Genomic DNA, 115,343 nt, shown 5'->3' with positions numbered 1-115,343 from the left:
GCGCCAGTGCTGATATAAACCAGAATAAAATAGAATTTTAAATCCTGAACTTGTTTATTTATGCTTTGTAGATTGGCGTGCGAAGCAATAATCCAATCGGTGTCTTTAACCGGATAGAGGTAGATAATTTCAGCATCTTTTTTAGGATTGTTATAGTTTCTGATTCCACCGCCTTCGGTTTTATTTTTTAGATACGAATAAAAATCTTCAGGATTTACTTCATTATGCGTTGTCGAAATATACGATTCGTCAGGACCGGTCATTCGGCCAATTTTTTCCGGATTAGGATGACAAATTTCTTTTCCTGTTTGATCAAACATACAGATAAAACCCGTTTGAGTGTCGGTTTTTTCGATGCTTTTTTGTACGTTATTAATGATTACCTTTCTGTCACTATTTTGTTGCGCTTGTAAAGAAATCAGGTTGGCCATTTCTTTGGCTTCTCTTTTACTGGACTCAATCTGAATTTTTAGAAATTGCTCTGTACTTAAACCTACCAAATAATTCATGCTAAAGTATCCGCAAATGTATACGACAACAAGTAATGATAAAAAAGTAAAAAGATAAAGCTTGTCTTTCTTCATGAGAATATTTGAATTGATGAGCCAAATTTAATTAATAATAATCGGTTGGGTAGAATTTTTTTTTAAGACACAGCAGTCATAATTTTTGTTTTTAAGGGATCATCCCTCTATTCGAAAGAAATTTAAGCGAGGTTGAAACCAAGTATAACCTTTCTATAAATGTTTTATCAGAAAGCCAGATTCTATTCAGTCTTATTTATTCCCTTTTAAGTTCATTTTTTCCCTTTCGCGCTATTTTAGTTGATTTCATTGAGGTTTCAGCGCTTTATTTGCAGTATGAAATTTCAAAATGAGATCAGTTTTGTTTCCCTGATTTTGATTTTTACAGTTTTAAACTGAGTTCCAAATGCCTTATTAAATAGAAAAACATCCAAAATGAAAAAGCCAAAAATTTACAAAAGAAAAGTCATCGTGATTCCGGTTATCATCTTGTTATTGATTTTTGCAGGAATACAATTTATCCGTCCTGTAATTACAAATCCACCGGTTACGGGAAATTTAAAAGTGCCACACGAAGTGCAGACTATTTTAAGAAATTCCTGTTATGATTGTCATTCGAACGAAACCAATTTGGCCTGGTACGATAAAATAGTTCCCGTATCGTGGCTTGTTGCCCAACATATAAAGGAGGGCAGGAGCGGACTCAATTTTTCTGAATGGGATAAATTATCAGCGGCAGATCAAAAGGCAAAACTTTGGGAATCTGTGAATCAGGTTTCTCAGGGAGCAATGCCTTTGCAGAGTTATACATTGGCACATCCGCAGGCAAAATTATCTCAAAAAGATCTCAAAGTACTTGAAAATTATATATGGGGTTTAAGAGTAAATAATAAGCCTCAGGATACTGCGAAAATAAAAGCATTAAACAATCAGACCGAAGAATTGAAAAAGGCTGAAAAGTCAGTTAAAATACCAAAAACACCAAACGGGATTGCATACATAGCTGATTATAAAAATTGGGGTGTTGTAAGTACAACGCAGCGTCTTGATAACGGAACAATGCGAATTATCTACGGAAATGATATTGCCATAAAAGCAATTAAAGATAAGAAAATTAACCCGTGGCCGGATGGTGCTATTTTGGCGAAAGCGGCTTATGAGGAGGTCGAAGATGAGGACGGGAATATTTCTCAGGGCGCTTTTAAACAAGTCGAATTTATGGCTAAGGATCACATCAAATATAAAAAAACGAATGGTTGGGGATTTTCAAGATTCAAAACCACAGAATTGATTCCGTATGGTAAAAGAGCCGATTTTGTGATCGAATGTATGAATTGTCACAAGCCTATGGAAAAAAACGATTATGTATTCACACTTCCAATACGTCAATAATATGAAAACGATACTCTATTTTACAGGAATTCTTTCTTTGTTTTTTCTTTTTTCCTGTGCAGATAAAACAAATGAAAACGCTTTGAATAAAGATGCTTCATTACCGGATGTTCTGCTGGACAAGGTTTCAGGTTTGCAGGTCATCAATTCTTCTATCAATAATAAAAAACATACGACATCATTGCTCTACGGAAATCAGAAAACAGTAGAAAGATTAAAATCGAATGAATTAAAACTCAAAAAAGGTGAAAAATTAGTATGGATTACATGGCATCAAAAGTCAGATCCTAACTGGATTGGCGCCATTATTCCGGGAAAGTTACTATCGCTTGAAATTCTGGAATTTGTTGGAGAAAAAGAAGGTTTTAATTATCAAAAATTTGAGGGAAACAAAATGGAACTTCAAAAAGATACTCTTGGTAATGCGCATAGAATTAAGCAATTACTGAATCAAAAAAAGGCAAATGTGCCTCAATTATAAATAAATTAAACATTTATTACCGTATAGAACATTAATAAATAGATGTATAATAAATTCTTTCACGCAGATTTTAAAAAGATCTAAGCAGATATACGCAGATTATTAAATTAAAATCTGCCATAATCTGTAAGATCTGCTTGAAAAAATCCTTTGTAATCGCTTACTATTATTTAAATGTGCTGTTGAAGTTTTGTAATCTCTGTGCATAATCGTGTAAAATTTCTGATTGAATCTTGAATTAATTTTAATCCTCTGTAAAAGAAAATATTAGAACAACAATTCAAACCATAATCATTATGATACACAAAATAGAAACAGCAAAAAATTTAATTGCTTTTAGAGCACTTGGTCAGGTAACAACAGCTGATTTTAAAAGTGTTGTACTGCCGGAATTAGAAGGATTATCAAAAGAATCAAATGAAATTAATTTTTTATTTGCGCTGGATACAGATGTTCAGAATTTTACTGAAAATGTCTGGTTTAAAGATGCTGTTTTAGGATTACAGCAATTTGAAAACTGGAACAGGGTTGCCATCGTTTCTGACTCGGATGAAATGAATTTTAATGGCGGATTTACATTTAATACTACGGGAGAATTACGTGGTTTTAAAAAGTTAGCTTTCAATAAAGCCCTGAAATGGGTCGAAGGAGATTCAATTTTATAAAATAAAGTTATGAGAGCAATATGGACAGGATCAATTAGTTTTGGGTTAATCAATATTCCCATAAAAATATTTTCTGCCGTGCAGGAAAGCAGTATCGACATGGATATGCTGGATGAAAAGGATCATGCCAACATCAAATTCAAGAGGGTAAATGAAAATACCGGAAAAGAAGTGGCCTACGCCAATATTGTAAAAGGCTATAAAATAGACGACAAATATGTGATTCTTGAAGATGCAGATTTTGAAGCCGCAGATGCTGAGAAAACCAAAACGATTAATATTCAGAGTTTTGCTTTAGAAAAAGAAATTAATAGTATTTACTACGAACAGCCGTATTATCTTGAGCCTGATAAAGGTGCGATGAACGCTTATGCATTACTCAGAGATGCGCTTGAAGCATCGGGTAAAGTAGGAGTGACGAGTTTTGTTTTACGAAACAAGGAAAGCCTGGCTATTTTAAAACCATACAAAAATGTTATTCTTTTGAACCGAATTCGTTTTGAACAGGAAATAAGAGATACAGCAGAATTAAAACTGCCTGCAGCATCTAAAAAAGCCACAAAAGAAATGGATATGGCCGAAAAACTGATCGATCAGCTTACGGAGAAATTCGATATAAGTGCTTATAAAGACGAATATACCGCCAAGCTTTTGCAAATTATAAAGAATAAAGCCAAAGGCAAAAAACAAGCAGCGCCAAAACTTAAAGTTGTTCATAAACAAAGCGACGATTTGATGGCGATGCTAAAAGCAAGTCTGGAAAAAAAGAAATCCTCTTAATGAGGATTTTTGTTTTCCAGCTTGTGTAATATCTTTTTAATATTGGCACCTTTTCCTAAAACGGGTTGCCATAAATCGCCTTTTTTCTCAAATCGCTGCAGCACATTTTTGATGGTAAACTGCGACGGATGCAGTTTCGAATTTACTTCGCTCCATTCTAACGGAGTTGAAACTGTTGCTCCTGGTTTAGGTCTTACAGAATAAGGCGCTGCAAGAGTTTGTCCGCGTCGGTTTTGTAGATAATCGATGTAAATTTTATGATTTCTTTTTTTGATACTGCGTTCTAATGAAGTCGTTTCAGGCAAACGCGAATGAATTTCGATGGCCAGTAATTCTCCGAAAATTTTAATCGAATCATAATCGTATTGCGCGCCCAGCGGAATATAAACGTGTAAACCCGTTGCTCCTGAAGTTTTGCAATAACATTCGGTTTCGAGTTCGTCGAGAACTTCTTTTACGGTTAGAGCTGTTTTTACCACTTCTTCAAAATCATCTTTTTCAGGATCGATATCAATTACGAGCCAATCCGGATTTTCGACGTGTTTGATGGTAGAATTCCACGGATTCATTTCGATGCAGCCTAAGTTGGCCATATAAAGCAAAGTCGCTTTATCATTACAAATCAAATAATTGAGGTATTCTTCATTCGATTCTGAAAAGATTTTTTTGGTTTTGAGCCAGGACGGAACTTTATCAACATCGACATCTTTTTGATAAAATCCCGGCGCATTGATTCCGTTAGGAAAACGATTCATAGATTGCGGACGATCTTTGAGATAGGGAAGAATTAAATCGGCAACTTCATTATAATACTGTACAATTTCTCCTTTGGTAATACCATCATCAGGAAAATAAACCTTGTTTTGATTGGTGAGATGCAAAGTAGTTTTTCCTATTTTTAAATCGTAATCGTTTTCTGTTACAGGAGTTGGTTTCTCTTTCATGGTATCTTTTTTTACATCTTTTTCGATTGCGTTATTTGATTTAATTGTAGACGGAACAAAAACTTCCGAAGCTTTTTTATCAATCCTTAAACCCAGATATACGGGATGTCTCAGATGCTTATCATTTGTCCATTCTGAAAATTTTACCTGACAAACCAGCTTTGGTTTTACCCATTGAATTGTATCTCTTAATGCTATTTTTTCGCTTAGCGGAGATTCATTCACAAAAAGAGGTTCTAATTTGGTATATAATTCTTTTAAGGTTGCATCATTAAAACCGGTTCCGCATTTGCCTATAAACTGCAGTCTTTTGCCGTAATATTGTCCCAGTAAAATCGCTCCAAAATATTTTCTGGATTTTTTGGGTTCAGTAATTCCAATAATAATGGCTTCTTCTTCATTCGAAATTTTAATTTTAAGCCAGTCGCTGCTTCTTTTATTGGAGATATAAGTACTATCGGCTTTTTTGGCAATAATACCTTCGCCTTTGTTTTTTATCGAAAGATCGAATTGCTTCAAACCTTTTTCTATGTTATGTTCTGAGTAATAAATATTTTTAAAATCATATTTATTAAATAAAATTTTAAGCAATTCCTTTCTTTCGAGCAACGATAAATCGGTGATGAGATTTCCATCTAAATTAAGAAGGTCAAAAACATAATATTTCAAAGTTCCAAAACCTGTTTTAAGATAGTTTTGAAGGAGTTGAAAATTAGCTTTTCCGTTTTCATCTTCGACTACAATTTCACCATCTAAAACTGCAATATGATCTATTTTTCGTAATTCATCTGCAATGGGTTTGAAATTCGAATTAAAAGATAATTCATTTCGGCTAAATAATTGTACATCAGAAGGATTAATTACAGAAATTGCCCTGTAGCCATCATATTTATTCTCAAATACCCAATCAGCATCGTCAAATGCTTTTTCTTTGGTATTGGCTAACATGGGTTTGATAAAAACGGCAGGTTCTTCGGCTGATGCAGGATTATTTTTTGAGGCCTTTTTTTGATTGGTTTTTTCTTCCATTTTTTTAGAATTTTTCTCTAATTCTTCTAAAGACCTTTCAGAAATAACCGATTTATTTTTATTTAGTATGTCACTTTCTGTCGCATGAGGATCATTTTTTTTAATCAATAACCAGGCATTTTCCTGTTTTCCTTTTAGTTTGATTAATGAAAATTCTCCTTTTAGTTTTTTTCCTTTTAAAACAAAACTCAAATGACCTTTTTTAAGATCTGCCAATAAAGTTTTTTCGGGGTTTGGGGTAGGTTCATCTGTTGTATAAGTTCCATTATCCCAAACAATAACATTTCCGGCACCGTAATTTCCTGTGGGAATTGTGCCTTCAAAATCTTTATAGCTGTAGGGATGATCTTCGACCATCATCGCCAAACGTTTATCATCAGGATTCATAGACGGACCTTTAGGGATCGCCCAGCTTTTTAGCACGCCATCCATTTCTAATCTAAAATCGTAATGCAAATGCGAAGCGGCATGTTTTTGTACCACAAAAATCAATTGGCTTGCTGATTTTTCGACTTTACCTTTTGGTTCCTGAGTTTGTTTAAAATCTCTTTTTTGATTGTATTTAGACAGTGACATGAGCGTTTGTTAAGATTAAAACAGTTAATGAAAGTGTGTAAATGCCTGCCGCAACAAGACCGAAAACGATGTGGGCCAGAAGCAACTGGAAATAATAGCCTTTAAAATCGATTTTAGGTTGATGATCACTCATTTTAAACATAATCATCCAGCCAATAATGCCAATGATCCCGCTAACAAAACCCAGTAAAAAGGCTGTTAGGAAAGTGATAGGTAAAATTTCGTTGATCCATAAAAAATAATAGGCGAGGACAAAGAGGAAGCCTATAAAATAATGCAATAACCAAGCTAGGGTTTCCTTTGTTTTATTTGATAATTCGAGATGGAGTTTGCTTAACATAAAAGTTAATAAAACAGGTTCTTTGTACAATTCCCGAAAACTCGCTGATACAATATAACTAAATAAAGTCATGGCCGATGTGGCTGCGATTGTAACAATTATTAATTGAAAAAAAGTATAGATATCCATGATAAGCTGATTTGATTTATGGGAAAGAAATAAACCATTCGCGAGAGAATGGTTTATTTCGAGTAAAGCTTTTATTTATTAAAACTCTCTGGGTTTGTTTACGGGATCTTTTTCTTCAAGATCCTGATCGATGTCGTATTCCTGATCGAGTTCGTCCTGTTTTAAATTTTCGGTAGTCAAACTGTCTGGCTCACGATCATTTTCGTCATAATCTTCTATAAGATCATCATCTAGATCACTTTCGTCAAGATCTTCGTCTTCATTCAGATCGTCTTCTTCAAAATAATCGTCGTCTTCGTTATCTCTGTCAAGTGCATCTTGAAAATTATCATCTAAGTCATCCGGATCTTCCTCTTCATTTAAAATTTGATCGTCATGATAATCTTCTTCTTCATCCATTTGTTTCTGATATTCATCGACATAACTTTCGTCGTTATTGTGGCCTACAGCATAAATATCATTTTGTCTGGCGTCAGATTCTAAATGAGTCTCATCTTGCTGTGGCTGCAAAATGCGATCGTCCTTGATGTAACTTCCATGAGTTTCGTTGGTTTTATGGTTTGAAGTATTCATAGCTATTTGAGGTTAAATTATTAGATAAGTAAAATTTTTTCCTGATTCTAAATGTCTCACTCAAAATTAGTTATGAAGTCCTTGTATTTACTTATAAAATTTGAAATAGTAATTATATAATTAACAGCATTTTAGCTTTTATAAAAAGAAATCTTTAACCATTTTGCTCTAAATGAAAATTATATAAGCAGAAATGAAGATTTTGTAAGGAATTTGTGCTCAATTTTTAAAATATTTGAATAGAATAAATGGCATGAAGTAGCGCACATGCAAATCAGAATTTTAAACTTATTGACTATGAATAAAAAAGGACCCATAGTAGTAATAGAGAATAAACAAGAAGACCGTAAATTATTTATCGAGGTTTTTAGCGAACTCAACTACGCCAATCCAATTCTATATTTTAATACTGCCGAAACGGCCTGTAATTATATGCTTCGCCATCAGATTAAACCTTTTTTGGTGTTTTCTGATATTGTACTATTGAATGTTATGAATTATAAAGTGATGGAAACGAATCCGGATAATAATGGAGTAGGGACGATATTCAATTGTCCGTACTTGTTTTTTACTACATTATTTGAGCAGAGTTTTGTCATCGATCCGTATTCTTTGCCTACGCACAGCTATTTTGTGAGACCTTTTGATTATGATAAATTCAAGCAGGTGATCAAGACAATTATAGAATATTGGCACAAGCCAAAATCTATTGCGCAGTATAATAAGATCGAGATTAAAGCAGTTAAAATTGAATAAAAAAAATCCATTCGCCGTAACGAATGGATTTTTTTATTACTCCTGAAGAGCTTAGTTCATTAATCAAATTTTGATTTTATCGAATGGCATATCTTAGCTTAAGTCCGTAAGAAACCAATCTGATATCATTTGAATTAGAAGCATCAAGGACAGTGTTATATTTTAGCTGTACGGGTAATTCCGGTTGGTATTGTACCAGATTTTTACTTCCTTTATTATCATAGATATTATTTAATCCGTAGTCTAAATAAAGTCCGATATAAATAGCACTTCGATCCCCAATTTTTTGTTTCAAACCGGTTTCGAATGTAGCAGAATAAGACACCTCTGTATCCAGATCCTGTTTGCTTGTTTTAAGATTGTTTTGGCTCTCAAACCCTGCAAATGCCGGACTAAATAATTCGACATTATATTGCGGATAATAGCCGCTTGTAGTCAGGTTCTGGAATGTGCTTTCGTAGCTTCCGGTTGTAGCAAAACCTATTTTAGCGCCTGCTGAAAGATATAATTTTGTAGCGCCGGGAGTTTCAAACTGAATGTTGATTGGAATATTAACGTATCCTAATTTTTGCTGTTCTCTTAAATTAGTTGCTTTATATCGAAACTGAAAAGCTTCATTTTCAGCATCAACCGCATTATATTGTCCGCCATAAAATCCATATTTTACATCAGAACTATAGGTTTGATATTCGGCACCAATACCAATACTTAAACCTTCATTTAAGTAGTAAGAATATCGAATTCCTGCATTGAAACCGTTACCTGGAACTACATCTCCAGTATTAGATTTTAGAAATGAAAACGGTCCTCCCACAGCTATTGATAATTCCTGTTTTTTATCCTGACCGTAACTATTTAGGCAAGATCCTAAAACTACTGTAACGATGGATATTGATGTTATATAGTTTCGTATATATTTTTTCATCTTATTTTTTTTTTAATGCCAGTGCTATTCGAAAATAGCACTGACAGATTTTTTATTTATTTACAATTACTTTTAGCGTTTTCTTGATGTTTGGAGTTTCGATAACTACAACATACATATTACTTTCAGCATCAGGTAATTGAATTTCAGTTCTTACCGTAGATGATTTCAATGTTTTAATCAATTGACCAGAAACATTATACAAACTTATTTGCATGTTTTCTAATTCTTCCGCAGGGTAATCTGCTTCAACTGTAATCACTTGTCCTGATTGAATTGGGTTAGGATAAAGTCTGGCCGCTAACGATTTTTGAGTCGTTATTTTGGTACTACATGTCTGAAGTGTTTTTCCGTCTTTGGTTGTCATTTTTACACTAAAATCTGCAGATTTATCTAAAGAATTCGTCAAATCATCTCCCGCTGAATAGTATTGACCCGTTCCTACCAATTGACCATTTTTAAACCATTGGTATGAAACAAACTCATAACCTCCGTTAGTCTGAGGATTATTATTGACAAGCAATACATTGTTGAATTTTTGATGAACAATGTCATAGAAACCAAATGGTTTTTCTATAGTTAAAGCATAATTGGCAGTTACAGTTCCGTCTTGTGATGTCACAGTAACATTTTGTGTATAAATTCCCGGTTTAGGAGGCGTAATCGTAAAATTGGCAGAAGGCGAGAATGTTGCTCCCGTTTCATTTGTAAAGGCAACATTTACATTGTTTTCTCCGCATTGCATCAAGTATTTAATTTCTTTTGCCGGATTTAGATATACTTGACTACCAAGTGTAATTTTTGATATCGTTACGTCATTATTTTTAATTACCAGAACCTGCGAAACATCTGCTGCTGGTAAGTAATTTTCATTACCATCCTGATGTGCTACAATTAATACTTCGCCAGATCGTAGAACATTTACTAAACCAAGCGCTGAAACATTAGCTGGCGGCAGGGCAGAAGTGTAAGTGAACGAGTAACGAATAGGTAAACCTGAATTAGAAAACCCATTTAAACTAAAGTCATTACCTACTCCAAAAATCTTTGGCAAAATCGCTCCAAATGTAATTTGCTGTGCTGCTTTGTTGATAGTAAGCTGTGCAGTAAGTGTTACTGGAGAACAATTTGGTGAACTTACATCTGGTGTTACTGTTGCTGTAACAGTATAAACTCCTGCATTAGTCGCTCCGTTTGCTGTTCCTGTTGATGGAGTAGTAGCATATACTACGCTTGCTCCGGCAGGAAGATTAGCAACTTGTATGGTGCGTACACTTCCGTTATAAGTAAATGCAGCATTAGCAAAAGTTACCTGATCTAATGGAGAAGCAGTTACAGTAAGGTTTTGCTGTTGTGTAGCAATATTTCCGCTAGCATCAGTATAAGTCCATTTAATTACATAATTACCTACAGCAGTATAAGTTAAAGGATCTGTTGTTGTTGCAGATATAATTCCGGAACAATTATCAGTTGCTGTTGGTATTGCAATTTGCGCTGGTAAAATCGAACAATAGTTCGTAATAGCAGGAAGATTTGCTACATTAGGCACTGGCGCAGTTACATCTTGAATTGTAGTTATAGTTACATTTTGTGTTAAAGTACAGCTGTTTGCATCAGTAATAAGTACAGAGTAATTTCCTGCGCTTAATCCGGTTGCTGTGGCAGCAGTTCCGCCAGAAGGTGACCATACATACGTATAAACACCAGTTCCGCCTGTTACAGTTACAGTTGCCGAAGCATCACTTTGTCCGCTGCAAGAAACATTCACTTGTGATGTTGTTGCAGCAAGTACAGTAGGTTCTGTTATTGTAACCGTTGCTGTTGTTTGACAGGTGTTAGCATCAGTGATAGTTACCGTATAAGTTCCGGCAGTAAGTCCTGATGCAGTTGCAGAAGTTCCTCCAGTTGGAGACCATACATAACTGTAAGCACCAGTTCCGCCCGTTACTGAAACAGTTGCAGATCCGTTTGTTCCACCGTTACAAGAAACGTTAGTTTGAGATGGTGTTGCTATTAAAGCAGCTGGTTGTGTTAATGTAAAACTTTGTGTTGTCTGACATAAGTTAGCATCAGTGATAGTTACCGTATAAGTTCCTGCAGTAAGTCCTGATGCAGTTGCAGCAGTTCCTCCAGATGGTGACCATGCATATGTATAAGCTCCGGTTCCTCCAGTTACAACTACTGAAGCTGATCCGTTAGAACCTTCATTACATGAAATATTTGTTTGTGAAGGAGCAACCACGATTGGAGTAGGTTCTGTAATTGTAAAGTTTTTTACAATAGAACATCCGTTTGAAGAAGTTATGGTTACCGAATAATTACCCGCTGTAAGTCCTGTTGCTGTTGAAGCAGTTCCTCCAGTTGGAGCCCAAACATATGTATATGGACCCGGAGCTCCTGAAGGTACTACTGTTGCAGTTCCTGTGTTTGATCCATTACATAAAACATTGGTTTGAGATATTGTAGCAACTAATGTATTTATAGTAGTAATTGTAAAGTTTTTTGTAATTGTACATCCATTAGCATCTGTGATCAGAGCGCTGTAATTTCCAGCTGATAAACCTGTTACTGTTTGAGTTGTTACTCCATTAGACCATAAATAATTGTAAGGAGTTGTTCCTCCTGATGGAGTAACAGAAGCTTGCCCACCCACAACACAAGTTGCATTGATTTGTGATGTTGTAGCTGTTAAAACAGAAGGCTGATTGATTGTAAAAGTTTTAGTTAAGGTACATCCGTTATTATCTGTAATTAAACAGCTATAATTTCCAGCAGTAAGGCCAGTTGCAGTAGCAGCTGTTCCTCCAGAAGGAGACCATAAGTAGGTATAGTTTAATGTTCCTCCAGAAGCAGTTACTGTTGCTGTACCAGTTGCTCCTCCATTACAAAGAACATTAGTTTGTGATGTCGTTGCTGCTAAAACTGCAGGTTCTGTTATGGTAACATTTGCTGTGTATGTACAAGTGTTAGCATCCTGAATAGTTACAGTATAAGTTCCCGCCGCTAATCCTGAAGCAGTTTTAGCAGTTCCTCCTGTTGGCGACCATTGGTAGCTATATGGAGCTGTAGCTCCTGTTGCATTTACAGTAGCGCTACCGTTAGTTCCTCCATTACATGAAACATTTGTTTGTGTTACTGTTGCAGAAAATGCAGCAGGTGTGCTAATGGTAATATTTTTAACCAATGTACATCCGTTTGCATCTGTAATGGTACAAGTATAATCTCCTGCTGGTCTTCCGGTAATAGATGATGTAGTTCCTCCTAAAGGAGCCCATAAATAAGTATAAGTAGGAGTTCCTCCTGATACCGTAACACTTGCAGTTCCATTTGATCCGCCAAAACAACTAACACCAGTTGATGCTGTAGTTGCTGAAAGGGCAGCTGCTGGTTGTGTAATAGTAAAAGTTTGTGTTGTTTGACATAAGTTAGCATCCATAACTGTAACAGTATAATTTCCGGCTGTTAATCCTGAAGCTGTCGCACCAGTACCTCCAGATGGAGACCATGAATAAGTATAAGTTCCTGTTCCGCCTGTTGCACTTACTGTTGCAGATCCTGTAGCTTCGTTGCGACATCCTATATTAGTTTGCGCAACTGGTGTAGCAACCAATGCATTTGGCTGGGTAATAGTAAAACTTTGTGTTGTTTGACATAAGTTGGCATCTTTTATTGTTACTATGTAAGTTCCTGCTGTTAATCCTGTTGCTGTTGCAGCAGTTCCTCCAGTTGGAGCCCATAAATAAGTATAAGTTCCTGTTCCGCCTGTTACGTTTACTGTTGCCTCTCCTGTTGCAGCGCCATTACATACTAGATTAGTTTGCGATGTTGTTACAGAAAGTGGAGTAGGTTCGGTAATAGTAAAACTTTGGGTAGTTTGACATGAGTTTGCATCAGTAACAGTTACTGTATAAGTACCTTGTGTAAGTCCTGATGCTGTTGCTCCCGTACCTCCTGATGGAGACCATGAATAAGTGTAGCTCCCAGTTCCTCCAGTAACTGCAACAGTTGCAGTTCCGTTTGAACCTCCGTTACAGCTTACATTATTTACTGTACCCTGTGATGCCGCCAATACTGGTGGCTCCGTTACCATAATATCGCTTACAATTTTTGTACAGCCTTTAAAATCTGTAATAGTTACATTGTAAATTCCGGCAGAAAGTCCTGTAATAGCAGAAGTTGTAGCTCCGTTCGACCATAAATAAGTATATCCGGGAGTACCTCCGGTTGCAGTAATAGAAGCAGCACCATTTGATCCTCCGTTACAAGCAACATTAGTTACAGCCGGAGTTCCGTTTAATACTGGAGGCTGAGTTACTGCAATATTGCTTACCGTTCCTGTACATCCGTTATTATCGGTGATGGTTACTGAATAAGTACCAGCAACTAAACCTGTTCTGTCTTCAGTTGTAATACCCCCGCCCCAATTGAAAGTATAGGGAGCTGTACCGCCTGATGGCGTAAGGTTGATAGTTCCATTTGTACCTGCAAAACAAGATACGTTGGTTACTACTGTAGTTCCGCCAACTGCAGCAGTAGGTTGCACCACAGCAATATTACTTACCGTTCCTGTACATCCGTTAACATCGGTAATGGTAACTGAATAAGTACCAGCTGCTAAACCTGTTCTGTCTTCAGTTGTAATACCGCCACCCCAATTAAAGGTGTATGGACCAGTACCGCCTGATGGAGTAAGGTTGATAGCTCCGTTTGAGCCTGCAAAACAAGATATGTTGGATACTACTGTAGTTCCACTAACTACAGCAGGAGGTTGCGTTATTGTAATATTATTTAGCGTTATAGTACATGAATTTGCATCTGTAACCGTCACGCTGTAAGTACCTGCTGGACGACCTGTTATAGCAGCTGTTGAAGCACCTGTATTCCATAAGTACCTATAACCTCCGGCTCCTCCTGTTGCAGTTACAGAAGCGACACCATTACTGCCTCCATTACATGATACGTTTGTAACAGCAGATGTAGCATTTAATACACTTGGTTGTGTTACTTGAATATTATTTACCGTTTTGGTACAAGAATTTGCGTCTGTAACAGTTACACTATATGTTCCAGCCATAAGACCTGTAATAGCAGATGTTGTAGCACCAGTATTCCATAGATAAGTATAACCTCCTGCACCTCCAGTTGCAGATACAGCAGCAACACCATTAGCACCTCCATTACACGCTACGTTTGTAAAAGCAGGTGAAGCGTTTAATACAGGTGGCTGAGTTATAGTAGCAGATCTAGTTATTTGTGTTCCTTCACCATCGGTAACCGTTACATTATAAACTCCAACACCAAGAACAGATGCTGTTGCATTTGTTCCTCCAGATGGCGACCATGAATAAGTATAAGGAATTGATCCTCCGCTTACAACAATTGTAGCAGTACCATTGTTTCCTCCGTTACAGCTGACATTTGTTTTAGCAATAGTTGCCGGAGCAGTTAATGCAGCTCCTGTTGTAAAATTAAATTCACCTCCGTAATTAGTTCCGCCGCTATTGGTAGCATACGCTCTATAATAAATAGTTGTTGCAGCAGGAAGTCCCGTTACAACATTACCAAATGTCCCGGTTCCGGTCCCTATTTGAACTTTATTATTTGCAATAGTTGGGTTTACCGTTGTAGCCCACACAATTCCTCTTTCTATGGTTGTATCACCACCATCAGCAGTAACCTCACCACCAAGTGTTGCAGAAACAGATTTGATGCTTGCTGCCACAGCAGATGTTACAGTTGGTGCAACTGCAAGTGTAATACTTGGTGCAGGATAATTTGTTGGGATTATTCCTAAATCAACATTTCCGGTACTATGTGACCAGTATGTGGCTGACGGATTATTAATTTTTGCTAATAATTCTGCAACCGTACCTGTTAAAGTCCCAATATATTTACTGTTATTAACTTCAGCGGGACCTCCTGCCGGAAACAACGAAATACAAGTTTCACCGTTGGTTAAACCGGGAGGTAATGAACTTTCAGATCCTCCAAATGAACTTACTTGTGCTGCATTACTCCATGTTGTTAGAGCGTCATAATCTGAAGCGTTATAATCTGCATGGATACCTCCAATAAATGTAGGTGATACCGGTCTTGGACCCGTTGCAGACTGATACGCCAATATTTGGTCGCCGGCATTAGGAAGATTAAAACCTGTACCTGACGCAAGTGTTACTCCAGTTGTACCTGTAACTGTAAAAGTATCAGCCGAACTTTCGACTATTGATACAATTTTACCAGCAGGTGTAAATGCTGGAACAGTCCACAATAAATTTGTTTCGATGTTTGTTGGAGTCCATGAACCGTTTCCCCAGCCATCTTCTGTAAAATATACAAGCGTTCCGGCATTGATATCTTTAAGAGTGATAAAAGAGAAACCATCGGTTGGAGTTCCCGATTGATAACCAATAAAGGCTATATCACCTGGCGCCAAGACAGTTGCCTGGGCTCGAAGATTTTGTTGTACAAAGAATGTACACAAAAAGATGATAAATAAGAGTAATTTTCTTTTCATAATATACAGTTTAGTTTAATGACATAAATAGGCATTTTGCCAGCCGCCCATTTGTTCCGGTTTAGTAGATAAAGTGAAAGCCTTAATAAAATGCCCGTCATTAACGAATGTTTCAATTTTATTAAAACTTATATTGTTAGAAGAATCAAGATTTAATTTATACACATGATGATTAAATAATGTTCTGTTTGTATCCTTATCAAATTCAATATTTCCTCTAGGTCCGGCAATATTAAGTTTGCTTATTTCTTCAATTAAAGAATTTATACTAAGATCGTTCTCTACATTGAGGAGAAGGTTTTTTAATATTAACCCATTTTCATAACCTAATGTCGAAAATATTGAAGGATTATCTGAGTATTTATTCTTATACTCATCAGTAAAGCTGATATCATCACTATCATTTTGCATCCAAGTACTTACGACGTAAAGTTCGTGAGGCTCATTTTTATATTCCTCTAAAATTTTATCATTGATAAAAAACGGAGTAACATAAAACGGATACTTTTTAGTAACTTTATTTTGATTTACAAAATCGGCATTTTCCTCTGCATATAAGCCACTATAGAAAGCAAAAACAGCATCAGGTTCATAAGAATTTATGATGTTATCCATATGTGCCGATTCATTTTCTCTGGGAACAAAAGGTGTAATATAGTGACCTGCGAAAATTGGTTTATCTTTAAAAGCATATTCAATTGCTGATAACATGCCGTAACCTGAATCATAAAACGAAGTTGAGGTTACCACTTTTTGAAAGTTTTTGGCAGTTAGATAAGTACCTAAATGATAACACGATTCCGTTAGCCCATAGGAGTTAATATAAACACCTTTGTAAGTAGGTGTTTCATAAGGTAATGTTGCTCCGGTATCAGCGGCAAGCAATAGGATATCGTTTTTTGAAGCATAGTTATAAACCTCAGATATATTATAATGCCCAAAAAAGCCAATGATAATTGATACATCTTCTTGAAAATTTAACTTTTGTATTTTCTCGATTATCAGTTTCTCATCTGCACCAATACCGATATTTTCGATGTAAAATTTCACATTAGGATTAGTAAGTTTTAATCCTCTCATAAAATCTCTGTCGAGCGTTGGATATTGTTGTGATTTTGGAAGTAGAATTCCTATTTTAGTAAAGTTATCCATAAATTTTGATTAAAAAAACAGAGGCATTATCGCCTCTGTTTTATTTTTAATGCTATTAGTTTCTAGATGGAAAAATCCCTTCTAAAGCTATACAGTAATTTATACCTAGATATGGGTTTCTTAAACCAAATGGTTGGCTACCTCCTGCAACACCTGTAGCACCGCTAATTGCTGCAGTTACACCACCAACTGCATTACTTGTCCCTCCAGTTTCACTATAGATATTTGGAGTAGTTCCTCCAGCAGCAAAATAATTATTACCACCATCAGGATCATTGCTTATTGGTTTTAAACTTATTGCATTGACAGCCACAGTAATAGGAGATGTAGCCGCAGCAAGAGGGTGACCGTGTATAGGCATATTGTTTGCTGTAAGTGTAATGCTTTCAACCCCAGCTACTTCTCCCTGAACAATAGTAGTTAAACCAGGTCCTTGTCCCATTCCTACAAGAGATCTTCCTCTTAAATCAGGCAGAGCAAATGTTGTTTGACCATTTCCTCCGTAAGTTGTTCCCAGTAAAGAGAATAAAGCAGTGTTTTGAGCTATTCCTAAAGTTTGTCCCCAGCAAAATGCCCATCCTCTAGGGTTAAAGTTAAATCCAAAAGCTAGAATTGTTCCTAAAAATACGTCCATAATTGTTTTTGTTTAATTGGTTAATGTTAGTGATAGATTATTAATGGTTAATATGATTTAATTACAGTTTAGTTTTTAATTCTTCAATAGCGAAGTTAATTCATGTAATCTTCTTACAAGCAGGTATTTACACCTGTTTTTTGAATAATTAAAACATTTACAATTAAAAAGAAAAAGTACTTTGTTGATGGCTCTATAAATACTGTATAATAAACACTCTTTCTTCAATTTGATTTTAAAATTAGATATCTGTTACCTCTAACAAGAAAAAGATGTTACAGAACGGCTTTTTCATGTCATGAGATCTATTTTTAATGTCACAGAAATTTTGATGAATGGCTTCTAATTATGCGAATTCATTTTTCAGTGAAAAAAGTAACTTTTTATTGAAAAATGTAATGATGACACATCGTTTTAGGCTTGTAGAAAAGTTTTTTCGTATGTTTGAACGAATAAATTTACAAAAATAAATAACGCAACTGTCAGTAAGACAGGTTTTTTGTATAAATTCTTATATAATAAATAAAAATAGGGAAGGAAAGAAGCTTACATTCGTTTAATGACTATCTCATATGTAAGTTGATCGTATCATTTACGAATTGACAGAAAATGAATTTATTTTATGTTTATGATACTTTGAACGAAGTATTTTTTAGTTTTTAAATTTTGGTATGTTTATATTCTAAAATTAAAAAGATTTATTTTTGCAGCTCAACCAGAATTCTACCAAACTCAAATTCCAATATTTTATGAAGGCAGTTATTTTCGACATGGATGGTGTAATTATCGATTCTGAACCGTTTTGGCAAAGAGCCGAATTCGAGGTTTTTTCATCCCTTGGCGTAGCCTTAAATACAGAATTTACTAATTTAACCAAAACAATGACCACCGTAGAAGTAACAAAGTTTTGGTACGATAAATTTCCCTGGGAAAGCAAAACGCTCGAAGAGGTTGAAGAGATGGTGATTTTAAGAGTAATGGAGCTGATAGAGCAGGTTGGTGGCGAAATAAACGGCATTGAATCGTTTATAAAAAAACTTAAATCAAATGGTTTTAAAATTGGTCTGGCAACAAATTCTCCTTATAAAATAATACCTGTAGTTTTAGAAAAAGCGGGTATTGCTGACTATTTCGATATCATTTTCTCGGCAGAATTTGTACCATTAGGAAAACCTGATCCCGCTATATATTTAATGACATCGAAAGAATTGGGGATCGATCCTGAAAATTGCATTGTTATAGAAGATTCATATTCGGGAATGATGGCGGCGAAAAAGGCCGGTATGAAAGTCGTAGCCTTTACAAACGGAAATCAGGATGTTAACCTAAGTTTAGCCGACTATAAAATGGAGAGTTTTCTGGAACATGAGCTTACTATATTCTCTTGATTTTTATCTTTTTAATAGATACGTAAGTTTGTAAATTGATTTATCGAATATAGGTTTGTAAAACGGTAAGTCTTTCTTTTACCGTTAGATCACCTTCCAGAAATAAAGTCGCGCATTTTATTTCCTCCATCCATTGCTTTTGCTGCTTAAAACTTCTGCTGGTGGTATTTTCTTCCAAATCATATTCGGCAGCCCAGGCTAGGAATGCTTTGTATTTTGCATTTAATTTTTCGTCGAATAAAATTTTATTTCCATATCTCGAGATTTCTCGTTCAGCCAATCTTTGCAATCTTATTTCCTGCGGAATATATAGTAACACAACAAGATCAAATAGATTTTTATAATCTGTTTTCCAACGAAATATAGAACCGGTAACTACTACATTCTCCTGAGAATAAAAATCGCTTTCGAATAAGGAATTGCGTTCCTCATAATTTTTTGCTTCCTGAAAAGGAGGATCTGTTTTTTCCCAAAAGTACTCATCAGAATCCAGGTGCAAAAAGCAATCGTTATTTTTGACGAAACAATCCCCAAGTGTTGTTGCGCCGGCTCCCGATGCCCCCATAATCATTATTCTCATGCTGTTTTTAATTAATGCTTCAATTCAATTTATCCTTTAGAATATAAAAATAGTTATAATCCTTAAAGATGAATTCAATTTGTTTTAAATAAAAACAGAAATAAATTTTTGAAATATTTTGCCACTAAGATCGTTTTAATAACCAATGAACTCAGTGTAATATAACATTACATCATGAATTTGTATATTTGTTTACTTTCTTAACCTACTAAAGTCTATAATGCCTGAATTTTCACCACTGGATCCAAAAACAGTTTTCCTGCTTTATTTTTGGGGAAACTTGTTTATTTGCATTCTCATTTTTAGTTATTCGTTTTCATATGCTTCGATTGAAAACAAAAGAAAATTAAACATTTTTGGCTACGGAAAAATAACCCTGACGATTGGTTGGGTTCTTATTTTTTTAAGAAACATAATCCCGGATTTTATTTCTATTAATATTGCTAATTCTATCATTTTGTGCGGATGCTGCTATGAAACAATAGCGATGATATCGATGCTCAAAGTGAAATCAAGAAGGTGTAATCGCTTGCAAATAGGCATAACCATTGCCGCAATAGCAGTTTTTAACATTGCAACATTATTAGAGAGTAAGGTGAATACCCGAATTGTAATTATGTCACTGGGAATTTTTGCCATTTTTTTGCCACCAACAATTAATTATTTCAGAGAAAAAGGAAATAATCTTTTCCGGATGTTTTATTTATTGGGCTACGCTGTTTTTGAAATTTTAATCTTCATACGTGCAGTTTATAATTATATCAATCCGCAGGAATATTTTTTTTCGTACCGTGTTTTCGACAGTTTGTACAGTATTAGTTTGTTTTTGCTCACTCTTATTGGCACAGTAGGATTTTTGTTGCTGGTAAAAGAAAAACAAGACCTTAAAATCAAAAAGCTTTTAAACGATAAAAATTTATTCTTTTCGATTATAGCGCACGATCTAAAAGGCCCTTTGGGATCATCGGTTGCATTATCAGAAATATTGGCCGAGGAAATTGATGCTTACAGTCGGGAAGAGATCAGGGAAATTACAGGAATGCTCCACGAATCAAACAAAAACATTTATAAGCTGCTGGAGAATCTTTTAGACTGGTCGCGGGTACAAACCGGAATGATTGAATACAGTCCTAAAAAAGTAGTATTGAATACCCTGATCGAAGAGAACATAGCGCTTAACAGAAATACAGCATTAAATAAAAACATAGATCTTAAGTTTGAATCGACCGAAATTATCGAAGTAGAACTCGATAAATACATGATTGATACCGTTTTGAGGAATTTGCTGACCAATGCCATTAAATTTACGGATCAGCAAGGAGAAATTAGTATCAGCATAAAAAAGAGAAACCAAAAAGCCGAAGTATCAATCACGGACAACGGTATTGGAATTCCTGATAATATAAAAGAAAAACTTTTTAAAATTAATGCCAAAGTAATCCAGAAAGGAACAGAAAACGAAAGCGGTAACGGATTGGGCTTATTACTTTGCAGTGAATTTATAAAAAAACACCAAGGCGAAATTTGGGCCGAAAGTGAATTTGGAAAAGGAAGTACTTTTAAGTTTATTTTACCGCTGGAGGGATAAAATTTCAAATTCCAAATTCCAAAACCCAAAATCCAAAACCCAAAATCCAAAAAATCCAAAATCCAAATTCCAACAAATTTATAGACCAACAATTGGAATTTGGAATTTTTAATTAAGTTTTAAATAAAAAAAAGTCCCCCAGTTTCATAAGGGTGTGAAACTGGGGGACGAATAAAAAAAATAAAACACAATCTTTAGAACGAATATCTCAATCCAAGCTGTCCTTGGAATCTTGAAGCCAATTGATCTATAGTATAAGGTGTAGCCGTAGGTTTTTGGAAAGTATATGTTGGATCGCCAGTAGCAACTCCGCCTAAGTTTCCTGATTTTGTTAACCCAAGGTTAGCTGTCGAATTGTAAGTGTTTGGAACAAAATAGCTTCTTCCCCAATCTTTATTGATAAGGTTTCCAACATTGGCCATGCTAAATGAAATTTGGAATGTACCAACTTTTTGAACTTTGATTTCATCTGTTAATTTCAAATCTGCCTGAATGTTCCAGGGAGTTGTATCACCATTTCTTTGAGTGAATGTTCCTCTTCTGCTTTTCAAATAATCATTTCCGTTGATGAAAGCTTCGTAATCTGCAACTTGTTGAGCCGCTGTAGCTGATGGAACGCCTGCTGCACTTACTCCGATATATTTAGCTGCTTCTGCTGCATCTTTAAAGATATAAGCCAATCCTGCTGCCTGTCCTGTTCCGGCAATGGTTGAGTTTACAAATCCCCATGAAAACGGATTTCCTGATTGTGCATTAAAATACACATTGGCAGAGAAAGTATTGTTGTCAGCCAGTTTTACTGCATATCCAACATTAGAAACAATTCTGTGTTTGATATTAAAGTTCGAAGTGGCCAATTGAGGATCATTAGGTGTCAATGACTGGTTCATCTGGAAGTTACTCTCCATAGAATTACGAATTCCGTTTGTAACGTCACGAGAATCTCCGTACGTGTACGCTACCATAAAATTCAAACCAAAATCGTATGATTTCGAAACCATCTCAGTAATGCTGTACCTATATCCTTTATTTGTGTTTGATAATAAGTAAGCATTAGAAAAAGCAGGATTTATGTTTGCTGCATAAATTGGCATTTGGTGATTGGTATCGTAAGAGAAATAAGTTGGGTTATCGGTCTTATTTACCTGTTGAAACTCAAGATCACGAATTACTTTAGTATAAATACCTTCGGTTGTAAATTTATAGCCACCGATAATTTTATCAATTGCCAAAGAGTTTCTTAAAACAGATGGCATTTTAAATTTATTATCTACTAAATCGGCCTGAACTTTTGGCGTTGCATCATGATAACCGTTTAATCCGCCTGTTGCCAAAGGATCACCCGCTGCTGTAACCTGAGCAGGAGTAAGGTTATTTTTATCATAACTTCCGTAACCTACACCATCATTATAATACGCATATCCTAACCATGCAAACGGAATTCTGCCTGTAAATACTCCAGAACCACCTCTTAAAACAAGGGTTTTATCTTCGTCTACATTATAGGTAAATCCAACTCTTGGCGAAACTAATGCTGTAGTAAAAAAGTTATTATTAATTTGATTTAAAGGAGTATAACTGTATGTATTACCATAATTAGGATCAGCAGGAGAATTTTGTACCTGAGGGCTTAATTTTGGTTTATTTGGCAAATCAGTATAATCAACTCTCACACCGGGAGTAACTTTAAGTTTGTTTCCAATTCTAATTTCATCCTGTACATAAACGCTATAAAGATTTACTTTGAATTTAGCATACGGATTATTAAAGATTTCATCTCTTGTAGAACCGTCAAAAGGATACGTGCCACGAACACGAGTAGGAAGTTTATTCATGAAATCTGCAAGAGATTTATACGAAACTCTTCCGTTTAGGGCATTTACAAATCCGTAATTAATGTCGTAGAATTCGTTGTGCGTACCAAACAATAAAGTATGATTTCCTGTTTTGTAAGTAAGGTTGTCCGTGATTTCGGCTGTATTTTGTTTCATATTAAAAACAGTTGCTTCACGATCATTTCCTAAGAAAATTGTTCCTCCGTTGTAACCAATTTCAGCCTGAGGAAACATGGCATTTGATGATTTTGGATCACGATAATCTTTAATAGCCGAATAACTTGCAAGGAATGAGTTCGACCATTGGCTGTTAAAGTGGCTTTTTAATTCTAAAACCGTACTAATAGATTGGTTTTTTTGTGTGAAATCCATGCTTGAAAACCTGAAGTTTGCTGCATCACGCTCTAAGTTCGAAGCCTGAGAAATAACCGTATTATTTCTTAGCGAAAGAGAATGTTTGTCATTAATTTTCCAATCTAATTTATTGAAGAATTTTTGGCTTTTTGCAAAGTTGTTGTAAGCACCATAACTTCCCGGATCAAACCCGTAATTTGTTTTTACGAAGTTCGAAATTTGTTCTGCTGTAGCATTATCAACCAGTGAAGTCAATTTTCCGTTAGAATCTGTTTGTCCTGCATTGTAGAACAAAGGATCTGTTCTTTCAGCATATTCCATGTTGGTAAAAAAGAACAATTTGTCTTTGATGATAGGTAAACCTAATCTGAAACCAACTTGATAATCACCAAAAGAATTTGGCATTTTCGATCCGTCACCAGCATTATTAGGACCAGTAATAGCAGCATTTCTTCCATAACTATAAATAGATCCTGTTACTTCATTTGTACCACTGCGGGTAACAGCATTAACGCTTCCTCCTAAAAAGTTACCTAATTTAATGTCATAAGGAGCAATATAAACCTGAATATCCTGTATCGCATCCAAACTTATAGAGTTAGAACGAGTGCTGCTACCAGGCATTCCTGAAGTTCCGGACTGACCACCTAAAGACGGACTAAAACCAATTGCGTCATTATTGATAGAACCATCAATTGTTACGTTGTTGTATCTAAAGTTCGTTCCTGCAAAAGAGTTGTTTGAACTTTGAGGCACTAGTTTGGTAACATCCTGAATTCCTCTGTTGATTAACGGTAAGCCATTAATTTTTTTCTCATTAATACTTGTTCCGTTATTTTTAGACGAAGGTTTAGAACCTGTAATCACCACTTCTTCTAATACATTATTATCTGATTTACCCACCACAATTACTGGTAAATCATTATCGCCTAATGCTAAATGTATTTGTGCATTAGAATAATCTTTGGTTTCTGAACTTTTAATTTCAAGTTCATAAGGTCCACCGGCATTTAAATTTTCGAAACTAAATCTACCTTGTTTATCTGTTACAGCTCTGTAAACTGCATTAGTAGGTAAATGTGTCAATGTAACCTCGGCGCCAGTAAGCGGACTTGTACCATCGCTAACCTTTGCAGATAAAGATGAGGTTGTAATTTGAGCAAAAATGTTCCCCATAACAAGAAGCATGAATGCTGAAAAAAAGAGTTTTAGTTTTGTCATGTTGTTTTTAGTTTTTATTTGACAAAGAAACTGCCTTTGTTTCGATCAGATTTAACGCTTTTGTTAACTTAAAATCATAAAACAATTCATTGTTAACTTAGGATTATGAAGATGTTATTTTTGTAAAATCCATTGAACTCTTTAAAATCAGGTACTTGCGTAAAAAGCTAAAAATAAGTAGATTAAAGCTAGATTTAAAGTAGATTAGAAAAAGATTAGAGTGTTATGTAAATGTTACCGATTGTAAAAAGTGACATCATCGAATAGTAACATTGTGACTTAAAATAGAGAATTGTTTATGGTTTGTGTTAAGTTTTTTTCACGCAGATTTTGCAGATTAAGCAGATTTTTTTTAATTAATTTAATCTGTGGTTATATGTTTTCTATGTGTTGAATTTTTTCACGCAGATTTAAAAAGATTTAAGCAGATTTTTTTTAAATCAATTTAATCCTTTGATCTGTGTCTATTATATCAAATTAAATCTGCTCAATCTGCGTGAGTTGTCTGCGTGTTTTTGTCATCCCAAGGCACGAGGGATCTTCGTAAGTAGCTCTACAAAGATTGACGATTTTGATTGCGGAGTTTCTTGAGGAGATCCCTCGTGCCTCGGGATGACAAGATTGTGGTTAACTTTGAGTTAAGAATTTTTTACGCAGATTTGCACAGATTTAAGCTGATTTTTTAATCAATTTAATCTGCTCGATCTGCAAAATCTGCGTGAAACAAAAACATTTAAGGAAACACCAAAGAAAACGAAGTACCTTTTCCCAACTCAGAATCTACTATTAAATGAATATTATGAAGTTTAAGAATCTGCATGGTGATAAAAAGACCCAAACCTTGTCCCTGAATATGACGCGTATTATCACTTCTAAAAAAAAGATCGAAGATAGATTCTTTATCACTGTCTGAAATTCCGGGACCCTGATCTGTAATTTTAATGACAAGTTTGTTTTCGTTCGAAAGAGCAAAAATTGCAACCGGAACAGGAGAGGAGAATTTTATAGCATTATCTAATATATTATATAATGCTATAAAAAGCATGTGTTTATTGGCATAAATAGAAAGTAAATCTTCCTGATCTGCAATGGCATTCAAATTGAAAGAAACCTTAGATTCCGGATATTCGATGGCTTTTTTCTCGAGAACATTCCATAAAATCTCATCGATTCTGATGGTTTCCATTTGTTGAGGTTCTGAAAGCTCCAATCCGGATAAAACCAAAAGACCTTCGAGAGTTGCTTTAAGATGTAAGGTATCTTTACGAAGCGATTTTAGAATTTCTTCATATTGCGCGTTTGTTCTGGGTTGTTGCAAAGACACATCAATATCGCCAATGATAATCGTAAGTGGCGTTTTCAATTCGTGCGAAGCATTTTTCAGAAAATTATTCTGAATCATGATGCCACTTTCTAATCTTTCCAGAAGATAATTAAAGGTGGTAACCAATTCTTTAATTTCATCCTTTCCACTCGTTTGCGGTACTTCTAATCTCGAATGAAGATTCTCGGTTGTTATAGTATTTACTTTTGCAATAACTTCTGTAAACGGACGGAAAGTTTGTTTGGCCAGAAATGTTCCTAAAAGATAATTTAAAGGAATTCCGGCGAGATAAAATAAAACAAACATAAGACCAAGCATTTCGAGTTGTCGATTTCCTGCATGATCAATTCCCGAAACTACAATTATAAAATTTCCCTGATTATCTTTATAAAAAATCGAAACAAATTGTCGATCACCACGTGTAAAAGTTTGTAGTTTTTCTTTTTCAATATTTTTTAGGTCTTTATTACTTAATGTAAAATCGATATTATCGTTTATAAAAAGTTTATTGGTTCTGGCATCATAAACCCGAATCGATTCGTTGTTGATACGTTTGTACTGAAGTTCAATTTGTTTGTAACGTTCGCTGTTAAATTCTTTTATTTCATCTTTTTCAAAATAAAAAAGCGCCGTTGTCATCGCGTGATCTTCCAGATTATCAAAATAAAGGTCCTTCATGTGACTTCTAAACAAAAGGAAAGATCCGGCCATAAGAAGTCCCACTATAAAAGCAAAAAGTAAAGTAGAATTTACGGCTAATTTATTCTTTAGATTCATAACTCTTTTGTTTGAGCATATATCCTGTTCCTTTTACAGTATGAATGAGCGGAGTAGGGAAGTTCTTGTCGATTTTATTTCTTAAATAATTAATATAAACGTCTACGGTGTTTGATGTCGTATCAAAATCGATGTTCCAAACGGCTTGTGCAATTTCAATTCGGGATAAGGCTTTCTCGCGGTTTTTCATAAAAAAGATCAAAAGCTTTAATTCTCTTGATGAAAGATTGAGTTCTTTGCCGTCTCTTGTGGCACTTTGTTCTTTCATATTAATTTCGACCCCGGCATACGACTGAAAATCCAGAATTCCGGTACTGAATTCGGCACGACGCAACTGTGCGTTTATTCGAGCCAGTAATTCTTCAAACAAAAAAGGTTTAGCCAGATAATCATCGGCTCCGGCTTGTAATCCTTTTACTTTTTCGTGTGGTGTATCCAGCGCGCTCAAAATAAGAATAGGAACAATTATTTTCCGGCTTCTTAAAACTTCGCAAACTTCAAATCCTGTAATATCCGGAAGCATGATGTCGAGAATAATAATATTATACTCGTTTTCCATGACTTCTTTTATAGCTTCAAAACCTTTTGTAATCGTTTTGACTTCATACAAATGTTCCTCAAGTCCTCTCGTAATAAACGAAGCAACTCTTGGATCATCTTCAACTAATAATACTTTGTTCATAACCGGATAAGAATCAAATTTGTTGTGATAAAAGTAAATAAAAGTATTACTGTGAGCAAAGAATCGTAAAAGAATATAGTAAGCTATAAATTGAATTTTTGTAATGGAGAAATTGGTATCTTTAAAATTCCGTAAAGGTTATCCGGAACTTAATTTTTTTAAACAAAAAAATAATATATGAAGCTATTCTACACTAAAGCAATACTTTTTTTAGCAATTTTAACCTTTTTTTCCTGCGAAAACAAAAAACAAAAACCGGAATCAAAACCGTACAAGGCAGGTGTAATTTTATCTTTTGATGATGCCTATGTAGATGAATGGTACGAGGCCGATCAGGCTTTGAAAAAATACGGATGGAAAGCTACTTTTAATGTTTGCAGAATAGATTCTATTGGAGCTCCGCAGATAAAAAAACTTCTTCAACTGCAAAAAGAAGGTCACGAAATTGCAGCTCATGGCTATCATCATTATAATGCCGTAAAATTTGTAAACCAACACGGAATCGATGCTTATATGCAACAGGAAATAGATCCTATGATTGTCTCTATGAAAAGGTTAGGTTTTAATGTTACGACATTCGCGTATCCGTACGGAGAAAGATCTGATGCACTTGATAAAGCTTTATCTAACGATTATAAAATCATAAGAGGAAGAGCCTTTGGAGGTGAAGCTCCGGAGAAACAGGACAGTTTTTTTAGCAACTCAAAAATCGTTTTTGCTTTTGATATTGATAACAGTCACATTCATTTTAGTATTCCGTATGTTTTAGAATTGTTGGATTATGCCAAAAAGCACAACAAAATTTTGCTGTTATGTGGACATAAACCCGTAAAAAATGTAACCGAAAACTATCAGACAAAAATCGAAACCTTAGAATTCATTTGTAAGTATATGAAGCTTAACGACCTTAAGTTTTATAAAACATCTGATCTGGATGATTTACTTCCTGAAGAATAAATTTTAATAATGGTTTTTTGTCGAGTTTCTCGCGAAGATTTACTTCGTCTGTGAGTCTCCTGCGTTGTAATGACAATATTGTGTTTAAACTTTGCGTCTTAGCGTCTTAGCGCCTTTGCGAGATTAATTTTATTTTTCATATAAGATGAAACAATTTTTAAATTCGTGAATTCGTGGATTTTTTTTGCGACGAAATAGCTACGATTTTCAAAGATTATAAAATCATTTTAATCCTATAATCTGTAGCTAAAATTTCGTTTTGTAAATCTTTGATCTTATGATCTACAATTTTTTTCGTGTTTTTCGAAAATCTTAAAATTCGCTTTCTGACCACTATCATTCTTACAGTTTTGTCTGTAAATGTTAATAATCCTGTTATTTTTTGTATGATTTTGGGACAAACTGCTCGATTTTTCGTACCTTAAAAATTCTAACAAATAAAAGACAATGATGACAAAATTACGAATTTCATTAATCAACATTCACGGCCTACTAAAAGGTTCAGGTTTGGAGATTGGTAGAGATGCTGATAATGGCGGACAAACAAAATATGTATACGAACTTGCTGAGTTCTTATCGCAACACGAAGATGTAGAACATGTTCATCTTTTTACAAGGTTAATTGATGATAAAAATCTTTCTCCGGAATATGCAGTACCTATCGAAATCATTAATGATAAATTAGACATAAGGCGTATTCCTTTTCTGGGAAAAAAGTACAAAGCAAAAGAACAATTATGGGAAGGTTTAGACACTTTTGTAAACGGAATTGTTCAGCATATCAAACTTCACGATATATTCCCAAACTGGATTCATTCACATTATGGCGACGCAGGATATGTAGCCAGTGAATTATCTACAATTTTAAATATTCCTTTCGCACATACCGGGCATTCGCTGGGTTTTCATAAAAAAAATAAACTGCTCGAAAGTGGTTTGAGCGAAGAAGAAATCGAAAAGAAATTCAAGTTCAAACAAAGAATCGCTGCCGAAGAAAAAACATTAGAATTATCTGAATTTATTGTTACTTCGACAGAACAGGAAATTGAAACCTATAAACCCTACAAAAATTTTGAATTAGGTAAATACCACGCCATTTCTCCGGGAATTGATACTAGAAAATTTGTTCCTTATTATCACAGAGAACAGGATGCTGATAAGCAAATGGAGGAGGAGCAGAGAAAATATTGGGTAGCAGAAACCATTTCTAAATTTTTAATAAATCCGCACAAACCTTTTATTCTGGCACTTTCGAGACCTGACCGCCATAAAAACCTTCATACCTTGATTGAAGTTTATGGTAAAGACAAAGAACTGCAAAGCATTGCCAATTTGGTAATTTTTGCGGGAATCAGAAAAGATATTTCGAAAATGCCGGAATCTGAAAAAGATGTGCTGACAGATTTATTACTATTAATGGACAAATATGATTTGTACGGAAAAATGGCCATTCCAAAGAAACATGACGTCGAAAATGAGGTTTCGATTATCTATCGTTATGCAGCCGAAAAAAGAGGTGTTTTTGTGAATTTAGCTTTACATGAAAACTTCGGTTTAACCGTAATCGAATCGGCAAGTTCAGGTTTACCTGTTGTGGTAACCAAGAACGGCGGACCATCAGAAATTATTCCGACTTGCCAAAACGGAGAATTAGTAGATCCGTTGGACGAAAACGAAATCAAAAAAGCATTGCGAAATATCTTAACCAATGAAAATCAATGGAAATATTATTCGAATAACGGAGCAATAAATATTCAGAAACATTACAGTTGGTTAAGTCACGTAAACCAATATGTAGATTTGGTCAATGAAAATTTATCATTATCATCTGGTTCAGGAATCAAAAAGCAGCATTATCCTAATATTAATATCGAACGATTAAAACGTAAGGTTGAGCATTTATTTGTTTCGGATATCGACGGTACATTAATAGAACCAAAATTAAACAACCCCGGCTTAAAAGAACTTAAAGAACATTTGATTAATCGTACCGATAAAATGGCATTCGCACTGGCATCCGGACGAAATTTAGCTTTGGTAAAACAAGTTATCGACGAAGAACAGTTTCCTTTACCTGATTTTATTATCTGCTCTGTAGGAACCGAAATTTATTATACAAATGGTAAAGATTACATTTTAGACAAAGGCTGGGCTAAATTTTTGGCCGGTCGATGGAAAAGAGAAGATATTGTCAGCCGTTTGAAAGAAGTTCCATGGTTGCGATTGCAGGAAGAAGAAGCTCAAAATCCTTATAAAATATCCTATTATTATGATAAAGAAAAATACGATCACGAGCAACTAATCACCGTTTTAGGCGCTGGCTGGTACAAAGTAAATATCATCCCAAGTCATGGTGAATTTCTTGATTTTATCCCTAAAAGAGCCTCAAAAGGAAATGCGATTAAATTTTTATGCCGCAAATGGTCTATTCCTTTATCGAATGTTATTGCGGCAGGAGATTCAGGAAACGATATCGATATGTTCAGAGGTGCTGTAAAAGGAATCATCGTAGGAAATCGTAGTGTTGAATTGGCTGATTATGAAACTACAAAAAGTATTTATGTGGCCAAAGATTCAGCTTCTTCCGGTATTTTAGAAGGATTAAAACATTATAAAATTATAAAATAAATAGCAGATGTTGGTTATTCTTTGAGATGTCCGGATGATCGTTTGTTTTCAGAAAGTCCCGAAGGAACGATTCATATTGTAGCAAGGGATTTTAATCCCTTGAAATGTAGAATTTCGACAAAGATTGGTGATTTTGTTTGCGGTCCTTCGACTTCGCTCAGGATGACAAAAATGACAAAAATGACACAATATGTTAAATAATAAAATAGGTTAGTATGTATTCAGGTTCAGGATTTAGTAATTGGGAAATAGGAGACGTTGATGTGTTTATAGATGAAAGCGGAGTGCATCATTTATTTCATCTTATTATTCCCAATCACGATTATATTGCGCATGCAGTATCAAAAGATGGTCTTTCTTGGAAAAGAGTAAAAAATGCTTTGTTTGTAGGCGATCCAGGCGAATGGGATGATGATATGTTATGGACAATGCATGTGAGTAAAAACTCTGACGGAGAAGGTTATGAAATGTATTATACCGGTTTAAAGCGCAAGGACAAAGGAGTTACACAAAAAGTAGGAAGGGCAGTTTCGCCGGATTTAATTCACTGGATAAAAGACAATCAGTATGGTTTACCGCTAAAAAGTGATGCTCCGTATTACGAAAGCAGAGATAATAATCCGCGTGAATGGCTGAGTTTTCGGGATCCTTATAAATACCAGTTTGAAGGCGAAGATTATTTACTGATTTGTGCCCGAAGCGCAGTAGGACCAACCTATAGAAGAGGTTGTATTGGTGTAGCAAAACGAGAAGAAAAAGGTTTTGTACTGCAAAAACCATTGCACGTAGCTTACGTTTATGATGATATCGAATGTCCTTGCGTGGTAGAAATAAAAGGAATGCATTATTTGCTGGGTTCCATTCGCGAAGACATCAAAGTGCGTTATTGGTTTTCTCCGGATTTTAAAGGAGAATACCATGCTTTTCATAATAATGTTTTAATGCCACAAGGTAATTATGCAGCAAGAATTGTAAAAGAAGGCGAGTATTATTTGATTTATAATTTTTACTTCGTTGGAGGAAATGTCAATACACTTCGTGTAATTCCGCCACCAAAACAACTGGATGTTGATAGTAACGGACGATTATTATTAAAAACCTATCACCATTGGAGAACACTTTACCAAAGAACCATTCACCAAAAAAACTTACCCATTCCGGTGCCTATTTTAGGAAATCCGTCGGCAAATTTTGAGGTAGAAAATGAAAATAAATGGAGAATTGGCTGTCGAAGCGGCTACGAAGTTTTTTGTTTTGATAAACCTTCAGAAAATTTTGTCTGGGAAGGAACATTAGCCGTCGAAGGAATGGGAAAAACCGGTTTTGTGATCGAATGTGACGAACAGGGAACGGCCTATTACATCTCAATTGATTTTGTAAATGGTTTTGTGCAGTTTAGAGCGTGGGGATTTAATGAAAAAGATGTAAAAAATAATTTTGTTTTCGAAAATCTTCAAACCAATCAATTTGAAATTGTAGACAATAAAGAAATCTATTTTAAGATTATTCGTTACGGAAATTATTATGAACTTTCGATCAACGAAATTGTCAAACTTACTTTACTGGATTACAAATACAGCGAAGGTAAAATTGGTGTTTACGTATGTTCGGCAATTGTTTCTTTAAGCGATTCAAAAATTCATGTCATTCCCGAACCGGAGAACGAATATGCAACCGCAGATCCTAATAAAGCAATTGATGAGTATAATAAAATAGCTCAATAATCAATATACTTTGACAGATTGTGATGGAGTTACTTAGAATTAGTATCTATAATACTTTTTACGCTTTGAATAAAAGTTTCGGTATTGTAGATTTCGCCTTTTATGTAAATGTCATACTCTGTCAATTTAAACTGTTCCAGCATATCTTTTTTAAGATATTTTATCATAGACTCAAGACTTCGGGTATCGTTTTCATTTTGTCTTTTTAATTCACGTTGTTTGCTTTCCAGGTAAGCTAAAGTTCTTTTTAATCTTAGTACATTAATATTGTCCAAACTTAATATTCTTAAAATTTAATAAAAATAACGATAATCAGGAATAAGATAAAATTCAATATTTTTCCAAAAACGTACCAGTGAATTGAATTTATCTTATTACAAGACTATCGTTTCAGGTAATTACGTAAAAATTGAATTTTTAGTTTTGAAATATAAGGCAAAAAATTAAAAAAAATAGACGGAATTATATGTTTTTTTTAGATAACCGTTTGAAAGACTATTGCTTACAGGTGAAAATTGTAAGAAGATTTCACTTCTTTTTTATTTTAAAACTTTTCAAAAAGTAAATAAATTGAATTGATTTTTCAATTTAAAAAAAAAATAAACAAAAAAGCTGCGTTTTTCCTGAAAAGAAAGACACAGCTTTTTTTTATATCATGAAGACTTTATTTTACAACAGTCGCTTCCAGTTCAACTTTTAAAGTTTCAAAAAGACTTTTTACTTCCAGTAAAGTTGTAGCTTGTTTCATACCATGTTTCGCCACCCAATCCTGAATAAGATTAAAATGTGGCCATAGTTCATCAGTCGCGGTAGTATAGATATTCAACCTAACAATTCCGCTGCATTCATATCCGGCTTCGTTAATAACTTGTTCCAGATTTTTTAATGCCAGTTTTATTTGCGATTCCATGTTTTCGTTGCTGGAAATCCCGTCTGCACTTATTGCCGTTTGTCCTGAAACATACAATGTTCCTTGCGGATTTTTTACTTCAACAGCTTGTACATAACTGCGTTGATTTTGCCATTCCCAAGGATTAAATTCTCTTTTTTCCATTTGTTTTCCTTTTTTCGTTTGTGCCAATACAGGCATCGTAGTTAATAATAGTAATGCTAAAAGGTTTGCCGTTTTTTTCACGATTACAGTTTAAAATTGTAATACAAAATTGAGCATAACGGCTGGAAAGTACTCGTGACATTTTTCACGATTTTGATGTGAGAATTGTCACATCAGGAAGATAATCGACTTAGCGTTTCGCGCGAAACGCCTAAATACGAAGCAATAAGACTTTTGGGAACACGCTGCAGGAGTGAAGGATATTGTTTTAATAATTGGTCGTAACGTTCTTTAGAGTTAGAAGTCTGCCAGGAAATAATGCGGCGTTGAGATCCCAGAAAACCAAAAGTGGCTTTCTCCAAAAAAAAGCGCTCCATTTTTTGCAAACCGTTGCATAGGTTTTTATAATCTTCAAACGAGCAGCAAAGTACTTCAGTATCTTCAAGGCATTCTAATGACATTGTAGCTTCAGTTTGGGTAAAAAAGGCATAGTAATCACTTTCCCACCAATCTTCCATAGCAAAAGAAACAACATGCTGCTTTGCTTTCTCATCAGTATAAACCAATTTTAAAAGTCCCGAAATGATAAAATAAGAATGCTTGACAGAATCACCTTCCTGAATAAGAAACTGATGTTTCTTAAATTTTTTGACAGTAAAATGAGAAGACACAAAAGCAAACTCTTCATCTGTAAGAGGAATTATTTTCTCGATATGTTCTCTAAGTTGATTGTGCATAGTAGCATCCAAAGTTATTGAAATTTTAATAAAAGAGAAGCTTTTATTAGCGATATCAATTTTGCGAGTAGCATAAAAGATAAGAAAATTAAATTTAAGAAGTAGATAACGATTTAATAAAATTAATAACAATTTCTTAAACTTTTGTTTATTAGTGTGTTGATAAATAATGTTTTATAAAGCAATTTTAGGAACATTAGTAACGAATTAATATTTATATTTGAGAATGAATCTGAGTCAAATAATTTAAAATATTTACAAATGGATAAAGCTATAAAACTAAAAGTTCGTAAGGAGTTGGATAGTCAACAACAGTTGAATATTATTAAATTAAAGGGTAGTTTAATCTCTAAAGGCTATACCGAAATTATTCACATCCTGGATCAGGATGATGAGTTTCATATCAATTCTTTCGCAACTCCTTCTGAAACTACAAATGAAGTCCAGGAATTTATCAAAGCATTTATCTACAAAGAAAATTTGGCAGATACCATAACAATTTTCAGATAATAAAATATTTATCGCTTATAAAAAAAAATACATTTTATTAGATCCTTAATTTCTAATCCTATTAACGATAGCCCAAGGTTTCAAACTTGGGTTACGTGTTTTAGAACCCAATTCTCCAAGTCCCAACGATCGAAATCGTTGCCAATCTTACAGCTGTATTTTAACTCAAAATTAATTTGGCAAAAACGTGTTTTTAAGTCACTTCTATTATTAATAGCATTTTTGTTAATTGATTGTTAAAAATGTAATTTCGTTGCATTATACTTCTTTTTATAAAGATAATCATATCTTTACGTCAGATTTTGGTCTGTTTTCTTTAGAAAAATAAAAGAAAATAGTTAAAAGGGAATCAGGTGCAAATCCTGAGCAGACCCGCTACTGTAAGTTCTAGATAAGTCTTTAAACGTTACTAATGCCATTGTTCGCCGCGGCGAATGAGAAGGTTGTTTAAAGATGGAACAAGTCAGGAGACCTGCCATAATCACATAGTTTAAGGCTTTCGTGGAATAAAGTCGAACAACAAGAATTGACCTGCTATTGCATAGCGGGATTCTCTCTTTTTGCTTTTTGATTACTACATCCGCGAAGTTTATTTAATTAAATCAGTGATGTATAATACAAAAAAATTACTCTTATTCTTTTTCTTATTTCTTGCTCCATATTTGCTTCATTCGCAAGTATCTAATGACAGTTTACGTGTTTTAAAAGAAGTTATTCTAAAAGGTAAACCGTATCAGGAAGTAATTCCCGTACAAAGTCTTTCAGGAAAATTACTGGAGAATTTAGCAAGCCATAATGTTGCCGATGCATTGAGATATTTTGCAGGAATTCAAATTAAGGATTATGGCGGTCTCGGCGGACTTAAAACGGTCGATGTACGTAATATGGGTACACATCATGTAGGTGTTTTTTACGATGGTATTCAGTTGGGTAACGCGCAAAACGGAGTCACTGATCTGGGTAAATATTCCCTGGATGACATGGAATCCCTAACATTATACAACGGACAGAAAAGTGAAATTTTTCAGTCGGCAAAAGACTTTTCAGCCGCCTCGACCATTTATTTAAGAACAAAACGTCCTGTTTTTGTTGGGGATAAAAAAACAAATTTACTGGTAAGGTTTAAAACCATGTCCATCAATTATTTTGATCCTTCTTTTAGATGGGAACAAAAACTGAGCGATAAAGTCAGCATGAACGTAAGTTCAGAATACATCAAATCAAACGGACAATACAAATTTAGATACAAAAGAAATAATCTCGACGGATCTGTAGCCTACGATACCACTGCCACCAGACACAATAGCGATATAGAAGCTTTACGATTTGAATCCGGACTTTACGGAAAAATTAATAACGGTTCCTGGGATGCCAAAGTGTATTATTATGATTCTGATCGAGGAGCTCCGGGAGCGATTGTCGAGAATAAATTTTCTGATGGTTTCAGACAATACGATAAGAATTTTTTCGCGCAAGGAACTTTCATTAAAGATTTTACCAAAAGATATAAGTTTCAGGCCAAAGCAAAATATGCTTACGATTACACGCATTATGTGGCAAGAGATACTACCAATATTTTAGGCGAAACCGTAACCGAAGGCGCACAATCTGATGATAGTTATTATCAGCAGGAATATTATGTATCGGCAGTCAACATGTACAGTATAGTATCGAACTGGGATGTTTCATTGTCTACAGATTTTCAGTACAATAGATTAAATGCAACCAGAAAAGGAATAAATACTCAGTTTTCTTTTCCGCAGCGTTATACAGCATTATTTTCTTTGGCAAGTTCGTACAGATATGGTGGTTTTAAAGCATTGGGAAGCGTTGTAGGAACTTATGTTCAGGAAGAAGTGCGCTACAATGCAAAAGCCCCCGATAAAAAAGAATTTACGCCTGCCTTATTTTTAGGCTATACACCTTTTAAGGAGTACGATTTTAATGTAAGAGCATTTGCAAAACGTATTTTCAGAATGCCCACTTTTAATGATTTGTATTATACAATGGTTGGTTCGAGTACTTTAAGACCTGAATATATGAATCAGTACGATATTGGTTTTACTTATAATCTACTTTTAAATAAAGGATTCTTCGATAAAATATCTTTTCAGGTTGATGGATATTACACCAATACCAAAGACAAAATAGTAGCAGCGCCAACAGGAAATTTATTTCGCTGGATGATGACCAATATGGGACAGGTAAAAGGACAAGGAGTAGAATCTGTCTTGAATATGGGCATGCATCTTGGTAAAGTAAACTTAACCACAAATCTTACTTATACCTATTCTGAAAACAGGGATTACACAAAATTTGGCGGTCTGGAATTATCATCTTACGGAGACCAAATCCCTTATACGCCATGGCATAGCGGATCCGGAATTTTAAATGCCGAATACGAAACCTGGAACTTCAACTACAGTTTTGTATACGTAGGAAAACGATACAATGGTAATGTTAATAATATAAAAGTCAACGAAGTTCAGCCTTGGTATACACACGATTTGGCAGTGCAGAAATCTTTTGCATTTCAGCATTATAAAATGAAAGGCGCAATAGAACTCAACAATGTCTTCGATCAGCAATATGAGGTAATTTATAATTATCCTATGCCGGGTCGTACAATGAAATTTATAATAAGTATCGAGCTATGAAAAAGATCACAACAAAATTAGTCCTCGGTTTATTGATAACCCTTGCTTTTGTTTCCTGTAGGGAAGAGGAAACGATTTTTCCGTCTTCGGATAAAAGTGTAGCTGCGCCAAGAAGCGACGGTAAAATAGAGGGATTTTATCTTCTTAACGAAGGTAATATGGGAATGAACAGAGCCAGTATTGATATATTCAATTACAGGACAGGAAATTATACCACCGATATTTATTCAGAACGAAACCCAACAGTTGTAAAAGAACTGGGTGATGTTGGAAATGATATTCAAATCTACGGTAACAAGGTTTATGCGGTAATCAATGTTTCGAACAAAGTAGAAGTTATTGATAAATGGACGGCAAAACGCATCAAAAAAATAGACATTCCCAATTGTCGATATGTGGCTTTCTATAAAGATAAAGCCTATGTAAGTTCTTATGCAGGTCCTGTAGCGATTGACCCAAATGCCGAAATAGGTTTTGTGGCAGAAATCGATACAACATCATTAGAAATAAAACGAAAAGTAAATGTGGGTTATCAGCCCGAACAAATGGTGGTACACAATGGGAAACTTTACGTTGCCAATTCCGGAGGTTACAGGGTTCCCAATTACGACAGAACCGTATCTGTAATCGATCTTGAAACTTTCACCGAAATAAAAAAGATAGATGTAGGCATTAATCTCTACAGCATGGAAATCGACAGCAGGGGAGATATTTATGTGAGTTCCAGAGGAGATTATTACAACACTCCTTCGAATCTTTTTGTAATTGATACTAAAACTGATGAGAAAAAAATGCAGCTCGATATGCCGGTTTTAGGAATGTGTCTCGTTGACGATTTGCTCTATTACTACAGTGTTTCATGGAGTTACCTCACCAATAGTAATAAAGTGACTTATGGAATATTAGATACAAAAACAAAGAAAGTAATAAGCGATAAGATTATTACAGACGGTACCGAGAAACAAATTATGATTCCGTACGGACTTCAGATAAATTCTGAAACCAAGGAAATTTATATTACCGATGCACAAAATTATGTGGTAACAGGCTACATCTATTGCTTTACGCCCGAAGGCAAACTAAAATGGAAAACTACAGCAGGGAATATTCCTGCACATATTGCTTTTATAACTAAAAATTAAAATGAAAAAAATGTATCACAACTTTTTAAAACATTTTCGATTCGTAGTGCTTGTATTAGTAGCACTAACACTTACCAATTGTTCTGATAGTGGTTCGAATGACGATGATATCGGAGAAACTATTGTTGAAAATGAATATAGTGTACAACGGTCTAAAATAGTTGCAGTTACAGCACATAATGGGTTAAGTACAGAGGCTAAATTTACATGGAGCGTGACAAAAGGACCATCTGATAATTATGCATTTTCTGATGTTACAGCCAAAGAAACTTTATTTGCAGCGACCGAAGTTGGCGTTTATGAACTGACGTCACTGATCAACGATCAGGGAATGATGCAAACGCAAAAAGTAAAAGTAAATGTAACCAAAGAAACAAAGGAATATAAAACTTTTATCGACAAAGTATTTGAGTTTAAACCGGCACCGGGACAGTTTATAAATGATTTACCGGCAGCCAATGACGGAGAAACGGCCGAAAGAATTTTGGCCAGAGCCAATACATACCTCGCCAAGAAAAACGGAGATCTTATTTCGCTTGGAGCATTTGGTGGTTACATCGTTTTTGGATTTGACCATACCATAGTAAACATAAAAGGGAAACGTGATTTTAGGGTTTTAGGTAATGCATTTTGGGCAGATGCTAATCCTAATCCTGACACTTCTATGCGAGGCGGGAGCAGTGAAGCGGGCGTTATTATGGTTTCTTACGATAAAAATAAAAACGGACTTCCGGATGATGAATGGTACGAAATAGAAGGTGCAGGACACAACATGGAAAAAACGATTCATAATTATGAAATTACTTATTACAGACCAGATCCCAACAAAGTACCTGTTCCCGGAGGCGGAACCGGAACTGTACTTTTTACTGATATAGAATATATCTACTGGAAAGACAATCAGGGTAAAGATGGTTATCTGGCACAAAACAACGCCTACAATCACTCATTAGATTACTGGCCAAAATGGCTTAAAGATCAGCCAAGCCTCACTTTTAAAGGAACCAGATTACCGGACAATGCGGTTGATGAAAGCGGAACAGGAAGTTATTTTGTTCAGTACGCATTTCTTTACGGATATGCCGATAACGCACCCAACAACGACGATGATTCGGCTATTGATATTGATTGGGCAATTGATAAAAACGGAAACAAAATTCACCTTCCGGGAGTAGATTTTGTAAAAGTGTATAATGGTCTCAACCAGCAGGCGGGATGGTTAGGCGAAACTTCTACCGAAATAATGGGAGCAACAGATTTGCACCTTTTGGGAGAAAATATTCCTACCCGAAAGTAGATAAATCAGAATATTAAATTAAAATTATAATACCAAAAACCATGAAAAAAAACCTTACCCATTTATTATTAATTGCTTTTGCAGCCGTTTTTACAAGCTGCAGCAGCAACAATGATGATGATAAAGCTGAAGAAAAGATCGCAGTTACACTTCAGGAAAAATACGAAACATCGACATTTAGCGTCCTTAATATTCCGGCTTCTGCTGAAGTTGCAAGCCCTGTTTACGAATGGATTTTGACTAAAAATCCGGTGAACCAAAAGACAGATTCTATTGTAGGAAACACAAAAGATTTACGTTTTGTTGCTATTTACGCGGGAGCTTATGAACTGACTTTGAACGTTACTTCAGGAGACAAAAAAGGCAGTAAAAAAACAATCGTAAACGTAACGAACGAGACCAAAAATTACAACCCATACATTACAAGTATTTTTGATTTTGATCCGGCACCGGGAATGTTTGCCAATGATTTATACAAAGACGGATTTAAAAAAGAAGATGTAGTGCGAACGGCATTGGGCAGAATTAATGAAACCAATGTTGGATACCAACTGGACTTAGGAGGTTTTGGAGGTTCTATCATTGTAGGTTTCGATCATACTGTTGTGAATGTTCCGGGACAAAGCGATTTTAAATTATACGGAGGAGATTTAACAGATCAGGCTAATCCGCCGGCACCGGGAATAGTATATGTCGCTTATGATAAAAACGGTAACGGAAAACCTGATGAAGATGAATGGTATGAAATAATAGGAAGTCAGCACACAAAAGCAAACACCATAAAGAATTTTAAAATCACCTATCATAAAAAAGCTGCAGGAACACCTGTAGTAGTAGGCGGACCTAATGATATGTTTTCAGATCGTGAGCACATCTTTTGCGAAAATAATTCACCGGAATCCTACTATTTGCCAAGATCAAAGAGTAAAAAGGAATATTATCCTTTATGGGCAACTCAAACTGCTGTTACTTACGAAGGTACAAAACTGAATGTAGATTTTGTTACCGCACGTCCGGGGCAAACTACATTGTGGAATTTTACACCTCCACAATGGGGATATGCAAATGCAGTAGATTCAAATATTGATATCGACTGGGCTGTAGATAAAAACGGGAATAAAGCCAATTTGCCGGGAATTAATTTTATAAAAGTAGTCAACTGTGTGAGCGAACCAATGGGACTTTGCCATCAGCAATCTTCTATGGCTACTAAGTTTGCAGGAGCCGGAGATCTTCATTTATTAAAAAAATACAACTTAAAAAAAGTAAAATAATAAGAATATGAAAAAGTATTTAAAACATAGTTTATTTCTGGCGGCTATTGGCACTTTTTACTGCTGCAGCAATGATGATTCAAAACAAGAAAACCCTGATACGCAACCCGTAAAAGAAGCTACTCTTTCATTAAAATTAGCCTCAGATTTTACAGTAAGCAGATATAATGCAGTAACGGTAGAGCCGGAAGTACTTATTGAATACGGTGATGCTGAACTTGCAAAATACAAATGGACAGTAAAAGTAACCGGAGCAAACGGAGCGGTAAAAGATTCTGTTATTGGTGACACTAAGACCTTACAGTTTATAGCACCCAAAGCAGCTAGTTATACAGTAGATTTAGCTGTAACATTAGGTAAATTGGTAAAACAAGCGTCTACAAAAGTTACTGTTGCAGAAACGGGTAAAACCTATACTTCAAAAGCATTATCGCTTATTGATTATTTACCTGCTCCGGCCTTTAATTTTGATAGTTTTTCCTTTGCAACCAAAACAGAAGCTCTTGAAAGAGTTCAGTCAGATCTTACAGAAGGAAACGCAGTTCCGTTAGGAACTTTTGGAGGATTTATCATTACAGCATTTGATCATACAGTAATAAACGCGTACGGTAAACGTGATTTTACGGTTCTAATGAATGAAAATAGCGGTAGCACCAAATTTTCTCCTGCGAGCATATATGTTGCTTATGATGCAAATAAAAATGGCATTGCAGATGAAAACGAATGGTACGAAATCGCCGGTAGTGAATATCATAAATCGACTACAGTAAAGAATTATGAAATTACATACCACAAACCAGATGCGGCTAAAGCAGCCGTTCCAGGTACAAAAGACTGGCAGTTTGATAAAGAATATATTAAATGGACAGATAATAAAAATGCATCCGCTTTTATTACCAGAACAAAAAAATGGAGACGCTATAATTATTATCCACAATGGATGGGAGAATCTTATACCCTAAAAGGTACAAAAGTATATTTGCCGGTAAAAGATGTAAGCGACGGAGACGGAACAACCTATAACATAGGAACTTTTGAGTGGGGTTACGGAGGTATCAAAGATCCATCAATAGATATTAGCTGGGCTGTAGATAATAACGGAAAGAAAGTTCATTTACCGGGAATCGATTTTGTTAAAGTATATGTTTCGTCATATGCAGAAGCAGGCGCTACAGACTTGGTAACCAACTTCTTTACCCAAGCCGAAGATTTGAATTTTCCTAAAGCAAGTAAGTAAGAACCACCCTTATTTAAAATTAACTAAAGACGAATATTAACCCTAAATTTTATAAATTATGAAAAAAGTACTTTATTTTTTATCAGTAGGTCTACTCTTAGGACTCTCATCCTGTAACAATGATGATGCGCCTTTAAGCAACGAAAATGCAAGTGCAGTAGCGAAAAATGCCAGTGGTATAACAAAAAGAACAGTAACAGATCCTGCAATTGGAACCACATCAACGCTTAATTTAACCAGTGCATTATTAACCAGCGGCATCACAACAACCGGCGGTAAATACTGGGAAAACACGTATGTGTCTAACACAAATTTAAATGTAGATATCTTTACATTTTCGCATACCGCTACCTCTTCAGGTTATAATTATTGGGATGGTTTTATCGTGTCTAATGTAAATGACATTACAGATTACGGTTCTGGTTCAGGTCCTGGAGGATCTGACGGATGGGTACCTCATCAATGGGGAACAATGGCCGGAAGCGGTTTTGGTACTTCTTCTACAATTGCAGCGGGAACTCCGGGAACAACTGGAGATCCTTATATCGTGGCGTATTGGTCAAGCTATTTAGATCCTAAAAATCCACAAGGAACTACTTTTAGTGAAAGCAGTTTTTCTAACTGGATTAAAATTGGAAACACAGGATTATATAAAGTCGAAGGATTAAAAATAAACATGCACCCATGGCCATATTACGGTTGTTTGTACGGAGATGGATTTGCAAGAGCATTCACTTCAGGTGATTCTTTCAAATTATTAATTTATGGAGTAAACGAAGACGGAACAATTACAAATCCTATAGTACATACATTAGCCAACCATACAGGATCTTCTCTGGTAATGCCTACAGGGTGGATAAACGTAAATGCAAGTAATCTTCAAGATTTAGGAGAAGTAAAATACCTTGTTTTCCAAATGACTTCTACAGATTCAGATTTAGTGTATGGAATGAATACTGCAGCTTATTTTTGTTTAGACAAACTTTCTGTAAAACGTGTAGATTAAATGTATTAATCTGGTAATTGATGAAAGCTGCAAGAAACCTTGCAGCTTTTTTTATGAATCTATTTTACCTGATAAAATACATTTTATAAAGATTCCAGAAAAGAGATATATTCTCCCGCACTTTTTTCAATTTTTTCAGGATTTGGATGAAGTTCTGCCCCATAAAAAGCAAACAGAGGTTTGTAATTCGATTTTATATAATTAAAAGTTACCTCAAAAGGACTTGTTAGTTGTTCCAATGTGTATTTGTATCTTCCGGTTTCGCTATAATCTTCTTTGTTGATACCGGCAGAAATCGCAAGCGCAATTTTTTTACCTTCCAGTTTATAACCACTTTTGCTGCCATATGCCCATCCGTGTGTTAAAACTTCATCCAGCCATTTTTTTAATAATGGCGGACAATTGAACCAATAAAACGGAAACTGAAATACAATAGTCTCATGTTCCTCAATTAATTGCTGTTCCTTTTCAATATCGATCTTTTCGTCCGGATATAGTTGGTGCAAATCATGCAAAGTATATTGGTTAGGATGTTTTTCTAATTCTTCAATCCATCTTTTATTGATTAAAGAATTTTCAAGGTTGGGATGTATTATAATTACAAGAGTTTTCATTGTATACCTATTAAAATTAGAAATGCAAAGGTGGAACTCATTCATAAATACGACAATAAGGGGCGAATTAATCATATAGTGATAAATTAACCCCCATGAATTTTAGATGCAAAAACGGCATTTGTCTGTACTTTTGTATTTCTAAAAGAAACGAATATGTATCAGCGAAAAATACCAATAGATTACAATTGCGGACTTAATGTAGCAATGGAAGTAGTGGGTTCTAAATGGAAATTTTGTTTACTGGATGAAATTTCAAAAGGAATAAAACGTCCTAAAGACCTTATCAATGCTGTTAATGGTATTACAAAACGCGTATTGCAAAACCAATTGAAAGAACTTGAATTTCACGGACTTTTAGGAAAAACAATCTATACTGAAATCCCTTTAAAGGTAGAATATTTTCTAACCGAATCAGGAGAATCCCTAATGCCTTTGATTGTAGCAATTGATAAATGGGGATTGGCATTTGCGCCCCAATTAAAAAATATACTAGAAAATCAAATTCTCGAGACTGAAGAACAGTAATACATAAAGAATAATCGGCCATGACTATTCTAACAGGTTTTTAAAACCTGTTAGGTATTTATTCAACATCAATATCAAGATAGTAGCTTTATTATAGATGCATTTTTATTCTTTCTTTTAATTTAAAAAAATAATCAGAATAGCTAACAGGTTTCAAAACCTATTTAGGATAACACAAAGCGAAACTTTAGAATTTAAATCATCCTGAAAATTCTTATATTTAATGTTTTAAATTTTAGTATTAAAAAGCAAACATCTTGACAACAACAGAATTTTTTACCCGACTCGTAATAGCTTTATTCGCAGGACTAATCATAGGTTTTGAAAGACAATGGCATCATAAAGAAACAGGTTTAAAAACCAATATGCTCGTAGCAACAGGAGCTGCCGCTTTTGTATTATTATCTATAAAAGTAGCCGCAACAGCACCTAATATCGATGTAACCCGTATTACCGCTCAGGTAGTTATGGGCGTTGGATTTCTGGGAGCAGGAGTTATTTTTAGGGAAGGTCCCAATGTACACGGACTAAATTCTGCGGCCACAATTTGGTGTAGTGCTGCCATTGGCTGTATCGCCGCTTCAGGTTATTTTGCCGAAGCTTTGATTTGTACGGCATTAGTAACTATTGTCAATACGGTTCTGGAACCTATAGATAAGTGGATGAGGAATAGGAAGTAAGTAGAGAATAGAATAAAGAGGAAAGAGAATAGACTATAGAGAATAGAATAAAGAGGATCTCGGACCAGGGAATGAAAAAACAAGAATAAATTGAATAGCGTCCAGCTTTAGCTGGATGTAAATAAAGAGATTAGATTTAGGCTTTAGCCAAATAAAAGCGTTTGGTCAAAAATCAAAGAGAATTAAACAGATTAAGCATATCAATAATCATCTGTGTAAATTTGCCTAAATTTTTTTAAAATCTGCGTGAAAAACATTTACAAGAGAAAAAAATTGAATAGCGTCCAGCTTTAACTGGATGTAAATAAAGAGATTAGATTTAGGCTTTAGCCAAATAAAAGCGTTTGGTCAAAAATCAAAGAGAATTAAATAGATTAAGCATATCAATAATCATCTGCGTAAATTTGCCTAAATCTTTTTAAAATCTGCGTGAAAAATATTTACAAGAGAAATAAATTGAATAGCGTCCAGCTTTAACTGGATGTAAATAAAGAGATTAGATTTAGGCTTTAGCCAAATAAAAGCGTTTGGTCAAAAATTAAAGAGAATTAAATAGATTGAGCATATCAATAATCATCTGCATAAATTTGCCTAAATCTTTTCAAAATCTGCGTGAAAAATATTTACAAGAGAAATAAATTGAATAGCGTCCAACTTTAGCTGGATGTAAATAAAGAGATTATATTTAGGCTTTAGCCAAATAAAAGCGTTTGGTCAAAAATTAAAGAGAATTAAACAGATTCAGCATATCAATAATCATCTGCGTAAATTTGCCTAAATTTTTTTAAAATCTGCGTGAAAAATATTTACAAGAGAAATAAATTGAATAGCGTCTAGCTTTAACTGGATGTAAATAAAGAGATTAGATTTTGGTTTTAGCCAAATAAAAGCGTTTGGCCAAAAATTAAAGAGAATTAAATAGATTGAGCATATCAATAATCATCTGTGTAAATTTGCCTGAATCTTTTTAAAATCTGCGTGAAAAATATTTACCACAAAGACTACAATCAACTCAAAATCAAAAAGTTTAATTGTTCTAAAAAGCCTCTCCAATTCTAAAATAAAGTCCCCAGTCGCCTTTACCAACAGCGGCATCAAGCCCAATGTTGAATTTTTCGTTTTTAAAAGCCCTGTAACGATAACCTACACCGGCTCCGGGATACAATTTCCAGTTGAAACTTTCTGTGTCTGAACCATAAATAGTAGCAACCCCTGCAAATCCTACAAGTCCCATTCTTTTATTAAAATTATAACGATATTCAGCCTGTAAATCCATCAATCCATCGCCGCGATATTTCCCTTCAGAATATCCTCTGATATCTTCACTACCAATCGTTTGCTGTTGTTCGAAGGCAATATTTCCCAATCCAAACTTACCCGCAAATCGTGCTGCCAAAACATCAGTTCCACCTCGCATAGGAAAATATTGATTGTACTCTGAAAGAATCTTGTTAGCGCTAACATCATTTCCGAACCATTCAGGATAATCGAGCCATCGCAATTTTATTTTTTTTCCTTTAGTAGGATAATAAATAGCATCTCTTGTATCGTATAGCATAATCAGCTGTAAACCATTTGTATGCGTGACAGAAGAAGGTTCAATATCATCTTCGTATTTTGTGTCATAATGCGCATAAGCATATCCAAATCCCGCATAAAAAGATTTGAATAGTTTACGCTGAATCGTAAAACTTGCCATTGTTGTTTTAGTTCCGTAGTTGTAAAAATCAGGCACATCGATATCATCCACATAAAACTGTGCATTTTGATTGCCCGTTGCTGCGAAAAATTGCAAACGCCAGGAATCTTCTTTAAAAAAGAATTTGTTAAACGTGGCTATAAAATAGGATTTGTTGGTCGTGTAAACCGCAGATATACCAGATAAAGATTTAGGCGAAATAGTATCGGTTTTATTCAATTTGTACATCATCATGGGGATAGCGCCAAACATAAAATCCATTGTCCTATTGTAATTAAGATAAGGCATTACATTAAAATCAATATTTTTTTCTGGTTTCTTAGAGGCTGTAGTATCAGTAGATTTTGTCTGACTCCAAATACCACAAGACCATAAGAAGATGATTAGGAAAGGTAAGATTTTCTGCATTTTAAATTTACTTTTAAGTTAATCTTATAAAAAGTGTTTGTATTCTAAAGCGCATGAAGTGAAGTGATTATAAAAAACAGAACAACCATTTTTTACCCTTCATAAAAACTTAAAGATAAATATTTTTTTTTAAAGTTGTAAGAAAAGGCGAGGTCTATGTTCTAAAAAAAGGCCGTATTTTTAATTTTACTATTTTTCGAAAGAATCAATTTTTGTACTTTATTTTTTGTTTTGAAAAGCATTTCTTAATAATGTATGATGAAACTTTCATCCCAAAACACTGGATATCTCAAATAAAATCAAAGTGTTTTTTAACTCATAACAAATTGATATTTTTATTGTTATGCCTTATTTTACTGAGTTTCTGTGTCTTTTACAATTGGTTTCGTTGTGTATTAATTTAAAATATTTTAAAAAATAAATTTAAACTCTACTAATTACATAGAATTTATCTATATATTTGCAGAGTAGAAAAAATCTACATGAACTTATCCAGAAAGACTGAGGGAGTAGGCCCGATGATGTCTTAGCAACCTGTTGCCAAATAAGGTGCTAAATCCTTCCGCCAACGCGGACAGATAAGATAGATTTCATTAGTAAATCTGCATAAGATCATTAGTATTAAATCATTTATTTTTTAGAATGAAAACTGAACAAATATTACCTGCCTGTCCGGAAAAATGTAACTTATTTTCAAAAATAGAAAACCACCTTCTGGTTTTCCGAATGCACTACACGTAACTTTTTTAGATCCCATATCTTTTTTATCCATACAATAACAGACCATTTTAATATTGGTTCTGGAATTTCTATGTCCAATTTTTAAAAACAAACCCAATGAAAAAAATAGTAATATTTCTGGCTTTATGCCTTTGTGCAACAACAACTCAGGCACAAGAGGCAAACGTGCAGCTAAAAGGAACAGTTGTCGATACTGTGGCTCAATATGTTTACCTGCAAAAGTTTCACAACAAGATGTTTACCACAATAGATTCGGTAAAAGTTATAGACGGAAAATTCAGTTTTAAAACGAAAGTCAAACTTCCTGAATTGTACGGATTAAGCGTAAATACTGCTGATAGTCCATTATATATTTTCCTTGAAAAATCTCCAATTACAGTAAAATTAAGCCCTGTTAAATATTACAGCACATCGGTTGTAGAAGGTTCTGCGTCTCAGGATTTATTTAATAATTACAGAAAAACGGAGAATGTTGATATAAGTAAATTTATCACAGAACATCCTGGTTCTCTGGTTTCTGCATATGTGTTGTACCGAAATTGGTCGTATAGACTGAGTCCGGAAGAAATCACAAAAAACATTTCGCTTCTGGATAAAAGTCAGCAAAATTCCACTTACGTGAAAGAACTTCAGGAACTTGTAAAAGTGCTTAACGGATTACAGGTCGGAAAAAAAGCACCCGATTTTGTGTCTCAGGATCCAGAAGGAAAATCCATTCGTTTTTCTGAAAACCTTAAAGGATATACATTGGTAGATTTCTGGGCTTCATGGTGCGGACCTTGCCGAAGAGAAAACCCAAACATTGTAGCCGCTTACAAAGAATATCATGATAAAGGTTTTAATATCATCGGAATTTCATTAGACAAAAAGAAAGAAAACTGGGTAAAAGGAATTCAGGACGATCACTTAGACTGGCTGCATGTTTCTGATTTATTATTCTGGAATAGTGCTATTGCTAAATTGTATGGAGTAAGAGCTATTCCTGCTAATTATTTAGTCGATTCAAAAGGAATTATTGTCGCAAGAAATCTTCACGGAGACGAACTGCAAACTACACTTAAATCGCTTTTGAATAAATAGTTAGGAATACAATAAGCAGTAAAGAAGTTAATTTAAAAATGAAATGGAAATGAATGTTATTGAGAAAACGAAACCAAGTCAGTTAGAGCGTTATTTTTCTAAGTTTAGAGGAAATACAATAGGAGTAAACCACACTTTCGAGTCGGCATATGGTACTCAAAACTTATTATATGCAGACTGGGTGGCCAGCGGAAGATTATACCTGCCCATTGAAGATATTATGCTCAATAAAATAGGCCCAATGATTGCCAATACGCACTCTTTCTCCAGCGAAACGGGTAAAACGTCGACTTATGCCTACAATCATGCCAGACAATTAATCAAAAAGCATGTTAATGCTAACGAATCTGATGTTTTGGTGACCACCGGAACCGGAATGACAGCCGCGTTATCAAAATTACAGCGTTTTATAGGATTGCGCAATGCCCATAACAGAGTAAATACTGAATTGGATCAAGCTGATAAACCTGTCGTTTTTATCACCCATATGGAGCATCATTCTAATCAGGTTTCCTGGTATGAAACAAATGCCGATGTTGTGGTTGTACCTCCGGACGAGAATAATTTGACCGATCCTAAAATACTGGCTGAATTACTTAAAAAATATGCCGACAGAACGCTGAAAATTGGTTCGTTTACAGCTGCCTCAAATGTTACAGGAATCATTACACCTTATCATGAACTGGCGAAAGTGATGCATGAGAACAACGGATTCTGCTTTGTCGATTTTGCCGCCGCAGCACCGTATGTGCAAATCGATATGCACCCAAAAGATCCCAAAGAACAATTGGACGCTATCTTTTTTTCTCCCCATAAATTCTTAGGCGGTCCCGGAACCTGTGGCGTTTTGGTTTTTAATGAAAAGCTGTATAAAAGTGACGTTCCTGATAATCCGGGAGGAGGAAATGTAAAGATCACCAACCCTTGGGGAATATATCATTACAGCGATTCAATAGAAGTCAAGGAAGATGGCGGAACTCCGGGTTTTCTGCAAGTCATGAGAACTGCTTTGGCCTTGAAACTAAAAGATCAAATGGCCATCGAAAACATAAAAAACAGAGAAAAAGAATTGCTTAATCTCTGTTACAGCGAGTTTCAAAAGATTCCCGGTTTGTCTATTCTGGGAGATCTAAAAACAGAAAGAATAGGCTGTGTTTCCTTTTTAATAGAAGACATTCACTATAATTTAATCGTACGACTTTTAAATGATCGTTTTGGCGTTCAGGTTCGTGGCGGATGGTCCTGCGCAAGTACATATGCCCATTATTTATTCAATATCAATGAGGCACAATCCAACAAGATAACCGAAGATCTTCTTCAGAAAAACCAAACCAATAAACCGGGATGGGTACGCTTGTCTTTGCATCCCATCATGACCAATGAGGAAGTTTTATTTATATCTGATGCCATTCAGCAAGTAGTTTTACACCATAAAGAGTGGCAAAAAGACTATCAGTACAATACGTCGACTAATGAATATGAAAGTATTATAAAAGAAGAAACGATAGAAAACGAGGTAAAAGAGTGGTTTTGGCTGGAGTAAATTTTCTATGATAAAAGTAAAACTTTTTTTTAGGAGCTAATCCCGCACCCGAGCCTGAAAGTGCGAACTGGCGAAGCAATTCGTTACAAACGAAGTTTACTGAAATCCGAAATAAAATAAAAAGTAAGTGAAGTAGTCGTTTGGGCCTCCCGATAACTATCGGTCAATTTCATTAAGCTAAGGAAAATTCAATGGAACAATTTGTTAAGGACAATATCTTATCGCTTTGCTTTTGTTCCATCGGAACATTTCATTGGTAGCCCAATAAATACGGCATTTTTTCACGTTCCGTAGGAACGTTTGATTCTATAAATAATAATTGGTAAAAACATATACAGATTACAGATACAATTTCTCAAACGTCCCAATGGGACGATGTTTCTCAGGATGTGTTTTTTTTCTACCGATGAGGTGTTCCTATGGAACACAATCGATAATCTTTGTCGATCTGCTGATGTGATATACTTCGTATGTTCGCTATCTCTCGGATCTCCCTTCGTTCGAGATGACAAACGGTGCGATAGCTCCAGCGGAGCGTAATATTTATAGCCAATCAGAATGTAGTTTTCAATAGCTCCAGCGGAGCGACATATTATAGAATATATCTTAAATCTGTTGGGATAAACTTCTGAGTAATCCAACCCAAACAATCTTTAAAAAATATAGTTATATCAAAAAATAATAACAATGAATAATATAATAGGATTTCATCATTTTGCGATCAAGGCACAAGATTTTGAAGGAACCGTACAATTTTACAAAACCCTTAATTTTGAAGTGGTACACGATTGGAGTTTGCCGGAATTTAATTTAGAAAAGTGTGTAATGCTAAAGAACAAAGCATTTGATTCTTATATAGAAATATGCGACAGTAATGCCAGTTTTCCTACGCAGGGACGTAAAAGAAAGCAAGGGGATCCGTATGTCGAAAATTCACTTTTACATATTTGTTTCACCGTTTTGGATGCCAAAAAAGCCTACGATGAAGCAATCAAAAATGGCGCAAAACCATTATCGGCAAAAGAAACATTAGAACTCAAAAATCATAGAAAAGCCGTAACCGTTAGTAATAGTCTGGTTTATAGCCCAAATGGAGAGGTAATTGAATTTTTGGAATCTGTAGTATTTTAAAACACGAATTTCATGAATTAAGCTTAGGCATAATTATAAAAAGTAAACACGAATTTCACGAATTGACACTAATTTTAAATGTTTAAACTTATTTGTGAAATTATTCCACAACCAATTAGTGCTAATTCGTGAAATTAGTGTTTAAATTAAAACTTATTTTTTGATAAATTTAAAGTTTTGAGCTTTGTTTCCTGCGGTTGACACTTTTATCATATAAACTCCCTTAGCCAGATGATTTACTGGTATTTCAGAACTGATCATATCTTCGGCAACAGTAGTCGTTTTCCAAATTTCTTTACCTACTAAATCGTACATAGAAATGGCAACAGGACCATTAATGGTATGATCAAATTTTATTTGGAATGTATTCGTTGCCGGATTAGGAAAAACATAATTCGTCGAAGCATTTCCCCAGTTGTAATTAGGCGTACTTAAAACCGGTCCCTGATAAATCGCATACAAAGCAGCATCGGCCTGAGGAAGCTGAACGCTTAATGTACCTTGTGTAGAACTGATTGTACCGGAGTACAATTCTTTTACGCTATAATTTCCGGAACCTAAGCCTAAACGGCTTAAACTAACATTGTTGGTAGTGGCCGTATTACTATAATTAAACACAGCTACATAAGTCACATTATTATGCGTAGCCGAGAAAACATTTGCAGCGTTGTAACCCGTATTTCCGTCAGCAGGAAGAAAGTGCATATCAGCACGGGCAACATTCATAACATCATTATTTTGTAAAAGCAGCTGCGATCTGGCTTTCCACGGACCTGTAGCAGAAAAGTCGTCACCGCTTGTAATAGTCCCTGTTACAACACTGCTTAAAAGCCTGGCACGATTTTCTCCAATACTTGCATTACCAAATACTACATGGTCAGCATCTAAATAATCATAGATTTTGTTTTGCCACCAGCCATAAGTTGTACTGTTAAGCGTATAATCGGTATCGCCTATACTGGTGTAGGCATCGCAGGCAATACGGCGAACATGCACAAACGGACCCGTTGCCAAATTTGGCGATATTGCCGCCTGAACAAGCATTTTTCCGTCAATTTCATCAACTAAAAATTTCATTCCTTCCTGATACGCTTCCATACCCGTATGCAGCTGATTGTTAGCAAAACCATCAGCTTCGATACTGGCATGAGTCAAAAAGTCGATTTTTATCATTTCAAATCCGGCTGCTTTAAAGCGATTCATAAAATAATGTATTCTCGCTTTGGTTCCCGGACTTGTAGGATCCATGGCATAAGCGCCATCTAACTCAAGCGGACTCCCGTTGACCATTGTCCAACATTGGTTGTAGGTATACGAACTTCCTTCTACAGGACGATTGTACTTGCCCCAGTCTACAAATGGAGCCCAATAAATACCCGCTTTAAATCCTTTGTTTTTCGCATAAGTAACAAATTGCGCCAGTTCAGCATCCGACATATTATCCCAATACGAATCAAGATCGATAAAAAGTGTATTGTCTTCGGTTTTGAAAGCCGGACAATCATCATGAAAAAAGTCTACAACAGCTTTTGCTTTAGTAAGATTAATATTCGACTGTATTGCGCCCCAACTGTTCCAGCCAATAGGTTTTGGTGCTGTCCAGTCAAAAATATATTTAGGCTGAAGAGCAGCATTCGCCTGAGCAAATTCCTCAAGACCCGTGCGCCAGTCATCATTAGCATTTAATAATACTTTTGGCGAAGCACAACTTGTTTGGCCCACATTTACCCAGCCATGTCCACGTTGATCTCTTGTAATATCATTTTTTGTCCATCCTGCAATCACCGAAACATAAGCAGATGATGCACCGCCGCCACTTACGGTAATACCGGTTTTCCATTTGGTATGTTCAACAGATCCAATAACCAAACCTTTACGATTCGTATTGTTATAAATATTGGTAACCTCAGAAGCCGTAAAATCGGCAGAGTTAAGCGCGTAGGCATTGTAACGAATCCAGGCATCATTGTCGTAAGGAACAAATAAAGCCCTGGTGTCGCCGCTGCCAAAATTAGGCGTTACCTGATAACTGGTTAATGGCGACATTTTATAAGAGTTAGAACCGTTTCCGGTAAGGACAACTTGTACGGCAACATAATTTTTATTGTTGTAAGCATAAAAAACCTGCTGCATTCCCAAAGTATAATTACCGCTTAAAGTAAAAATATGTTTTGTTCCGCTGCCAATATTATCCGTAAACGCTTCTGAGGTATAAGTTGCCGTAGCATAATTACCACTCAAATATTGCTGATCGCTGAAAGCATAAGCCGATGCATTGGTAATTACAGTCGCGCCATTAAATTTTACATTGTAGGTTTTGGTGCCTAAATTATAAACGATGCTATTGTTTGTACCAAAAGAAATTGTTTGCGTAGATGAAGAACCAATTGGCGTTAAAACAAACTTGTCTAAGTTAGGCGCCCATGAACTGGTATTATCCCAAAGCAGAGTAGTGGTACCGCTGTTGAGGTATATACTTAGGTTTTTTGAAGCTGCAATGCTCCATCCGCCACTTGGTTCACACGGAATCGCAATAGTGGTGGCAGAACCTGCAGTTAACCTAATTGTTCGAGGATCGCCTGTGCAGTAAAACAATTGTAGATTGTACCAGCCTGTTGCAGCTACATTTACATTGACCGAAACACTGCTGTTACCACCTAAATTACCAACTATTTTTCCTGAGCAGGAATCACAATTTTGTATGTCGGCATTATTGGTGCGCGTGCCGTTTTCGAATTCATACGTTTGAGCTGAACTTACGATTGCTGTCAAAAATAACAGCATTGTAAGAAGCTTTTTGAATGATGATTTTTGTTTTGTAATTTTTTCTTGCATAATAATATATTAAAATTAGTTAAAATGCAGTACTATACTATACTGTGCTACAATGATATGAAAAATATTAATATAATGTTAAAAAATAAGTGATATAATTATTTTACGTTGCCTAATTTGTGGTTTGTGTATTGTCAATGCTATTATTTTGGTGAAATAAGAATTATGATTTTCATATTCAGCATGCTTGGTGCATTGGAAAAAAAATAAAGTTTTAGCAATAAAATAACAATTGGAAATTTAAACTTCGGTAGCCAAAAAATACGTTTGGGGACTAAATAATGCTTGTACAGTAGTATTTTTAAAACCCCGAAAAGATTATTTGAGCACTTTTACCGGAATAATTGCTTAATAAATATCTTATGAATGTACCTCCAACCATTATAGCAGCAACCAATTTTTCGGCTATAGCCAATAATGCAGTTACTTATGCTGCCGGACTTGCAAAAAGTGCCAATGCGAGACTTATTCTCTTCAATTCTTTTCAGTTAGGTATTCACAGTGCTAATTCTCATATTAGTGCAGAAGCCATGCAAAAACAGTTAGACAAGGCTTCTGAAAGGCTGCAAACTTTGGGTAAAGACATTGCCAGTCTCTTTAATATCGAAGTAAGCTGCTTTTGCAGTTATTCGTTTTTAGAAGAAGAACTTTCATCCTTAATAGAGATTAATAAGGCAGAACTTGTAGTGATGGGAATGGCGGAACGTTCTTTCGAACAGGAACTTATGGGCAATTCGACAACATCGGTAATCAAGAATTTAAGCACGCCTGTGTTAGCTGTTCCTTTCAATGCCCGCTTTCAAAATATTAAAAAAATATTGTATGCGTGCGACACTTTAAGCTTTTCGTCTATCAAAAGATTCAGTTGGTTAAGAAGCATTGTGGGAAATCTTGGAGCAGAGGTAGAATTTTTTAGTGTAGATGCAAAATTAGACGATCTTAAGCAGGAACAAGACCGATTATTATTGAGTTCTACACTCGAACAAGAGTTTCAACAGGTCAAATACCTCTATAAAACTGTTAAATCAAATGCAGTAATAAATGAGATTAAGAAGGAAATTAACATATATGATGCTGATATATTAGTAATGGTGCCACAAAAGTATGGTTTTTGGGATTCTTTAGTACATAAAAGCAAAACTAGAATTATGGCAGCAGGTTTAGACATACCGCTATTGTCTTTTCCAAATTTCTGACGTTATTTTGCAGTCTGCTTTTTCTCCCAAAAAAAAACAGCAAAAGAAAAGATTCAAAATAACAAAAACAAATAAAAATGAAGGCAACAATTACAGCTATAGGAGGTTTTGTACCAAACTCCATATTAAGTAATGAGATGATTTCAAGAATGGTTGACACAACTGAAGACTGGATAGTAAAAAGAACAGGAATAAAAGAGCGAAGACTGGCTACAGATGAAAATCTGGCAACATCAGATCTTGCTAGTGCAGCAATCGAGAATTTATTAGGTACTTATGAAATAGATCGTCTGGAAATTGATGGTTTGGTACTGGCAACAGCAACGCCGGATCATCTTTTAACTCCTACAGCAAGTAAAGTATGCGAATTAAGCGGATTTACCAATGCATTTGGATTCGATTTGAACGGTGCCTGCAGTGGTTTTTTATATGCATTAGAAATGGCAACCACCATGATCGAAAGCGGACGTTATAAAAAAGTGGTTGTTGTAGGAGCAGATACCATGAGCTCTATTGTAGATTATGAAGACCGTAATACTTGTATCCTTTTTGGAGACGGCGCAGGAGCGGTTCTTTTAGAAAAAACAGATTTAGAGTACGGAATGATGAAAAGTATCCTGCGTACAGACGGAAGTGGTACATCTGCGCTTTTAGTACCTGCAGGAGGCTCAAAAACACCGGCAACGATGCAAAGCATCATACACAGAGAACATTTTATCAAACAAGAAGGCTCTTTTGTATTCAAAAAAGCAGTTGAATCAATGTCAAGCGTTTCACAGCAGACTCTTGCCAGTAATGATTTGACTGTAGAAGATATTGACTGGGTGGTGCCGCATCAGGCGAATCTTAGAATCATAAAATCAGTAAGCGAACATTTGAATATTGGTATCGAGAAAGTAAAAGTAAATATCGATAAATACGGTAATACAACTTCGGCAACTATTCCGTTATGTCTGTGGGATTTTAAAGATGATTTTAAAGAAGGTCAAAACATCCTGATAACGACTTTTGGAGCCGGATTTTCATGGGGTGCAACTTGTATAAAATGGGGAGTGATGAGAGCACTAAAAGCAGTAGAATCATCAACAGTTGGAAAAATATTAAAACGTGATTTGATGTATCAATAAGATGCATCAAATGTTTTTTTATGCATATAGTGTCAATATAGTAGCTTATGGATTCAAATGTGCAAAATAAAACCAGAGGGAAGAATTTTTTCTATAAGTATTACAGGATTATTGTAATACCGGTTGTTTTTTTTCTCTATTTATCGTCGTATTATTTCCTGAATCCCTATCAGGATTTTGAACAAAATACGCTGCTGGTTTTAGACTGGACAGTTGATATCTTTATCATTCTGGTATATTGCGCCGTCCTTACAGAGTTAAGTCTTTTTGTAGGCCGGAGTCTTAATTATTGGATCAGCTGGGAGCAAAAGCCTATTTTCAGGGCCTTTGCACAATTTATATGTCTTATTGCGGGGAATATTCTCTTAAATTATTCTTTTTCGCATTTGTGGCAGTTTTTTTATTCCTGGACACCCTTAAAAGAAAGCGAATTGGTACAAATATGGCAGTCAAATTTAATGGCTGCTATATTGTCTCTTTTTATCAGTTTCATTCATACTAGTATCTTTTTACTGAACCGCTGGCGCGTGACTTCTGAAGAAGCGGCCGAACTAAAAATCAAAGCTTCTGAATTGCAGGAAGCCGTTACCAGATCAGAGTTAGAATCTTTAAAATTACAGCTCGATCCTCATTTTATCTTTAATAATTTCAGTACACTTACAGAGCTAATTCACGAAGACCAGCAATCTGCAGCGTCTTTTCTGGAGAATATTACGCGTGTGTATCGTTATATGATTTCCAATCTCGATAAAGACACGATTACGGTAAGGGAAGAAATAGAATTTTTGAATGCTTATTTTTATCTGTTAAAAAAACGTTTGGGTGAAAAAGTCGAGCTAAAATTGCAAATAGATATGACTTGTCTGGATCTTCATTTGCCGCCTCTAACGCTGCAATTATTGGTCGAAAATGCCGTAAAACATAATAGTGCAACACTCGCAAATCCACTTGTTATTGCTATTTATTCAGATGTTGGAGATCTCGTGGTACGCAATAATTTGCAGCCAACATCAGGTAAAAACTTTGTTTCTACAGGAGTTGGGAATAAGAATATCGAGTTTAGATATAAAATTTTGTTTGACCGAATGCCTGTTTTTTCAGAGTCTAATGGGTTTTATTGTGTACGTCTGCCCTTAATTTAATACTATGAAAATTTTAATTATAGAAGATGAAAGTATCAATGCCAACCGTCTTAAAAGATTGTTGGAAGAACTGGAACCGGATTGCGAAATCCTCGACATCATAGATACGGTTCAGGGTGCAGTAACATGGCTGAATGCGAATGAGATGCCTGATTTAATTACTATGGATATTCGTTTGGCAGATGGTATTAGTTTTTCGATTTTCGAAGAAGTAAAAATTACTTGTCCCATCATATTTACAACCGCTTATGATGAATATGCTGTACGCGCATTTAAGGTAAACAGCATTGATTATTTGATGAAACCAATCGAAAAAACGGAACTCAAACAGGCTTTAACCAAATTTAAATCAGTATCGAAAGTTAAAAATAATACCGAAGATATTGCAGCAATCCTAAAGGGATTCATGAACAAACCTTCTTTTAGATTGCGATTTTTGGTTACCTATCGCGATGGTTATAAAAGTATTGATGTAGCCGATATCGATTTTGTGTATTCAGAATTTAAAACCTCGCATCTTTTTCTTAAAAACGGCACTATAATCCCCATTCCGCAAACCATGGAAGAACTGGAGGAAGAACTTGATCCCGATGTTTTTTTTCGCGCCAACAGGCAATTTTTTATTCGTGCCGAAAGCATTAAATCGATTGCCAATTATTTTAATGCCAAACTCAAAATTCAGCTTAAAGCAGATCCTGAGCGTGAGGTGATCATCAGCAGGGAAAAAGCCCCTTTTTTCAAGCAATGGATGGATCGCTAGAATAATTTTCAAACTTCATTTTAGGCGGTATAACTTACTATTCGGTTCATTTAATCACCGTTTGGGTAATACTTTCCTGCATTTACGTTTATTACAGGTTTAATTTTGCTACATATTATTTCGAATCAAAATGATCTTTTTTGGTTTGAGTTGTATCAAAATTATCTTTAATGAAATACTCCCTAAAAACATTTTTAAAGTTCAAAGAATACCTGCAGATTATAGCGCTCTGGATTGCTGCTTTTTTGTTCTATGTCTTCATGACATACAGCATGATCGAGGATGAATTTTTTATTACCCGTAAAATTTGCGTGAAGGATTTTTTACTCTCAGAAATAACGGGAGCTTTAACGGTTGGTGTTTTTATGGGAACCATTCTTTTTCTTTTACAAGAATTGGTTTATCCCAGAATTTTTCGCAGTTACGGAATTTTACTGGTTACATTACTTCGAAGTCTTTTATTTTTAATAGTCTGTTTTCTTGGCCTTTTGATCATAATCGAACTTAACAAAGTGCATTACATCATAATCGATAATTGGTTTGCAATTCAGGTCAATGCAAAATGGCTGACTTGCTTTACGGTCTATTGTTTAATCGTTCATATTTTTATTACCCTTTTACAGGCTTTTAGCCGTAGGTTAGGAAGTAATTATTTCAAAAATCTTTTACGCGGCAATTATATGATTCCTGTTGTAGAATACAGGGTTTTTATGTTCCTGGATATGTGTTCTTCGACTACAGTTGCAGAAGAAGTGGGTCATTACAATTACAGTCTTTTATTGCAGGAATGTTTTACAGATTTATCAGAAATATTAGTAGAGTATAATGCCGAAGTTTACCAATATGTAGGCGACGAAGCAGTGCTTACCTGGAAAGTAAAAGAAGGTTTTAAAAGACAGCAATGTATTGAACTTTATGAAGCTTTTGCCGTTCGTTTATTAGAAAAAAAAGAGGTGTATCAGCGTAAATTTGGTTTGGTTCCAAGGTTCAAAGCCTCGATTAACGAAGGACTTGTAACCGTTGCAGAAATCGGGCAAATTAAAACCGAAATTGCTTATCACGGAGATGTCCTTAGCACGGCAGCGAGAGTTCGTGATTTATGCAATGATTACAAAACAAATCTTCTGATCACGCAGTCCTTTTTCGAACAATTAACTTCTTTTGATCAGGATAATTTTACAGCAATTGAAACCATCATTTTGCGCGGTAAAAAAAGACCCGTTACCATCTACAAATCTTTCGATTAAATCTTCCTTACAGTACTATCAGCGTACTGTTTTTCTCGGTTGTTCTATTGTTCGTTTCAGCATCAAAAAAATACGGTTGGGTAAAGTTCCGTTGATTTAAGGGGCTTTTGGGTTGTTATTTTGTCATCAAATCCTATGTATTCATTAAAAGTGAAATAAAATGACAAAACAATTTTTTCAAAATAATAAAACACTCAGCAAAATGGTAGTTTTATTGATTATCATTAGCTTTTCTTCATGCGGTAAAAGCGGACCGGAAGGTATGGCACCGCCAAAACCTGAAGTAGATTTTTTTCAGGCTAAATCGATTACTGGCGAAGTAGAAAAAAAATATCCGGGTATTATCGAAGGTACCGTAAATGTTGACATAAAAGCGCAGGTTTCAGGTTATCTTGAAGCTATTTATGTTAAAGAAGGAGATTATGTAACCAAAGGACAATCGCTGTTTAAAATAAAAGCAGATGTTTATGCAGAGCAGGTAAATAACAGCCGGGCAGCTTACAAAAGTGCTTTGGCAAACCTTGCCAATGCCAAATTAGAAATCGAAAAAATCAAACCGCTTGTGGATGCAAAAGTATATTCAGACATGCAGTTAAAAACAGCGCAGGCCAATTACGATGCAGCATCGGCTCAGGCAGCTCAGGCAAAAGCAGCATTGGGATCTTCACAACTTAACGCCGATTTTTCTTTGATAAAAGCTCCCGTAAGCGGTTACATCAGCAGGATTCCGAATAGAGTAGGAAATCTGGTTACACCAACGGATGCTGTTCCCCTTACCATTCTTTCAGAAATCAATACCGTTTTTGTTTATTTCTCTTTAAGCGAAGCAGATTATCTAGAATTTTCTAAAGATGCAAAATCCAACCAAACCGTAAATTTAATCCTGGCAGATGGCAGTGTATACGAGCAGAAAGGAAAACTGGAAGTAGCCAGTGGTAATATCGACCGTACGACAGGAAGTATTGCTTTAAAAGCCGTTTTCTCTAACCCTAAAAAGCAATTGCGTTCAGGAGGTTCTGCCCGCGTAGTGCTTAATAGCAATTTGGCTTCGGTAATTACAGTTCCAATGGCCAGTGTAAAAGATATTCAGGATAAATTCTTTGTTTATGTTCTAAAACAAGGTAACAAAGTAGCCATGGTTCCTATAGAAATTGCCGGCAGTGCAGGTACAGATTATTTTGTAAAAAGCGGCGTAAAATCGGGTGATAAGATTGCATTAAACGGTATCGATTTGCTTTATGATGGTGTCGAAGTAGTGCCAAAAACAGCGGCGAAACCACAAAGCAACAAATAAATTTTTGTTTTTAATATAAATAACATTTTCCATGTTAAAAAAAATAATAGACAGGCCTGTATTGGCTACAGTTATCTCCATTGTATTGGTGATATTAGGTATCATAGGTCTTACAAGATTATCGGTAACCAGGTTTCCTGATATTTCACCGCCAACCGTAATGGTAAGTGGTTCGTATCCCGGAGGAAATAGCGAAACCGTTATACGTTCTGTGGTAACACCGCTTGAAGAACAGATTAATGGGGTTGAAAACATGCAGTACATTAAATCTACTGCGAGTAATGACGGATCTTTTTCGATTAGTGTCATTTTCAAACAAGGTGTCGATCCTGATCAGGCTGCTGTAAATGTACAAAACAGAGTACAGCAGGCAACGCCAAAACTACCTCAGGAAGTAATCAGAATGGGACTTACGACCTCGAAGCAGCAAAATAGTATGATTGTTATTTTCAACCTTTATACAGACGATAATGCAAAGTACGACGAATTGTTTTTGCAGAATTATGCCAACATCAATTTGGTACCGCAAATAAAACGTGTTCCGGGTGTAGGGCAAGTGCAAATTTTTGGACAAAAAGATTATTCGATGCGTGTTTGGCTTGATCCGCGAAAAATGGCCAATGCAGGTTTAGTACCTTCAGATGTTACCCGCGCCATTGCAGATCAAAGTTTAGAATCGGCTCCGGGAAAATTGGGAGAAGAATCGAAAGCAGCACTAGAATACGTTATTCGATATAAGGGAAAGAAAAACAAACCGGAGCAATATGAAAACATTGTCGTTAAAACTGATGGCAATAATATCCTAAGGCTTAAAGATGTTGCACGTGTGGAATTTGGTTCAATCTCTTATAGTGGTGATAACAAATCGAACTCTAAGAATGCCGTTACTATGGCGATTTTACAAACATCAGGCTCAAATGCCAATGATATCGAAATTGGTATCAACAAGGAAGTCGAAAGATTATCGAAATCTTTTCCTCCGGGTATTAAGTATGTCAATGTAATGAGTACCAAAGAAAGACTGGACGAAGCAACCGGACAAGTAAAATCGACCTTGTTAGAAGCTTTTATTCTGGTTTTTATAGTCGTTTTTATATTCCTTCAGGACATCCGCTCTACGATTATTCCGGCTATTGCGGTTCCAGTTGCGATTGTAGGAACCTTTTTCTTCCTGTTGGTATTTGGATTTACGATCAACATCCTGACGCTTTTTGCATTGGTTCTCGCGATTGGTATTGTCGTCGATGATGCGATTGTGGTCGTCGAAGCCGTTCACAGTAAAATGGAAGAAGATTCGAGCCTTTCGGCTAAAGAAGCGACGCATAGTGCAATGGCAGAAATTACAGGAGCCGTTGTTTCGATCACGCTGGTCATGTCGGCGGTATTTATCCCAATTGGTTTTATGACCGGATCTTCTGGTATTTTCTACAAGCAGTTTGCTTATACATTGGCTATTGCCATTATTATATCGGCAGTAAATGCATTGACACTTACTCCGGCATTATGTGCTCTTTTATTAAAGAACAGCCATAGCGGCAAACATGAAGGAGAAGAACATAAAAACGGATTTAAAGAACGTTTTTTTGTTGGGTTTAATTCAGGTTTCAACAACCTGACAGGTAAATATATCAAAGGAGTTCGTTTTCTTATTGGTAGAAAATGGCTTGCAGGAGGATTAGTTTTAGGAATAAGCGCCATCGCTATTGTGATGATGATGAATACTCCTAAAAGTTTTGTTCCAATGGAAGATGACGGCTTTATGCTTTATAGTTTATCAATGCCTCCAGGTACCGCTTTAGATCGTACTACAGAAGTGATTCAAAAAATGGAAAAAGAACTTGAAACTATTGAAGCGATTGATGTCAATACCAGTATTACAGGTTTTAATATTTTGAGTAATAGTGCCAGTACCGCTTACGGATTAGGATTTATAAAATTAAAACCTAAAAAAGACAGAGGAGCCGTTAAGGACATCGAAGAAATTTTGAATATGGTCAACGGTAAATTATCTGTCATAAAAGAAGGTCAGATAATGGTATTAAGAATGCCGCCTGTAGAAGGATTTGGTGTAACCAGTGGTGCCGAAATAGTGCTTCAGGACAGGACAGCGCGTGATCCGGCCACACTAAAAGCTATGGCTGATAAAGTTATTGGACAGATCATGCAGCAACCCGGAGTACAATATGCGTATACTACTTTTAGAGCAGATTATCCACAGCTTGAACTGGAGGTTGATGAAGAAAAAGCAAGCCAAATGGGAGTGAACATTCGTGAAATGCTAGGCAATATCCAGACTTATTTTGCCGGAGATCAATCGGCAGATTTTTCAAGATTTGGAAAATTTTACAGAGTGAATGTCAAAGCAGATGGAATTTTCAGAACAGATCAGGATGCCTTCAACGAAATATTTGTTCGAAATGCCAAAATGGAAATGGTTCCTGTAAAATCACTTGTCAAATTGCGTAAAGTGTATGGTCCGGAATCCGTAAACCGTTACAATCTTTATAATTCGGTGAATATTACGGCTGTTGCATTACCGGGATTCAGTAACGGACAAATTATGGGGAATCTTGAAACGGTTCTGGACAAATTACCATCTGATTACAGTTACGAATGGACAGGATTAAGTCTCGAAGAAAAAGCCGGAGGAAATCAAACCATTGCCATTTTTGGATTATGTCTGTTGTTTGTTTTCTTTTTATTGGCAGCACAATACGAAAGTTATTTATTGCCACTTGCTGTATTACTTTCTATTCCAACCGGAATTTTGGGTGCTTTTGCAGGAGTAAAAGCAGTAGGACTGGACAATAATATTTATGTGCAGGTCGGGTTAATCATGCTGGTCGGACTTTTGGCCAAAAATGCGATTCTTATTGTAGAGTTTGCCCTTCAAAGGCGTTACGCAGGCTTGTCTATAGCCGAAGCAGCGATAGAAGGAGCAAGATCGAGATTAAGACCTATTATCATGACATCCCTTGCCTTTATTGTAGGTATGATTCCGTTGATGTTTGCTTCAGGAGGAACAGCAGTAGGAAACAGATCGATAAGTGTAAGTGCTGCTATCGGGATGTTTAGCGGAGTGGTTTTGGGAGTTTTTGTAATCCCGTTACTTTTTATCCTCTTTCAGTATTTACAGGAAAAAGTATCCGGTAAAAAGATTGTAATTCAAACTATAAAAGAAGAATAATGAGCGTACTATATAAAATTGGAATTTCTTTATTTGCAGGTGTTTTATTGACATCCTGCGTAGTAGGGAAAAAATATTCCCGAACAGATTTAAATGCGCCTGAGAAATATCGTGAAGAAATAACATTGACCGGAGATACCATTTTGCATCCCTGGAAAAGTTACTACAAAGATCCTATGCTGGTGAGTTTAATCGAAAAAGCCCTCGTTAAAAACAACGAGGTGCTTATTGCGATGAAAAGTATGGAACAGCTTGATCTTACTTACAAACAGGCAAAATTGTCGTTATTGCCAACACTTGATTTTGATGCAGGAGCAAGCAGAAGTTATCAGTCTAAAAATTCGCTTAACGGTTCTTTGAGTGCACAATTTACCAGTAAAGATTATCTGGACGATTATAGTGCCAACCTTCGATTATCGTGGGAAGCTGATATTTGGGGAAAAGCCGCTATGCAAAAGAGAGATGCCAAAGCGGGTTATTTTGCCCAAAAAGAAAATCTTTCGGCATTGAAAACGAGAATTATTGTTCAGGTAGCGCAGTCTTATTATAATCTTTTAGGACTCGACGAGCAGCTTAAAATTGCACAGAAAAACATTGATTTGAGTAATAGTACTTTGAGTATGATGCAAATGCAGTACAATTCAGGTTTGATTAGTTCTTTGGCACTGTATCAGACAGAAGCTCAGAAAAAAACAGCAGAATTGTTGGTTCCTTTAGCAGAGGCAAATATAGCGGTTCAGGAAAATGCATTACAAATTTTGTGTGGTGAATATCCTGACAGCATCACACGTGCAGGAAATCTTGACGCAGCAGAACTTAATGTGGCTTTACCTTCAGGAGTTCCGGCAGCGCTTTTAAGCCGACGACCGGATGTAAAAGCTGCTGAATACGCCGTTATGTCTGCCAATGCTAAAACGGGACTTGCAAAAGCAACGATGTATCCAACATTGAGTCTGAGTCCGTCAATTGGGATTAACTCTTTTGAATTTGATACCTGGTTTAATTTTCCGGGATCGGTAACCAAAACAATTGCGGCCAATTTGGTACAGCCCATTTTCAAGAAACGCCAGTTAAGAACAGCGTATGAAATTGCAATTCTGGAACAGGAAAAGGCTGTTGTGCAGTTCAAACAATCTTTTATTACAGCGGTTGGAGAAGTTTCTGATGCGATGTCGAAACTAAAAAATGCAGATAAACGAATGGAATTGGCTACCGAAAAGTCGGTTTCTTTGGATAAAGCAACACATGACGCCAACTTGTTGTACAAAAGCGGAATGGCGACATATCTTGAGGTTATTGTAGCGCAAAACAGCGCTTTGCAAAATGATCTTGATGTTGTTGCGATTAAATTAGAAAAACTAAATGCAGCCATCAACCTATATCGTGCCCTGGGTGGCGGAGTAGAGTAAGCCGGTATTTTGAATAATTCATCATCTGTACAAATTATGTATAGGTGATGAATTTTTTTGTTTTTAAAATTTTATACTTCTGATTACATTCAGAGCGGAGTTTTTATTTTAAAGATCAGAAAGGATTCTTATAAAAAAGAATGGCGCCACGGCAAAATTTCTTTAGAAAATAATCTTGCAGAAATCATCGCAAAATTAGAATTAATAGCTGTAGAAGAAAAGCAATGGAAAGAGACTGGTGATGGTATTGAATTGAAAAAAGCATTAACAAGAATGAGGAGCAGAATAAACCGTAATGCATTTTGTAAGAAGTAGTTAAATATTTATTTATCTTTATAAGGATATAAAATGTTTATTATTAATAACTTATAAAAATATACTATGACAACTTTTACTTCCGCTGACATTTTGAAACAACAAAAAACTCTAAAAATATTAGCTTCAATATTTTTGTTTTTATCCTATCTCATTGGTTTAGGCGCTTTAATAGGAACACTTTATCTATTGTTTACACCAAGAGGAATTGGTGGATGGATTTTACCAGCCTTTAGCTTTTTGACAGGATTAATTGTGTTTCTGTTTTTGTTTTCGATCTCGAAAATCATCACTATTTTAATAGAAATCAGTTACAAATGAAAAGGGGCATTAGCTGTTTGTTGTGCATCCTGATTTTAGGATCCTGCACAGAGAAAAAAAGTAATCCCGAAGAAACCGTCGATGTGGTTATGGTAGGCGGCGGAATTATGAGCGTAACCCTGGCCAATATGCTTAACGAACTTGATCCTAACTTGTCTATTGTTACTTACGAAAGACTCGATGCTGTGGGCAAAGAAAGTTCATCTGCCTGGAACAATGCCGGAACAGGACATTCGGCACTTTGCGAACTCAACTATACTCCGGAACTTAGTAACGGAACTATCGATACCCATAAAGCGGTTGAGATTAACGAATCGTTTGAAATTTCAAAACAATTCTGGTCGTATTTAGTATCCAAAGGAAAAATTGGACCTCCCAAAACATTTATCAATCCTACGCCTCACATGAGTTTTGTTATTGGTGATGAGAATGTCAAATACCTGAAAAAAAGATATTTGGCCCTGCAAAAAGAACCGCTTTTTACCGGAATGGAATTTTCTGATGATCAAAAACAAATCAAAAGCTGGATTCCGCTTGTAATGGACGGCCGTAATCCTTCTCAAAAAGTAGCGGCAACCAAAATCGATATTGGTACCGATGTAAATTACGGATCATTAACCGCAGAACTGGCTTCGAATTTACTGAAAGCAGGCAAAATGAAATTAGAACTCAATCACGAGGTAACTAATTTTAAAAGAAATAGCGACGGAACCTGGAAAGTGTATGTAAAGGATTTAAAAAGCAATACCACCAAAACCATCGATGCTAAATTTGTTTTTATTGGTGCGGGCGGTGCGACATTGCCTTTGCTTGAAAAAACACATATTCCGGAAGCAAAAGGTTACGGCGGATTTCCGGTAAGCGGGGAGTGGCTGGTTTGTAACAATCCTGAAATCATAGCACAGCATCAGGCAAAAGTATACGGAAAAGCTTCTGTAGGCTCGCCGCCAATGTCTGTTCCGCATCTGGATACGCGAATCATTAACGGAAAAAAAGAACTCCTGTTTGGTCCTTTTGCAGGATTTTCATCCAAGTTTCTTAAAAACGGTACCTGGGGCGATTTACCCGCATCTTTTAATTTTTACAATATCAGACCCATGTTAGAAGCCGGACTGGACAATGTGCCGCTTACCAAATATTTGGTAGAACAAGTGGTATTAACACCGGAACAGCGTTTAGCAGCTTTAAGAGAATATTTTCCGAAAGCAAAAATGAAAGACTGGGATCTCAAAGTTGCCGGACAAAGAGTTCAGGTCATAAAAATTGACGAAACCACTCAAGGCGGAATATTGCAATTTGGTACCGAAGTTGTTACAGCATCAGATGGGAGTGTTGCGGCTTTATTGGGCGCTTCGCCGGGAGCTTCAACTTCAGTTTCTATTATGCTCAAAGTAATTGAGAAATGCTATAAAACTAAACTTGAAACTCCGCAATGGCAAGCTAAAATTAAAGAAATGATTCCGTCATACGGACAAAAATTATCTGATAATATTGCCTTAGCCAATCAGATCAGAAAAAATGACAGTGAAAAACTAGGCATTGTCTGGAAAGAAATTCATAAGGATACAATTCAACAGCAAAAAGTCAATTGATCTTAAATCATTAGTTTACAATATCATTTAAAGCCTGAAATATATTCAATGGATATTCTGCAATTCTATTGCACAAATACAAATACCATTCTTTACCATAAACAAAATATAGTTTTGTAGGATATCCTTGTTCTTTTAAATTGATAAGTTGTTGTGTCTGAATTCCGTATAAACTTTCAAATTCGTACAAATCCTTGCTCGTTTTATAGTTTTCAACTAATGCAACAACTTCTTTCTGAATGAGATCATGATGAGTAGCAATAGCGCAACGGTGATTTCTGGACAATAATTGATCGATGTAATACAAATAGCGTTCATCAAGCGCAGCTCCTCTTGGTATCGAAAGATTTTCGGGAGTTTCAAAAGCGCCTTTAACGATTCTGATTCTTCCGTTTTCTTTTATTAAATCCTCAAAATCATCTTTTGATCGGTGCAAATAAGCCTGAAGTGTGATTGATGTATTGGTAAAAGTTTTAGCAGCTGTTTTATAAATGTCGATAACAGAATCTGTTATTTCGATATTTTCTGCACTAATCGTTACTTCGATATTCTTTTTTTCGGCTTCCTGGCATATAGAAGTCAAATTGTTAAGGCATAATTCGTTTGATATTTTTAAACCAATATGCGAAAGATCAAGAGAAATTGTCGAATTGAGTTGCTGTAATTTAATTTCCTGAGCGATTCTAATAAACTCATTAGTAGCTTCAGAAGCTTCTTTCTCTGTTAGGGTATTTTCACCCATAAACTCCATAGAACATTTAAACTCCTGTTTATTTTGTTCTTTGACTTTGGTAATGGTTTCTTCGAGTGTTTCACCTCCAATATAGCGATCTGCCGCTTTTTTCATGGTTTTAAACAGCACTTCATTAGATAAAATATAATCTTTTGCCTGTTCATTCAAAGCCGCTTTTCGTAAAGCATTGGCTCCCATTAAAAGTAAATCTTTTTCCATTTTTATTGAATAATTTGTTTTTGATGATAATTAAAACCCCATATCAAAGCTTATTTGATAAAGTGTTGAGGTCGCTTAAGATTTTACTTTCGCTTTTTCTGTAATACGCCTAAAGAAGTGTCCGGAAATAAGGATTCCATACTAAAATTAGGGTTATAAATATATCATTTATTATGGGAAATACAGGTATAAAATCAGTCTATTCAATAAGATTTTTACGAAAGTGTAGTGCAGGCTTATTTAAGATATATTCTAAATCTAATAAAGGATTGAATATAAGGAAGTAAGGATTTTTTTTTGGTTCTGAATAAAAACTCCAATACTTTAAATAAGTTTAAAACCAAGAAGTGTAATACTTCGTAAGTACGGTAAAAATGGATAATATTGGAAGTATGGAGGACAAATATCAGAAAATGATAGACGAGGAAAACGAAAGATTAAATGAAAGAATCGCTAAAATCGAGCGTCATCACAATCGTGTCAGGCTCAATTTACTTAGCGCGGCGGCAATCATTATAGGAGTTACCATCTATTTTTGCTATATCTTAACCCGTTGGGTGTAATTAGTAAAAAATCATTTAGCAGACAGACCTGATCCCGTTCCTACGTTCAATTTATTTGCTTTTGTTCCATCGGAACATTTAATCGGTAGCCCTTAATCAGGAAAGCAATTAGAAAATCCGTTTTTATCAGCGTTTTCGCTTTAGTGAATCAGTAAAATCAGCGTCTCATTTTGACGCGGATAAAACAGATTTACTTCGTAAAAACGCGGATAAAAACGGATTTGCAATAATCTTATTTTGTAAAAGATTAACTTAATGATATTTTCGTATGGGACGATATTCTCACGATTCACTCAAACGTCCCTATGTTCAATGTTATTAAGTTATGCTTTAAACACAATCCCCTTGTGATCTTAGAGCAAAGCGTAATTCACAAAACTTTGCGAACTTTGCGTAATTCTTTGTGAACTTTGCGGTAAAATTTTCTTTGTCGGGTTACTTATGGGCTTCGACTTCGCTCAGCCTGACAAGATTGCGTTAAAAAAACTTAACTTGATGATATTTTCGTATAGAAAGATATTCTCGCAATGCCTTTTTTACATTCCGTAGGAACGCTTGATTGAATCGCAAAAAGATACATTATATTACAGACACAATTTATCAAACGTCTTTATGGGTAATGTTATTAAGTTATGCTTTAACACAATCCCTTTGTGATCTTAGAGCAAAGCGTAATTCACAAAACTTCGCGAACTTTGCGTAATTCTTTGTGAACTTTGCGGTAAAATTTTCTTTGTCGGGTTACTTATGGGCTTGCTAATATTTATTCTTTGTATAAAATAATAGTAGCTTTATAACCGGTACCAACATTCCATTGGCTTGCCTGAATAACAGCTCCTTTATCATCATAAACCTGAAATTCAGCTGTATTTGGTGACGCTGAACCTTCGTTTAAGGCTTCAAAATCGATTTTATTGATTCCTTTTACCAAATTTATTTTAAAACCCTGAAAATCGCCATTTAGGATTACTTCGGTTTCAATAACTTTATCATTCAAATACACCTTTATTTTATCTCCATCTACAAAAGCCGCATCGCGATATCGAATGGTAGAAGTAGCTGTATTGGTTACAAAACCTCCTAAATATTCATTTCTTCTGTAAAAAATACCTTCTACATTTGCTTCGGGTTTGTACAGCGTATTATTTTTATAAAGTTCATTCGGGTCTATTTTTAAAACGGTTGATTCTTTTAAAGGCGGAGGATCGTTTGGCGGAGTCTCCGTTGGCGGCAAAGATTCTTTTATATCAGAATTTTTAGCCGGAATTGGTTTGTATTTATCTTTTATTTCTTTTTGAGAATATCCTTGCAAAGAAATCCCCAATATAGTGACCAAAAACAATATTTTTTTCATAAATGTTAGATATATTAATAAGTATATACAAGTTAATCATTAAATTTTAAATCAATTAACTCTTTTTATTAAAACATTCAATTAACATATTTATTGCCTTTTGAATGTATTATTTATGAGGCGGGATCTTTATTTTTTTAATAGATAAATTCGTTTTAGATGTCGAATTGTTTTGGTGGTCGCACATTCATTTTTAGTTTTTACTAAAAAAAGAATTGAATTTTTGCATCAGCGTTTTTTGAGTTTGTCCAGAATATAATTCCAATGCGGATTTTGAGGATCCAGTTCGCGGGCTTTTTCAAAATAAATAATCGCCATTTTCTTTTTTTTGGTTCGTTTGTAAATTTCTCCCAAACTTTCATTAGCAAGAACAGCACCAGGATATTCCTTTACGTTGAGTTCATACAATTTGATAGCCTGTTTTGTTTTGCCGGATTTCCTTAATTCACCAGCTAAATAATTCAGTTGATTTTCATTAAAAAGCAATTCGGGATTTTTGGCTGTTTTTAGTTGATAGTATAATGCAATTGCAGCATTAATTCCTTTAGATTGAACCGTTTTTCGAAGTGTATCTAATAATTGCCAGGGATATTGATACGGCTCTATTTTATGTCTCGAATCCAGAATATATCTGCCAATATCTGATACTGAATTATTAGAGTTGGACAAAACTACTACACCAATTTTATTTTTATTATCTATGCCTAAAAATGTGCAGTATCCCGGCATTCCGCCATCTTTAAAAAGTAAATTTTGTCCATCGTTATTGTCAAGAGTCCAACCCATTGTGGTGTAAGTATCGTTTCCGTCCTTTTTTGCCTGCAGGACATGAGTGAGTTTCATTGCAGGAAACAATTCTGTTTTAATTAATCCCATATTTTCCTCTGCAAAGGTGAGAAGATCATTTACGTTAGATCGCAATGCTCCGCCGGCTTCTATTGCACCTAATTCTGTAAGTCCAACTTTTGTACCGGTTTCGGCATGCCCTATGGCTAAATTTTCTTTTTGCTTTGCTGTTAATGAGATAACGGTGCTATTGAGATGCAAAGGCTTACAAATTTCGTCTGTCATTAGAGCCTCAAAATTTTTTTGCGCAACCAAAGTCAGTACAGTGCCCAATACGCCATAAGCCACATTCGAATATTGCCATTTTGAATCAATATCAAAAGATGGTTCAAAATGTGCTACATATTCATATAATTGATTTACACTATAGTCAATATAAGGTTCGTCCAGATTTTTTGGATCTGTATTGTATGGAAAACGCGGCATTGCGGATCGATGCGTTGATAAGCTGAGCAGCGAAATTTCTTTTCCTTTCCGTATAGGTGTTTTTACAGTTCCAGGCAGAAATTTTGATATAGGATCATGAACATTAACCTGCTGTTTTAAACTCATATCTGCCAATAACAACGAAGTAAATACTTTTGTAATGGAACCTATTTCATAGATGGTATTACCATCAGGCAATCTGGAATCGTTATCACTTAGTTGGCCTTCTGCAACTATCTGCCTGCCGTTGGCATCAACAATTCCTATGATAATACTTTTGCTTCTTTTATTGGTAACTTCCTGTTTTATAATTGCTTTTATACTATCTATTGGTGTTTGACCAAAGGTGAAAGGAGCGACGATTAAGAAGATTATTATTGTATATTTTTTCATTGTAATCTGAGTCAGTTAAGACAGCTGCTATCTTGCTGCCATAGGAAGTTACAGAGAAATAGTAATGACCGACAGATTTTCGATCAATATTAAATTGTACTGTTTTAGAAAGACTCAAAATTAATGTGAAATGTTACGCTAAAATTGTACAAATACGAAAAAAATTGCTTCCTTAAAAAAGAAAGCAATTAATATTATGGCGTGTGACTTATTTACTTTTTTTAAGCGCATCGATCAACTCTCCCATATCGACTACAGCATAAGTAGAAGAATAATCAGATACGGCATAAGGTAATATCAGGCTATTGTTGTGTATAATAGATCCGCAGGAATACACAACGTTAGGCACATAACCTTCTCGCTCGTCCTCAAGAGGTGAAAGCAAAGGTTCTGAAAGTCTTCCTATTTCTATAGACGGATCCTCAAGATCTAATAATGAGGCACCAATACAATAACGTCGCATTGTGCCTACACCATGAGTAATAACAAGCCATCCATCCGGAGTCCAAAGTGGTGAACCGCAATTTCCTATTTGTGTAAGCTCCCAGGTATAACGCGGTTCCTGAAGAAGAATAGGATCATTCCATTGTGTAACCCTGTCAGAATACATAATGTAATTGTTTACGCCATCAATTCGCGAAAGCATGGCATATTTACCTTTTATTTTTCTGGGAAATAAAGCCAGGTTTTTATTCTGAGCGCCCGCGCCATGCAAAGGCATTACCCTAAAGGTGTAAAAATCTTCGGTAGAAATAAGTTTAGGTAATATGGCGTGACCATTATATGCCGTATAAGTAGCCATAACGCGGCTTGATCCATCTTCATCCTCAAATCGTACAAAACGCGCATCCTCGATACCACGGCTTTCAGACTCAGATATCGGAAATATAACACGTTCTGTAAGATCAGAATCGTGTTTGAACTGCAAATCATAAAATGAATCAGCAAGCCACAGTATTTCTTCAAGTGCTGTTCTTCTTTCCTGACGAATCGACGGGTCACTTAAGGCGGTATTGACCATACTTTTTAATATAGCAAACTCAAACTCATCAGGTAAGTCCTGCATGATTTGCGCAATGTATTTGTCCTGCGTATGCATTTCGGACAGTTTCAATAAAAAACGCTCTTTATTGAATAAGGTTTTATGCTCAATTTCGGCCTTGTCGATATTATGACCAATCTTCATCACCAGAAGATTGTTATCCTTATCAAGGATTCCTCTTCTAAAAACTATTGATGAAATATGACCTTCACCCGTGGCACGAAAAGAAATGATTACGCGTTTTTCGCCGGCTTCAAGACCTGACTGATCAAAATCTTCAATAATCGAAGGATTAAAAATCGCGGCAGATTCTATCGCGTATTCCATCGTACAATAAGAACCTATGAGCATCTTTCGATCAAGAGATATTGCCTCATAGTCGATTTGCATGGATTCGATGATTGGTTTTATTTTTTCGCAATGTCTAAAAAAGATCGCCGAAATATTTCGGTGGCGTCTTGCAAATTCGCGAAGCGTTTGTTCTAAGGTTTCTAATACCTGCTTTTCGTCCAGGGTCATTATGCGTGCGACCATTTGTTTGGTCCGCTCTTCGCCATTCATAAAATATCTTGCAACAACTCTTTTAGAATCCGGGGTAAATTTTATGTTTTTACGGATGACTGATACTCGCATATAAATCTGTTTTTTTTTGATGTTAGAAAAATGAATTCAGGTTTTCGATATCTATAATTTGTTAGAAAAAAATATAGAATTTACCTGCCTGAAACAATAGTAATACCTAAAAAGTATTCTCTATTTCTAAACAAGTTAGTGATTTTGTTATCGAAAAAAAAACTTTTTTTTGAAACTTTTATTGTGGCTTTATACATTAATGTTTGTATTTTATTATAAAGATAAAATAAAAACAACATTGATTGTTAAATAGATACGATCTTTGTAAAGTTTTGATGCGTTAATAAAAGTGAGAAGTACATTTAAATTTAAGATTAAATTTTGTTGGGTTTACTTACATATTTATTGTCTGTAACAAAAAAACGCCAGGGAAGGAGCGCATCTTCCTGCGCGTATGCGACACCAACACGGGGCACTGCTGCAATTTGGCCAGAGGTATAGCGAATATTGTGATCTTCTATCCAGATTTCTTCGCCTGTGAGCTCTTTTTCATTAAAGGTACGATCGATACCTAAAGCTTTTGCCGCAGATCCGGGACCTGAAGAGATAGCGGCTTTTGTGGCAGCTATTTTACGTCTGGTTTCCATTATGTCCAATCCTATAAGAGGTTCTATGGCGCGTATTAGTACCGCATGAGGTTCGCCTTCGACCGAGCTTACGATATTAAAGAGATTGTGAATTCCGTAGCACAAATAAACATACGAAATGCCTCCATGCTGATAAAGCGTTTCAGTTCTGTTCGTACGACGTCCGCCGTAGGCATGCGATGCTTTATCCTGAACACCAAAATAAGCTTCGGTTTCTACGATAACGCCTGCAGTTATTTCACCATCAATTTGGGTAAAAAGCACTTTGCCCAAAAGATCTTTGGCCAGAAAAAGGACATCGGGATTGAGGTAATAAGAAAAGGGTAATTTCAAAGGTATTGTATTAATAATTACGGATTGTTATGACTGATTTTTTTGATTTCGATAGTGGTCTTTTCATTATTTCTTGATGAAGTTGACTTTACCGCAGATTTTTTTTCTGAAGTTCTCGCACTCGAAATATTGTTTTTGTGATTGGAAGTTGTCATAATACATTATTTAAATCAATATAAACAAATGTAGAAACTTCCAAAAATAATAGTATTATAGAATTTATATCGCACAATTGTATTATTATCAGCTAATTGACGCAGCTAAGATGTTGTTTCTAAATCGACTGCCTCAATGTTTCAATTTACAACCATTCTCCCGAATCATTAAAATCATTAGGCAAATAAGTAAGATACTGCACCATTCTGGGACTTTTGCCTTTGTTTGGCGTTGCACAATGCGGCAATCTGTTATCCCAAATAATAAAATCGCCGGCATTGCCCAAAATAGGTTTTGGCTGTAATGTTTCAAGAGCTTTAACTCTTGGGTTTTCATTTGGTTCCAGATTGTTCAGCCATTGATTTATTTGGTTATGAAATCCTGCTACACAATGAAAAGCACCGTCATTGACACCACAATCTGTGAGATAAAGGAGACCCTGAAGTCCAAATTTTATAGGTTGTTTTAAGCTGGTATCCCAATGGAGCGCACTTCCTAAAAAAGTAAATTCAGCGGTTTCAGGCGGATTAAAGCTTACTTTGTCAATCGTTTTGTAAATATTCGCGGTATTGTAAAGTTGTTCGTATGCTTTTTTTATTCGGGGCGAAAATCTGTTTTTATTTAAAGTTTCATGATCCGAAAAATTAAGCATCAGTCCTTTTTGATTTTCGTGTCTTTTGTACCAGCTTTCCTTTTGATCAGGATCCATTTCTAAAAAATCCCAAATAGCTTGTTGTGTAGCTTCGCAATCTTCTTTCGAAACAGCATCTTTTACAACAACATAACCATTATTATTCCAGAATTCAAGGTCATCTTTTGAGAGTACATTGTCTATCAAATTATCAGATTCAGTAGCATCTTTTCTTTTTTTAGAATTGATCCAGGATTTAAAAGTTTCTAAATCAGGTTTTTCAAAATATAAAAACTGTAGTGTGTCTTCCATACCAATACCCAATTCGTATAAGGTTTTCATTTCCTCATTCCAGCTTTGTGTTTCATCTGTAGCAGAAATTAGGAAAGGATTTACAGTACGTTTCCAAAGTTTTTCAAGAATAGTCGAGGACATAGATTTTACAGATTTTATAGTTTTTTAAAAAGGCCAATTAACATGCAAAGGCTTATTCATCCATGGATATTTTATAATTGAAAAAGCAAAAGGAGATTTGTTTATTAGCATATCATAAGCTCTTTTGTCGACGGTAAGTTCCCATCTTTCATCAAATTCTGTAAGGATTCCGTCCCGAACGAGCCAGTTGCCTCTAAAACCATCTATAGACGAGTCACCAATTACAGACCAATAAGAAATAGCAGCGTTTATTAAACCTTCAATAAGGCTTCGATCTTCAGGTGAAATTTCAATTGCATCAGGAACATTATCGGTAAGTGATAAACCACAAAGTACTTTATTTAAGGGTAAGTAAGCTTCTTCTGTTTCGCTGATTCCGGTAACAACATATTGTAAATACTGAACAGCTTTTTTTTGATCTTCAACACTAACAAATTGGTTATGCGTAACGAGATTTAACCTTTCGAAGAGCATAATGATATAGTCATTTAAAAGAACAATTCCTGCATTTCTAACCGGGATTCCCTCTTTAATTGGAGTTGAACGATTTTTTAATTCTTTTGATGGTCCGTGGTCAGAAGGTGTTCCCATTTTGATGATATTAGTTATGAATACAAAAGCAACATAAAAATAAAGATATTTTACTGATTGCCGTATAGGTATTTATACCTGATCTGGTTTTTAAATAAGGGTACGGTTTCGTAAAGTATACGTAGCAATATTGTTTACATTTTCATGCGTATTATTATACTTTTTGTCTTCGAATTCAAAATTCATTTTTTTTAGAATCGCTACAGAATTGACATTATCCTCTGACGGAAAAGCCGTAATTATCTTTGCTTTTATTTCTTCAAACGTATGTTTTGTAACTGCTTTGAGGGCTTCGGTCATAATTCCTTTTCCCTGAAATTCGGGTAACATTTCATAGCCAATTTCAACGATTTCATTTTCAGGATCAAAATTCCACAAACAAACAGATCCAATTAAATCATTGTTTTCTTTTAGTCGAATGATCCAATAAAGTCCTTCATTTTTCGCGACCAGATTTTGTATTTTGAGAATAAACTCCTTTGCTTTTTCTACTGTTGATGAATTATCCCGGCCCACAAATCGATTTACAACTTCATCAGAACGTAGTTTGTGAATTAACTCGGCATCAGTACTTTCGATATTTCTCAATATCAATCGCTCTGTTTGAAGCTGAGGGAAAATTTTAAAATCTAATACCATTTCTTTACTCTTTAAAATTGCTAATCAATGCATTAAAACAGGCTTAATTCTCCTACCGTGTGGACAAATATTATAAATCAATTTTAAACACAAATTGCACAAATTGGCACTAATTCATTTCGTGAAATTAATTTCACAAACTAAATTAACCAATTAAAATTTGTGCAAATTCGTGCAATTCGTGTTTGTTTTGTACTTGTGTCCAAACGGTAGCTTAATTGTATGTTTTTTTTAGATGATGAAAGTTAAAAAATAAATAGCATACATTTGTTATGCTTCATCATTCATAAAGTAAAATAGTTTAAAATGTACGATATAATTTTCAAACATCTTGAAGAAAAAGTTTCTCTGAATCCTGCAGAAAAGGAATTGATAAAGACTTTCTTTAAACCTAAAAAAATAAAGAAAAAGCAATTTGTAGTGGTTGAAGGACATGTTTGTAATTACTTGACATTTGTTTCTAAAGGGCTTTTAAAGTCTTATAATGTTGATGAAAAAGGGAATGAACATATTAATCAGTTTTCGCCCGAAGGTTGGTGGACATCAGACATGAGCAGTTTTTTTAGCGGTGGAATTTCTTTTTACAGCATTGATGCCATGGAAGATTCAGAAGTATTGCTCATTACCAGAGAAGATTTCGAAAACTTAACGATACAAGTTCCGGTGATGGATCGCTATTTTCGATTGCTTTTTCAGAATAGTTTAATTACAAAAGAAAGAAGATTAATAAGTTCATATACCCACACGGCAGAAGAAAAATACAGACATATTGTAGAAAACAACCCTGATTTGATCAAACGAATACCACAAAATTTACTTGCTTCGTATCTTGGTCTTTCTCCTGAAACCCTAAGCAGGCTTAAAAAGAATATCATTTTCGATCCCAAATAATTGATCTAGATCAAGCGAATTTCTTGTTTCAGGTCATCTTTCTGAGGAAGGTTTATGAAGTAATTTTGGAGAAAATAAATTACTTATGAAATCAATACAAGAAAAAGCCGAAAATATAGCCTTAGTTGTAGGAGCAACCGGAATTGCCGGAAGTAATCTCGCCACAAAACTTTTGGAAAAAGGATGGACCGTTTTTGGACTTTCCAGAAATCCCAAAAATGATATTGAAGGTTTACAACCTATTGCCGCTGATTTAATGAATACAGAATCATTAGTTTCCGCTTTAAGCGAAATTGCCCCAACTCATGTTTTTTTCACAACTTGGATGCGAAATGATACTGAAGAAGAAAATATCAGGGTAAATAGCGCTATGGTTCGAAATTTATTAAACGTATTATCTCCAAAAAAATCGATTCAGCATGTTTCATTAGTTACGGGATTAAAACATTATTTAGGACCATTTGATGCTTATGCTACAACAGGAACTTTACCGGAAACGCCATTAAGAGAAGAGCAACCAAGATTAGACCTGCCAAATTTTTATTACGCACAGGAAGACGAGGTGTATGAAGCCGCAAAAAGAGATGGTTTTAGCTGGAACATACACAGACCGCACACGCTGATTGGTAAAACTATAGGGAATGCCATGAATATGGGAACCACTTTGGCCGTTTACGCCAGTATTTGTAAAAAAGAAGGAACACCGTTTATCTGGCCTGGTTCTGAAGCAGAATGGAATGGAGTATCTGATGTTACGGATGCTAAAATTCTCGCAGATCAGATCATTTGGGCAGCAACAAATCCTGAAGCTCATAATGAAGCTTTTAATATCGCAAACGGAGATGTTTTTAGATGGAAATGGCTGTGGCCAAAAATAGCAGAATGGTTTGATGTCGAATACGAAGGATACAGCGGAACGATACAGCCACTTGAAACTGTAATGAATGAAAAAGATGCGATCTGGAAAACCATTACAAATGAACATCAGCTCATAGAAGAGGATTTAAACCAATTGGCTTCTGCGTGGCATACAGATCTTGATTTATCGCGCCCTCTAGAAGTAATGACCGATATGTCAAAAAGCAGAAAACTTGGTTTTGCTACTTATAAAGATACGAAAGATTCGTTTTTTGAATTGTTTGCTCAGTTACGAAATGATCAAATAATACCTTAAATTAATTAGATAATTAGATAATTCCAACAACTATTATTACACTTTTTGATGCTTCATTAATATAAAAAAGGACGGTCTTTTAAAGATTGTCTTTTTTTTATAATAAAATTAAATTTTAGGTGTTTATGAAACGTCGCCGGAGCGATCACTTCTGATTTTTTGACGGTGCTGAATTCCCCATCTTGTCATTGCGCCCACGAGTTCTTCGAGCGTATGACTATAAGGTAAAAGTTCATATTCTATTAGAACGGGATATCCTACAGATACTTTTTTAATGATAAAACCATTCAGTTCAAGTTCTTTGAGTTCACTGGATAAAACCCGCGCAGAAATTCCGGTAACTTGTCTTTGCAGCTCACTAAACCTGTTATTTCCTCTTGCCATAGCAATAATAATCATTAGTTTCCATTTGCCTCCAATAGCATACAAAGCATCACTTACTGCTGCCAGCATTGTAGTGCATTCTGAGGTAAATTCTTTAGTCATTTCTGGTTTTTCTATTTTATCTTTCATGTAGTGGTTTTAAAAAATTACCTAATAACCTTTTAGTAACTAGTAATAAAATGTAAGCAAATATAAATTAATTTTGAATCTGTAAATCATTTACAACAAAGAATTTCCGAATATTAAATACAAAATCATGACACTAGAAATTTTAAAAACAAAAGAAGAATTAAGACAATTAATAGATGTATATGCAATTTTAGGCGACGAGAAAAAGATTGCCGAACAAATGAGCGTTTTTACACCGGATATCGTTTATCAGGTTTATATGAATGACTTTTTAGCAGCAAACGTTTCCGGAAGGGATAATTTAGAAAAAGAATTTAGCGTGCACGCAGCTCAGGTAAAAACTTATTTCACATTAAACGGACAACATAACGTTGAAATAGATGGAGATGCAGCAAATGGTGTTTCTTTTTCTCAAATAAAAATGATAAGAGAATCTGAAGGCAAAAACATTTTAACGGATTATAGCGTTAAATACCAGGATAAATATATAAATGAAAACGGAAAATGGTTCATAAAAGAGCGAACTGGATATTTTATAATTGTTGAATCCAGAGTATTGGGTAATTAAATATTTTTTTTTTACTTATATCATTAATTAAATACGGGACAGGGAGAGTTTTTCTTTGTTCCGTAATTGTATGTTATTAGATAAGTGTTTAATAACTCCGATGTTAACGTTTAATTATGTTTTTTAGTGTTTTTTCTTTCAAAAAAAGGGATTAACTTGCACAAAATTAATTGCAATTAATAATGACGATTTCAAATTTTTATTTAACAAATAATGACTTGATGAGCCTTATGGGCACGTTATTGTATTTGCATGACGATACTTTCTTAAAAAGTTCGAAAGAGTTTATTAATTAAGCCCTGTCAAAACTCTAGACAGGGATTCTTTCATCCGGAATGCTCATTTATTTAATCTTCAATTTTCATTGGGATTAAGATATCATTGAATTCAACACACACAAGAGCTATAAGTCATTCAATGAAGAGTTATTATCTTACCTATGAAGTATGGAGCAAACAGAAAGTTATGTCACAATCACAAAATATCATTTTAACAACAGGAATATACGATTTAATTAAAGATCACGTAAGAAGAAAAAAAGTAACAGTAGAAGAAGAAGTATTATTGCTTCATGAACTTAAAAAAGCCACACAGGTACTAAGAAGAGATTTACCGGAAGATATTGTTTCTGTAAACCGAAGAGTAACGTATAAAGATTGTACAACCAATGAGGAAAAAACGGTTGTGTTTGTAGGCCCTGAAAGAAACAAAGTAAGTAAAAACAGAATTTCTATTCTTTCTGATGAAGGAATAGCAATGGTAGGATATAAAGAAGGAAATGTTGTAGAATGGCCTGCTAAAAAAGGAAATCTAAAACTGGAAATCTTAAAAGTAGAAGAAGTAGCGTAACGCACTTTTTTAAATGTAAAAACATCCCAAAAAGAAATTTTTCCTGATGGGATGTTTTTTTATAATATATTTTGAAAATCAGCTTTGTGAATTTTAGTTTTCACAGAAAGCACCAATTTGCTGTAAATGCTTTTCGGTCTGGTATTTATTAAAGTTGTCCCATTGAGGCGGAGAACTTGTTTTTTGTCCGTACATCGCATCCAGGCAAATGTTATTGTCTTTGTACATATCGTGTAAAACTGCCAGAATTTTAAAGAAAAATTCATCTAATAATGTGATGGCTTCAAATTCTGATTTTAATGTATTGTAATTAGCATCTGATGGATTTAACAATTGTAATAAATCCAGAACTTCTTGTTTTTCTTCCTTGTTAATTTCAGTAGCATAACCCATTTTTAAAGTTTTAAAAACAAGATTATTCCATGCTTTACTGTCATGCGCCCATTGCACATCAGGAAGGTTTAAAGAATGCTCGCAAATTAGGATAATACCAAAAAGAACATCGTTTAAGTATTCGGCTGGAAACTCATCAAAACTTCTGAATTCGAAACCGCTTTGGTACATTTTTTCCTGATTAAAATCAAGACCAACTTCAGATAACATTTCATATTCCATATCAGCTTCAATTTGATCTCTCCACCAAATGTTTTCTTCTTTTTCAAATTTTAGTAATTTTCTAAAATCATCTACATTATAAGTCAGGATTTTACCTTTTGGCATGGCTTTGTTATACGTTCCCACGCCTATGTAGCGCGACATTGCATTTCGCATAGAGCCCAAAGTAAATTTTTTGTCCAGACTGTAAGTATCACTTATCACGCCCATAATATCAGGGCTTCCAAGAGTAGCAATAAAGAAAGGCTCAAACCATTGCAGTAAATAAATGGCATTGGCGTGTGTTCTTTCGAATTCAGTATAATCTACAATTCGGCTGTCTTCAGTCAAAGATGGTAAAGTAATATGAAAATGGTACGTTCCGTTGTTAAACAAAACCAGATTTTCCTGATTGGTCATGAACATATTAAGTCCGTTGTTATAATCCGGAAAGTTTAATTTTCCGTTTAATACAGACGATTCATTGATTTTATCAAGGAATAGTTTTTTAGTAGCTCTTAGTTCTTTGCACGATTCACCAATAGTTCTGTTCTCAAAATATTTGGTTACAAATTCGATCGAATCACCATCAAAATGTACAGATCCCATCGTTTTGTTTCTTTGGGTAATCATGCTCTGAATGTTGTACGGCTGATCTTCAAGGAAAAGCTCCATGATCGATTTGCCCAGATAATCAGGATTTTCAGTGGGTTGTGCAATCATTTCACCAGTTGCTGTGTCTACTAATGGTTTGATTGGAGATAACATTTTGTGCTGATAATTGATATCGAGTTTTTCCAGCGAATGACTGTTCATCATTCTGCTCACTTTATAGTTTTCATTCAAACCAAAAGCTTTCTTTAAAATAGGGGCTAAGCTTTCAGGTTTGTAACATTTTCTATAATCGATACTGTATTTCTCAAAACCAATTTTTTCTTGTATAAATTCACCAGAAACTATTAGGGATTCTTCAAATTGCATGTAGGTTTCGTTTTCCAATCCTATTCCCCAATAATATTTTTTTGTCTGATTGTCTTTCATTTATACTTACTTTCTTTTTTTAAGGTTATTTTAATTTATAAAGTCATTTTAATTCAGGAATATAAATTCAATCTGTTAAAACCAGAGCCAAGAAACCTATAACGGATTAAGCATATTGTTGCCTCCATTATAAAAGTTTTCGTTTACTTTTAAAAAGATAGGAATTTATATTTTAGATTTATTGCCATTTTATCGACTGAAACATCAATTAAGAAGTACAATTTTATAATAAGGTTATAAAATCACTATTGTTATTAATTGCTTTTGTATCAATAATTTAAGCAAGAGAATAGCTAAATCACAACTTTTAGTATTCTTGTTTTTTCTAAGTTGCAAAAGTAGTTTTTTATTATCGTATTTGCAAGTAGTTAACTCGCTGATAATCAATATTTTTTTTTGAATGCCGGAACAATTCTGCCAAATGTGTTTTTATTCGTGATAATACAGCACGTAGGAGGAATATAACTCATCATTCCACCAGTCTTCCCTGATTTCTGCGAAGTAATTGTAATTCAGTTTTCCGGCTTGCGATTGCAGCGGATATACTACAATTCCGTTTTCGCGATATGCTTTATGCAAATCAGTTTCAGGAACAACAGGAACAATATGTCCTGAAAGACCTTTTTCTCTTCTTTTGGCACAAATAATTCCAATTCCGCCATTGGCATTTACCTTATTCTGCATTTCATCAACCGTAGCTATTCTTTCCCAGCCAAAACTCGCTCCCCATTCCGGGAACCAATCGTGTATGGCGCTGGAATAAATACGATCGACTGTTTGCTCAAAAACAGGTTCTACATCTTCACCATTTAAAACTTTTTCGAGAGATTCAGGTGTCCACCAAACGGTTGGGAGATATACTTTAGAAAAATAGCAATAGTCATAAGAGTAGACATTGCAATAGGTATCTTCGACTGTTTTTTGATATCTTAAGTTGTGTTCTACATCTAATTTTTCAATCAGTTGGGCAATACTTTCTTTTTTAGTCGCAGCATTCGTTAAATCTCTAAACGGAATAGTGGAATCCATAAGAGGTTTTTCTTTCATTTCCATAGAATCCAGACGAGATTCCGGATCGGGTAACAAATCAGCTTTTTTTATTTTCGTATTCGATATTGTATTATCATCTAAGGGTAACGATGCTACTGATACAGTATATTTTTCCATCTTGACTGCTTAAAATTAATTGGCTTAACGTTACCTGAATTGATTGTTTGTGCAACGTAATTTGATTGGCCAGCGGGTAAATGTAAGGATTTTAAACTTTCTAAAGAGTTTTAGAAAAGGACAAATTGAAGAAAATAATGCAAAGGGCAGGGAAAGTTTGTTATTTTTAAATACAAAAAATGGCATACGATAGGTATGCCATTTTGTAATTTTAATTTTTAATAATGTGATTATTCATCGTCTTTATTAAGATCATCCTGTTTGTTGTTAACAGAAGTATCTTTATTGATGGTTTTATCCTTATCTTCGGTCTGTTCTGATTTGACATTAGAGATGTTTTCAAGATCAATTTCAGTATTTAGATCTTCTTTGAATTTTTCCTCATATCGGTACGGATCTTCATCTCTTGCATAATTGTCATGATCAACAAGTGTTTCCTGGTCGATATAATCAGGGTCGCCTTCTACAAATTCCGGGATAGGTTCTGTAGTAATGGTTCGTTTATATTGATCGTCGCTTTGAATGCTATTTCCGTCAACTAGCGTATTTTGATCAATAAAATCAGGGTCTGTCTGACCGTATTCGTTGCTGTTTTGCTTTTCCATAACGCTATTTTTTTAAATTAAACTTCTTTACTGACTGAAGCTTTTATGTCTTTTTCTATTAAAAGAAATAGTAAAGCTTACTTTTTTAAGGCGTGTATTTTACAAATTTAGTGCAGAGGTTACTGGTATTCATTACAGGAAAATAAATTATAGTTGCATAATTTGTAGGTTTTAATAAAGTATAAGATTAAATCGATTTTTTTGAATCTAATGAATATCAATTTTAACAGATTCATTTTAAACTTAAAATTAAAGAAGTTTTAAGTTGAAGTTTTAACAGGAAAACGTTTTTACTTGTTGTTAATTTTTACTAAAGTATCTGGATTCTGCTGTTTACAGAGAATAAAACAACAATAACAAGCGTTCTTAAACAAAACTATATTATGGGCTTATTTGATTTTATGATAGTGGAAATAGCTATGGATTTGGGAACAGCGAATACTTTAATAATTTATGACGGAAAAATTGTAGTAGATAGTCCATCGATTGTGGCAAGAGATATAAGAAACGGAAAAATTATTGCTGTAGGCAAAGAGGCCAGTTTAATGCAGGGTAAAACACACGAAAATATTAAAACAATCCGACCGCTAAAAGACGGTGTAATTGCAGATTTTGATGCGTCGGAAAAAATGATTAACTGGTTTATCAATAATATACCGGAAATTAAAAAAAATCTTTTTAAGCCTTCTTTGCGAATGGTGGTTTGTATTCCCAGCGGTATTACCGAGGTTGAAATGCGAGCGGTAAAAGAGTCGTGCGAACGTGTAAACGGAAAAGAAGTATTCCTGATTCATGAGCCTATGGCGGCCGCTATAGGGATGGGTATTGATGTTATGCTGCCTCAGGGTAATATTATTGTGGATATTGGAGGAGGAACCACCGAAATCGCGGTTATTGCCCTTGGCGGAATAATTTGCGATAAATCGATCAAGATTGCCGGTGACGTTTTCACGAATGACATCTTATATTATATGAGAACACAGCATAATCTGTATATTGGAGATGCCACGGCAGAAACGATAAAAATTGAAGTAGGTTCCGCAATGGAAGAACTCGAACAACCTCCTAATGATATGCTCGTTCGAGGAAGAGATTTGCTTACCGGAAAACCCAAAGAGATCAAAATTACCTATAGAGAAATTGCGAAAGCACTGGATAAATCGATTCTTAGAATCGAAGATGCTATTATGGTAACGCTTTCGCTAACGCCGCCCGAATTGGCTGCCGACATTTACAACACAGGTTTATATCTGGCAGGAGGAGGAGCAATGCTTCGTGGTCTCGATAAAAGGATTTCTCAAAAAACAGATTTACCCGTTTATATTGCCGAAGATCCTTTAAGAGCTGTAGTGAGAGGTACTGGGGTTGTATTAAAAAATATTGCCAAATACAAAAGTGTATTGATAAAGTAAATTTGTCAATTGAATATTTATAATATAAAAAAACCTCGCCGATTGGCGGGGTTTTCTATTTCTATTATTTGTCGATTATCTTTGCGGGCACGGAAAGAATTTCCGCGCTGTCGTTGCGCATATGCGAGCGATCGGGAATTCTATTTTAACAGTTTGGTACACTTTAAAGTACTATAAAAGCAAAAGCCACTCCGTTATGGAATGGCTTTTTTTAAAATTTAAAGATTATGATAATCTAATAGATCAAAGAACAAGCATAAATAGTAAAATCGAGATTATCCAAAAAACAGCGTTAAACCAGCCATCTATATACAACTCTCTATTCATTGTCCAAAATGTGTCATCTGAATTTCTATCATATTTCTTAAAATACCATTTACTCATATAATGGTAGATTAATTGACAAATTAAAGGGATAAATAATGAGCGTATAGCAGTATTCGAAGCTACATTGTTTAATAAAAGTAGTGATGTAATCAAAAATAATAATGCATTAAATGCTAATATTATATTAAAGTATTTTTTATTGTCTAAAATCCTCTTGTCAAAAAGAAAGATTATAGAAACGTTCATTCCAATAATAATAAAAATAATATTCATAATTTAGTCAAATTTTTGGTAAAGTCCATCAAAAGCACCTACTCCGTCTAATACTCCTAGTCCAACAGATAAAAATGGTCCAACTACTGGAATAAAAGCGGTTCCTGTAATAATTGCCGCACCCGCTAATCGAGCCTTATCTGCACCAGAGCCATCACTTTGGTAATATGTGTAAAGAGAAGCGGCAGCTCCTGCAACTTGAAAAACTTTACCAGTAGTTTTAAGTGTCTTTGTAAAACTTGTTGTCAAATTAGTAGTTTGCATTGCTTTGAAAGTTTCGCTAAAACGCGCTTTCATCACTGCATCCCCCACTGTACTTGCTAACCCAACAGCTCCAGCATGAACAGAATTTGGAATTCCTTCATCATCATATTCTTGATTATTAGAATATATTGTACCATCAAATGATTCTATTTTTTTCTGTGATTCTCCAATTTGTTTTAAAACATTATCGTGAAAATCATTTTCAGACTTTTTGCTCCCGCTCTGGAGTACTACCTCTTGTAATTCGTAAGCAAATCCATTATTTGCATCGAAAATATGCTCTGACATTTCATTAACAGATGCTTTTTGATTATTTTTCAAATAGTCAGTAAATATCGCAATCTCTTTTTTGTCGGTAATAGTTATGTTTCCATTTCCGTCAACTTCATATAATCCAGTTGGGTCACTAAAGAAAACAGGGTTATTATATGCAAAACGGTAAGGTGTAATAGAATGGGATAACTCAGAAAAAACATCTGGACTATAAAAACGACCTATCGCACTATCATACTGTCGATAGTCCATTGCCGTAACATTAAGCCCCAGCTCGTCTTGGAGTTCTTTGCCGTTGTACTTATACTTATTCTCTACACCAGATTTAACATTATTATAGCCTTCGTGTTTTAATCCAAAAGGATAATAATTGCTCTCTTCTTTAATTGCCAATGTTTTATCGTAACTCAAACGAATGTTACCCAAATGATCTTTGTACTGGTATACATAATTAAAAGAACTTCCTACCGGCTCTACATAACCTTCGGCTGTTGGGAAAAACCTCAGGAAGGTGTTACAGGTCTGGCAATCTTTACTATATTGATAACCTGCCAAATAATAGGTTGTCTCAACGTTTGCCGAAGCGCTGTTAGTTACTACCTTTTGTACTTTTTGGCCTGCCGCATTGTAAAGATAACTAATATTTCCGCTGGTTGCAAAGGTTATAAGGGTTGGTAAATTTAAGTGATTGTAAGTAATCGCTGTGATATTTTTATTGTTGTCCTTGGTCATATTACCATTGGCATCATAGCTGTAATCATCCACGCTGTTAGAGGCGCTGTCCACAAAACCGTTTGCTTTAGAAGCTGCCGGAGCACTGTCGACTACTTTCATGAGCTGGTTGGCCGTATTGTTATTGGCATAGGTGTATACCAGATCATCAATTTGCGTGGCGCTCTCACTGCTTCCGTTACGGGTAAGACCAGTAATATTTCCATTTTTATCATACCATAAATTTTCGTTATAAGCATTGGTTTGTGAGCCTGCTTTTTTGAAAACACCTTCTTTTAACCTGTTAAGGTTATCGTATTTATAGCCATACGATCTTATTACTCCCTGTTCCTGAACTGATTTAGTTGCCCAATAGGTCTCTGAGATGTTTCCGTTGTACAATGGTTTTACATCGGTAATTCCGGAGGTGGGGGTATTGTAATTGATCCTAAAGGCAAATAAATCGTCACTCAGGGCGTCCACATTATTGATGTCCTTAAGCCATCCGCGAACATTGTAGCTATAATTGATATTCTGGATATTGTTTCCTACTTTTTTAGAAATCAGCTGTCCGAGTTCATCATAAGTATTGTTTGTGATGAGCTCAATGGCACCACCATTTATCTGATGAGTCTGGGTTAGCAGGCGATCCTGAGGCGAGTAGGTAAAGACATCTTTTGTTATAAGCTCCGCGTCACCTGGGGTTCTTTTGTGTTTGGTGATACTGTATTGCAGCTGTCCAGAGAAAGTATCCAGTTTACTATCGGTATACGTGTACCCACCCAGATAGTTTTGGGTATAAGTACGAACAGGTCTTGCCTTGGCCTCATAAAAAGTAGCGGTAGTTTCTCCGGCTAAACTTCCAGAGTCAGAGAGTACCCTTATCCAGGAAGCTGTTTGTAGACCTTTTACCTGACTTGTGGTTAAGGTAGTTTGTCCCTCTATACTTGTAGGTATTATTATAGGAGGTGTGCTTGGGAAACTATAATCATCATAATAATTTACGGAAAGTAATTTAAAAGCAGTAGGAACTACCTCATTACTGTAATAAGCTGGGATGCCATCGATGGCTCGAGTTTGTTTTCTTTCATTAATGATGGCAATGGCGGGATTATTCTGATCCGCCTGCAGCGCTGTTCTTCCCGCAGCAGTAGGAGCAGTAGCACTTGTCCAGCCTGTATATACCGGACGGCTAAAAGCATCATACTTAGTAATAAGCCATCCGGCTAAATTAATATCCAAAAAAGGGGAATTGGCCGGTCCTGTAGCTACAGGGCGGTCCAGTTTATCATAAACAATAAATTCCCATTGTTTACCCGGTAGTTTTTTCTCTACAAGCCTGTTGCGATGATCATATTTGTATTGGTAACAAAGTATATCCAAAATCCCTTGTGTTCCATTGTCAATAACGGCAGAAAAAGTACTTCCTGCCTGAGCATGAAATCCTTCTAACAATGTGATAGAGTTGGTGGCTTTCAGGTTTAAAGTATTGCCCAGAGTAATTTTTGCAGTTGAGCTTTCATTAGCCAGTATAGTTGTTGTTGCCCCAATAAGGTCTACTGCTTTTGGAGGGATAACATAAGTAAGATTTCCGTAGATATCATATACATAATAGGTGTCATGTTTTTCATTTGTAGTTCCCTTATCTACAACTCCGTAAGTTCTTTTCAGAATAACCTGTCCTTCCTTGTTTTTAAATTCTACAGTAGATCCATTGGTTTCAGATAATGGAGCTACAGAATTTTCATCATAAGTCACGGTTTTGTAAAGTTGGGCAGGCAGGTAGTAACCGCTATTTACAAAAGAAATCGTATATAATCCGGATGCTGCATTCCAGGCGGTATTGGCCGTGAATAGTTTTACTTCTTCAAAACCATTGGTTTGGTAATCTATTTTTATTTCATGACCCGGTTCTAACTGCCAGGGATCTCCCGGAGCTGCTTGTTTCAGAACACGATTAAGAGGTGAGGCTTCGAGTTCTTTTTTGCTGAAAGGAAAGGAAGTGGCTTCAAAGGTTGGGTTTCCATTCACTGCAGGATTTGGACTTGCATAATAAGACGAAAGATGTGTTTTTGCCGCTGTATCAAAATCCATCGTGCTGCCTGAGGATCTAAAAGGCAGGTATTCTTCTGTTTGTCTTCCAAAGCCATCATATTCGATGTGGGTAATGATATCCTTCCCTGAATCAGACTGCTGGGCAGCAATTTGCTGTATGGGTCTTCCCAGTCCGTCAAAGTAGGTAACACTTTGTGCTGCCTGAGCGGGTGTAGGGGTAGGGATTGTAGTGGGAGTGGCCACTTTATAAGTGGTGGTTTTAATATAATTTTGGGTTTGTGTCTGGCCAATTGCCATAACCGGAAACAAAACCAAAAGGAGTTTTAGTATATTTTTCATGATGCTTTTGGTTTATTGTTTGTAGTTGTATTGGTTCTCAGAAAGGATGTTGTCATTTTTGTCTTTTACAAATTGCAATCTTCCAAAAGGATCGTAGGTATAGGTTATTTTGTCTCCTTTAGGATCTGTTATGGTACTTACCCCAACTAGTGGAATGTGGGTATAAGTGGTGATCATACAATTAGCAAAAGATGGATTATTGCGCAAAGCATTTATTGCATCTAGATTTATTTCATTTAAAATACTCACGCTCGAAAATCCTAAAGCAGCTGCTATTTGAGCATTTGTAGCATTTTCTATTTTGGCAATTGGCTGCGTTTTACTGTAACCCCAGATAATTGAAACAGGAGCGCCATTTTTTAGTGTATATTGTAACACATTTCCAACCTCATCATATTGATTATAGGAAATTATTTTTTCTAAATTTAAACTTCCTTTACTTAGAGTCTGTGGAGCTATCACACTTCCAAAGCCATTATACTCTAATGAATTTTTACTTACAGCAATTCCATTATTTTTTTGTGTTTGAGTTATTGTTGGTGTTAACCAGTTTTTTTCTGATACCATCACACTATAAGGGTACACACCAAACTTTGCATAGTTTGTAGGATATTCGTACTCTGTTACAATTTCCTGATTAAGACTATTCAAACTTTTTTGTTTAGATAGTAAGTAATTATCTAAATTATAATCATAGCTTATAGTGTTTTCTAACTGCCCTTCTTTAAGATAATCAATAGTTTTCTTCTCGGTCAAGAAATTTTTAAAGCCTCTATAAGGATATACGTACATAACATCTGCTCCAAAAAAACACTGCTTATTACCTGCTGAAACTGCTGTAACCTCTTCACCAACATGGCTTCTTTCTAATTGATAGATAATATTTACAAACTTACTTTCTAAATCAAAAGTATTATATGTAAAAATCTCCTCTTTGATGATATCATTATTTTTGTTACGGTAATCTATTTTCTCAACTGTACCGTTAAGCAATGAATTATCGCTCAAATGGTTAATTACTGAGAATACAGGGCTTACAGGTGTGTTTTTAAAGTATTTTTCTAGCATGCCATTATTATTAGAATTTTTATCAATTTGCTCCGTTGTTACTTTGCTGTAAGCAACTGTTGCGCCAATAGGTGCTGTTGCATAATTTCTAATAGAATTTGCATATCTTGTTCCTGCATAAGTGGGTACAGATCCAACAATTTGATAGCTTAATGTTCTTATCATTGTTAACTGATTCATCAATTTACCCGAAGTGTAAGTATATTTTTTACTATTTAGGAAATTTCCATTAGTATCGTAATTTATAATTTGATTTATTCTCAGTCCTCCCCCTATAGACTCTGAATGACTTGCGATTATCTCGTCCAGGTTAAAACTTGGATATTGTACAGTTGTTGTGACAATGGATGGATCCCATGAGTTTGGTGCAGTTATATTGCCTGAAGTTCCCGCCATCAATACGTAAGTACCAGGTTGTAGTAATATTTCTTGTTTAATAGACTGATAGCCCCCATTTGCGGTTAAGGCAGCACAATTAAACTCTAGATATGGCGTATAAAAACTTCCGTTTGGACCAAAAATACCAATCCTTAATCCTGCTAATTGAGAACAACTATATTTACCATTAACGTTATTTATATTACCTGTTAAAGTTACTAATGTTTGTTTTAGCAATGTAAATACAGTATTGGGAGTGGCGGTGCTGTGGCCATTAAAATAAGCATTGTAACTATTGTTTTTTGAAGCAACTTTAGATTCTTCAACAGTCGACAGAATAACTTGATTATCAAAAGTATGCGGGCTAAAATTAAATACAGTTTTACCTCCGGTTGGATACGTTATAGAAGACAATATGCCGGCTTTCATATATTCACCATTAGCACCTCTTAATGCTTTATTTGCAAGATCACTATTCGTAAAATAGTTATCAAAAAGCCACTTATTATTTTTGTACATATTTTTTAATCCAATGTCAAACGCCATTACGGATAATAAATTAGGAATAGATGTTTGATTATTTACTCCATTATAAAATCCCCAGTAATCTTTTGCAAATGATGTTTTGTAAGGCAAAGGTGTTGTATTATAAGCAAAAGTATGTTTTTTGGTGTTTGGGCTATTCAGTTCTCCTCTCTCGGAAACACCTAGCAATTTTAGTCTTTTTTTAAAATAAGCAGGTGTGGTGTGGGTTGGTCCTACAAACGTATCTTTGGAATAGTAATCTCCTCCCACATTTGTACCTTCGAAATAACCATATTCAAAATTAAAATATCTTTTTTTATTACTAATTTTATTTACTATTTCTAAAGATTCCAGTTTTCTTTTACCTTCCCCTTCGATATCATCCCTTGATGAGTTTACATTAAACAAAACTTTTTCTAAATCTGTTTCGATTTCAGTAAGAACAAGAGCATCTAAAACTGTACTAGGATCATAAGCTAGTTTATATTGATTTTGATCTGAAGCAATAGGAACATACCCCGTTTTTATCTGCTCATGAAAAGATATAATAGGTTTGATTTTACCAAAATTAGTATATTTAAATTTTATCCAATGATTAGTTTTAAGATCTCTAATCTCTGATAAATACCATGCACTAATATTTTGGGGTTCTAGCTCTTTTGTTGTAAAGATGTATTTAACCCCATCTTCGTTAATAATTTCAAACCCAAAATGATTGTTTAAGGGCAGGATTTTATATTTATTTTTTTCTCCGTAAGCTTTGATTTGTCCTGTTCCAGGATGAATATAAAAGCTACCTGTGAGCCCTGGACAATTAATTTGAAAATAATCTATTAAGGTATATTCATTTACAGCAATATCTACAATTTCCATCATTTCACCATATTCTGTATATGAATTTAGACCTTTGTAACACGAAACGGCCGATCCTTCACTATTATATTTAGCGTAACCGGCTGCCGGATCTTTCTCATCCTCATAATTCTGTGGATTAGGCATGCTCTGCTTTAATATATCGTCCAAAAGAAGTTCATATAATTGCCAATTTTTACGAATAGTTTGGTTTTCATTATAAAACATAGAATTTTGTTCAGTTTTACCTACAACTCTGTAATTGATGGCCGCAATTGTAGAAAGCTCCCATCCTAAACCTACCCAAGAAGCTTCCTGGTTAACACGTATGCCAGTAGCGTCATAGTATAAATTGATTGGGAATTGTAAACCTCCAGTCTTTAAATTATATAGTGGAACACTTATATCTGATTTTCCTGAATACTCGCCAACCTGAATATCTCCGTACTGTTCTAAATTCGCAGCTTGTGGTGTTCGTGGTAGAATGTTTGTAACTCCAGTATCGGAACTTTGTGAAAATCCTGAAAAACAAAGGAAAGAAATAAAAATTTTTAATAAAGTAGTAATTTTTTTGATCATATTTTTTGAAATTATTTATTATAAAACTCGTTTTTTTATTAATAGAAAACTTATTCATTTGTTATGGTAATAATAACCATAAGTTATTTAATATAAAAATTTTTATATAAAAATTTTCTTGCTTTAAATATTGTTTTTTTAACCAATAGCACTACTCAATTGAAACATTGGCAAATACATCGCCACTAGTAAAACAGCCACCAAAACCCCCACAAAAAGAATAATAAAAGGTTCTAAAACAGTGGTCATGATTTTAGATTGCTGTACGACTTCCTGATTATATTGTTCGCTCAATTGTTTAAAAACGTATTCGGTTTGGTTGGTTTCTTCAGCCACTTTTACAAGTGTTATGATTCGGTTGTCGAAAAGGGGAGTGTTTTTTAAGCTTGAACTCAGACTATTTCCTTTTAAAATACTTTGTTCTACTTTTTCAAGAGCTTCTTGCAAGGGGACAAAATGAATCATTTTTTTTACCATTTGTATACTGTTTAGTAAGGGAACTTTTGCCGTAGTAAGCAAAGTAACTGCCTGAGTAAATTGTGCGAGATAAACTTTGGTCATAAAAGTTCCTAATACAGGAATTTTAATTAAAAAGTAGTGTAATGTTCGCTTGTATTGGGCATTGTTTTTAAAGAAACGAGTAGAGAAAATAAAAGCAATAATTGCTAATAGAAAATAAATACCAAAGGTTTTTGTCCAAACAGAAAGTTTTACAATTATCTGAGTCAGGAAAGGCAACTCCATATTGTTTTGTTTAAAGATATCCTGAAACATAGGAACCACATAACTCAACATAAACACTACAACAAGAACAGCTGTACTCAATACAATAGAAGGGTAGGTTAGGGCCGCGACGATAATTCGTTTTTGTTCGTTCTTACGTTCAAAAAAATGACCTAATTCATTACAAACTTGCGCAGTTGTTCCGGTTTCTTCACCAATCTGAATAGAAAAGTATTCATATTCAGTAAAGGATTTCGAACCTGCAAGGGCTTCTGAAAATGGTTTTCCGTTTACAACCTGGTTAAGTATAGATTGAATTAATTCTTTATCAGCATTCTTTTTTAGGGATTCTACAATTAAGGATAATCCTTCTTTAAAGCTAACTCCGGCTTTTAATAAAATGGCCAGTTCCTGATAAAAAGCCTGTTTCTTTTTATTATTAAAACTGTCACCAAAAAGAGAGATTTCTTTTTTTAACAGACTTTCAATACTACTCGAATTTTTAGTCTGAGTTGTTTTTTTATTTGGGGTATTTTCTATTTTAAAGGCCATTTTCCTGATTCATGAATAAGGTTACATCATTTTTTTTCGAAACAAAAATTTGATAATCAGGTAATTCTGTTTCAGCAAATAAAGCTATTGCATCAATAGTTCCGGATTTTATTTCTTTTCCTTTAAAAAAGATTTTATTGGGTTTTATTTTTATTTTGATAGTATCAAGATTTCGCATTGTAAATTTTTCCTGAAATGAATAGGTTACTGTATCTATTTCTGAAGTCATTATTAAAATATGTTTGTTATCATCATAAACAATTAAATGTGGTTCATTAAAATCCTGCCAAATTTTTTGTTCAAAAAGCGCCAGAATACTCGTCTTTTCAAAATTAGTCTGAATAGCGTAAATTTGTTTTTGAACTAAACGTAATACACTAAACGCCATACCCACGACAATAGCAGTAATAATCATGACAACCAATAATTCGGCTAGTGTAAATGATTTTAATTTTCTTGCGGCCATACTATTTGTTGTTTTGAAATTTCTTTTTTTGAATTAGTATTTATTGCCGAAAAAGAAATTATCTTTTTGTTTAAAATTGTTTCTAAACTAATAGTGATGTTCCATCCTTTATAATTTTCATGATATGGTAGTTTTAGAATGTTGTTTTGAGTTTCGTATTCAAGTTCATTTATTCTGCTTTCTATTGCATGGGTGTTTTTAGAAAAAGTATTTAAAACTAAATTATTCAGCACTAAACTTGCAATTACAAATATAATTACGATCAAAACTGTGGCTACGAGAGCTTCAATCAGGGTTGCCGATTTTACTTTTTTTAATACAACCATTTCAAAACAGTTTTAGGTTCTTGTTCTAAAGGCATTGCTCCATATATAGGTGGTACACTTTCATTTTCAATAGTTCCGTTATAAATGTGATTCATAAAAATAGATCCTGATTGATTTGCCAGAAATTGTGTGGTATAAACACATCCGGATACTGTTCCTCTCAGCTCAAAATTACCATTGCAGTATACCTGACCTTTTATTTTAGCTTCTTTTTCTAAAACAATTTGTGTGAGATAATCGGGTATTTCTTTAGTTTGAATATAAGTTACTATTCCCTTTACTGTACTTTTTGTATCTATAAATATTTGATTGTCAAAAGGAATGTTTGATATTTGATTAGGTGTACTTTTATTATCTTGAAAAAGTAATAAAGCAGATGGATAAGTTAAATTACAGTTTTTACCAAGAGTAATTTTTTTTGAAGCTATCGCCTGAAAGTTGCCTTGGGTTTCGTCTTCAATTTCTATAATGGGCGCTACTAGTATTATATCTTTTAACAAAGCTGTTTTTTTTATTTTAATAGCCGTTTCAGATTTAATAATAATATTACCGGAGATAATTTTATTTTCTATTAGAATTGGATCTGTAGAATAGTATCCTTTTGTTTTGGAGGCAAAAGAATTTATAATTCTTGAACCTGAATTTAAGTTTATATAATCTGTTTGATTGTTGATTTTGTATTCGTTTATGTAATATTCAATTGCATCGAGAACTGTTTTCTCTGGCTTGGGTAGTTCTACAGTACTTTTTTTAATAGATCCGTAGATGAGTTTTGAGCCATAGTAACTATTACCGGCTATATAACCAGAATTTACTCCCTGGACTGGTAAATAGGCAATTCCTCTTATGCTTGTAGTACCTACTACAGTTAAGGCATTATGTGTTTCTTTTAGAAAAAGGGTGGGAGATTCGGTTGCTTTAATAAGCGAACCAATTATGGCAATTTTAGTAAACTTCTTTTTTCGAAATTGGGTAATAGCAATCCCTTTTTGAAAAAGCCCCCATTGCGATAAATGAATTTTGATACTCTGATTTTCTTTTTTTATAAAATCAACCTGAGCAGTATCGGTATTAAAATCTCTTTGTTCTAATAATGTTTGAATTCCTATATCTGCAAACTGAATATTTTCTATAGCCCCTTTCGACTGTTCTTTCATGTAGATAAACGTATAGGCATACAAAATAAGCCCAGCTAAAAGCAGAGCAATTAATACCGCTACAAAAACAGTAAATTGCAAGGCACCAGATTTAATTTTAAGATTTAGTTTCAATCCTGTAACATTATAAGATTTAGATTTCCTTTGTATTTTACATAAATAGATTCTTTATCTCCACTTTTTAGAAAAATTTCATTTTCAGTATCTCCAATTTTCATGAAATAATTTTTTTTATCTATTATGAGCATAAAAATTTTGTTTTTGTCCTTAGTATCAGATATTAAGCCTTTGTATGAAATTGTTGGCCACACTAAGGTTTCTTTGGGTTTTGCATCTTTTGCAGCAGAGCTATTTCCTTTAATTTTTGGCGCAGCATTTTCTGCATACATTTTTCCTAAAAAAGGATCTCTATAATTTACGTCTATACTAAAAGATTGCCTTTTATTAAATTTTAAAGGTTTGATAGTTAGTTCTGAATTATTAGAAACTATGATTTCATTTGAGTTAGTAAACGAAAAAAGTTGAAACAAAACTGCCCCCCATACAAATAATACGATTGGCAAAAGAATATAAATGTTTTTTTTATTTTTCATTACCATTTTATTTTTTACTTAATTCATTTTCGATTTTAGCAACACGCAAAGCTAAGTCTTTCAGGGTTTCGATTTCTTTTGTTTGTACATCTATTTTTTTATTTTGTTCGATACTGTAAAGCGTTAACTCTTCGATTTTTTTTAATAAATGCATATTCATTGCTGCTAGCATTAAACCATTTTTTTCGATTTCCCTGGCAGAAGGAATTTCAGGTAAATGTTTATTTTTTTTAATGAAATCTTCAACTTCTTGTAATGATTTAAGTTTATAATCATTTGCAAATACGTAATCAGGTACACTCATAGGACTCTGTAGATCAACCTTTACTTCTTTGGTATGAATGGTTCCGTTTACTGCTAGTTTTGTATCAGGTGCTACAGTACCTATGCCAATATTTCCATTAACATCCATATGAAAAAATGGTGAATTTTGATTATCCGTCCAATTGTAAATTGAAAAACTAGATTCTGTTATCATGTTGGCACCGGCACTAATGGCCCAGGTTTTACCGGCAGGATTTTTTAGGAATATTTTTGTTGTATTTGCATTTACGCTTTCGCTACCAATACCTGCACTACCTATAACATCTAATTTATAAGATGCAGAAGGTGTACCAATACCGACATTACCATTGGAATCAGCCATTAGTATTTGCTGCCAATTTCCCCATTGCGGATCTAAAGGATAAGCATTTCGATAAAAAAGGCCACCTTCATTTAAATTTAACTGATAGTTTTTACCTCCTGTATTATCCGTGTTAACCCATGGTGAAAAAGTTAGATTAGCAGACCACATACCAGAACCTGGAGCGCCCATAATACTTCTGAGTTTAAAGTCCGCTTTAATACTATGGGCAGAAGAATTGGGTAATTCATTCGTATTTCTTGTATCGCTTATTGTTAAATAATTTGCTGCCTGCGCAGAAAGGTTGTTTTGTACAAAAATGGTTAAAAGTGTAAGGAGAATTAGTGATTTTTTCATATTATTACTTTTTTTCTTTTTCTAATTTTTCAATACGTTTATTTTGTTCAATTACATAAAGCGTTAACTCTTCTATTTTTTGAAGCAATTTGGCATTCATTTCCCCTAAATTAATTCCGTTTTTCAGGACTTCTTCTTCGTTTGGAATATTTTCTAAATGTCCTTTTTCAGTAATATGCTTTTCGACTTCTTCAAGAGTTGGTAAACTATATTGTTTTGTAAAGACAAAGTCTGACCAGCCTAACATATCAACTTTTACTTCTTGAGAATGTATTGCTCCCTTTACGTCTAGTTTAAAATTAGGAACCATCATTCCAATACCTACATTACCATTATCAGTTATTGTAAATCGATTATCGCACATTCCGCCTTCCTGACAACCTAATTTATCATAAATCCAAAATTGTAAGCTGTTGCCATAGACACCTGTCATATTATAAATAGCCCATCGCTGCCCTAGGCCGTTAGAGTCTTTAGAATAGTTGAATAAATTTAATTCAGAACCATTAATTTGCTGAGAAAATGATGTTAAGGTTGTGAAAAGTAGAATAATTATTGATATTGATTTTGCTTTCATATTTTTTTGAGTTATTTATTCTCAAGAATCATAATTCTTTCGTTTTGCTTTTCTATTTTTTTATTTTGTTCAATTACATACAGTGTCAATTCCTCAATTTTCTGAAGTAATTTAGCATTCATTTCCCCTAAATTAATTCCGCTTTTCAGCACTTCTTCTTCATTAGGGATATTTTCTAAATGCCCTTTTTCGGTAATATGCTTTTCGACTTCTTCAAGAGTTGGCAAATTATATTCTTTTTTGAAAACAAAATCAGACCAGCCTGTCATGTCCACTTTTACTTCTTTAGAATGTATGGTTCCGTTTACGTCTAGTTTGTTAGACGGAGTATTGATTCCAATACCAACATTACCATTTGATGAAATTCTCATTCTTTCTTTTAAGGCACTAATTTGAGGGTTGTCAATATCACCTTCCCATCCAGAATAAAACACCAGGGCTTTTCTTCCATAATTTTGATCGCTGATACCTTGTAAAGCAACTCCATTATTAGGCAAATACCCCCCAGTTAAAAGCAAATATGGTGTATTTGTATTATTGTTTCCTGCAACTGCATGAATTCTAAGTCCAGCATCACTATTAGGAGCGTCTATTTGTAATTTTTTTTCTGGATTGCTTGTACCGATACCACTATTTCCTGTTCCGTTTATTTTCAAATTTCCAGAAGATTCGACATCATTTTTAGAGTCTAAAACATAACGCCAATCTTGCCATGCTGTTTGTCCATAAAATGCGCTTCTGTATAATATTCTTCCATTGTCCCAGCTACCTGTAAAATAAAGTTGTGAGTCTAGATGTGATTCTTTTCCGTTTATTTCTAATAAAGTTCCCCATTGAGAAGGTGCATTGGCTCCTTCATAATTATCCCACAATTTAATAGACATAGGAGCAATACCAAACCTTGGGGCACTATTAAAATCTTTTTGTTCTGTTGTCCATTTTAAACTTTGTGATCCTAAATTGCCATCAAAAGTTTGGCTTTGTAGATAGGAATGAAATAGAATTACAATTAAAGATGCTGTTTTTTTCATTATTTTAATTTTTGCTCAATTTTTAATAATCTTTCTAGAATAGATTTAAAAGAGTCATTTTCTTTTCTCAATTTGTCAATCTCGTATTGAGACTTTTTAATTTCTAAAGATTGATGATTGGATTTTCTTTCTTGTTCAATCATGTACAAAGTCAATTCCTCAATTTTTTGTAGCAATTTAGCATTCATTTCCCCTAAATTAATTCCGTTTTTCAGAACCTCTTCTTCATTGGGGATATTCTCTAAATGTCCTTTTTCGTTAATATGTATTTCGACTTCTTCAAGTGTTGGTAAATTGTATTCTTTTTTAAAAACAAAATCAGACCATCCAGTCATATCTACTTTTACTTCTTTTGAATGGATAGTTCCGTTAACATCTAGTTTGTTTTTTGGAGTTATTGTTCCGATTCCAACATTTCCACCAACTTTAATAAATACGCTTGATAAAATTTCACTTTCACCATAATTAGTAAAGTATAGACCACTTAATGATTTATCGACCTGATGTGACATATAGCCAATGTTGGAAGTATTCCCGAGTTGCCCAACAGATTGACCATAGGTAATTGCAGTATACCTATAATCCTGATATATTTTTCCTCCTACATATGATGATATAATTTGATTTTCAGAATTATCGATCACTGATAATTTACTTTGAGGATCTGTTGTTCCTATTCCAACATTACCCGATATATATTGGTTGCCTATAAAAGAATTGTTTCCTCTTGTAGCTAGTTCATTCCAATTCTCAGATGATGGTAATAAATTATGACTAGCAATTTTTCTAAAAAATAACCTATCATTTACAGTTATTGAGGAAGCAATTTGCAATTGATGGTTATTATTTTGGTCTGTATGCCTTACCACAAATAGATGTTGCCAACCATTGCTAATATCGGGTGTTATACCATTGGGGGCCGAACCATTATAAGCGCCTGATTTTAAAGGGATATTAAAATCAGGAATATTTGGAGAATAACCATCACTTATTTGCTGCGAATATGAAAATGTAGTAATAAAAATAAAGGCGATAGTTGTGAATGCTTTTGTTTTCATGATTTTATTTCTTAGAATATTTTTTGATTTTTAAAGCTTTTATTTCCTTATCTTGTTTTTTATTCTCTTTTTTAATTTCAATCACGTACAAAGTCAATTCCTCAATTTTTTGAAGTAATTTAGCGTTCATTTCGCCTAAATTAATTCCATTTTTAAGAACCTCTTCTTCATTAGGAATATTCTCTAAATGCCCTTTTTCGGTAATATGTTTTTCAACTTCTTCTAGTGATGGTAAATTATATTCTTTTTTGAAAACAAAATCAGACCAGCCAGTTGCCTGAACCTTAATTTCTCTAGCACCAATTGATCCTTCTACAGCAAGTTTATGAGTTCCGGTTGATGTTGTGCCTATTCCCACATTGCCACCTATTGGATTAATTATAATATTCTTTTGCCCAACCCCACCTTTAACAGCTTGTAAATACGAATATTCGCCTTCTGAATTTACACCAATATTAATACCTAATCGATGGACTGCACCATCGTGTATTGAAATACCATCTGAACTTGATATACCTGCGCTTGTAGGTACTTTGACCTCAAATGTATTCAATGGAGATATTGAGTTAATTCCAACAAGACCACCTGAGGTTATTGTAAATCTTTCGAATGTATCACCTAAACCTCCACTCATTATTCTAATTCTATTTGATCCTACTCCAATTCCTGCTAAACCAGTTGAACCAAAATTATCATAAAACAAAATATTGCCAAAATCGTTAAGAGCTCGATTTCTTATAATTATACCCTGTGCATATGAATTACTTACAATATCTAATGGGGCATTAGGGGAAACTGTGCCAATTCCAAGATTACCATCTATATTTTGGTTACCAATAAAGTTATTATTTCCTTTTGTTGCCAATTTGATCCAGGCCGTGTTTGATGATAATAAATTACCACTAGCAATTTTTCTAAAAAAAAGTCTATCATTTACAGTAAATGAAGATGCAATTTGTAATTGATAATTATTGCTCTGATTTAAATGCCTTGTAATTAATAGATGTTGCCACACATTACTATTATCTGGTGCCATCCCTAATGTCGAAGTATTTAAACCATTGTAAATTCCTGATTTAAGCGGTAATGAAAAGTCAGGTATAATGGAAGGAGCATATCCGTCGCCAATTTGTTGAGCAAATGAAAAGGTTGGAATAAGAAGTAAAATTATTGTAGCTAATTTAAATTTCATATTATTTTTTTTGAGATATTATGAGAGTTTTAAGGCTTTGTATTTCGTCATTTTGCTTTATGCTATTTTTCTTGATATCAATAATATATAGTGTCAATTCCTCAATTTTTTGTAGTAATTTAGCATTCATTTCACCTAAATTAATTCCATTTTTTAACACTTCTTCTTCATTAGGAATATTTTCTAAATGTCCTTTTTCGGTAATATGTTTTTCAACTTCTTCTAGTGTTGGTAAAATATATTCTTTTTTGAAAACAAAATCAGACCAGCCAGTTGCCTGAACCTTAATTTCTCTCGCACCAATTGATCCTTCAACTGCAAGTTTATGTGGACCTGTTAATGTTGTTCCTATTCCTACATTACCGTTGATATACATTCTGTCAGGAGAATTATAAGTTGGTGGATTAAAACCAATACCCATGCCGTAAGCATTTACTGATAATATGTTGCCTTCTTCTGTGCTATATATATCTATAAATCTATAATTACTTGCGTATTGAGCAGTACCCCAGGAACCCTGATACATTATTTTTATTGCTTTCGTAATATTTGAGTCATAAGATTTTAAAACATCTAAACCTGCTTTTGGGTCTTTAATGCCAATTCCTAAATTTGCACTTATAATTTGATTACCAATGAAATTATTACTTCCTCTTGTAGCCAATTCATTCCATGAATTCCAAGTATTATTATCTCCATTTTTGGTTCTGTAAGATATATGATTACCCCCAGTTGGTCCATAATCCGAGCTAATCTGACAATCATAATTGTTATTTAATCCGCCAAAACTTATTAATGCACCATTCCAGGGAGTTCCGGAAGTTGCATATGAAAAAGTGTATCCACCTTTAAATTCATTTGCAGAACCTGCTGTAGATATGTTAAAAGTAGGGTTTAAGGTTTGTGCCACTATATTAGTTCCATTAAATAATAAAACTAAACTGATAAATAATAATGTCTTTTTCATTTTTATTCTGATTTTTTTTCAAACTTTTCTAATCGCTTTTCCAAATTATTCATTTTTTTATTTTGATTAATCATGTATAACGTCATCTCCTCAATTTTCTGTAGAAGTTTAATATTCATTTCAGATAAATTAATTCCGTCTTTTTTCATTTCTTCAGCAGATGCAATTTCAGGTAAATGTTTGTTTTCTTTAATGAATTGGTCTACAGATTCTAATGAAGGTAAGTTGTAATCATTTTCGAAAACAAAATCGGCTCCGGCATCTACCGTTACTTTTACTTCGCGAGAGGCAATGTTTCCTGCAACCGTGAGCATCGCTGAAGGATTTGATGTACCAATACCAATTCTTGCAGCATCTAAAACAAGAGGTTGATTACCTCCTCCGGTACCAATAACAACAGGATATTCATTACTAATAAAAGTAGGATTAGAAAAATAATGTTTAATAGAAAATTGTCTTGCATCACCACCACCTATTCTAATCGGGTAAAAATTAGAAATTCCATATACTGTTAATGGAGCGTCAGGAGCAGAGTTACCAATACCAACATTTCCATTAGTATTTAAGTGCAATTGGTCGAAATTCTCTACACCACTAATTTTAAAAGTATGCATATCGATATTAGCATTCCATCCTTTACTAATTATCCTGGATATTCCATTAGTGTCTAGGTCAAATACTAAATTTGAATTTAATTTTTTTAAATCTAAAACGCCTGTTGGAGTTGCAGTACCTATACCAAAATTTCCTGAATTAATAAAGGAATTCCCGCCATCTTTGAAATATACATCATTACCAATTCTTGTTCCACCTGTAAAATCACTGGCGAAATTTAAAGCTAAGACATTATAATCAGCATGTACAATTGCTCTTCCACCTGATCCTCGTGGAGGATATTTGAAAATTAGATCGGCATTGCCGTTATAATAAAATATATTGTCACCACTTGGTGATAGAATTTGTGAGAAAGAATTATAGGTTGTAATTATTAATAATAGAGTTATAATTTTTTTCATTTTATTAATTTTTCATTTTTTTTAATAATTCAATTTCTTTTTTTATTTCAATCATATACAAAGTCATCTCTTCAATTTTCTGCAATAATTTGATATTCATTTCAGATAAATTAATTCCATCTTTTTGCATTTGTTTAGCAGAAGCAATTTCAGGTAAATGTTTGTTTTCTTTAATGAATTGGTCTACAGATTCTAATGAAGGTAAGTTGTAATCGTTTTCGAAAACAAAATCGGCTCCGGCATCTACGGTTACTTTTACTTCTCGCGAAGCTATGTTACCTGCGACTGTAAGTTTTGAGGTTGGGTTTATTGTGCCAATTCCAATGTTACCTGTTATTCTTGATATACTAAATAAAGAAGTTGTTTCAACTTCTGCGTTAACTCCAAATATAGACAGTAAGCCAGTTAAGTTATCTGTTTTAAATCTAAATCCATATGAAGATGAATTAAATCCTCGCTCACCTATTGCTAACATAATAGCTGTTCCAAGTCCTGGCGTGAAATCCGAAATATCTAGTTTTGCATTTGGCGAACTTGTTCCAATTCCTATGTTTCCACTAGTATTTATAGCCAAAACCTGTGTGTCCAAACCTCCGGATGTAACAATATTAAAGGACATTGCCGCATCTAATAATCGAATATACGATCCACCTCTGGCAGGATTTAATAATCGTAATCCACCATTCACATTATTAAAATTATGTATATTATTGCCAATTCCAACCCCTGCATAAGTTAATCCAGGTTCGCTTGCCCATAGCATTAAATCAGCTTGGGTGGCATCTGAACCTCCTCCATAAGAATGAAGCAAAATTCTGGAGTCACCATGACTGCCATGTAGATGTAACAAATGTTCTGGGGGAGTTCCCACTCCTACATAATTATTATTTGATGGTCCTTGTACAGTTCCATCAGGAGTATAAATTTGAGCATTTGTAAATAATGTAGAAATAAATATTAATATAATAGTTAGCTTGATTTTCATCTGTGTTATTTTAATTTTTCTTCGATTTTAGATAGTCTTTCAAAAACCGATTTAAAAGTGTTATTTTCTTTTTTTAGTAATTCAATTTCTTTATTTTGCTGATCTATTTTTCTATTTTGTTGAATCAAGTAGAGTGTAATTTCTTCAGTTTTTTGCAACAATTTAATATTCATTTCAGATAAATTAATTCCGTCTTGTTTCATTTCTTCAGCAGAAGCGATTTCAGGTAAGTGTTTGTTTTCTTTAATGAATTGATCTACAGATTCTAATGAAGGTAAGTTGTAATCATTTTCGAAAACAAAATCGGCTCCGGCATCTACCGTTACTTTTACTTCGCGGGAAGCAATGTTTCCGGCAACGGTAAGTTTTGAAGTTGGATTACTCGTGCCAATCCCTACATTTCCTCCAAACGGATTTATGTTTAAAGAATTAGACGATAAGTAAGCATTATTAAAAGACTGAATAAAAGGTGTGTCAGTATTTAGATAGCCAAATCCTAAACTTATAGCAGGATTCGCTGTATTTATTCGTTGAGTTAATGTATTATTTATATTTGTAAGGCCTGTTGTTATTTCTCCACCTGTAACTTCTAATTTGGAATTTCCAGCTACTAAATTTCCAACTACTAAATTTCCATTAATATTTTGATCCCCAATAAAGTTATTTGTTCCTCGTGTTGCTATTTCATTCCAAGCAGGACTATATGAATTGGAAATTTTTCTAAAAAAGATTCTATCATTCGCACTAAATGATGAAGAGAATTGTAATTGAAAATTATTACTTTGATTTGAATGCCTCATTACAAAAAGATGCTGCCAACTATAGCTTTCATCAGGATTTATTCCTAAAGAGTTAATCTCATAAATTCCGGATTTTAAAGGCTGAGTAAAATCAATGTTAGTCAGGCCTGTAGCAAAACCATCTCCTAGTTGCTGAGAGAAAGAATTTGCAGTTACAAAAAGAGCGATTATTTTTGTGATTACATTTATTTTGGTTTTCATATTTTGCAATTATTTAGACGATAATTTACTTTCTAGTATCATTATTTGTTCATCCTGTTTTTTGTTTTCTTTTTTCATTTCTTCATTATCTTTTTTCATTTCGATCATATACAAAGTCATCTCCTCAATTTTCTGCAAAAGTTTGATATTCATTTCAGATAAATTAATTCCATTTTTCTGCATTTGTTTAGCAGAGGCAATTTCTGGTAAATGTTTGTTTTCTTTGATGAATTGATCTACAGATTCTAATGAAGGGAGGTTGTAATCGTTTTCGAAAACAAAATCGGCTCCGGCATCGACGGTTACTTTTACTTCTCGCGAAGCTATATTGCCTGCAACCGTAAGTAACGAAGTTGGATTTTGAGTACCAATTCCCACATATCCATTTCCTTTTATTATAAATGGTATGCCATATCCTGCGCCAATATCTCTTACTCTAAAATAACTGCTTCTAGCTGCATTCTCTCCTGTGCCAAACGAACCCACATCAATTGTAAAAGCATCAATAATATCTTGACTACCGGCAATGTTTAAATTAATTTTTGAGGTGTTAATTGTTTTGGCAGTAAAATCGGTATTTACATTATTTAAATTGCCGGAATGCCAAATTTTATTCCAGCCTTTCCATTCATAATCCCATCGTCCAAAATACAAATCGTTATTTCCTATTCCATTCATCAAACTGACATAATTATTGGCATCAAAACCAAAATTGATACCTTGATAATAAATTGAACCTAAAGTGTTATTATTAGGAGCTAAAGCTACCCATTGTCCATTAACTAAAGAAAAAGATTCTAAATTTGTTTCTAAATTTGCTATTGGAAAATAGGATTGCGCTTGTGTTGAAATACTAAATAATAAAGGAAAGAGAAGTAGAAAAGTTGTTTTTGCTTTCATGTTTGTATTTTTAATTTGAATTGGCTTCAATTTTTTCTAATCGTTTTTCTAAATCAGTAAACTTTTTATTTTGTTTCTCAAGCTCATTAATTTTTTTATTTTGCTCAATCATATATAATGTCATTTCTTCCATTTTCTTCAACAGATTCATATTCATTTCTGCCAGCATCAATCCGTTTTTCTCAATTTCTTTGGCAGATGGAATTTCAGGTAGATGTTTGTTTTCTTGAATGAAATCTTCTACTTCTTGTAATGATTTTAGTTTATAGTCATTTGCAAAAACATAATCCGGTACTAACGCCCGGCCATATCAACACGTACTTCCTGTGTATGAATTTTTCCTTTTACGGTTAGTTTTTCGTCTGGAATTGCTGTTCCAATCCCAACGTTTCCATTTTGAATTGCTTTAATAGCTAATGAAGCATCATTTGAAGAAAAAACATTTCCTACGTACAAATCCCAGTCTGATGTCATTGGAAGGAATTTTGAAACTGTGACATCATTTCCAGTTGTATTTAAAGTTGTAAATGCAGTATTTGAGTTTATTGAACTTACTTTTATGTAGACTGTAATTGGAGTATTTGTCCCCAACGTATTAATTGCTCTTATTCTAAAGCGAGGATTAGGAAATTCAGTATTACAATCAACAGTGAAGTTAGTTCCAAATCCTACATATGGGTTATTATTTATACGGCCTGTTTCTCTCCAAAGAGTTGGATTCGAGTGTGATATTGAAGCAACATGTGTTGCGGCCGATGCTACATTTCCTCTTGTATAATTAATTGAAATTTGGTAAAAGCCACTTGCTCCAGCTGATATTGGGCTGACACCTAAAAATTCGATGTAATCGCCAACAGCATATCCTGCTGGAAAAGTTACACTACTTTCATATTCATTAGCGTTTGCAATATAATTAGAAGAAGAAGAATTACCATAAATTTTTGATTGGCAAAAAACAAATAGTATTGCTATACAGAGTAATTTTTTCATGTCAATAAGTTTATTTTTTTGAGATTAATTCGATTTTCCTTTCAAGATTTTCTATTTTTTTATTCTGCTCAATCATATACAACGTCATTTCTTCCATTTTCTTCAACAAACTCATATTCATTTCTGCCAACATCAATCCGTTTTTCTCAATTTCTTTGGCAGATGGAATTTCAGGTAGGTGTTTATTTTCTTTAATGAAATCTTCTACTTCCTGTAATGATTTTAGCTTATAATCATTTGCGAAGACATAATCAGGGACTAACGGTCCAGCCATATCAACACGGACTTCTTGTGTATGTATTTTTCCTTTTACCGTTAGTTTCTCGTCTGGGATTGTAGTTCCAATGCCTACATTTGCTGCGAAATAGGCATTTCTGTTTTGATATGTTCCAGTTGTGATTGCGTATTCTTCAACTGTTGTTTTGAAGCTATGAGCAGGACCGTTGACTTCGTTATAGGGTAATGCATTTTGGATGCCATCATAAATTAATGGATTTACAGCATAGTTGGATTGATAATAGTAAGTAGTTGATCCACCGCGAAGCCAAATAATAATTCTGCGTTCGCTATTTGATACAGATGCGTCTTTCCAAGCAGCAATAAAGTTAGTTTGCGATCCATAGGTTGAAGATGCGGGTTTAATATTTGCATCAATAAATTCCGAGTGATTTCCCCATTCAGTTACGTGGAAGTTAAAAGTAGCCATAAGAGAACCTCTCCAGGAAGAATCTCCATGTACATTACTTCTACCTAAAGATAAGTTTGTAGGAACATTGTAAGCCCATCCTCCATCATAAAAAGTAACTGGATAGAATTTATCAAGGTCTCCACCCACAATAAAACTACTTGATAATTGAGAATGACTTATTGTTGAAGTAAAAATTAGAAAGAATAAAAAATATAGTTTTTTCATAATGTTACTTTTTTAGTTTTAGTTCTAAGATATCTTTTTTCATTTCTTCATTTTCCTTTTTCATCTCAATCATATAAAGTGTCATTTCTTCCATTTTTTTCAACAAGCTCATATTCATTTCTGCCAGCATCAAACCATTTTTTTCGATTTCCTGAGCTGATGGAATTTCAGGTAAATGTTTATTTTCTTTAATGAAATCTTCGATTTCTTGTAATGATTTAAGTTTGTAATCATTAGCAAAAACATAATCAGGTACTAATGGTCCAGCCATATCAACTCTTACTTCCTGAGTATGAATTTTTCCTTTTACAGTTAGTCTTTCATCTGGAGCTATTGTGCCAATGCCAACATTTCCTTCTAAATTAATGGCTAATCGTGTAGTGTAATCTAAGTTTTCTAATGAGTTTGAAGGATTTGCAGTTTGAATTAATAGACCATTCATGCCCGTGTCGGTCCCGGTATATAAGCGCACTCCAAATGAATTTGTTACATTCGTGTGCGTTATCATTTCTAAACCATTTCTCCCGTTTCCGTACTGGCCCAATTTAATTTCTTCAAAATTATAAGATCCAGGTAAACTTAATTTATAATTTGAGTTGTTGGTAAATTCACCTATTTGTAATACACTTTGCGGATTTGATGTACCAATGCCAATGTTACGATTAGGCAAAAAAGTAATGTATTGATTGTTATGGTCAATCCCTATATAGCTATTTATAACAGAGGAAACCCCATTGGTAACAAATCCGTAAGATCCTAATGAAATATAATTTTGATTGCCAGTTTCATTAGCTATAGAAAATCCTCTTGCCCATCCATCTGTCTGATTTGGAAAATTTGCTTTTATTTTTGTACCATATGCTGGATAATCAATACCAATTGATACGTCATTAAATGTAGTATTCTGTGCTTTTATCGAAATGCTAATGCAAAAAAAAATAAAGGTGAACGAGATTGTTTTATTCATAAAAAATCACAATTAAGATTTTAATTTAAAAGATAGGATAGAGGGTATGTATAGAATTTCTAGTTGATAGTAAAATTAAAAACAGTACTTCTGGGACTTACGTTTCCGGCTTCGTCAAATGATTTTATAAACCAATAATAAGTACCTTTTGTTAGGGTTTTATTGTAGGGTGTTGTGGCTTTATCTTTAAAGTTTAAATTTGTTAAAGCACTTTCTGTATAGACATAAATACTATCTTTTTCTGTACTTCCCGTTATTGGAGTTCGGCTCCATTGAAAATTGATGCTAGTATTTGTAGTAGTGCTCGCATTTGCCGGATTTGATAGAGTAGGAGTATTAGGAACTTTAGTGTCTACTAAAATAGTTCGCGAAGTGTATAAAGTTTGTGCAGTACCATTACTGGCTCTTACTTTCCAGGTAAATTTTCCTTCATCAAAAGTAAAATTTATCAATGTGGCCACTGTGCTTTGTTCTTTTACCAATGTATTATTTTCATCCATTATTTGAAGCTGATATTCACTGGCTCCAATTATAGCATCCCAGGATAGTTTTTGCAAAGCCGCTTTGGTGATTATGTTATTACTTGGTGTAAGTAAGATTACTGTATTTTTTTGAAAGTCATCGTTATTCAAAATTTCAAAACTTCGTTTGGTATATTTGGTTTCATAACCACTATTTACTGCTTTTACACGCCACTCGTATTTACCAATATTTAATTGTTGTGTAAATGAATTTTTTGAAACTAAAGTATCCAGCACTAATTGTTGCGGAGCATCAAAATTTGGTGTTGCAATTTGCAGTTCATATTTGTCAGCATCTTTTACAGTATTCCATGATAAGTTTACTCCTGATGTAGATAGTACAGCGTTGTTACCGGGGGCTACAAGAACGACTTCGTCTTTTGATATGTCAGGAACAAGAAGTATTTCTTCGCAAGAAAATAAACTTAGAAATAATAAGAATGTGAAGTATTTGTAGAATGAAATCTTATTCATGATAAAATAGAATTGTATATTTTTTTAATTTTGAAATGAAACGTGTTCACCGGATGGTTTACATATCAAATAAGCTTTTGTTTTTTTTCTTTTGCGTTATTCTCTTTTCTGTTATTCCTTTGCAATTACTGTTTTCGTTTACAAGATCAGCTACATACCATTTTCCTCTTTCTGAAGCTGCCCAGCAAAACGAACTTAGCCTGTACGCTACAATTGTTTCGGGGTTTATATCGATAGTATCCACTTTCTTTCCAGATTTAAACAAAGCAATTGCATATTTTTTATTTTGATTGTTTGTTAAGTAATAAGCATCGGCTTGTCTAATTTTTGCAATCTCGTTAGTAGATAAACTAACAGCTAGACTTGAAATAATTTTAGAAGTTTGAGTATTCACTAAAAGATTTAAAACCTCGTTATTATAATCTGAATTTATTTCGTGTACTAAACCGGCGACATCCAAAATTTTAATTGTTACCAACTCAGGTTTTATAGGCAGACTATCTATAAAAGCAACTTTAGTCTGATTCTGATTGTACTTTGCTTTTGATTTGTAAATTTTATTTAATCTTTTATTATAAGGAACGACGCCTATTTCGACGCGAATATTATTTTGGAGATTAGGTAAAGCTTTGGTCTCGAATATATTTTGGTTGTAGGTTAACTTTGAATCGCCAATACTTCCTAATTCAACAACTGAAGTTGAAAATTTGTAATCTTCATTTTTAATTTTGGTTGTCTGGCAAGCAGTACAAATTAATACAGCCAAAGCAACAATTTTTTTTAACATAACTCGATTGGTTTTTAATTAGATAGTATGATTTATCTGAAGTCAAATAAATATTTATTATCAATTAGGATTCATTAATATTTTCTTAACAAATCTAATAAAATAGATGTAAATGACTGTTAAAATTTAATTTTTATTTTAAGAGTTTTGACGTTTTTAAGCGCGACATTTATTTTCTCTTTCTTTCAATTTTGGTGGGTACCTAATTTTAATGAATTTGTTTTGCTTTGAAATATTTTTTTTCAAAATATAATTTTTTTTGTTAAATTTTTGAAATTGTATTATTAAGTAATATCTTACATTTTATTTACTTTATTGCAGTCTAAATTTATTAATTTTTTAAAATTCGAAGAATGAAAAAAATACTACTCCTATTGACAATAGTATTGTGTCAAAATATTACAAGTCAAACGTTTTCAACTAATTTAACACCAGTAGGTTGGGAACATAATATTTTGTTTAATGCCACAACTCGTTATACCGTAACGCAGCAGGGGCCGATTCAAAATTTAGCAATGATGTTTGATGGCGGTATGATGCCGTCGTATGTTGACGGAATTTCTTCTGCAAATCCTACAGTGATTCTAATTGAAAATTTGCTTTTGTACATACACAGTCTGGCGCTTGGTTGGGTTGGACTACGCGTTATCTACCAGCGACAAGATTTAAGATCGAGGGATTTGATACTTACAGTACTCCGAATACCTGGAGAGTTATAGCAGATTATTCTATGACAGATTACGATAAAAATAATTTTTCAGTACAAATTGGATTTCCAGGAGCATATACTAAATTAAAATTTACTTTTTATAAAGGGATAAGTGGGTATGAAGGCACATTTGGCCTTTCAGAATTGTTTTTTATTCACCCTGAAGCAACTTCACCTTACGCAGGTTTATTATCTCCTTCAATGGGTAATTTGCAAAATACCGGAAGTAATTTAGTGTTTAATAATGGTAATGTTGGTATAGGAACTTCGGCTCCAGATTCCAAACTTACTGTTGCAGGTACCATCTCTTCCAGTGAAGTAAAAGTAACCGTAGATGCCGGAGCCGATTTTGTTTTCGAAAACGATTATTCGTTACCTACATTAGAATCTGTAGACCAATTTATAAAAAAGAACAATCATTTACCGGGAGTTGCTTCTGCTCAGGAAATGCAAAAAGAGGGTATAAATTTATGTGAAATGAATATTAAGTTGCTTCAAAAGATTGAAGAACTTACACTTTATATAATTGATATGAATAAAAAAGTCAATGACCTCCAACTTAATAATTCACAACTGACAGGAGAGAATAAAGTTTTGATTAAAAAGGTTGAAGATTTGGAGAAGAGAAAGTAAGGATTTTGTAAGAAGAGATTAAAAATAACAAAGCAACTCATTTGAGTTGCTTTGTTATTTTTATGATAGACCTAGATTTATTCATTGAAAGCCTTAGCATGGTCGAGGTAATTTTCAATCGTAAAACTTTATAAACAAATATTGTAATCAGCAATATTATTTAAAGTATTAATTATTAGTGAAATGGGCATGGAAAAATTCCCAAACTATCGTAGTTTTTATCCGCGTGATTGGGTTTATTGTTTTTGTTTTTTTGGATTATGGCTGTGAGTACTAAGTCAGAGACATTCGCCACAGTACCATGTAAGAACTTTTTGGAGAGCTGGTTGACATTCTTGCAGAAAAAACAAGCCGATAAGTAAAGAAAACATAAAAAAACCTCGCCGATTGGCAAGGTTTATTGTTTCTATTCTTTGTCGATTACCTTTGCGCCACACGAAAGGATTCGTACGGGAGCGGGGGAAAAACCTTAAAAGGTGAATTCAATATTAGTAACTTAACCAATGATAATGGTTTTCCATTAGGTTACTGTGACGGTACTAAAATAGTAGAAAAAAGATTCAATATCACCACAGGTACATTTACGGCTATTCCCTAAACATTTAGCAACTCCATAAAAATCAAAAGCCACTCCGTAGTGAAGTGGCTTTTTTTGATTTTGGACAACTTGAAGGTTGTTTTAATTTTAATGCAATATTACTATAAATTACTGATTATCTGTGAATGTTAGATAGAATTATTAACCACCAACGCATCTCATAGATTACCAGCACTTGTTGGATTTACCTTTCAGGAAATTTCAAAATCAACTGCTCTAAATCTTGTATTAGTTTTTTAATGTTTATAAAATTTAAATCGAAAAATAGTTTGTATTCTTCATCTTTGCCATAAACATATCGCTCTTTCTTTGGATGAAAATCAAAATCTAAATTTATGCAGATTCGATTTTCATCTTTAAAATACTGAAATGATAATTCGTTTTCTATAAAATCAATCCTGTCTACTTCATTTTTTCTATCTTCAATTCCCTTAAACCAAAGGTATAGCTGTTTTAGCTCATTAGTTCTAAGAAATGCGCCCTTAGCGTTCCATTTATTAAAATCATCATGAGCCCATATTTGAATATTTAGCCAATTCAAATCTTCTGAAAATGTAGATTTATCGAATTCATAACCTTTTATTTCTAAAAGGAACTTTCTATCTTGTTGTATTAGCATCATAATTTATCTAATTTTTGCTGGTCTAATTGTAATAATAACTTTTGTCTCAGCATTCCAAATTATTTCTAAGCCTTTATATGACTTACCTACAGCTCCTGCTCCAGCATCAAAAGATACACCTTTATTAAATATTTGTTTAATATCATTCAAAGAGTTAAAGCCTAAATTTGAGGTTCTAATATCTTTTAATCTCTTAATAGCATGACTAGAAAGCGTGAATCCTGTACCATTAAATGCTCTTACAAGTTGTTGATGTGTTAACCCTCTCAATGATAAATTCTGAATTAACCCTCTAAATTTAAGAATTGATTGACCGCTACCAACTCCAC

98 protein-coding genes and 2 riboswitches (2 of these 100 running past the window's edge) are annotated in these 115,343 nt (G+C 34.5%); of the genes, 41 read left to right on the top strand and 57 right to left on the bottom strand.

Annotation, left to right across the window (positions count from 1 at the left end; translation table 11 throughout):
• On the bottom strand, window positions 1-584 hold the 5' portion of the coding sequence (locus tag ACIDC4_RS00960) for a LytTR family transcriptional regulator DNA-binding domain-containing protein (RefSeq protein WP_412043244.1). The gene continues 535 nt to the left of window position 1, outside the view; the window shows 584 of its 1,119 coding nt (coding positions 1-584); it begins with the start codon at window positions 582-584; the stop codon falls past the left edge of the window.
• A gap of 375 nt (window positions 585-959) precedes the next feature.
• Between ACIDC4_RS00960 and ACIDC4_RS00955 the strand changes: the two genes are divergently transcribed.
• From ACIDC4_RS00955 to ku, 4 genes are all read left to right on the top strand, one after another.
• Window positions 960-1,916 (top strand): heme-binding domain-containing protein, encoded by a 957-nt coding sequence (locus ACIDC4_RS00955; RefSeq protein WP_412043243.1) that lies wholly within the window; start codon window positions 960-962, stop codon window positions 1,914-1,916.
• A gap of 1 nt (window position 1,917) precedes the next feature.
• On the top strand, window positions 1,918-2,397 hold the full coding sequence (locus ACIDC4_RS00950; protein WP_412043242.1) for a hypothetical protein: 480 nt from the start codon (window positions 1,918-1,920) through the stop codon (window positions 2,395-2,397).
• Window positions 2,398-2,693: 296 nt separating this feature from the next.
• Complete coding sequence (locus ACIDC4_RS00945; RefSeq protein ID WP_412043241.1) at window positions 2,694-3,062, top strand: SpoIIAA family protein; 369 nt, start codon at window positions 2,694-2,696, stop codon at window positions 3,060-3,062.
• Between the two features lie 9 nt (window positions 3,063-3,071).
• Window positions 3,072-3,842: a non-homologous end joining protein Ku gene (gene ku / locus ACIDC4_RS00940; protein ID WP_065449769.1), complete on the top strand. Its 771-nt coding sequence runs from the start codon at window positions 3,072-3,074 to the stop codon at window positions 3,840-3,842.
• Here the strand turns inward: ku and ligD are convergent.
• From ligD to ACIDC4_RS00925, 3 genes are all read right to left on the bottom strand, one after another.
• Window positions 3,839-6,391: a DNA ligase D gene (gene ligD, locus ACIDC4_RS00935; protein ID WP_412043240.1), complete on the bottom strand. Its 2,553-nt coding sequence runs from the start codon at window positions 6,389-6,391 to the stop codon at window positions 3,839-3,841. The two genes, ku and ligD, sit on opposite strands and share 4 nt — an antisense overlap.
• Entirely contained in the window at window positions 6,378-6,860 is a 483-nt protein-coding gene (locus ACIDC4_RS00930; RefSeq protein WP_412043239.1) for a hypothetical protein, read from the bottom strand. The genes ligD and ACIDC4_RS00930 overlap by 14 nt, the downstream gene beginning before the upstream one ends.
• Window positions 6,861-6,938: 78 nt before the next feature.
• Entirely contained in the window at window positions 6,939-7,433 is a 495-nt protein-coding gene (locus ACIDC4_RS00925) for a hypothetical protein (RefSeq protein WP_412043238.1), read from the bottom strand.
• Window positions 7,434-7,730: 297 nt separating this feature from the next.
• On the opposite strand from ACIDC4_RS00925, the gene ACIDC4_RS00920 reads away from it, so the two are divergent.
• Window positions 7,731-8,189 (top strand): response regulator, encoded by a 459-nt coding sequence (locus ACIDC4_RS00920; RefSeq protein WP_412043237.1) that lies wholly within the window; start codon window positions 7,731-7,733, stop codon window positions 8,187-8,189.
• Between the two features lie 76 nt (window positions 8,190-8,265).
• Here the strand turns inward: ACIDC4_RS00920 and ACIDC4_RS00915 are convergent, their stop codons facing one another.
• From ACIDC4_RS00915 to ACIDC4_RS00900, 4 genes are read right to left on the bottom strand one after another with little or no spacing between them, the layout of a single operon-like run.
• Window positions 8,266-9,114: a hypothetical protein gene (locus tag ACIDC4_RS00915; RefSeq protein WP_412043236.1), complete on the bottom strand. Its 849-nt coding sequence runs from the start codon at window positions 9,112-9,114 to the stop codon at window positions 8,266-8,268.
• Between the two features lie 52 nt (window positions 9,115-9,166).
• On the bottom strand, window positions 9,167-15,628 hold the full coding sequence (locus ACIDC4_RS00910; RefSeq protein WP_412043235.1) for a T9SS type A sorting domain-containing protein: 6,462 nt from the start codon (window positions 15,626-15,628) through the stop codon (window positions 9,167-9,169).
• A 15-nt stretch (window positions 15,629-15,643) separates the two neighbouring features.
• Window positions 15,644-16,780, bottom strand: coding sequence for an ABC transporter substrate-binding protein (locus tag ACIDC4_RS00905; protein WP_412043234.1), 1,137 nt, complete (start codon window positions 16,778-16,780; stop codon window positions 15,644-15,646).
• 55 nt (window positions 16,781-16,835) lie between these two features.
• Complete coding sequence (locus tag ACIDC4_RS00900; RefSeq protein WP_230037777.1) at window positions 16,836-17,414, bottom strand: phage tail protein; 579 nt, start codon at window positions 17,412-17,414, stop codon at window positions 16,836-16,838.
• Window positions 17,415-18,163: 749 nt separating this feature from the next.
• On the opposite strand from ACIDC4_RS00900, the gene hxpB reads away from it, so the two are divergent.
• The gene (hxpB, locus tag ACIDC4_RS00895) at window positions 18,164-18,802 is read left to right on the top strand and encodes a hexitol phosphatase HxpB (RefSeq protein ID WP_412043233.1); all 639 of its coding nucleotides are present in this window, start codon (window positions 18,164-18,166) and stop codon (window positions 18,800-18,802) included.
• Between the two features lie 40 nt (window positions 18,803-18,842).
• Here hxpB and ACIDC4_RS00890 read toward each other — a convergent pair whose 3' ends face one another.
• A complete protein-coding gene (locus ACIDC4_RS00890; protein ID WP_412043232.1) occupies window positions 18,843-19,382 on the bottom strand; it encodes an AAA family ATPase in 540 nt (179 codons plus the stop codon).
• 220 nt (window positions 19,383-19,602) lie between these two features.
• Between ACIDC4_RS00890 and ACIDC4_RS00885 the strand changes: the two genes are divergently transcribed.
• Entirely contained in the window at window positions 19,603-20,970 is a 1,368-nt protein-coding gene (locus ACIDC4_RS00885) for a sensor histidine kinase (protein WP_412043231.1), read from the top strand.
• A 194-nt stretch (window positions 20,971-21,164) separates the two neighbouring features.
• Here ACIDC4_RS00885 and ACIDC4_RS00880 read toward each other — a convergent pair whose 3' ends face one another.
• The 3 genes from ACIDC4_RS00880 to ACIDC4_RS00870 all read right to left on the bottom strand — a co-directional run bounded on the left by ACIDC4_RS00880 (window position 21,165) and on the right by ACIDC4_RS00870 (window position 27,163).
• The gene (locus ACIDC4_RS00880; protein WP_412043230.1) at window positions 21,165-24,380 is read right to left on the bottom strand and encodes a TonB-dependent receptor; all 3,216 of its coding nucleotides are present in this window, start codon (window positions 24,378-24,380) and stop codon (window positions 21,165-21,167) included.
• 733 nt (window positions 24,381-25,113) lie between these two features.
• The gene (locus tag ACIDC4_RS00875) at window positions 25,114-26,481 is read right to left on the bottom strand and encodes a HAMP domain-containing sensor histidine kinase (RefSeq protein WP_412043229.1); all 1,368 of its coding nucleotides are present in this window, start codon (window positions 26,479-26,481) and stop codon (window positions 25,114-25,116) included.
• Window positions 26,465-27,163, bottom strand: a complete 699-nt coding sequence (locus tag ACIDC4_RS00870) for a response regulator transcription factor (RefSeq protein WP_412043228.1) — start codon at window positions 27,161-27,163, stop codon at window positions 26,465-26,467. The genes ACIDC4_RS00875 and ACIDC4_RS00870 overlap by 17 nt, the downstream gene beginning before the upstream one ends.
• 177 nt (window positions 27,164-27,340) lie before the next feature.
• Between ACIDC4_RS00870 and ACIDC4_RS00865 the strand changes: the two genes are divergently transcribed.
• The 3 genes from ACIDC4_RS00865 (at window position 27,341) to ACIDC4_RS00855 (ending at window position 32,472) form a co-directional block, all read left to right on the top strand.
• On the top strand, window positions 27,341-28,120 hold the full coding sequence (locus ACIDC4_RS00865) for a polysaccharide deacetylase family protein (RefSeq protein WP_412043227.1): 780 nt from the start codon (window positions 27,341-27,343) through the stop codon (window positions 28,118-28,120).
• A 447-nt stretch (window positions 28,121-28,567) separates the two neighbouring features.
• Window positions 28,568-30,748: an HAD-IIB family hydrolase gene (locus ACIDC4_RS00860; RefSeq protein WP_412043226.1), complete on the top strand. Its 2,181-nt coding sequence runs from the start codon at window positions 28,568-28,570 to the stop codon at window positions 30,746-30,748.
• Window positions 30,749-30,963: 215 nt separating this feature from the next.
• Window positions 30,964-32,472: a glycoside hydrolase family protein gene (locus ACIDC4_RS00855; RefSeq protein ID WP_412043225.1), complete on the top strand. Its 1,509-nt coding sequence runs from the start codon at window positions 30,964-30,966 to the stop codon at window positions 32,470-32,472.
• Between the two features lie 29 nt (window positions 32,473-32,501).
• On the opposite strand, the gene ACIDC4_RS00850 is transcribed toward ACIDC4_RS00855, so the two are convergent.
• The 3 genes from ACIDC4_RS00850 to ACIDC4_RS00840 form a co-directional block, all read right to left on the bottom strand.
• On the bottom strand, window positions 32,502-32,747 hold the full coding sequence (locus ACIDC4_RS00850) for a hypothetical protein (RefSeq protein ID WP_412043224.1): 246 nt from the start codon (window positions 32,745-32,747) through the stop codon (window positions 32,502-32,504).
• Window positions 32,748-33,136: 389 nt separating this feature from the next.
• Window positions 33,137-33,526, bottom strand: a complete 390-nt coding sequence (locus tag ACIDC4_RS00845; RefSeq protein ID WP_412043375.1) for a RidA family protein — start codon at window positions 33,524-33,526, stop codon at window positions 33,137-33,139.
• Window positions 33,527-33,699: 173 nt separating this feature from the next.
• Window positions 33,700-34,263 carry a Crp/Fnr family transcriptional regulator gene (locus tag ACIDC4_RS00840; RefSeq protein ID WP_412043374.1) on the bottom strand — a complete coding sequence of 188 codons (564 nt, stop codon included), beginning with the start codon at window positions 34,261-34,263 and terminating at the stop codon, window positions 33,700-33,702.
• 261 nt (window positions 34,264-34,524) lie between these two features.
• On the opposite strand from ACIDC4_RS00840, the gene ACIDC4_RS00835 reads away from it, so the two are divergent.
• From ACIDC4_RS00835 to ACIDC4_RS00805, 7 genes are all read left to right on the top strand, one after another.
• A complete protein-coding gene (locus ACIDC4_RS00835) occupies window positions 34,525-34,773 on the top strand; it encodes a hypothetical protein (protein WP_065449787.1) in 249 nt (82 codons plus the stop codon).
• A gap of 286 nt (window positions 34,774-35,059) precedes the next feature.
• A riboswitch (cobalamin riboswitch) is annotated at window positions 35,060-35,267 on the top strand.
• A 114-nt stretch (window positions 35,268-35,381) separates the two neighbouring features.
• Window positions 35,382-37,430 carry a TonB-dependent receptor gene (locus ACIDC4_RS00830; protein WP_412043223.1) on the top strand — a complete coding sequence of 683 codons (2,049 nt, stop codon included), beginning with the start codon at window positions 35,382-35,384 and terminating at the stop codon, window positions 37,428-37,430.
• Window positions 37,427-38,572 carry a DUF5074 domain-containing protein gene (locus ACIDC4_RS00825; RefSeq protein WP_412043222.1) on the top strand — a complete coding sequence of 382 codons (1,146 nt, stop codon included), beginning with the start codon at window positions 37,427-37,429 and terminating at the stop codon, window positions 38,570-38,572. Before ACIDC4_RS00830 ends, ACIDC4_RS00825 begins: the two co-directional genes overlap by 4 nt.
• 10 nt (window positions 38,573-38,582) lie before the next feature.
• A complete protein-coding gene (locus ACIDC4_RS00820) occupies window positions 38,583-39,869 on the top strand; it encodes a cell surface protein (RefSeq protein ID WP_412043221.1) in 1,287 nt (428 codons plus the stop codon).
• Window positions 39,870-39,910: 41 nt separating this feature from the next.
• Entirely contained in the window at window positions 39,911-41,143 is a 1,233-nt protein-coding gene (locus ACIDC4_RS00815; protein WP_412043220.1) for a hypothetical protein, read from the top strand.
• Between the two features lie 7 nt (window positions 41,144-41,150).
• Complete coding sequence (locus ACIDC4_RS00810) at window positions 41,151-42,380, top strand: hypothetical protein (RefSeq protein WP_412043219.1); 1,230 nt, start codon at window positions 41,151-41,153, stop codon at window positions 42,378-42,380.
• A gap of 58 nt (window positions 42,381-42,438) precedes the next feature.
• Window positions 42,439-43,386, top strand: a complete 948-nt coding sequence (locus ACIDC4_RS00805) for a DUF4465 domain-containing protein (RefSeq protein WP_412043218.1) — start codon at window positions 42,439-42,441, stop codon at window positions 43,384-43,386.
• Window positions 43,387-43,469: 83 nt separating this feature from the next.
• On the opposite strand, the gene ACIDC4_RS00800 is transcribed toward ACIDC4_RS00805, so the two are convergent.
• Window positions 43,470-44,000 carry an NAD(P)H-dependent oxidoreductase gene (locus tag ACIDC4_RS00800; protein ID WP_412043217.1) on the bottom strand — a complete coding sequence of 177 codons (531 nt, stop codon included), beginning with the start codon at window positions 43,998-44,000 and terminating at the stop codon, window positions 43,470-43,472.
• Between the two features lie 156 nt (window positions 44,001-44,156).
• Between ACIDC4_RS00800 and ACIDC4_RS00795 the strand changes: the two genes are divergently transcribed.
• Together ACIDC4_RS00795 and ACIDC4_RS00790 are read left to right on the top strand one after the other, a co-directional pair.
• A complete protein-coding gene (locus ACIDC4_RS00795; RefSeq protein ID WP_412043216.1) occupies window positions 44,157-44,528 on the top strand; it encodes a winged helix-turn-helix transcriptional regulator in 372 nt (123 codons plus the stop codon).
• A gap of 257 nt (window positions 44,529-44,785) precedes the next feature.
• The gene (locus ACIDC4_RS00790) at window positions 44,786-45,208 is read left to right on the top strand and encodes an MgtC/SapB family protein (protein ID WP_230037854.1); all 423 of its coding nucleotides are present in this window, start codon (window positions 44,786-44,788) and stop codon (window positions 45,206-45,208) included.
• 1,036 nt (window positions 45,209-46,244) lie between these two features.
• On the opposite strand, the gene ACIDC4_RS00785 is transcribed toward ACIDC4_RS00790, so the two are convergent.
• Window positions 46,245-47,315: a BamA/TamA family outer membrane protein gene (locus tag ACIDC4_RS00785; RefSeq protein WP_412043942.1), complete on the bottom strand. Its 1,071-nt coding sequence runs from the start codon at window positions 47,313-47,315 to the stop codon at window positions 46,245-46,247.
• Between the two features lie 485 nt (window positions 47,316-47,800).
• Window positions 47,801-47,900, top strand: a riboswitch (SAM riboswitch).
• A 52-nt stretch (window positions 47,901-47,952) separates the two neighbouring features.
• Window positions 47,953-48,087 (bottom strand): hypothetical protein, encoded by a 135-nt coding sequence (locus ACIDC4_RS00780; RefSeq protein ID WP_412043941.1) that lies wholly within the window; start codon window positions 48,085-48,087, stop codon window positions 47,953-47,955.
• Window positions 48,088-48,152: 65 nt separating this feature from the next.
• Here ACIDC4_RS00780 and ACIDC4_RS00775 point away from each other — a divergent pair, with 65 nt between their 5' ends.
• The 3 genes from ACIDC4_RS00775 to ACIDC4_RS00765 all read left to right on the top strand — a co-directional run bounded on the left by ACIDC4_RS00775 (window position 48,153) and on the right by ACIDC4_RS00765 (window position 51,810).
• On the top strand, window positions 48,153-49,136 hold the full coding sequence (locus ACIDC4_RS00775) for a redoxin domain-containing protein (RefSeq protein ID WP_412043940.1): 984 nt from the start codon (window positions 48,153-48,155) through the stop codon (window positions 49,134-49,136).
• A 49-nt stretch (window positions 49,137-49,185) separates the two neighbouring features.
• Window positions 49,186-50,679, top strand: coding sequence for an aminotransferase class V-fold PLP-dependent enzyme (locus ACIDC4_RS00770; protein ID WP_412043943.1), 1,494 nt, complete (start codon window positions 49,186-49,188; stop codon window positions 50,677-50,679).
• 687 nt (window positions 50,680-51,366) lie between these two features.
• Window positions 51,367-51,810, top strand: coding sequence for a VOC family protein (locus ACIDC4_RS00765; protein WP_412043939.1), 444 nt, complete (start codon window positions 51,367-51,369; stop codon window positions 51,808-51,810).
• Between the two features lie 153 nt (window positions 51,811-51,963).
• Here ACIDC4_RS00765 and ACIDC4_RS00760 read toward each other — a convergent pair whose 3' ends face one another.
• Window positions 51,964-54,645 carry a T9SS type A sorting domain-containing protein gene (locus ACIDC4_RS00760; RefSeq protein WP_412043938.1) on the bottom strand — a complete coding sequence of 894 codons (2,682 nt, stop codon included), beginning with the start codon at window positions 54,643-54,645 and terminating at the stop codon, window positions 51,964-51,966.
• Window positions 54,646-55,007: 362 nt separating this feature from the next.
• Between ACIDC4_RS00760 and ACIDC4_RS00755 the strand changes: the two genes are divergently transcribed.
• The 11 genes from ACIDC4_RS00755 (at window position 55,008) to mqo (ending at window position 68,235) form a co-directional block, all read left to right on the top strand.
• Entirely contained in the window at window positions 55,008-55,841 is an 834-nt protein-coding gene (locus ACIDC4_RS00755; RefSeq protein ID WP_412043937.1) for a universal stress protein, read from the top strand.
• Between the two features lie 77 nt (window positions 55,842-55,918).
• Window positions 55,919-56,968: a beta-ketoacyl-ACP synthase III gene (locus ACIDC4_RS00750; RefSeq protein WP_412043936.1), complete on the top strand. Its 1,050-nt coding sequence runs from the start codon at window positions 55,919-55,921 to the stop codon at window positions 56,966-56,968.
• 47 nt (window positions 56,969-57,015) lie between these two features.
• Window positions 57,016-58,110, top strand: coding sequence for a sensor histidine kinase (locus ACIDC4_RS00745; protein ID WP_412043935.1), 1,095 nt, complete (start codon window positions 57,016-57,018; stop codon window positions 58,108-58,110).
• Between the two features lie 4 nt (window positions 58,111-58,114).
• Window positions 58,115-58,870, top strand: coding sequence for a LytR/AlgR family response regulator transcription factor (locus tag ACIDC4_RS00740; protein ID WP_412043934.1), 756 nt, complete (start codon window positions 58,115-58,117; stop codon window positions 58,868-58,870).
• 170 nt (window positions 58,871-59,040) lie between these two features.
• Window positions 59,041-60,117, top strand: a complete 1,077-nt coding sequence (locus ACIDC4_RS00735) for an adenylate/guanylate cyclase domain-containing protein (RefSeq protein WP_412043933.1) — start codon at window positions 59,041-59,043, stop codon at window positions 60,115-60,117.
• Between the two features lie 160 nt (window positions 60,118-60,277).
• Complete coding sequence (locus ACIDC4_RS00730) at window positions 60,278-61,411, top strand: efflux RND transporter periplasmic adaptor subunit (protein ID WP_412043932.1); 1,134 nt, start codon at window positions 60,278-60,280, stop codon at window positions 61,409-61,411.
• Window positions 61,412-61,442: 31 nt separating this feature from the next.
• Window positions 61,443-64,598, top strand: coding sequence for an efflux RND transporter permease subunit (locus ACIDC4_RS00725; protein ID WP_412043931.1), 3,156 nt, complete (start codon window positions 61,443-61,445; stop codon window positions 64,596-64,598).
• Complete coding sequence (locus ACIDC4_RS00720; RefSeq protein ID WP_412043930.1) at window positions 64,598-66,007, top strand: efflux transporter outer membrane subunit; 1,410 nt, start codon at window positions 64,598-64,600, stop codon at window positions 66,005-66,007. Before ACIDC4_RS00725 ends, ACIDC4_RS00720 begins: the two co-directional genes overlap by 1 nt.
• Before the next feature lie 57 nt (window positions 66,008-66,064).
• A complete protein-coding gene (locus ACIDC4_RS00715) occupies window positions 66,065-66,322 on the top strand; it encodes a hypothetical protein (protein WP_412043929.1) in 258 nt (85 codons plus the stop codon).
• 66 nt (window positions 66,323-66,388) lie between these two features.
• The gene (locus ACIDC4_RS00710; RefSeq protein ID WP_208686684.1) at window positions 66,389-66,643 is read left to right on the top strand and encodes a hypothetical protein; all 255 of its coding nucleotides are present in this window, start codon (window positions 66,389-66,391) and stop codon (window positions 66,641-66,643) included.
• Window positions 66,640-68,235, top strand: a complete 1,596-nt coding sequence (gene mqo, locus ACIDC4_RS00705; RefSeq protein WP_412043928.1) for a malate dehydrogenase (quinone) — start codon at window positions 66,640-66,642, stop codon at window positions 68,233-68,235. Before ACIDC4_RS00710 ends, mqo begins: the two co-directional genes overlap by 4 nt.
• 10 nt (window positions 68,236-68,245) lie before the next feature.
• Here mqo and ACIDC4_RS00700 read toward each other — a convergent pair whose 3' ends face one another.
• Window positions 68,246-69,187: a proline dehydrogenase family protein gene (locus ACIDC4_RS00700; RefSeq protein ID WP_412043927.1), complete on the bottom strand. Its 942-nt coding sequence runs from the start codon at window positions 69,185-69,187 to the stop codon at window positions 68,246-68,248.
• Window positions 69,188-69,600: 413 nt separating this feature from the next.
• Here ACIDC4_RS00700 and ACIDC4_RS00695 point away from each other — a divergent pair, with 413 nt between their 5' ends.
• Window positions 69,601-69,750: a hypothetical protein gene (locus ACIDC4_RS00695; RefSeq protein WP_412043926.1), complete on the top strand. Its 150-nt coding sequence runs from the start codon at window positions 69,601-69,603 to the stop codon at window positions 69,748-69,750.
• A gap of 763 nt (window positions 69,751-70,513) precedes the next feature.
• On the opposite strand, the gene ACIDC4_RS00690 is transcribed toward ACIDC4_RS00695, so the two are convergent.
• The 8 genes from ACIDC4_RS00690 to ACIDC4_RS00655 all read right to left on the bottom strand — a co-directional run bounded on the left by ACIDC4_RS00690 (window position 70,514) and on the right by ACIDC4_RS00655 (window position 77,816).
• On the bottom strand, window positions 70,514-71,104 hold the full coding sequence (locus tag ACIDC4_RS00690) for a hypothetical protein (protein ID WP_412043925.1): 591 nt from the start codon (window positions 71,102-71,104) through the stop codon (window positions 70,514-70,516).
• A gap of 228 nt (window positions 71,105-71,332) precedes the next feature.
• Window positions 71,333-72,769: a serine hydrolase domain-containing protein gene (locus ACIDC4_RS00685; protein ID WP_412043924.1), complete on the bottom strand. Its 1,437-nt coding sequence runs from the start codon at window positions 72,767-72,769 to the stop codon at window positions 71,333-71,335.
• Window positions 72,770-72,977: 208 nt separating this feature from the next.
• Window positions 72,978-74,444 carry a glycoside hydrolase family 130 protein gene (locus tag ACIDC4_RS00680; RefSeq protein WP_412043923.1) on the bottom strand — a complete coding sequence of 489 codons (1,467 nt, stop codon included), beginning with the start codon at window positions 74,442-74,444 and terminating at the stop codon, window positions 72,978-72,980.
• Window positions 74,445-74,758: 314 nt separating this feature from the next.
• Window positions 74,759-75,364: a DNA-3-methyladenine glycosylase gene (locus ACIDC4_RS00675; protein WP_412043922.1), complete on the bottom strand. Its 606-nt coding sequence runs from the start codon at window positions 75,362-75,364 to the stop codon at window positions 74,759-74,761.
• A gap of 17 nt (window positions 75,365-75,381) precedes the next feature.
• On the bottom strand, window positions 75,382-75,519 hold the full coding sequence (locus ACIDC4_RS00670) for a hypothetical protein (protein ID WP_412043921.1): 138 nt from the start codon (window positions 75,517-75,519) through the stop codon (window positions 75,382-75,384).
• A 146-nt stretch (window positions 75,520-75,665) separates the two neighbouring features.
• A complete protein-coding gene (locus tag ACIDC4_RS00665) occupies window positions 75,666-76,586 on the bottom strand; it encodes a phytanoyl-CoA dioxygenase family protein (protein ID WP_412043920.1) in 921 nt (306 codons plus the stop codon).
• A gap of 24 nt (window positions 76,587-76,610) precedes the next feature.
• Complete coding sequence (locus ACIDC4_RS00660; protein ID WP_412043919.1) at window positions 76,611-77,177, bottom strand: contractile injection system tape measure protein; 567 nt, start codon at window positions 77,175-77,177, stop codon at window positions 76,611-76,613.
• Window positions 77,178-77,267: 90 nt separating this feature from the next.
• Window positions 77,268-77,816, bottom strand: coding sequence for a GNAT family N-acetyltransferase (locus ACIDC4_RS00655; protein WP_412043918.1), 549 nt, complete (start codon window positions 77,814-77,816; stop codon window positions 77,268-77,270).
• Between the two features lie 306 nt (window positions 77,817-78,122).
• On the opposite strand from ACIDC4_RS00655, the gene ACIDC4_RS00650 reads away from it, so the two are divergent.
• A complete protein-coding gene (locus ACIDC4_RS00650) occupies window positions 78,123-78,707 on the top strand; it encodes a Crp/Fnr family transcriptional regulator (RefSeq protein ID WP_412043917.1) in 585 nt (194 codons plus the stop codon).
• A gap of 85 nt (window positions 78,708-78,792) precedes the next feature.
• The gene (locus ACIDC4_RS00645; RefSeq protein ID WP_412043916.1) at window positions 78,793-79,881 is read left to right on the top strand and encodes an SDR family oxidoreductase; all 1,089 of its coding nucleotides are present in this window, start codon (window positions 78,793-78,795) and stop codon (window positions 79,879-79,881) included.
• 123 nt (window positions 79,882-80,004) lie between these two features.
• Here the strand turns inward: ACIDC4_RS00645 and ACIDC4_RS00640 are convergent, their stop codons facing one another.
• The gene (locus ACIDC4_RS00640; RefSeq protein WP_230037917.1) at window positions 80,005-80,394 is read right to left on the bottom strand and encodes a winged helix-turn-helix transcriptional regulator; all 390 of its coding nucleotides are present in this window, start codon (window positions 80,392-80,394) and stop codon (window positions 80,005-80,007) included.
• Window positions 80,395-80,521: 127 nt separating this feature from the next.
• Here ACIDC4_RS00640 and ACIDC4_RS00635 point away from each other — a divergent pair, with 127 nt between their 5' ends.
• Both ACIDC4_RS00635 and ACIDC4_RS00630 read left to right on the top strand, forming a co-directional pair.
• Window positions 80,522-80,962 (top strand): nuclear transport factor 2 family protein, encoded by a 441-nt coding sequence (locus tag ACIDC4_RS00635; protein ID WP_412043915.1) that lies wholly within the window; start codon window positions 80,522-80,524, stop codon window positions 80,960-80,962.
• A gap of 465 nt (window positions 80,963-81,427) precedes the next feature.
• Window positions 81,428-81,811: a GreA/GreB family elongation factor gene (locus ACIDC4_RS00630; RefSeq protein WP_412043914.1), complete on the top strand. Its 384-nt coding sequence runs from the start codon at window positions 81,428-81,430 to the stop codon at window positions 81,809-81,811.
• Between the two features lie 93 nt (window positions 81,812-81,904).
• Here the strand turns inward: ACIDC4_RS00630 and ACIDC4_RS00625 are convergent, their stop codons facing one another.
• The 3 genes from ACIDC4_RS00625 to ACIDC4_RS00615 form a co-directional block, all read right to left on the bottom strand.
• Window positions 81,905-83,446 carry a hypothetical protein gene (locus ACIDC4_RS00625; RefSeq protein ID WP_412043913.1) on the bottom strand — a complete coding sequence of 514 codons (1,542 nt, stop codon included), beginning with the start codon at window positions 83,444-83,446 and terminating at the stop codon, window positions 81,905-81,907.
• A 429-nt stretch (window positions 83,447-83,875) separates the two neighbouring features.
• The gene (locus ACIDC4_RS00620) at window positions 83,876-84,613 is read right to left on the bottom strand and encodes a hypothetical protein (protein WP_412043912.1); all 738 of its coding nucleotides are present in this window, start codon (window positions 84,611-84,613) and stop codon (window positions 83,876-83,878) included.
• Between the two features lie 230 nt (window positions 84,614-84,843).
• Window positions 84,844-85,218 (bottom strand): hypothetical protein, encoded by a 375-nt coding sequence (locus ACIDC4_RS00615; protein WP_412043911.1) that lies wholly within the window; start codon window positions 85,216-85,218, stop codon window positions 84,844-84,846.
• 383 nt (window positions 85,219-85,601) lie between these two features.
• Here ACIDC4_RS00615 and ACIDC4_RS00610 point away from each other — a divergent pair, with 383 nt between their 5' ends.
• Window positions 85,602-86,630 carry a rod shape-determining protein gene (locus ACIDC4_RS00610; protein WP_230037929.1) on the top strand — a complete coding sequence of 343 codons (1,029 nt, stop codon included), beginning with the start codon at window positions 85,602-85,604 and terminating at the stop codon, window positions 86,628-86,630.
• 603 nt (window positions 86,631-87,233) lie between these two features.
• On the opposite strand, the gene ACIDC4_RS00605 is transcribed toward ACIDC4_RS00610, so the two are convergent.
• The 23 genes from ACIDC4_RS00605 to ACIDC4_RS00495 form a co-directional block, all read right to left on the bottom strand.
• On the bottom strand, window positions 87,234-90,872 hold the full coding sequence (locus tag ACIDC4_RS00605; protein ID WP_412043910.1) for a DUF6443 domain-containing protein: 3,639 nt from the start codon (window positions 90,870-90,872) through the stop codon (window positions 87,234-87,236).
• 12 nt (window positions 90,873-90,884) lie between these two features.
• The gene (locus ACIDC4_RS00600; protein ID WP_412043909.1) at window positions 90,885-94,274 is read right to left on the bottom strand and encodes a hypothetical protein; all 3,390 of its coding nucleotides are present in this window, start codon (window positions 94,272-94,274) and stop codon (window positions 90,885-90,887) included.
• A gap of 138 nt (window positions 94,275-94,412) precedes the next feature.
• Window positions 94,413-95,549 carry a type II secretion system F family protein gene (locus ACIDC4_RS00595; protein WP_412043908.1) on the bottom strand — a complete coding sequence of 379 codons (1,137 nt, stop codon included), beginning with the start codon at window positions 95,547-95,549 and terminating at the stop codon, window positions 94,413-94,415.
• Window positions 95,539-96,015: a PulJ/GspJ family protein gene (locus ACIDC4_RS00590; protein ID WP_412043907.1), complete on the bottom strand. Its 477-nt coding sequence runs from the start codon at window positions 96,013-96,015 to the stop codon at window positions 95,539-95,541. Before ACIDC4_RS00590 ends, ACIDC4_RS00595 begins: the two co-directional genes overlap by 11 nt.
• On the bottom strand, window positions 95,997-96,341 hold the full coding sequence (locus tag ACIDC4_RS00585; RefSeq protein WP_412043906.1) for a hypothetical protein: 345 nt from the start codon (window positions 96,339-96,341) through the stop codon (window positions 95,997-95,999). Before ACIDC4_RS00585 ends, ACIDC4_RS00590 begins: the two co-directional genes overlap by 19 nt.
• Window positions 96,329-97,612, bottom strand: coding sequence for a hypothetical protein (locus ACIDC4_RS00580; protein WP_412043905.1), 1,284 nt, complete (start codon window positions 97,610-97,612; stop codon window positions 96,329-96,331). The genes ACIDC4_RS00585 and ACIDC4_RS00580 overlap by 13 nt, the downstream gene beginning before the upstream one ends.
• Entirely contained in the window at window positions 97,609-98,091 is a 483-nt protein-coding gene (locus tag ACIDC4_RS00575) for a hypothetical protein (protein ID WP_412043904.1), read from the bottom strand. The genes ACIDC4_RS00580 and ACIDC4_RS00575 overlap by 4 nt, the downstream gene beginning before the upstream one ends.
• Before the next feature lie 7 nt (window positions 98,092-98,098).
• A complete protein-coding gene (locus ACIDC4_RS00570; RefSeq protein WP_412043903.1) occupies window positions 98,099-99,073 on the bottom strand; it encodes a hypothetical protein in 975 nt (324 codons plus the stop codon).
• A 4-nt stretch (window positions 99,074-99,077) separates the two neighbouring features.
• Window positions 99,078-99,650, bottom strand: a complete 573-nt coding sequence (locus tag ACIDC4_RS00565; protein ID WP_412043902.1) for a hypothetical protein — start codon at window positions 99,648-99,650, stop codon at window positions 99,078-99,080.
• A gap of 11 nt (window positions 99,651-99,661) precedes the next feature.
• Window positions 99,662-100,681: a hypothetical protein gene (locus tag ACIDC4_RS00560; protein ID WP_412043901.1), complete on the bottom strand. Its 1,020-nt coding sequence runs from the start codon at window positions 100,679-100,681 to the stop codon at window positions 99,662-99,664.
• Window positions 100,681-101,739 carry a hypothetical protein gene (locus ACIDC4_RS00555; protein WP_412043900.1) on the bottom strand — a complete coding sequence of 353 codons (1,059 nt, stop codon included), beginning with the start codon at window positions 101,737-101,739 and terminating at the stop codon, window positions 100,681-100,683. The genes ACIDC4_RS00560 and ACIDC4_RS00555 overlap by 1 nt, the downstream gene beginning before the upstream one ends.
• Before the next feature lie 4 nt (window positions 101,740-101,743).
• On the bottom strand, window positions 101,744-102,931 hold the full coding sequence (locus tag ACIDC4_RS00550) for a hypothetical protein (RefSeq protein WP_412043899.1): 1,188 nt from the start codon (window positions 102,929-102,931) through the stop codon (window positions 101,744-101,746).
• Between the two features lies 1 nt (window position 102,932).
• Window positions 102,933-103,898: a hypothetical protein gene (locus ACIDC4_RS00545; RefSeq protein ID WP_412043898.1), complete on the bottom strand. Its 966-nt coding sequence runs from the start codon at window positions 103,896-103,898 to the stop codon at window positions 102,933-102,935.
• Window positions 103,899-103,900: 2 nt separating this feature from the next.
• Window positions 103,901-104,914, bottom strand: a complete 1,014-nt coding sequence (locus ACIDC4_RS00540; RefSeq protein WP_412043897.1) for a hypothetical protein — start codon at window positions 104,912-104,914, stop codon at window positions 103,901-103,903.
• Window positions 104,915-104,918: 4 nt separating this feature from the next.
• Entirely contained in the window at window positions 104,919-105,899 is a 981-nt protein-coding gene (locus ACIDC4_RS00535; protein ID WP_412043896.1) for a hypothetical protein, read from the bottom strand.
• A gap of 5 nt (window positions 105,900-105,904) precedes the next feature.
• Entirely contained in the window at window positions 105,905-106,900 is a 996-nt protein-coding gene (locus ACIDC4_RS00530) for a hypothetical protein (protein ID WP_412043895.1), read from the bottom strand.
• A 9-nt stretch (window positions 106,901-106,909) separates the two neighbouring features.
• On the bottom strand, window positions 106,910-107,800 hold the full coding sequence (locus tag ACIDC4_RS00525; RefSeq protein ID WP_412043894.1) for a hypothetical protein: 891 nt from the start codon (window positions 107,798-107,800) through the stop codon (window positions 106,910-106,912).
• A gap of 10 nt (window positions 107,801-107,810) precedes the next feature.
• Complete coding sequence (locus tag ACIDC4_RS00520; protein WP_412043893.1) at window positions 107,811-107,969, bottom strand: hypothetical protein; 159 nt, start codon at window positions 107,967-107,969, stop codon at window positions 107,811-107,813.
• Window positions 107,970-108,094: 125 nt separating this feature from the next.
• On the bottom strand, window positions 108,095-108,790 hold the full coding sequence (locus ACIDC4_RS00515) for a hypothetical protein (protein WP_412043892.1): 696 nt from the start codon (window positions 108,788-108,790) through the stop codon (window positions 108,095-108,097).
• A 10-nt stretch (window positions 108,791-108,800) separates the two neighbouring features.
• Window positions 108,801-109,703, bottom strand: coding sequence for a hypothetical protein (locus tag ACIDC4_RS00510; RefSeq protein ID WP_412043891.1), 903 nt, complete (start codon window positions 109,701-109,703; stop codon window positions 108,801-108,803).
• 4 nt (window positions 109,704-109,707) lie between these two features.
• Complete coding sequence (locus ACIDC4_RS00505) at window positions 109,708-110,670, bottom strand: hypothetical protein (protein ID WP_412043890.1); 963 nt, start codon at window positions 110,668-110,670, stop codon at window positions 109,708-109,710.
• A gap of 59 nt (window positions 110,671-110,729) precedes the next feature.
• A complete protein-coding gene (locus tag ACIDC4_RS00500; protein WP_412043889.1) occupies window positions 110,730-111,665 on the bottom strand; it encodes a hypothetical protein in 936 nt (311 codons plus the stop codon).
• A gap of 58 nt (window positions 111,666-111,723) precedes the next feature.
• Window positions 111,724-112,452: a hypothetical protein gene (locus ACIDC4_RS00495; protein WP_412043888.1), complete on the bottom strand. Its 729-nt coding sequence runs from the start codon at window positions 112,450-112,452 to the stop codon at window positions 111,724-111,726.
• A gap of 353 nt (window positions 112,453-112,805) precedes the next feature.
• Between ACIDC4_RS00495 and ACIDC4_RS00490 the strand changes: the two genes are divergently transcribed.
• Entirely contained in the window at window positions 112,806-113,171 is a 366-nt protein-coding gene (locus tag ACIDC4_RS00490) for a hypothetical protein (RefSeq protein WP_412043887.1), read from the top strand.
• An 11-nt stretch (window positions 113,172-113,182) separates the two neighbouring features.
• Window positions 113,183-113,794, top strand: coding sequence for a hypothetical protein (locus ACIDC4_RS00485; RefSeq protein WP_412043886.1), 612 nt, complete (start codon window positions 113,183-113,185; stop codon window positions 113,792-113,794).
• Between the two features lie 782 nt (window positions 113,795-114,576).
• Here the strand turns inward: ACIDC4_RS00485 and ACIDC4_RS00480 are convergent.
• Window positions 114,577-115,014 carry a WapI family immunity protein gene (locus tag ACIDC4_RS00480; RefSeq protein WP_412043885.1) on the bottom strand — a complete coding sequence of 146 codons (438 nt, stop codon included), beginning with the start codon at window positions 115,012-115,014 and terminating at the stop codon, window positions 114,577-114,579.
• A 3-nt stretch (window positions 115,015-115,017) separates the two neighbouring features.
• On the bottom strand, window positions 115,018-115,343 hold the final stretch of the coding sequence (locus tag ACIDC4_RS00475; RefSeq protein WP_412043884.1) for a hypothetical protein. 379 nt of this gene lie beyond the right edge of the window; the window shows 326 of its 705 coding nt (coding positions 380-705); its start codon lies beyond the right edge, outside the window; it ends in the stop codon at window positions 115,018-115,020.

The sequence above is a fragment of the Flavobacterium sp. C3NV genome (assembly GCF_046825355.2).
In the GTDB taxonomy this organism is placed as follows: domain Bacteria; phylum Bacteroidota; class Bacteroidia; order Flavobacteriales; family Flavobacteriaceae; genus Flavobacterium.
Note: the sequence above shows the minus strand (reverse complement) of the source record. Positions and strands in the feature narration are given on the sequence as shown.

Bases quoted from the DNA above. Each gene is read 5' to 3' on its own strand.
- ACIDC4_RS00485 (WP_412043886.1), top strand. From the start codon at position 113,183: ATGACAGATTACGATAAAAATAATTTTTCAGTACAAATTGGATTTCCA.
- ACIDC4_RS00655 (WP_412043918.1), bottom strand. From the start codon at position 77,816: ATGGTATTAGATTTTAAAATTTTCCCTCAGCTTCAAACAGAGCGATTG.
- ACIDC4_RS00640 (WP_230037917.1), bottom strand. From the start codon at position 80,394: ATGAAAGATAAAATAGAAAAACCAGAAATGACTAAAGAATTTACCTCA.
- ACIDC4_RS00700 (WP_412043927.1), bottom strand. From the start codon at position 69,187: ATGGAAAAAGATTTACTTTTAATGGGAGCCAATGCTTTACGAAAAGCG.
- ACIDC4_RS00755 (WP_412043937.1), top strand. From the start codon at position 55,008: ATGAATGTACCTCCAACCATTATAGCAGCAACCAATTTTTCGGCTATA.
- ACIDC4_RS00630 (WP_412043914.1), top strand. From the start codon at position 81,428: ATGTCACAATCACAAAATATCATTTTAACAACAGGAATATACGATTTA.
- ligD (WP_412043240.1), bottom strand. From the start codon at position 6,391: ATGTCACTGTCTAAATACAATCAAAAAAGAGATTTTAAACAAACTCAG.
- ACIDC4_RS00870 (WP_412043228.1), bottom strand. From the start codon at position 27,163: ATGAACAAAGTATTATTAGTTGAAGATGATCCAAGAGTTGCTTCGTTT.
- ACIDC4_RS00505 (WP_412043890.1), bottom strand. From the start codon at position 110,670: ATGAATAAAACAATCTCGTTCACCTTTATTTTTTTTTGCATTAGCATT.
- ACIDC4_RS00585 (WP_412043906.1), bottom strand. From the start codon at position 96,341: ATGGTTGTATTAAAAAAAGTAAAATCGGCAACCCTGATTGAAGCTCTC.
- ACIDC4_RS00615 (WP_412043911.1), bottom strand. From the start codon at position 85,218: ATGGAAAAGCAAAACAGCAACGAATACGGTCAGACAGACCCTGATTTT.
- ACIDC4_RS00745 (WP_412043935.1), top strand. From the start codon at position 57,016: ATGGATTCAAATGTGCAAAATAAAACCAGAGGGAAGAATTTTTTCTAT.
- ACIDC4_RS00515 (WP_412043892.1), bottom strand. From the start codon at position 108,790: ATGAAAAAATTACTCTGTATAGCAATACTATTTGTTTTTTGCCAATCA.
- ACIDC4_RS00670 (WP_412043921.1), bottom strand. From the start codon at position 75,519: ATGACAACTTCCAATCACAAAAACAATATTTCGAGTGCGAGAACTTCA.
- ACIDC4_RS00845 (WP_412043375.1), bottom strand. From the start codon at position 33,526: ATGGAAAAAAGAGAATTTAATCCTTGGGAATGGCAAAATCAACGCAGT.
- ACIDC4_RS00740 (WP_412043934.1), top strand. From the start codon at position 58,115: ATGAAAATTTTAATTATAGAAGATGAAAGTATCAATGCCAACCGTCTT.
- ACIDC4_RS00680 (WP_412043923.1), bottom strand. From the start codon at position 74,444: ATGCGAGTATCAGTCATCCGTAAAAACATAAAATTTACCCCGGATTCT.
- ACIDC4_RS00800 (WP_412043217.1), bottom strand. From the start codon at position 44,000: ATGAAAACTCTTGTAATTATAATACATCCCAACCTTGAAAATTCTTTA.
- ACIDC4_RS00760 (WP_412043938.1), bottom strand. From the start codon at position 54,645: ATGCAAGAAAAAATTACAAAACAAAAATCATCATTCAAAAAGCTTCTT.
- ACIDC4_RS00605 (WP_412043910.1), bottom strand. From the start codon at position 90,872: ATGAAAAATATACTAAAACTCCTTTTGGTTTTGTTTCCGGTTATGGCA.
- hxpB (WP_412043233.1), top strand. From the start codon at position 18,164: ATGAAGGCAGTTATTTTCGACATGGATGGTGTAATTATCGATTCTGAA.
- ACIDC4_RS00665 (WP_412043920.1), bottom strand. From the start codon at position 76,586: ATGTCCTCGACTATTCTTGAAAAACTTTGGAAACGTACTGTAAATCCT.
- ACIDC4_RS00510 (WP_412043891.1), bottom strand. From the start codon at position 109,703: ATGAAAAAACTATATTTTTTATTCTTTCTAATTTTTACTTCAACAATA.
- ACIDC4_RS00875 (WP_412043229.1), bottom strand. From the start codon at position 26,481: ATGAATCTAAAGAATAAATTAGCCGTAAATTCTACTTTACTTTTTGCT.
- ACIDC4_RS00595 (WP_412043908.1), bottom strand. From the start codon at position 95,549: ATGGCCTTTAAAATAGAAAATACCCCAAATAAAAAAACAACTCAGACT.
- ACIDC4_RS00905 (WP_412043234.1), bottom strand. From the start codon at position 16,780: ATGGATAACTTTACTAAAATAGGAATTCTACTTCCAAAATCACAACAA.
- ACIDC4_RS00860 (WP_412043226.1), top strand. From the start codon at position 28,568: ATGATGACAAAATTACGAATTTCATTAATCAACATTCACGGCCTACTA.
- ACIDC4_RS00735 (WP_412043933.1), top strand. From the start codon at position 59,041: ATGAAATACTCCCTAAAAACATTTTTAAAGTTCAAAGAATACCTGCAG.
- mqo (WP_412043928.1), top strand. From the start codon at position 66,640: ATGAAAAGGGGCATTAGCTGTTTGTTGTGCATCCTGATTTTAGGATCC.
- ACIDC4_RS00830 (WP_412043223.1), top strand. From the start codon at position 35,382: ATGTATAATACAAAAAAATTACTCTTATTCTTTTTCTTATTTCTTGCT.
- ACIDC4_RS00555 (WP_412043900.1), bottom strand. From the start codon at position 101,739: ATGAAAACAAAAGCATTCACAACTATCGCCTTTATTTTTATTACTACA.
- ACIDC4_RS00930 (WP_412043239.1), bottom strand. From the start codon at position 6,860: ATGGATATCTATACTTTTTTTCAATTAATAATTGTTACAATCGCAGCC.
- ACIDC4_RS00635 (WP_412043915.1), top strand. From the start codon at position 80,522: ATGACACTAGAAATTTTAAAAACAAAAGAAGAATTAAGACAATTAATA.
- ACIDC4_RS00920 (WP_412043237.1), top strand. From the start codon at position 7,731: ATGAATAAAAAAGGACCCATAGTAGTAATAGAGAATAAACAAGAAGAC.
- ACIDC4_RS00820 (WP_412043221.1), top strand. From the start codon at position 38,583: ATGTATCACAACTTTTTAAAACATTTTCGATTCGTAGTGCTTGTATTA.
- ACIDC4_RS00910 (WP_412043235.1), bottom strand. From the start codon at position 15,628: ATGAAAAGAAAATTACTCTTATTTATCATCTTTTTGTGTACATTCTTT.
- ACIDC4_RS00695 (WP_412043926.1), top strand. From the start codon at position 69,601: ATGATAGACGAGGAAAACGAAAGATTAAATGAAAGAATCGCTAAAATC.
- ACIDC4_RS00780 (WP_412043941.1), bottom strand. From the start codon at position 48,087: ATGGATAAAAAAGATATGGGATCTAAAAAAGTTACGTGTAGTGCATTC.
- ACIDC4_RS00710 (WP_208686684.1), top strand. From the start codon at position 66,389: ATGACAACTTTTACTTCCGCTGACATTTTGAAACAACAAAAAACTCTA.
- ACIDC4_RS00950 (WP_412043242.1), top strand. From the start codon at position 1,918: ATGAAAACGATACTCTATTTTACAGGAATTCTTTCTTTGTTTTTTCTT.
- ACIDC4_RS00955 (WP_412043243.1), top strand. From the start codon at position 960: ATGAAAAAGCCAAAAATTTACAAAAGAAAAGTCATCGTGATTCCGGTT.
- ku (WP_065449769.1), top strand. From the start codon at position 3,072: ATGAGAGCAATATGGACAGGATCAATTAGTTTTGGGTTAATCAATATT.
- ACIDC4_RS00880 (WP_412043230.1), bottom strand. From the start codon at position 24,380: ATGACAAAACTAAAACTCTTTTTTTCAGCATTCATGCTTCTTGTTATG.
- ACIDC4_RS00785 (WP_412043942.1), bottom strand. From the start codon at position 47,315: ATGCAGAAAATCTTACCTTTCCTAATCATCTTCTTATGGTCTTGTGGT.
- ACIDC4_RS00565 (WP_412043902.1), bottom strand. From the start codon at position 99,650: ATGAAAGCAAAATCAATATCAATAATTATTCTACTTTTCACAACCTTA.
- ACIDC4_RS00650 (WP_412043917.1), top strand. From the start codon at position 78,123: ATGTACGATATAATTTTCAAACATCTTGAAGAAAAAGTTTCTCTGAAT.
- ACIDC4_RS00480 (WP_412043885.1), bottom strand. From the start codon at position 115,014: ATGATGCTAATACAACAAGATAGAAAGTTCCTTTTAGAAATAAAAGGT.
- ACIDC4_RS00525 (WP_412043894.1), bottom strand. From the start codon at position 107,800: ATGAAAGCAAAAACAACTTTTCTACTTCTCTTTCCTTTATTATTTAGT.
- ACIDC4_RS00855 (WP_412043225.1), top strand. From the start codon at position 30,964: ATGTATTCAGGTTCAGGATTTAGTAATTGGGAAATAGGAGACGTTGAT.
- ACIDC4_RS00625 (WP_412043913.1), bottom strand. From the start codon at position 83,446: ATGAAAGACAATCAGACAAAAAAATATTATTGGGGAATAGGATTGGAA.
- ACIDC4_RS00645 (WP_412043916.1), top strand. From the start codon at position 78,793: ATGAAATCAATACAAGAAAAAGCCGAAAATATAGCCTTAGTTGTAGGA.
- ACIDC4_RS00500 (WP_412043889.1), bottom strand. From the start codon at position 111,665: ATGAATAAGATTTCATTCTACAAATACTTCACATTCTTATTATTTCTA.
- ACIDC4_RS00590 (WP_412043907.1), bottom strand. From the start codon at position 96,015: ATGGCCGCAAGAAAATTAAAATCATTTACACTAGCCGAATTATTGGTT.
- ACIDC4_RS00925 (WP_412043238.1), bottom strand. From the start codon at position 7,433: ATGAATACTTCAAACCATAAAACCAACGAAACTCATGGAAGTTACATC.
- ACIDC4_RS00825 (WP_412043222.1), top strand. From the start codon at position 37,427: ATGAAAAAGATCACAACAAAATTAGTCCTCGGTTTATTGATAACCCTT.
- ACIDC4_RS00750 (WP_412043936.1), top strand. From the start codon at position 55,919: ATGAAGGCAACAATTACAGCTATAGGAGGTTTTGTACCAAACTCCATA.
- ACIDC4_RS00520 (WP_412043893.1), bottom strand. From the start codon at position 107,969: ATGCTGGCAGAAATGAATATGAATCTGTTGAAGAAAATGGAAGAAATG.
- ACIDC4_RS00725 (WP_412043931.1), top strand. From the start codon at position 61,443: ATGTTAAAAAAAATAATAGACAGGCCTGTATTGGCTACAGTTATCTCC.
- ACIDC4_RS00770 (WP_412043943.1), top strand. From the start codon at position 49,186: ATGAATGTTATTGAGAAAACGAAACCAAGTCAGTTAGAGCGTTATTTT.
- ACIDC4_RS00720 (WP_412043930.1), top strand. From the start codon at position 64,598: ATGAGCGTACTATATAAAATTGGAATTTCTTTATTTGCAGGTGTTTTA.
- ACIDC4_RS00805 (WP_412043218.1), top strand. From the start codon at position 42,439: ATGAAAAAAGTACTTTATTTTTTATCAGTAGGTCTACTCTTAGGACTC.
- ACIDC4_RS00620 (WP_412043912.1), bottom strand. From the start codon at position 84,613: ATGGAAAAATATACTGTATCAGTAGCATCGTTACCCTTAGATGATAAT.
- ACIDC4_RS00495 (WP_412043888.1), bottom strand. From the start codon at position 112,452: ATGTTAAAAAAAATTGTTGCTTTGGCTGTATTAATTTGTACTGCTTGC.
- ACIDC4_RS00610 (WP_230037929.1), top strand. From the start codon at position 85,602: ATGGGCTTATTTGATTTTATGATAGTGGAAATAGCTATGGATTTGGGA.
- ACIDC4_RS00900 (WP_230037777.1), bottom strand. From the start codon at position 17,414: ATGGACGTATTTTTAGGAACAATTCTAGCTTTTGGATTTAACTTTAAC.
- ACIDC4_RS00690 (WP_412043925.1), bottom strand. From the start codon at position 71,104: ATGAAAAAAATATTGTTTTTGGTCACTATATTGGGGATTTCTTTGCAA.
- ACIDC4_RS00540 (WP_412043897.1), bottom strand. From the start codon at position 104,914: ATGAAAAAAATTATAACTCTATTATTAATAATTACAACCTATAATTCT.
- ACIDC4_RS00840 (WP_412043374.1), bottom strand. From the start codon at position 34,263: ATGCACAATCAACTTAGAGAACATATCGAGAAAATAATTCCTCTTACA.
- ACIDC4_RS00550 (WP_412043899.1), bottom strand. From the start codon at position 102,931: ATGAAATTTAAATTAGCTACAATAATTTTACTTCTTATTCCAACCTTT.
- ACIDC4_RS00765 (WP_412043939.1), top strand. From the start codon at position 51,367: ATGAATAATATAATAGGATTTCATCATTTTGCGATCAAGGCACAAGAT.
- ACIDC4_RS00945 (WP_412043241.1), top strand. From the start codon at position 2,694: ATGATACACAAAATAGAAACAGCAAAAAATTTAATTGCTTTTAGAGCA.
- ACIDC4_RS00600 (WP_412043909.1), bottom strand. From the start codon at position 94,274: ATGATCAAAAAAATTACTACTTTATTAAAAATTTTTATTTCTTTCCTT.
- ACIDC4_RS00575 (WP_412043904.1), bottom strand. From the start codon at position 98,091: ATGAAAAATAAAAAAAACATTTATATTCTTTTGCCAATCGTATTATTT.
- ACIDC4_RS00775 (WP_412043940.1), top strand. From the start codon at position 48,153: ATGAAAAAAATAGTAATATTTCTGGCTTTATGCCTTTGTGCAACAACA.
- ACIDC4_RS00490 (WP_412043887.1), top strand. From the start codon at position 112,806: ATGAAAAAAATACTACTCCTATTGACAATAGTATTGTGTCAAAATATT.
- ACIDC4_RS00530 (WP_412043895.1), bottom strand. From the start codon at position 106,900: ATGAAAACCAAAATAAATGTAATCACAAAAATAATCGCTCTTTTTGTA.
- ACIDC4_RS00915 (WP_412043236.1), bottom strand. From the start codon at position 9,114: ATGAAAAAATATATACGAAACTATATAACATCAATATCCATCGTTACA.
- ACIDC4_RS00570 (WP_412043903.1), bottom strand. From the start codon at position 99,073: ATGAAAAAATCACTAATTCTCCTTACACTTTTAACCATTTTTGTACAA.
- ACIDC4_RS00560 (WP_412043901.1), bottom strand. From the start codon at position 100,681: ATGAAAAAAACAGCATCTTTAATTGTAATTCTATTTCATTCCTATCTA.
- ACIDC4_RS00535 (WP_412043896.1), bottom strand. From the start codon at position 105,899: ATGAAAATCAAGCTAACTATTATATTAATATTTATTTCTACATTATTT.
- ACIDC4_RS00885 (WP_412043231.1), top strand. From the start codon at position 19,603: ATGCCTGAATTTTCACCACTGGATCCAAAAACAGTTTTCCTGCTTTAT.
- ACIDC4_RS00815 (WP_412043220.1), top strand. From the start codon at position 39,911: ATGAAAAAAAACCTTACCCATTTATTATTAATTGCTTTTGCAGCCGTT.
- ACIDC4_RS00660 (WP_412043919.1), bottom strand. From the start codon at position 77,177: ATGGGAACACCTTCTGACCACGGACCATCAAAAGAATTAAAAAATCGT.
- ACIDC4_RS00795 (WP_412043216.1), top strand. From the start codon at position 44,157: ATGTATCAGCGAAAAATACCAATAGATTACAATTGCGGACTTAATGTA.
- ACIDC4_RS00810 (WP_412043219.1), top strand. From the start codon at position 41,151: ATGAAAAAGTATTTAAAACATAGTTTATTTCTGGCGGCTATTGGCACT.
- ACIDC4_RS00865 (WP_412043227.1), top strand. From the start codon at position 27,341: ATGAAGCTATTCTACACTAAAGCAATACTTTTTTTAGCAATTTTAACC.
- ACIDC4_RS00545 (WP_412043898.1), bottom strand. From the start codon at position 103,898: ATGAAAAAGACATTATTATTTATCAGTTTAGTTTTATTATTTAATGGA.
- ACIDC4_RS00835 (WP_065449787.1), top strand. From the start codon at position 34,525: ATGGATAAAGCTATAAAACTAAAAGTTCGTAAGGAGTTGGATAGTCAA.
- ACIDC4_RS00890 (WP_412043232.1), bottom strand. From the start codon at position 19,382: ATGAGAATAATGATTATGGGGGCATCGGGAGCCGGCGCAACAACACTT.
- ACIDC4_RS00730 (WP_412043932.1), top strand. From the start codon at position 60,278: ATGACAAAACAATTTTTTCAAAATAATAAAACACTCAGCAAAATGGTA.
- ACIDC4_RS00685 (WP_412043924.1), bottom strand. From the start codon at position 72,769: ATGAAAAAATATACAATAATAATCTTCTTAATCGTCGCTCCTTTCACC.